Annotated in this window: 103 protein-coding genes, 1 tRNA gene and 1 pseudogene (2 of these 105 running past the window's edge); 58 read left to right on the forward strand and 47 right to left on the reverse strand. The window is 56.7% G+C overall.

Annotated elements, in window-relative coordinates; translation table 11 throughout:
• Positions 1–276, reverse strand: partial view of a group I truncated hemoglobin gene (locus tag AC2FHX_RS04275; RefSeq protein WP_496677803.1) — the 5' portion only. It extends 117 nt beyond the left edge of the window; only the first 276 of its 393 coding nucleotides appear in the window; its start codon is at positions 274–276; its stop codon lies off the left edge, out of view.
• 103 nt (positions 277–379) lie between these two features.
• Positions 380–1,222, reverse strand: coding sequence for a glycosyltransferase family 25 protein (locus tag AC2FHX_RS04280; RefSeq protein WP_496700199.1), 843 nt, complete (start codon positions 1,220–1,222; stop codon positions 380–382).
• A gap of 132 nt (positions 1,223–1,354) precedes the next feature.
• On the opposite strand from AC2FHX_RS04280, the gene speB reads away from it, so the two are divergent.
• Entirely contained in the window at positions 1,355–2,329 is a 975-nt protein-coding gene (speB, locus tag AC2FHX_RS04285; protein WP_496700198.1) for an agmatinase, read from the forward strand.
• A 21-nt stretch (positions 2,330–2,350) separates the two neighbouring features.
• Here speB and AC2FHX_RS04290 read toward each other — a convergent pair whose 3' ends face one another.
• From AC2FHX_RS04290 to AC2FHX_RS04315, 6 genes are all read right to left on the reverse strand, one after another.
• Positions 2,351–3,571: an aminopeptidase P family protein gene (locus AC2FHX_RS04290; protein WP_496700197.1), complete on the reverse strand. Its 1,221-nt coding sequence runs from the start codon at positions 3,569–3,571 to the stop codon at positions 2,351–2,353.
• A 161-nt stretch (positions 3,572–3,732) separates the two neighbouring features.
• A complete protein-coding gene (locus AC2FHX_RS04295; RefSeq protein ID WP_142634168.1) occupies positions 3,733–4,944 on the reverse strand; it encodes an ABC transporter permease in 1,212 nt (403 codons plus the stop codon).
• A 5-nt stretch (positions 4,945–4,949) separates the two neighbouring features.
• Positions 4,950–6,224: an ABC transporter permease gene (locus tag AC2FHX_RS04300; protein ID WP_271946783.1), complete on the reverse strand. Its 1,275-nt coding sequence runs from the start codon at positions 6,222–6,224 to the stop codon at positions 4,950–4,952.
• A gap of 70 nt (positions 6,225–6,294) precedes the next feature.
• Positions 6,295–7,383 carry an extracellular solute-binding protein gene (locus AC2FHX_RS04305; protein ID WP_142634172.1) on the reverse strand — a complete coding sequence of 363 codons (1,089 nt, stop codon included), beginning with the start codon at positions 7,381–7,383 and terminating at the stop codon, positions 6,295–6,297.
• Between the two features lie 101 nt (positions 7,384–7,484).
• Entirely contained in the window at positions 7,485–8,576 is a 1,092-nt protein-coding gene (locus AC2FHX_RS04310) for an ABC transporter ATP-binding protein (protein ID WP_142634174.1), read from the reverse strand.
• Positions 8,577–9,152: 576 nt separating this feature from the next.
• Positions 9,153–10,196, reverse strand: coding sequence for a pyridoxal-phosphate dependent enzyme (locus tag AC2FHX_RS04315; protein WP_496700196.1), 1,044 nt, complete (start codon positions 10,194–10,196; stop codon positions 9,153–9,155).
• A 110-nt stretch (positions 10,197–10,306) separates the two neighbouring features.
• Between AC2FHX_RS04315 and AC2FHX_RS04320 the strand changes: the two genes are divergently transcribed.
• The 3 genes and pseudogenes from AC2FHX_RS04320 (at position 10,307) to argE (ending at position 11,953) form a co-directional block, all read left to right on the forward strand.
• Positions 10,307–10,558 (forward strand): aminopeptidase P family N-terminal domain-containing protein, encoded by a 252-nt coding sequence (locus AC2FHX_RS04320; protein WP_496730526.1) that lies wholly within the window; start codon positions 10,307–10,309, stop codon positions 10,556–10,558.
• Positions 10,554–10,799: pseudogene (locus AC2FHX_RS04325) on the forward strand (ectoine hydrolase DoeA); the annotation flags it as partial. The gene AC2FHX_RS04320 and the pseudogene AC2FHX_RS04325, both read left to right, overlap by 5 nt.
• Positions 10,796–11,953, forward strand: coding sequence for an acetylornithine deacetylase (gene argE, locus AC2FHX_RS04330; RefSeq protein WP_496700194.1), 1,158 nt, complete (start codon positions 10,796–10,798; stop codon positions 11,951–11,953). The pseudogene AC2FHX_RS04325 and the gene argE, both read left to right, overlap by 4 nt.
• Here the strand turns inward: argE and AC2FHX_RS04335 are convergent.
• From AC2FHX_RS04335 to AC2FHX_RS04360, 6 genes are read right to left on the reverse strand one after another with little or no spacing between them, the layout of a single operon-like run.
• Complete coding sequence (locus AC2FHX_RS04335; protein WP_496700193.1) at positions 11,950–12,816, reverse strand: urea carboxylase-associated family protein; 867 nt, start codon at positions 12,814–12,816, stop codon at positions 11,950–11,952. The genes argE and AC2FHX_RS04335 overlap by 4 nt on opposite strands.
• A gap of 32 nt (positions 12,817–12,848) precedes the next feature.
• On the reverse strand, positions 12,849–14,327 hold the full coding sequence (locus AC2FHX_RS04340) for an aldehyde dehydrogenase (protein WP_496700192.1): 1,479 nt from the start codon (positions 14,325–14,327) through the stop codon (positions 12,849–12,851).
• Between the two features lie 8 nt (positions 14,328–14,335).
• Positions 14,336–15,370, reverse strand: coding sequence for an LLM class flavin-dependent oxidoreductase (locus AC2FHX_RS04345; protein WP_496700191.1), 1,035 nt, complete (start codon positions 15,368–15,370; stop codon positions 14,336–14,338).
• A 12-nt stretch (positions 15,371–15,382) separates the two neighbouring features.
• On the reverse strand, positions 15,383–16,291 hold the full coding sequence (locus tag AC2FHX_RS04350; protein ID WP_496700190.1) for a flavin reductase family protein: 909 nt from the start codon (positions 16,289–16,291) through the stop codon (positions 15,383–15,385).
• Positions 16,288–17,067: an alpha/beta fold hydrolase gene (locus AC2FHX_RS04355; protein WP_496700189.1), complete on the reverse strand. Its 780-nt coding sequence runs from the start codon at positions 17,065–17,067 to the stop codon at positions 16,288–16,290. The genes AC2FHX_RS04350 and AC2FHX_RS04355 overlap by 4 nt, the downstream gene beginning before the upstream one ends.
• Positions 17,039–17,638 carry an amino acid synthesis family protein gene (locus tag AC2FHX_RS04360; protein ID WP_496690654.1) on the reverse strand — a complete coding sequence of 200 codons (600 nt, stop codon included), beginning with the start codon at positions 17,636–17,638 and terminating at the stop codon, positions 17,039–17,041. Before AC2FHX_RS04360 ends, AC2FHX_RS04355 begins: the two co-directional genes overlap by 29 nt.
• A 108-nt stretch (positions 17,639–17,746) precedes the next feature.
• Here AC2FHX_RS04360 and AC2FHX_RS04365 point away from each other — a divergent pair, with 108 nt between their 5' ends.
• From AC2FHX_RS04365 to AC2FHX_RS04385, 5 genes are all read left to right on the forward strand, one after another.
• Positions 17,747–18,595, forward strand: coding sequence for a LysR family transcriptional regulator (locus tag AC2FHX_RS04365; protein WP_496700188.1), 849 nt, complete (start codon positions 17,747–17,749; stop codon positions 18,593–18,595).
• Between the two features lie 85 nt (positions 18,596–18,680).
• Complete coding sequence (locus AC2FHX_RS04370) at positions 18,681–19,931, forward strand: sarcosine oxidase subunit beta family protein (protein ID WP_496695231.1); 1,251 nt, start codon at positions 18,681–18,683, stop codon at positions 19,929–19,931.
• A 14-nt stretch (positions 19,932–19,945) separates the two neighbouring features.
• Complete coding sequence (locus tag AC2FHX_RS04375; RefSeq protein ID WP_496700187.1) at positions 19,946–20,233, forward strand: sarcosine oxidase subunit delta; 288 nt, start codon at positions 19,946–19,948, stop codon at positions 20,231–20,233.
• Positions 20,230–23,175 carry a sarcosine oxidase subunit alpha family protein gene (locus AC2FHX_RS04380; RefSeq protein WP_496700186.1) on the forward strand — a complete coding sequence of 982 codons (2,946 nt, stop codon included), beginning with the start codon at positions 20,230–20,232 and terminating at the stop codon, positions 23,173–23,175. The genes AC2FHX_RS04375 and AC2FHX_RS04380 overlap by 4 nt, the downstream gene beginning before the upstream one ends.
• Positions 23,168–23,728 (forward strand): sarcosine oxidase subunit gamma, encoded by a 561-nt coding sequence (locus AC2FHX_RS04385; protein WP_496700185.1) that lies wholly within the window; start codon positions 23,168–23,170, stop codon positions 23,726–23,728. The genes AC2FHX_RS04380 and AC2FHX_RS04385 overlap by 8 nt, the downstream gene beginning before the upstream one ends.
• A gap of 7 nt (positions 23,729–23,735) precedes the next feature.
• Here AC2FHX_RS04385 and AC2FHX_RS04390 read toward each other — a convergent pair whose 3' ends face one another.
• Together AC2FHX_RS04390 and AC2FHX_RS04395 are read right to left on the reverse strand one after the other, a co-directional pair.
• Positions 23,736–24,740, reverse strand: coding sequence for a GlxA family transcriptional regulator (locus AC2FHX_RS04390; protein WP_496700184.1), 1,005 nt, complete (start codon positions 24,738–24,740; stop codon positions 23,736–23,738).
• Between the two features lie 43 nt (positions 24,741–24,783).
• A complete protein-coding gene (locus AC2FHX_RS04395; protein ID WP_142634203.1) occupies positions 24,784–25,032 on the reverse strand; it encodes a hypothetical protein in 249 nt (82 codons plus the stop codon).
• A 211-nt stretch (positions 25,033–25,243) separates the two neighbouring features.
• Between AC2FHX_RS04395 and AC2FHX_RS04400 the strand changes: the two genes are divergently transcribed.
• The gene (locus AC2FHX_RS04400; protein WP_496700183.1) at positions 25,244–26,122 is read left to right on the forward strand and encodes a LysR family transcriptional regulator; all 879 of its coding nucleotides are present in this window, start codon (positions 25,244–25,246) and stop codon (positions 26,120–26,122) included.
• 3 nt (positions 26,123–26,125) lie between these two features.
• On the opposite strand, the gene AC2FHX_RS04405 is transcribed toward AC2FHX_RS04400, so the two are convergent.
• The 14 genes from AC2FHX_RS04405 to pyrH all read right to left on the reverse strand — a co-directional run bounded on the left by AC2FHX_RS04405 (position 26,126) and on the right by pyrH (position 41,004).
• Positions 26,126–26,803 (reverse strand): YrbL family protein, encoded by a 678-nt coding sequence (locus AC2FHX_RS04405; RefSeq protein ID WP_496700182.1) that lies wholly within the window; start codon positions 26,801–26,803, stop codon positions 26,126–26,128.
• 40 nt (positions 26,804–26,843) lie between these two features.
• The gene (locus tag AC2FHX_RS04410; protein ID WP_496700181.1) at positions 26,844–28,253 is read right to left on the reverse strand and encodes a hypothetical protein; all 1,410 of its coding nucleotides are present in this window, start codon (positions 28,251–28,253) and stop codon (positions 26,844–26,846) included.
• Complete coding sequence (locus AC2FHX_RS04415) at positions 28,250–28,999, reverse strand: methyltransferase domain-containing protein (protein WP_496700180.1); 750 nt, start codon at positions 28,997–28,999, stop codon at positions 28,250–28,252. The genes AC2FHX_RS04410 and AC2FHX_RS04415 overlap by 4 nt, the downstream gene beginning before the upstream one ends.
• A 9-nt stretch (positions 29,000–29,008) precedes the next feature.
• Positions 29,009–29,395 carry a GtrA family protein gene (locus AC2FHX_RS04420; RefSeq protein WP_496700179.1) on the reverse strand — a complete coding sequence of 129 codons (387 nt, stop codon included), beginning with the start codon at positions 29,393–29,395 and terminating at the stop codon, positions 29,009–29,011.
• Positions 29,392–30,351 (reverse strand): glycosyltransferase family 2 protein, encoded by a 960-nt coding sequence (locus tag AC2FHX_RS04425; RefSeq protein ID WP_496700178.1) that lies wholly within the window; start codon positions 30,349–30,351, stop codon positions 29,392–29,394. The genes AC2FHX_RS04420 and AC2FHX_RS04425 overlap by 4 nt, the downstream gene beginning before the upstream one ends.
• Positions 30,352–30,714: 363 nt before the next feature.
• Positions 30,715–30,804: transfer RNA gene (locus AC2FHX_RS04430), tRNA-Ser, on the reverse strand.
• Positions 30,805–30,892: 88 nt separating this feature from the next.
• Positions 30,893–33,319, reverse strand: coding sequence for a DUF3772 domain-containing protein (locus AC2FHX_RS04435; RefSeq protein ID WP_496690667.1), 2,427 nt, complete (start codon positions 33,317–33,319; stop codon positions 30,893–30,895).
• A complete protein-coding gene (locus tag AC2FHX_RS04440; RefSeq protein ID WP_142634220.1) occupies positions 33,319–34,353 on the reverse strand; it encodes a cysteine synthase A in 1,035 nt (344 codons plus the stop codon). The genes AC2FHX_RS04435 and AC2FHX_RS04440 overlap by 1 nt, the downstream gene beginning before the upstream one ends.
• A 66-nt stretch (positions 34,354–34,419) precedes the next feature.
• Positions 34,420–35,538, reverse strand: a complete 1,119-nt coding sequence (locus tag AC2FHX_RS04445) for an NUDIX domain-containing protein (RefSeq protein WP_496700177.1) — start codon at positions 35,536–35,538, stop codon at positions 34,420–34,422.
• A 28-nt stretch (positions 35,539–35,566) separates the two neighbouring features.
• Positions 35,567–36,007 (reverse strand): TrgA family protein, encoded by a 441-nt coding sequence (locus AC2FHX_RS04450; RefSeq protein ID WP_142634225.1) that lies wholly within the window; start codon positions 36,005–36,007, stop codon positions 35,567–35,569.
• Positions 36,008–36,023: 16 nt separating this feature from the next.
• Positions 36,024–37,232 carry an SAM-dependent methyltransferase gene (locus AC2FHX_RS04455; protein ID WP_271946718.1) on the reverse strand — a complete coding sequence of 403 codons (1,209 nt, stop codon included), beginning with the start codon at positions 37,230–37,232 and terminating at the stop codon, positions 36,024–36,026.
• A gap of 69 nt (positions 37,233–37,301) precedes the next feature.
• Positions 37,302–38,726: a cryptochrome/photolyase family protein gene (locus AC2FHX_RS04460; protein ID WP_496700176.1), complete on the reverse strand. Its 1,425-nt coding sequence runs from the start codon at positions 38,724–38,726 to the stop codon at positions 37,302–37,304.
• A 48-nt stretch (positions 38,727–38,774) separates the two neighbouring features.
• Positions 38,775–40,001: an aminotransferase class V-fold PLP-dependent enzyme gene (locus AC2FHX_RS04465; protein ID WP_142634231.1), complete on the reverse strand. Its 1,227-nt coding sequence runs from the start codon at positions 39,999–40,001 to the stop codon at positions 38,775–38,777.
• A 250-nt stretch (positions 40,002–40,251) separates the two neighbouring features.
• Positions 40,252–41,004 (reverse strand): UMP kinase, encoded by a 753-nt coding sequence (gene pyrH, locus AC2FHX_RS04470; protein WP_142634233.1) that lies wholly within the window; start codon positions 41,002–41,004, stop codon positions 40,252–40,254.
• 95 nt (positions 41,005–41,099) lie between these two features.
• On the opposite strand from pyrH, the gene miaA reads away from it, so the two are divergent.
• The 5 genes from miaA to AC2FHX_RS04495 all read left to right on the forward strand — a co-directional run bounded on the left by miaA (position 41,100) and on the right by AC2FHX_RS04495 (position 48,805).
• Complete coding sequence (miaA, locus tag AC2FHX_RS04475) at positions 41,100–41,993, forward strand: tRNA (adenosine(37)-N6)-dimethylallyltransferase MiaA (RefSeq protein ID WP_496700175.1); 894 nt, start codon at positions 41,100–41,102, stop codon at positions 41,991–41,993.
• Between the two features lie 320 nt (positions 41,994–42,313).
• Positions 42,314–43,984, forward strand: a complete 1,671-nt coding sequence (locus AC2FHX_RS04480) for an ABC transporter substrate-binding protein (protein WP_496690672.1) — start codon at positions 42,314–42,316, stop codon at positions 43,982–43,984.
• A gap of 117 nt (positions 43,985–44,101) precedes the next feature.
• Positions 44,102–45,148 (forward strand): ABC transporter permease, encoded by a 1,047-nt coding sequence (locus AC2FHX_RS04485; protein WP_142634237.1) that lies wholly within the window; start codon positions 44,102–44,104, stop codon positions 45,146–45,148.
• Positions 45,149–45,161: 13 nt separating this feature from the next.
• Entirely contained in the window at positions 45,162–46,625 is a 1,464-nt protein-coding gene (locus AC2FHX_RS04490) for an ABC transporter permease (RefSeq protein ID WP_142634239.1), read from the forward strand.
• 92 nt (positions 46,626–46,717) lie between these two features.
• The gene (locus tag AC2FHX_RS04495) at positions 46,718–48,805 is read left to right on the forward strand and encodes a dipeptide ABC transporter ATP-binding protein (protein WP_142634241.1); all 2,088 of its coding nucleotides are present in this window, start codon (positions 46,718–46,720) and stop codon (positions 48,803–48,805) included.
• 141 nt (positions 48,806–48,946) lie between these two features.
• On the opposite strand, the gene AC2FHX_RS04500 is transcribed toward AC2FHX_RS04495, so the two are convergent.
• Positions 48,947–49,525 (reverse strand): lytic transglycosylase domain-containing protein, encoded by a 579-nt coding sequence (locus AC2FHX_RS04500; RefSeq protein ID WP_271946701.1) that lies wholly within the window; start codon positions 49,523–49,525, stop codon positions 48,947–48,949.
• A gap of 207 nt (positions 49,526–49,732) precedes the next feature.
• On the opposite strand from AC2FHX_RS04500, the gene ssb reads away from it, so the two are divergent.
• A complete protein-coding gene (ssb, locus tag AC2FHX_RS04505) occupies positions 49,733–50,230 on the forward strand; it encodes a single-stranded DNA-binding protein (protein WP_496700174.1) in 498 nt (165 codons plus the stop codon).
• An 18-nt stretch (positions 50,231–50,248) separates the two neighbouring features.
• Complete coding sequence (locus AC2FHX_RS04510) at positions 50,249–51,319, forward strand: site-2 protease family protein (protein ID WP_496700173.1); 1,071 nt, start codon at positions 50,249–50,251, stop codon at positions 51,317–51,319.
• Here the strand turns inward: AC2FHX_RS04510 and aroB are convergent, their stop codons facing one another.
• Positions 51,320–52,426, reverse strand: coding sequence for a 3-dehydroquinate synthase (aroB, locus tag AC2FHX_RS04515; protein WP_496700172.1), 1,107 nt, complete (start codon positions 52,424–52,426; stop codon positions 51,320–51,322). It abuts the gene before it with no gap.
• The gene (locus AC2FHX_RS04520; protein ID WP_496700171.1) at positions 52,427–53,014 is read right to left on the reverse strand and encodes a shikimate kinase; all 588 of its coding nucleotides are present in this window, start codon (positions 53,012–53,014) and stop codon (positions 52,427–52,429) included.
• A gap of 79 nt (positions 53,015–53,093) precedes the next feature.
• Between AC2FHX_RS04520 and AC2FHX_RS04525 the strand changes: the two genes are divergently transcribed.
• The 10 genes from AC2FHX_RS04525 (at position 53,094) to AC2FHX_RS04570 (ending at position 65,064) form a co-directional block, all read left to right on the forward strand.
• Positions 53,094–53,243: a hypothetical protein gene (locus tag AC2FHX_RS04525; RefSeq protein ID WP_185956616.1), complete on the forward strand. Its 150-nt coding sequence runs from the start codon at positions 53,094–53,096 to the stop codon at positions 53,241–53,243.
• The gene (locus tag AC2FHX_RS04530) at positions 53,233–54,756 is read left to right on the forward strand and encodes a hypothetical protein (RefSeq protein ID WP_496700170.1); all 1,524 of its coding nucleotides are present in this window, start codon (positions 53,233–53,235) and stop codon (positions 54,754–54,756) included. Before AC2FHX_RS04525 ends, AC2FHX_RS04530 begins: the two co-directional genes overlap by 11 nt.
• Positions 54,757–54,758: 2 nt before the next feature.
• Positions 54,759–55,712, forward strand: a complete 954-nt coding sequence (locus AC2FHX_RS04535; RefSeq protein WP_496677775.1) for a site-specific tyrosine recombinase XerD — start codon at positions 54,759–54,761, stop codon at positions 55,710–55,712.
• A gap of 63 nt (positions 55,713–55,775) precedes the next feature.
• Entirely contained in the window at positions 55,776–57,083 is a 1,308-nt protein-coding gene (locus AC2FHX_RS04540; RefSeq protein ID WP_142634257.1) for an HlyC/CorC family transporter, read from the forward strand.
• 93 nt (positions 57,084–57,176) lie between these two features.
• Positions 57,177–59,594 carry a GcvT family protein gene (locus AC2FHX_RS04545; protein WP_496700168.1) on the forward strand — a complete coding sequence of 806 codons (2,418 nt, stop codon included), beginning with the start codon at positions 57,177–57,179 and terminating at the stop codon, positions 59,592–59,594.
• Positions 59,595–59,625: 31 nt separating this feature from the next.
• The gene (locus AC2FHX_RS04550; RefSeq protein ID WP_496700166.1) at positions 59,626–60,225 is read left to right on the forward strand and encodes a nucleotidyltransferase family protein; all 600 of its coding nucleotides are present in this window, start codon (positions 59,626–59,628) and stop codon (positions 60,223–60,225) included.
• A gap of 753 nt (positions 60,226–60,978) precedes the next feature.
• Positions 60,979–62,415: a Do family serine endopeptidase gene (locus AC2FHX_RS04555; RefSeq protein ID WP_496700164.1), complete on the forward strand. Its 1,437-nt coding sequence runs from the start codon at positions 60,979–60,981 to the stop codon at positions 62,413–62,415.
• A gap of 183 nt (positions 62,416–62,598) precedes the next feature.
• Positions 62,599–63,279 (forward strand): response regulator transcription factor, encoded by a 681-nt coding sequence (locus AC2FHX_RS04560; protein ID WP_142634264.1) that lies wholly within the window; start codon positions 62,599–62,601, stop codon positions 63,277–63,279.
• Complete coding sequence (locus tag AC2FHX_RS04565; protein ID WP_271946675.1) at positions 63,272–64,642, forward strand: sensor histidine kinase; 1,371 nt, start codon at positions 63,272–63,274, stop codon at positions 64,640–64,642. The genes AC2FHX_RS04560 and AC2FHX_RS04565 overlap by 8 nt, the downstream gene beginning before the upstream one ends.
• A 74-nt stretch (positions 64,643–64,716) precedes the next feature.
• Complete coding sequence (locus AC2FHX_RS04570) at positions 64,717–65,064, forward strand: TfoX/Sxy family protein (RefSeq protein ID WP_496677805.1); 348 nt, start codon at positions 64,717–64,719, stop codon at positions 65,062–65,064.
• A gap of 54 nt (positions 65,065–65,118) precedes the next feature.
• Here the strand turns inward: AC2FHX_RS04570 and ndk are convergent, their stop codons facing one another.
• Both ndk and AC2FHX_RS04580 read right to left on the reverse strand, forming a co-directional pair.
• A complete protein-coding gene (ndk, locus tag AC2FHX_RS04575; RefSeq protein ID WP_142634270.1) occupies positions 65,119–65,541 on the reverse strand; it encodes a nucleoside-diphosphate kinase in 423 nt (140 codons plus the stop codon).
• Between the two features lie 116 nt (positions 65,542–65,657).
• Positions 65,658–66,860, reverse strand: coding sequence for a multidrug effflux MFS transporter (locus AC2FHX_RS04580; protein WP_282021324.1), 1,203 nt, complete (start codon positions 66,858–66,860; stop codon positions 65,658–65,660).
• A 106-nt stretch (positions 66,861–66,966) separates the two neighbouring features.
• Here AC2FHX_RS04580 and AC2FHX_RS04585 point away from each other — a divergent pair, with 106 nt between their 5' ends.
• The 7 genes from AC2FHX_RS04585 (at position 66,967) to AC2FHX_RS04615 (ending at position 73,897) form a co-directional block, all read left to right on the forward strand.
• Positions 66,967–68,820 carry an ABC-F family ATP-binding cassette domain-containing protein gene (locus AC2FHX_RS04585; RefSeq protein WP_142634272.1) on the forward strand — a complete coding sequence of 618 codons (1,854 nt, stop codon included), beginning with the start codon at positions 66,967–66,969 and terminating at the stop codon, positions 68,818–68,820.
• Positions 68,817–69,437: a MarC family protein gene (locus AC2FHX_RS04590; protein WP_142634274.1), complete on the forward strand. Its 621-nt coding sequence runs from the start codon at positions 68,817–68,819 to the stop codon at positions 69,435–69,437. The genes AC2FHX_RS04585 and AC2FHX_RS04590 overlap by 4 nt, the downstream gene beginning before the upstream one ends.
• Before the next feature lie 40 nt (positions 69,438–69,477).
• Positions 69,478–70,059 carry a retropepsin-like aspartic protease family protein gene (locus AC2FHX_RS04595; protein WP_142634277.1) on the forward strand — a complete coding sequence of 194 codons (582 nt, stop codon included), beginning with the start codon at positions 69,478–69,480 and terminating at the stop codon, positions 70,057–70,059.
• Between the two features lie 48 nt (positions 70,060–70,107).
• Positions 70,108–70,734, forward strand: a complete 627-nt coding sequence (locus AC2FHX_RS04600) for an ImuA family protein (protein WP_142634279.1) — start codon at positions 70,108–70,110, stop codon at positions 70,732–70,734.
• A 61-nt stretch (positions 70,735–70,795) separates the two neighbouring features.
• On the forward strand, positions 70,796–72,010 hold the full coding sequence (locus tag AC2FHX_RS04605) for an MFS transporter (RefSeq protein WP_496700162.1): 1,215 nt from the start codon (positions 70,796–70,798) through the stop codon (positions 72,008–72,010).
• Entirely contained in the window at positions 72,007–72,603 is a 597-nt protein-coding gene (locus tag AC2FHX_RS04610) for a YceI family protein (protein ID WP_496700160.1), read from the forward strand. Before AC2FHX_RS04605 ends, AC2FHX_RS04610 begins: the two co-directional genes overlap by 4 nt.
• A 70-nt stretch (positions 72,604–72,673) precedes the next feature.
• Entirely contained in the window at positions 72,674–73,897 is a 1,224-nt protein-coding gene (locus tag AC2FHX_RS04615; protein ID WP_271946650.1) for an MFS transporter, read from the forward strand.
• Positions 73,898–73,930: 33 nt separating this feature from the next.
• Here AC2FHX_RS04615 and AC2FHX_RS04620 read toward each other — a convergent pair whose 3' ends face one another.
• Positions 73,931–75,601 (reverse strand): flotillin family protein, encoded by a 1,671-nt coding sequence (locus AC2FHX_RS04620; protein WP_496690688.1) that lies wholly within the window; start codon positions 75,599–75,601, stop codon positions 73,931–73,933.
• 34 nt (positions 75,602–75,635) lie between these two features.
• Positions 75,636–76,352: an OB-fold-containig protein gene (locus AC2FHX_RS04625; protein ID WP_496687695.1), complete on the reverse strand. Its 717-nt coding sequence runs from the start codon at positions 76,350–76,352 to the stop codon at positions 75,636–75,638.
• 256 nt (positions 76,353–76,608) lie between these two features.
• Between AC2FHX_RS04625 and metG the strand changes: the two genes are divergently transcribed.
• The 3 genes from metG (at position 76,609) to AC2FHX_RS04640 (ending at position 82,936) form a co-directional block, all read left to right on the forward strand.
• A complete protein-coding gene (gene metG, locus AC2FHX_RS04630) occupies positions 76,609–78,327 on the forward strand; it encodes a methionine--tRNA ligase (RefSeq protein WP_496700157.1) in 1,719 nt (572 codons plus the stop codon).
• A gap of 289 nt (positions 78,328–78,616) precedes the next feature.
• The gene (locus AC2FHX_RS04635) at positions 78,617–79,795 is read left to right on the forward strand and encodes an efflux RND transporter periplasmic adaptor subunit (protein WP_142634293.1); all 1,179 of its coding nucleotides are present in this window, start codon (positions 78,617–78,619) and stop codon (positions 79,793–79,795) included.
• 3 nt (positions 79,796–79,798) lie between these two features.
• On the forward strand, positions 79,799–82,936 hold the full coding sequence (locus tag AC2FHX_RS04640) for an efflux RND transporter permease subunit (protein ID WP_281972228.1): 3,138 nt from the start codon (positions 79,799–79,801) through the stop codon (positions 82,934–82,936).
• Positions 82,937–82,973: 37 nt separating this feature from the next.
• Here the strand turns inward: AC2FHX_RS04640 and glpD are convergent, their stop codons facing one another.
• A complete protein-coding gene (glpD, locus tag AC2FHX_RS04645) occupies positions 82,974–84,551 on the reverse strand; it encodes a glycerol-3-phosphate dehydrogenase (RefSeq protein ID WP_496700155.1) in 1,578 nt (525 codons plus the stop codon).
• 203 nt (positions 84,552–84,754) lie between these two features.
• Here glpD and AC2FHX_RS04650 point away from each other — a divergent pair, with 203 nt between their 5' ends.
• From AC2FHX_RS04650 to AC2FHX_RS04675, 6 genes are all read left to right on the forward strand, one after another.
• Positions 84,755–85,537, forward strand: a complete 783-nt coding sequence (locus AC2FHX_RS04650; protein ID WP_271946633.1) for a DeoR/GlpR family DNA-binding transcription regulator — start codon at positions 84,755–84,757, stop codon at positions 85,535–85,537.
• 97 nt (positions 85,538–85,634) lie between these two features.
• Positions 85,635–85,790: a DUF5993 family protein gene (locus AC2FHX_RS04655; protein ID WP_271946630.1), complete on the forward strand. Its 156-nt coding sequence runs from the start codon at positions 85,635–85,637 to the stop codon at positions 85,788–85,790.
• 9 nt (positions 85,791–85,799) lie between these two features.
• Complete coding sequence (locus AC2FHX_RS04660; RefSeq protein WP_496695158.1) at positions 85,800–86,369, forward strand: disulfide bond formation protein B; 570 nt, start codon at positions 85,800–85,802, stop codon at positions 86,367–86,369.
• Between the two features lie 34 nt (positions 86,370–86,403).
• A complete protein-coding gene (locus AC2FHX_RS04665; protein WP_496690695.1) occupies positions 86,404–86,766 on the forward strand; it encodes a DUF3302 domain-containing protein in 363 nt (120 codons plus the stop codon).
• A gap of 21 nt (positions 86,767–86,787) precedes the next feature.
• A complete protein-coding gene (locus AC2FHX_RS04670) occupies positions 86,788–87,933 on the forward strand; it encodes an HlyD family secretion protein (RefSeq protein WP_496700152.1) in 1,146 nt (381 codons plus the stop codon).
• A gap of 11 nt (positions 87,934–87,944) precedes the next feature.
• Positions 87,945–89,507, forward strand: a complete 1,563-nt coding sequence (locus AC2FHX_RS04675; RefSeq protein ID WP_496700150.1) for an efflux transporter outer membrane subunit — start codon at positions 87,945–87,947, stop codon at positions 89,505–89,507.
• Between the two features lie 3 nt (positions 89,508–89,510).
• On the opposite strand, the gene mprF is transcribed toward AC2FHX_RS04675, so the two are convergent.
• Positions 89,511–92,120 (reverse strand): bifunctional lysylphosphatidylglycerol flippase/synthetase MprF, encoded by a 2,610-nt coding sequence (gene mprF, locus AC2FHX_RS04680; RefSeq protein WP_496700148.1) that lies wholly within the window; start codon positions 92,118–92,120, stop codon positions 89,511–89,513.
• Between the two features lie 98 nt (positions 92,121–92,218).
• A complete protein-coding gene (locus tag AC2FHX_RS04685; protein ID WP_142634311.1) occupies positions 92,219–92,647 on the reverse strand; it encodes an Lrp/AsnC family transcriptional regulator in 429 nt (142 codons plus the stop codon).
• 86 nt (positions 92,648–92,733) lie between these two features.
• Here AC2FHX_RS04685 and rocF point away from each other — a divergent pair, with 86 nt between their 5' ends.
• Genes rocF through ocd form a run of 3 tightly spaced genes read left to right on the forward strand, consistent with a single transcriptional unit; the run spans position 92,734 to position 95,624 of the window.
• On the forward strand, positions 92,734–93,654 hold the full coding sequence (gene rocF / locus AC2FHX_RS04690; protein WP_496700147.1) for an arginase: 921 nt from the start codon (positions 92,734–92,736) through the stop codon (positions 93,652–93,654).
• Positions 93,654–94,574, forward strand: coding sequence for a citrulline utilization hydrolase CtlX (ctlX, locus tag AC2FHX_RS04695; RefSeq protein ID WP_496700145.1), 921 nt, complete (start codon positions 93,654–93,656; stop codon positions 94,572–94,574). The genes rocF and ctlX overlap by 1 nt, the downstream gene beginning before the upstream one ends.
• Positions 94,575–94,583: 9 nt before the next feature.
• Positions 94,584–95,624 (forward strand): ornithine cyclodeaminase, encoded by a 1,041-nt coding sequence (gene ocd / locus AC2FHX_RS04700; protein WP_142634317.1) that lies wholly within the window; start codon positions 94,584–94,586, stop codon positions 95,622–95,624.
• 67 nt (positions 95,625–95,691) lie between these two features.
• Here the strand turns inward: ocd and AC2FHX_RS04705 are convergent, their stop codons facing one another.
• The 3 genes from AC2FHX_RS04705 to AC2FHX_RS04715 all read right to left on the reverse strand — a co-directional run bounded on the left by AC2FHX_RS04705 (position 95,692) and on the right by AC2FHX_RS04715 (position 98,810).
• Positions 95,692–97,095, reverse strand: coding sequence for a TRAP transporter large permease (locus AC2FHX_RS04705; protein WP_496700142.1), 1,404 nt, complete (start codon positions 97,093–97,095; stop codon positions 95,692–95,694).
• Positions 97,096–97,098: 3 nt separating this feature from the next.
• On the reverse strand, positions 97,099–97,728 hold the full coding sequence (locus AC2FHX_RS04710) for a TRAP transporter small permease subunit (RefSeq protein WP_142634321.1): 630 nt from the start codon (positions 97,726–97,728) through the stop codon (positions 97,099–97,101).
• Between the two features lie 65 nt (positions 97,729–97,793).
• Entirely contained in the window at positions 97,794–98,810 is a 1,017-nt protein-coding gene (locus AC2FHX_RS04715; RefSeq protein WP_496695146.1) for a C4-dicarboxylate TRAP transporter substrate-binding protein, read from the reverse strand.
• Between the two features lie 428 nt (positions 98,811–99,238).
• On the opposite strand from AC2FHX_RS04715, the gene acs reads away from it, so the two are divergent.
• The 8 genes from acs (at position 99,239) to AC2FHX_RS04755 (ending at position 108,637) form a co-directional block, all read left to right on the forward strand.
• Positions 99,239–101,203, forward strand: a complete 1,965-nt coding sequence (acs, locus tag AC2FHX_RS04720; protein WP_142634325.1) for an acetate--CoA ligase — start codon at positions 99,239–99,241, stop codon at positions 101,201–101,203.
• A gap of 7 nt (positions 101,204–101,210) precedes the next feature.
• Entirely contained in the window at positions 101,211–101,894 is a 684-nt protein-coding gene (locus AC2FHX_RS04725) for an adenylate kinase (protein ID WP_142634327.1), read from the forward strand.
• Positions 101,895–102,078: 184 nt separating this feature from the next.
• Positions 102,079–102,363: a DUF4212 domain-containing protein gene (locus AC2FHX_RS04730; RefSeq protein WP_142634329.1), complete on the forward strand. Its 285-nt coding sequence runs from the start codon at positions 102,079–102,081 to the stop codon at positions 102,361–102,363.
• 6 nt (positions 102,364–102,369) lie between these two features.
• Positions 102,370–104,154 (forward strand): sodium:solute symporter family protein, encoded by a 1,785-nt coding sequence (locus AC2FHX_RS04735; RefSeq protein ID WP_142634331.1) that lies wholly within the window; start codon positions 102,370–102,372, stop codon positions 104,152–104,154.
• Positions 104,155–104,265: 111 nt separating this feature from the next.
• On the forward strand, positions 104,266–106,089 hold the full coding sequence (locus AC2FHX_RS04740) for a DUF294 nucleotidyltransferase-like domain-containing protein (protein WP_496700140.1): 1,824 nt from the start codon (positions 104,266–104,268) through the stop codon (positions 106,087–106,089).
• Positions 106,090–106,115: 26 nt separating this feature from the next.
• Positions 106,116–106,634 carry a hypothetical protein gene (locus AC2FHX_RS04745; protein WP_142634335.1) on the forward strand — a complete coding sequence of 173 codons (519 nt, stop codon included), beginning with the start codon at positions 106,116–106,118 and terminating at the stop codon, positions 106,632–106,634.
• 1 nt (position 106,635) lies between these two features.
• Positions 106,636–108,048 carry a 3'-5' exonuclease gene (locus tag AC2FHX_RS04750; RefSeq protein WP_496700138.1) on the forward strand — a complete coding sequence of 471 codons (1,413 nt, stop codon included), beginning with the start codon at positions 106,636–106,638 and terminating at the stop codon, positions 108,046–108,048.
• A gap of 88 nt (positions 108,049–108,136) precedes the next feature.
• Complete coding sequence (locus tag AC2FHX_RS04755; protein ID WP_496690705.1) at positions 108,137–108,637, forward strand: flavin reductase family protein; 501 nt, start codon at positions 108,137–108,139, stop codon at positions 108,635–108,637.
• Positions 108,638–108,640: 3 nt separating this feature from the next.
• On the opposite strand, the gene AC2FHX_RS04760 is transcribed toward AC2FHX_RS04755, so the two are convergent.
• From AC2FHX_RS04760 to AC2FHX_RS04770, 3 genes are read right to left on the reverse strand one after another with little or no spacing between them, the layout of a single operon-like run.
• Positions 108,641–109,120: a DUF6505 family protein gene (locus AC2FHX_RS04760; RefSeq protein WP_496690706.1), complete on the reverse strand. Its 480-nt coding sequence runs from the start codon at positions 109,118–109,120 to the stop codon at positions 108,641–108,643.
• Positions 109,120–109,815 (reverse strand): biotin/lipoate--protein ligase family protein, encoded by a 696-nt coding sequence (locus AC2FHX_RS04765; protein ID WP_496700136.1) that lies wholly within the window; start codon positions 109,813–109,815, stop codon positions 109,120–109,122. Before AC2FHX_RS04765 ends, AC2FHX_RS04760 begins: the two co-directional genes overlap by 1 nt.
• On the reverse strand, positions 109,812–110,873 hold the full coding sequence (locus AC2FHX_RS04770) for an Mrp/NBP35 family ATP-binding protein (RefSeq protein ID WP_142634347.1): 1,062 nt from the start codon (positions 110,871–110,873) through the stop codon (positions 109,812–109,814). The genes AC2FHX_RS04765 and AC2FHX_RS04770 overlap by 4 nt, the downstream gene beginning before the upstream one ends.
• A 110-nt stretch (positions 110,874–110,983) precedes the next feature.
• Here AC2FHX_RS04770 and AC2FHX_RS04775 point away from each other — a divergent pair, with 110 nt between their 5' ends.
• The gene (locus AC2FHX_RS04775) at positions 110,984–111,712 is read left to right on the forward strand and encodes a hypothetical protein (protein ID WP_496700134.1); all 729 of its coding nucleotides are present in this window, start codon (positions 110,984–110,986) and stop codon (positions 111,710–111,712) included.
• On the opposite strand, the gene AC2FHX_RS04780 is transcribed toward AC2FHX_RS04775, so the two are convergent.
• Positions 111,706–113,658 carry a 4Fe-4S binding protein gene (locus tag AC2FHX_RS04780; protein WP_496700132.1) on the reverse strand — a complete coding sequence of 651 codons (1,953 nt, stop codon included), beginning with the start codon at positions 113,656–113,658 and terminating at the stop codon, positions 111,706–111,708. The two genes, AC2FHX_RS04775 and AC2FHX_RS04780, sit on opposite strands and share 7 nt — an antisense overlap.
• Before the next feature lie 230 nt (positions 113,659–113,888).
• Between AC2FHX_RS04780 and AC2FHX_RS04785 the strand changes: the two genes are divergently transcribed.
• The 3 genes in view from AC2FHX_RS04785 to AC2FHX_RS04795 are tightly spaced (at most 4 nt apart) and all read left to right on the forward strand, a layout consistent with a single transcriptional unit that may run on beyond the window.
• Positions 113,889–114,443, forward strand: coding sequence for a DUF3305 domain-containing protein (locus tag AC2FHX_RS04785; protein WP_142634353.1), 555 nt, complete (start codon positions 113,889–113,891; stop codon positions 114,441–114,443).
• Positions 114,440–115,021: a DUF3306 domain-containing protein gene (locus AC2FHX_RS04790; RefSeq protein WP_496690711.1), complete on the forward strand. Its 582-nt coding sequence runs from the start codon at positions 114,440–114,442 to the stop codon at positions 115,019–115,021. Before AC2FHX_RS04785 ends, AC2FHX_RS04790 begins: the two co-directional genes overlap by 4 nt.
• A 4-nt stretch (positions 115,022–115,025) precedes the next feature.
• Positions 115,026–115,343: the 5' portion of a TorD/DmsD family molecular chaperone gene (locus AC2FHX_RS04795; RefSeq protein WP_281972244.1), read on the forward strand. 294 nt of this gene lie beyond the right edge of the window; the window shows 318 of its 612 coding nt (coding positions 1–318); the start codon lies at positions 115,026–115,028; its stop codon lies beyond the right edge, outside the window.

A 115,343-nucleotide genomic window follows, 5' to 3' on the forward strand; every position in this document is an offset into this window, starting at 1 on the left:
CATTTCGTCGAAATCTGCGTGCGAGATGTTCAGATTTCTGTGAACCGCTTCAATTCGATCATCACTAAAAGATGTCGGGCCACCGATCAGAGACGATACGAACTTGGTCTGGTGATCAATCAGCCTTGGCATGTCGATATCTTCGAAATGGTCACCGATCTGATCAGACTCCAGTGCCATTTCGTAAAAGGTCATAACGATCCGGCTGATCGTTTTGAAACCGCCATAATGCTCATAGATTGTCTGACCCACACCAACCCCAAACCGGAAAAACACCAACAACACTGGAAGATTATATCAATTTGACAGTTTTGTTAACGCTTATCGAGAATTACTATTTTTGCTTGGTTGGAAAGCCGTGATCAGCCCATGATCTAAACTAAACTCTCAGGTCTTCGGCACAGGGGATAAATCCGACATAACCCCCGCTTTCAAGCAATCGGGCTTCGCCTCTCTGGCGCCAATACAACTTGCGTTTCGCGGCCTGCAATTCGCGACGAATGCGAAACCATAGGGGTCCCTTATCCAGACCGCTATTGGTCTTTCTGTTTTGTGAACGTTCACTGACTTTCACGGTATCTTCAGCCTGATCTTGCTGTTTCGACCAGATCATTTGAACGCCGACTGCTGGAAAACACTGATACATTTGCCAATCCGGGCGGGGGATAGATACGAAATCATCCAGGTGATCCGAGTATTTCTCGGACCACTTCAGCAATTTACGGCAGGCCTCCTGCGACAGGATGTAAGCGGCCGCGCTGGGTGCCATTTCCAGCATCGGGCGAACCGGTACGCCGGATATCTGCTGTTCCGGGCCAAACCTCAGCGACCGGGGGGAATAGTCCAGCTTTAGGAAGTCGAACCCTGACCCTGCTTCGAGCAATCTGGCAATCACGCCGCCAGCTTGGGTCGACATTTCGACATCGTCTTCAAAGATCGCAACAGCCTTCAGGTCTTGCTGAACGGCACGCTTCCAAACGGCGCGATGGCTTTCGAAACAAGCGACTTCACTTTGTTTCAGACCCCAGCGGCTGCCAGAACCGGGAACATAACCATTTCCAACCAGAGCGCCCTCTTGTTGTGCATCGGTCGCACTAAAGCGTTCGGCCCCAATCAATCCAGTATGCGCAAACTGCGCCTCCATAAAGTTACGCCGTTCGGGTACCCGATCCAGATTGATATAGTAGACACCCGTTCCCGATGGCAGTTCATGATGGCCCACGGCTGTTCCTTTATAATGCCTGCACCAGATACACTTCGCACAATCGGATAATCAAGCCCACAGCCCCCACCTATCGCAGCTTTGAATTCCTGTCTAAGCTGCCAATGAATAGCAAGAAACGGGGGACTCGCCATGTCATCACATGGGTATAGCGGCGGGCGACTTAATCTGCCTTTCGTCGGCATTTCAACCTTCGGCAAGTCACCTTATGTCGAAGATTGGGACAACATCGATGCAGATGTCGCAATCATGGGGGCGCCTTTCGACTTTGGCACCCAATGGAGGTCCGGCGCGCGCTTTGGGCCCCGTGCTGTACGCGAGGCCTCAACCCTGTTCAGCTTTGGCCATGCCGGAGCTTATGACCATGAGGATGACGCCACTTATCTGGATGGATCGGTGCGCATGGTCGATATTGGGGACGCTGACATAATTCACACCAAGACAGATACCAGCCACGCCAATATTCAATACGGCGTCGAACGCATTCTGTCTGCAGGCGCCCTGCCCGTCACCATCGGCGGCGATCATTCGGTGAATATCCCCTGCATCAACGCCTTTGCCACAGAGTGCGCGCAGAACGGTCCGATCCATGTGGTCCAGATCGACGCGCATCTAGATTTCGTTGACGAACGTCATGGCGTCACTACTGGCCACGGCAATCCGATGCGGCGGGCGATTGAAAAGCCGTACGTCTCGGGCATGACCCAGCTGGGCATTCGCAACGTGTCGTCGACCGCTAAGGAAGGGTATGAGGATGCCCGCGCCCGCGGATCAGACATCCTGTCAGTGCGGCAGGTGCGCAAGTTGGGCACCGAGGGTGTATTGGAGCGCATCCCCGAGGGCGCGCGGTATTACGTTACGATTGATATCGACGCGTTCTGCCCCTCGATCGCGCCAGGCACCGGGACGCCCAGCCATGGCGGGTTTTTGTATTACGATGTGCTGGAAATTCTTCAGGGGCTGGCGAAACGCGGTGACGTGGTCGGGATCGACCTTGTTGAAGTCGCCCCAAGTTACGACCCAACCGAAAGCACGCAGATTCTGGCGGCACAGGTGCTGCTGAACTTTATCGGGTTTATCTTTCACGAACGGGGCAAGAAGGGCTGAACGCCCTTCCCGCCCATACGATCAGGCGCTGATCGTGTTGTGTTCAGGCCCATAGGGGAAGCCGGTGATGTTTTCAGCTCCGGCCTCTTCGACCACTAGAATGTCATGCTCACGATAGCCACCGGCACCGGGCTGTCCTTCGGGAATCCACAGCATCGGCTCGATGGACACGACCATGCCCGGCTCCAGCACCGTGTCGATATCCTCGCGCAGTTCAAGACCCGCCTCACGACCGTAATAGTGGCTGAGGATGCCGAAAGAGTGCCCATAGCCGAATGAGCGGTACTGCAACAGGCCTTCATCAGCAAAGAATCGATTGATCTCAGCCGTGATCCCCGAGCAGGTCGCGCCCGGTTTGATCAGGCTCAGCCCCAACTCATGCGCGGCGACGTTTGCCTTCCAGATGCGCAGGCTATCGGCGTCGGGTTCGCCAAGAAACAAGGTGCGTTCCAGCGCAGTGTAATAGCCCGAGATCATCGGGAATGTGTTCAGCGACAGGATATCGCCCTTTTGCAGCGCCCGCTTAGTGACCGGGTTATGTGCGCCATCAGTGTTCAGGCCGGATTGAAACCAGACCCAAGTGTCGCGGTACTCGGCCTCTGGATAGGCACGAGCAATCTCGGCCTCCATCGCGTCACGGCCTGCCATGGCGATATCGATCTCGGTCGCGCCTTCGCGGATCGCCGCGTGAATGGCTGCGCCGCCCACATCTGCAGTGTGTGCGCCGCCTTTGATCAGCGCGATCTCTTCAGCTGATTTCACCATACGTGCGGCCATCGTGTCAGGTGCAATATCCACCAATTCCGGCCCGCCCAGCATATCCAGCGCGGTGTCGCGCATTGCCAGGGTCATATGGTCGCCTTCGATCCCGATCCGCCGTGCAGATCCGATCAGATCAGCCACCGCGCGCCAGTAATTGTTCCGCTTCCAGTCGGTATAGATCACGTTGTCTTCAACCGAGCGACGCCAAGGCTGGCCGGCGTCGATATTGGCCGACACGGTGGTGCATTTGTCCTGAGTGACAACGCAACCGTAAGGACGCCCGAACGAGCAATACAAGAAGCCCGAGTAATAGGCGATGTTTTGCATGGAAGTCAGCAGAACTGCTGGAATATCGCGGGCGGCCATCGTGGCGCGCAAACTGGCCAGACGGCGTGCATATTCCGCCTTACTAAAGGGCAAAGGCGCCTTGTCACCGTTGTGGCAGGTAAAGAATTCGGGGCGATTGTTTAGATCATTCATCTTGGTCTCTCCTCGATGCCGGACAGGCAAAGCCCGGCCACTAGTCCCGGCGTTCAGGACAAGCGGCCTCGGGAACCGAGAGCCATGCACCCGCCTAGATGTCACGACGCCATCGTGACCGGGGTGCATGGTGAAATCGCTAAATCACCTTGTGAGTCGCGTCAAGCGGGACTGAGCCCCCGCAGGCGTTCAGACCGCCGCCGCAGCAGCTCTACCGTGGTCAACAGCGCAATCGAGATCACCACAAGGATGGTCGCTACTGCCAGAATGGTCGGGCTGATCTGTTCGCGCAGGCCGGTGAACATCTGCCATGGCAGTGTCTTCTGGCTGGCAGAGCCAACGAACAAAACCACAACCACCTCATCGAACGAGGTGATAAAGGCAAAGAGGCCGCCCGAGATCACGCCCGGCAGGATCAGGGGCATCTGAATCTTGAAGAACGTCCGCACCGGGCCCGCGCCCATATTCGCCGCCGCCCGTGTCAGAGAGCGATCAAAGCCCACCAGCGTCGCAGTCACGGTGATGATGACGAAGGGGATGCCCAGAACGGCGTGGGCAAGGACAACTTTCACATAGCCCACGAAGTTCTTGTTCATGCCCAGCGTGCCTTCCATGAAGCGACCGATATCGCTGTAGAAGAAGAACATGCCGGTGGCCGAGATGATCAACGGCACGATCATCGGCGAGATCAGGACGCCCATGATGACGCGGCGGCCGGGTACGTGGCTCTGGCTGAGGCCGATGGCCGCCAACGTGCCCAGCGAGACCGAGATGATCGTCGCAATCGGCGCGATGATCAGCGAGTTCTTGAAGCTGCGCTGCCATTCATTGTTGGTGAAGAAATCGCGGTAATGCTTTAGCGAATACCCTTCGGGGTCCAGACTCAGCATCTCAGGGGTGAAGGTAAAGAAGTCCTGCGCGTTGAACGACAGCGGCAGAACCACAAGGATCGGGGTGATCAGGAACACGAAGATCGCACCGCAGATAACCCGAAACAGATAGTGATAGAACACCTGTTTTGGCGTCAGATAGCTGAGCAGTTTGCGGCGATACCGGCCTTCATAGAGCCAATAGATAAAGAAGATAAAAAACCAACCGCCCAACAGGCCCAGAATGCCACCCATCGGACCTGACAACAGGAAACCGATGACGCCGAAACCCAGGATATTGATCCAGCGCGCCAGTTTTTCGTTCTTCAGAACGTTGATGTAGACCCAGGCCAGCGCGGCGATCAGAGCTGCGCCACCCAGAATGCCCAAAAGGATCGAGCCGTTGCCCGCGCCGACAAAGACGCCGGCTAAGGCACCCGCCAAGGCGACACTGGGCAGAACCATGGAGAGCGGTTTGCGGGATATCGGTGTAAGTGCAGCCATGTCGATTATCCCAACTTCACGTTATCAATGCCCACGATCTTGTCGTAGACCCAGTAGAGCAGCATGACGACACCCAGCAGGATCGTACCCAAGGCCGCAGCCAGTCCCCAGTTCAGCGAGGACGAGATGTGATAGGCGATCCGGTTCGAGATGAAGACACCCTTTGTGCCGCCAACGATTTCAGGCGTGATGTAGTATCCGATCGACAGAATGAACACGAGGATAGAGCCCGCTCCGATACCCGGAATGGATTGTGGGAAGTAGATGCGCCAGAAGGTCGTCCAGTTGGTCGCGCCCATGGATTTCGCCGCCCGCGTGTAAGTCACCGGGATCGTCTGCATCACTGAATACATCGGCAGGATCATGAACGGCAGCAGGATATGCGTCATCGCAATGATCGTGCCGATCTGGTTATTGATGATCACCAGTCGTGCATCATCGGCCACAAGTCCAAGCCAGACCAATGTTTCATTAATCACGCCCTGCTGTTGCAACATCACTTTCCACGCCGAGGTCCGCACCAGAAGTGAGGTCCAGAAAGGCAAGAGGACAAGGATCATCAGCAGGTTCGACACCCGCATCGGTAGGGTCGCCAGCAGGTAGCTAACCGGATAAGCCAGCAAGATACAGGACACTGTAATCACCAGTGACATGAACAATGTGCGGCCAAACAGCTTGATCAGAATCTGCTTGTCTTCAGGCTGCGACTGCGCGCCTTCGGGCGTGCGGCGCATATCGACCGCGTTCAGGAAATAACCATTGGTAACCGTTGGCGAATGGGTCTTGATCACTGCCCATGTCTTAGGATCGCCCCAGCCCTCGTGAATCTCTATGATCTGTTCCTTGAACGGTCCATCGGTTTCAGGGTCAAGCTTGCCCATTTTCCGGCCAGAGCGGCGGAACAAAGAAGACATGCCAGTCTCTTCGTAGTTCAGACGCGAGCCAAGGCGGGTGTGGGTTTTGCTATCAACGGCAACGACCATGTCGCGAACAAATGCGTCGTATACTGCTTCGTCCGGAAGCTCACCGCTTTGGGCATCCCAGCTTTGCAGGGCTTCCACAGTAAGCGGGAGGGTCTCTGAAACCATGCTGTTTTCAACCGAGCGGAACAGCATTGAAGCAATCGGCACGATAAAGGAAAACATGACAAATAGCAGAAGCGGAGCGACGAGCATCAATGCTCGTAACTTTTGCCGCCGCAGTGAACGTGCCAGAGATTGCTTGAGCGGCGTTCCGTCCGCTGCCAGCATCGGCCCCGCATTTTGGCTTGCGTCAGTCATCTGTGCCCCTTGACTCTGCTTGGGTCTGGGGGCGGCGCACCGCCCCCGACTGTTTCATGAAATCAAACGATTATTTCGCAAGCCAAGCCTGGAATTTCGCTTCGATGTCATCGCGGTAATCCGCCCAGAACTCGTAGTTATACAGGAACGTGTTCTTGGCGTTTTCCGGATCGGTCGGCATGTGCGGCGCCATGTCGATGCCAAGCTCGGCATGCTGACCAACCAGCGGAGCCGAAGAGGCACGGGCCGGACCGTACGAGATGTACTTGGCCTGATCCGCCAGACGCTGCGTGTCCGTTGCGAACATGATGTAGTCCAGCGCACGCTGCTGACGCTCTTCGCTCAGACCGGCGGGGATGATCCAGCCGTCCAGGTCAAAGATCTGCGCGTCCCACAGCATGGCGACGGGCTGCTTCTGCTCTTCGATCACGCTGAACAGACGGCCGTTATAGGTCGAGCCCATGATGATCTCGCCATCGGCCAGAAGCTGCGGCGTGTCGGCACCCGCGGACCACCAGACGACGTTGTCCTTGATGGTTCCCAGTTTCGCCAACGCCTGATCCTGACCTTCAGGGGTCGCCAGAACGTCATAAACGTCATCTTTGGCGACGCCGTCACAGATCAGCGCCCATTCCATGTTGTTGATGGCGCGCTTTTCCAGTGAACGCTTGCCCGGATAGGCCTCCAGATCAAATACGGCGCAGACATCGGTCGGAGGTGTGTCACCTACCAGGTCTGTACGATAGCCGAATGTAGTCGAATACACGATCTGCGGGATAAAGCACTCGCTGACCAGCAGGTCACCGAAATCATCGGCAGCCGAGGTGCCGTCGGGCGCCGGGGCCAGCATGGTGTCGGGGTCGATCTCCATCGCCAGACCTTCGTCACACAGACGAATTGCGTCCGCAGCAACAACATCCACTACGTCCCAGGTGATGTTGCCCGCTTCGTTCATTGCCCGCAGCTTGGCAACCGCTTCGGCCGAGCTGTCATCGTTAAGGATAGTGATGCCGCTCTTTTCAGAATAGGGCTCGTGATACGCCTTCAGCTGTGACTTGGAATAGGCGCCGCCCCACGAGACAATCGTCATCTCCTCGGCCATGGCGCCTCCGGCCACGGCAACAATGGCGCTTGCCATCAAAGTGGTTTTAACTTTCATTGTTAACTCCCTGTTATACCCGTAAATTTCTGAACAGACCGGATCACGGGGCAACCCGGCCGCCATTTACCCCCCAGCGATCCACCAGGGGACGTTCTTCATCAGGCGTCAAGTGCCCGGCAATCATGGGCCAACCAACCGATTTCAACTTCCTGGCCGGGCGACAACCGAACCGCATCGGGAGCGTTTCGGGTCTTGATGATAAAGTCTTCATTGCCCGCCACAGATAGGCGGAACCGGAAGACATCACCCATATAGATGAATTCTTTGACAGTCGCCTTTAGCGTATGCGCATCGGCATGCAGGCGATCTTTGTTGAACTCCACCCGTTCGGGGCGGATTGAAACTTTGGTCCGTTCACCAGCAGCGCTGACATTGACCGGTTTGGCGTCAATTTCTGATCCATCATCCAGTGCAACCACGCACGAGTCGCCGTCGATTGACTTAACAGCGCCTTCCAAGGTGTTGTTTTCACCAATGAACTGGGCAACAAAGCTATTTTCGGGCTCTTCATAGAGCAGATCCGGCGGCGCAAGCTGCTGGATGCGTCCGTCGTCGAACACGGCCACGCGATCCGACATCGTCAGCGCCTCTGTCTGGTCGTGGGTCACGTAAACTGTCGTAATCCCCAGCTCATGCGCCAGACGGGTAATCTCGAACTGCATATGTTCGCGCAATTGCTTGTCCAGCGCGCCCAGCGGTTCGTCCATCAAAACTAGCTCAGGCTCGAACACCAAAGCACGGGCCAAGGCGATCCGCTGCTGCTGACCGCCGGACAGTTGCGCCGGACGACGGCTGCCAAAGGCGCCCATCTGGACCATATCCAGCGCACGCTTCACTTTTTCTTCCCGATCGCTTTTGCCGATGTTTCGCACTTCAAGCGGGAACGAAAGGTTTTCAGCCACAGTCATATGCGGGAACAATGCATAGTTTTGGAACACCATGCCAATCCCGCGCTTATGTGGTGGAATGTTGTTGATCGGGCGTCCGTCCAACATGATTTCGCCATGAGTAGCGGTTTCAAATCCGGCCAACATCATTAGGCAAGTTGTCTTGCCTGACCCCGAGGGGCCGAGCATAGTTAGAAACTCACCCTTTGGCATCGAGAGATTAAGGTCTTTTACGACGAGTATCTCGCCGTCATAAGATTTTTGAACACGCTGAAATTCGACGAACGCTGCGTCATTTGACATTACCAACTTGGCTCCCCTGTGCGGTCTTTGCTTGCCCGGTTCATCCGGATCTCAAAGACCAGTCCACCCTATTTAAGGACATGGGGTACCAACCACGCAACCATAAATGTGACAGCTAGACGACAAAGAATCCTGTAATTCACTTCAGCTCAACTGATATTTCGATATCTCGTCCGCAACGCAAGGCCTTGAATGGCGTAATTTACTTGCTTCATTCGCCTCTATTTAACTTCCCAATCAACAACATAAATCTAATTATTTAAATGAGTTATAATTGCTATTTAAACCGCCGTATCTCCCGGCCCAGACCTCGACATCGATACTGAGTTGCTGAGAGATTCGCATGTCGAAAATCCTTGACCGATTGGAAAACGCCAAAATTATCTGGTGCAATCCAATCTAGAAACCGCGCTTTGGGGGGCTATTAATCTCATTTTGATAGGGCAGAGGTACGGATTTGCGAACCCCGCGTTTTCAGGCGCAATCGGATTCTGCCTTTGAGGGCAGTTGCACCCTCTTAACTTGCTGCTTCCTGTGCTTATTCCAGGGCAGGATTCAGATGCTTCTTGACCTTCTTCAATCCGGTACTTCGGATAAAATGCACAGAACTTGGGCATCGCTTCCAATGTTCAGGGCCTCGCAGACATCTGCATTCATCGCTGCTGCGACGCCGGCCCCGCCCGAAGCAGTTGTCGCCAACCCAGCCTCTGCCATGGCCGGTAAATACCGCACCACGTCGTCATCCGAGAGCGTCAGAAAACAGTTTGCATCCCGCGCCAGACCATTCAGCGCGATCAGCGAGGGTTCTTTACAGTCCAGCCGCCCCATGATGCTGTCAGGCCCATCCGCAAACACGCAGGTACCTGCTTCGATACTGGCTTGCAACGCAGGGGCCGCTTCGGGTTCCACGACAATGATCTTGGGTCCATCACCCCAGGCATGGCGCGCATAAGCTGCAACCGCCCCTGCCAACCCACCTACCCCGGCCTGCAAAATGATATGCGTGGGCGCATTTGGGCATTGGCGCACCGCTTCTGCAGCCATCTGCAGATACCCCTCCATCAGGGTGTGCGGCAGCTCGTAATACCCGTCCCACGAGCTGTCAGATAGCAATGTCCAACCGTTATCCTGCGCCGCTTTGCCAGCAGCCTCCATACTGGCAGCATAATCCGTACCTTGACGAACGACCCTGGCTTTTTGCGCACGAAGGCGTTCCGCGAAACTTTCAGGTACGGTTTCGGCGATATAGACCACTGCATCAGCCCCAAATATCCGTGCACCTGCTGCTACACTCATCCCGTGGTTACCCGCGCTAGCGGTGACATAGGTTTTCCCGCGTAAAGTAAACTCATCCGGTGTCTGCGCCAGATCAGCAGCGTGACGGGCGATGACATAGGCAGCCCCCAAAGCCTTGAATGACCCGAGGTTCATGCGCCCACGCTCATCTTTGACCCATAGATCGGCGACATTGGCCAAATCCTTGGCTTCAACCAGATTGGTTTCCGCTGCTGCAGGGCAAACTGTTAACAAATCAGCTACGCGAGCCGCGTTTATCGAAGGAAATGGAGCATTAGGAATCAATTTTTCCTTGCCGCGGTGTGGGTTTGAACTGAGTTTCAACAGTATTTCCTTCCTGAGTTGTCCATTGACGTGATCGGATTCGTAAAGTTCTGTCAACACGTCTCTAATCACGACACGAGGATCCGATGAGCCAAGTGAATCCGGCATTCATGCGGGGGGAATTTGACCGTCGGCTGTCCAAAACACGAAAAGCCGTGACCGAGGTCGGGCTGGACGCGCTGTACTTCGAAGACCCTTCGAACATGACGTGGCTAACCGGATACGAGGGGTGGTCGTTCTACGTCCATCAGGGCGTTTTGGTCTTTCATGACGCAGACCCGATCTGGTGGGGACGCAATCAGGATACGAATGGGGAACGACGTACAGTGTGGATGCCTGATTGTCAGATACGTCCACATTGAAAGCCACGCGTGCAGTGGCTATCCAGTAGGTCTGAGCTATCTCCCGGACTGGGGTGAGCGCACGATATCTCTGCGTCCCGAGGATGAGACAATCCTGGAACCTGGCAAGACGTTTCACTTTATGCCTGGCCTCTGGTTGAATGACTGGGAGTTAGAGATCACCGTGTCGATCCTGATCACCGATACCGGTCCTGCCGAATGTTTCTGTAACCGCCCAAGAAAGCTGTTTGTAAAGCCATGACCCTGCAAAGAACCCAAGATATCCTCGCCGATCTGATCGCGTTTGAAACGGTATCTGCAGACAGCAATCTTCAGATCATCAGCTATCTAAGGGACAGGTTGCAGGCCTTGGGTGCACGCTGCATCGAAACCCGGGATGATACTGGCACCAAGGCCAATGTATTTGCTTCCATAGGCCCAGACATTCCCGGCGGCATCCTGTTATCCGGCCACACGGACGTGGTTCCCGTCGCGGATCAGAACTGGACATCAGACCCGTTTTTGATGACCGAGAAAGATGGCAGACTTTACGGACGTGGCACCTGTGACATGAAGGGCTTCATCGCCGCCGCACTTGCACTTGCCGAAACGCTGGATGCCAGAAAACTGACCCACCCGCTGCACTTTGCCTTCACCTATGATGAAGAAACCGGATGTTTGGGGGCGCAGAACATGGTGAACGATCTTTCCGAACGAGGAATTGTGCCAGATATCGCAATAATCGGAGAGCCCACCGAAATGTGCCTGATCGAAGGGCATAAGGGGTGCTATGAATACACGACACGATTTGTCGGGCTCGAAGGACACAGCTCGGCCCCCGATGATGGGGTTAATGCGGCGGAATACGCGGCACGCTATGTAGGAAAACTTCTGGAACTGCGCCAGATATTGAAATCCCGCGCGCCAACAAGCAGCCCCTTCGAGCCACCCTGGACCACTATAAACGTGGGGTTCTTCAATAGCGGCGTCGCCCATAACGTCATTGCCAGCAAAGCCGATGTCGGCTGGGAAATGCGCCCGGTTCAGGCCAGCGATGCGGATTTCGTCAAGCAAACCCTGACTGACTATGTGACGCACAGCCTGCTGCCCGAAATGCAGGCCGTCCATAGTGATGCCAACATCACGCAGGATATCACGGCCGAGATTGCAGGCCTTGAGCCAATGGAAGAAAACGCCGCCCGCAAACTGGTTGCCGAGCTGACCGGGGCGAACGGAACAGGTGTTGTGTCATTCGCCACTGAAGCTGGCCTGTTTCAGCAGCTTGGCACCCATGCGATTGTCTGCGGTCCCGGCTCGATCACACAGGCCCATAAAGCAGATGAGTACGTCGAGATCGAACAGCTCGACCTATGCTGTCGGATGCTGGACCGGCTTGGGCAACGCCTGACCTCTTAACCTGCCCTATGGGTGCGATCATAAGCAGATCGCTTGGGCTGAATATGCGCGTTTCGGATGTCTTCACCGGGGTCATAGACTTCCATAACCAATGGATAACAGGCGGCTGCGTCCGAGGAATGCTCGGACGAGCAATCGCCCCCGGGACAAGCTGAAAGGCCGACGATCAGGTCAATCTCGGCGTAGAATTCCAGATAATCACCCGGACGCACCGGGCTTGCCTTCATGAAGTATTGGCCTGTGTCCTGCGTAAATCCGGTGCACATGAAGACGTTCAACACGTCGTGGACGTGCATTTCGGCCTCATGCAGCGGCAGGCCACAATGGCTGGCCAATGCCCGTGTCAGGTTGGAATGGCAGCAATAATGGTAGTCATCGCCAGACAGCAATCGCCCGGTATAGGGGTCACAGCGGGTCCCGATCACGTCATGCACCGATCCGCCGAATGCATCGAACCCATACCAATCCAGAGTATCCGTAACGATGGTCGCCATGGGCCGCATATTCGGAAAACTTGACCACATCCGATCCCCGGTCGACAGATGCGTGCCATGCAGCGCGCGGGTTTTGCCGGAATAGAACCGTTCGGTCAGGTCGTGCTTGTACCACATGTTCAGATCACCGACCTGCGCGCCATCGACCGACACCACCCGAATAAAGGCCCCCGCGGGCACTTCAATACAGGCTGCATCACGCGGGGCTGCTATGACTTCGGCGGTTTTCACCGCGCGCTGCCTCAGGTCAGTCAACGCAGCCAGATCAGGTTGCGGTATCGTTTCGGGCGGATAGCAAATGACCGGAGGGATCGCCCTCCGGTCATTTGCGTCTGCCGGAGGTTCAAAATTCGGATGTTTCAACTTCATGACCGCGCTCCGATATCTATCTGACAACAGACCTAGCGCATCACAAACGGGTTCGCCATCGGCTCTTGCGAGGTGCTGATCCAGGTGGTCTTGGTCCGGGTGTAATCCAGGATCGCCTCAACCCCGGCCTCACGGCCATACCCTGATTGATTGAATCCGCCAAACGGCGCGATAGGAGAGATCGCGCGATAGGTATTAACCCAACAAATCCCGGACTTGATCCGCTTGGACACCCGATGCGCCCGCGCCAGGTTCTGCGTGAACACACCTGAACCCAGCCCAAAGACTGTGCTATTGGCCAATGCGATGGCCTCTTCTTCGGTATCGAAGGGCAGCAGAGACATAACCGGGCCAAACATCTCAACTTTCAACGTCTCGGTCTCGGGCGATATGCACTCGACCAGTGTTGGGTTCATGTAATTGCCGGGCCGATCCGCAGGTTGCCCGCCGAAATGGACCACGGCCCCCTGCTCCGCTGACTTGGCCAGGGTCTCTTCGATCTTGTTCACTTGCGCCATGGTACATAGCGGTCCGACATGGGTACCGGCATCCAGCGGGTCACCCAGAACGATTGCACCCGCCTTTTCTTTGATGCGGCCGATCAGGCCTTGCAGAACGGATCGCTGCACAAGCCCGCGCGTGCCCGCAACGCAACTTTGCCCCGACGCGCCAAAGTTTCCGGCGATCAGGCCATTTGCGGCCCCATCCAGATCCGCGTCTTCAAAAACAAGTATCGGTGATTTGCCACCAAGCTCCAGCGAGGTGACGGCGAAGTTTTCGGCAGAATTCCTGACCACATGGCGCGCTGTCTCGGGGCCACCGGTAAAGGCGATGCGATCCAGATCGGGATGGCGGGTCAGTGGAATTGCACAGTTTTCCGCATCCCCGGTGATGACCGAGACAACGCCCGCGGGGAATCCTGCCTGTTCAATCAAACGCGCGAACTCCAGCATCGGGGTCGGCGCAATTTCGGATGCCTTCAGCACGACGGTACACCCAGCCGCAAGCGCCGGGCCCAACTTAGTCGCTGTCAGGAACATTTGTGCATTCCAAGGCACAATAGCCGCGACAACACCAATGGGTTCGCGCGTGGTAAACACATGCATATCCTGCTTGTCGATGGGCAGAACCGTCCCTTCAACCTTATCCGCAAGCCCTGCGAAATAGCGGTAGTAATCCGCGACATACCCAGTTTGCGCCGAGGTTTCTGCCAGCAGTTTACCGCTGTCTGTTGTCTCAAATTCTCCAAGCCGTGCAGCGTTTTCGGCAACTAGGTCGGCCAGGCGATAAAGAAGCTTGCCGCGCGCGGTGGCCGTCATGTCGCGCCATTGCGGATCATCAAGCGCACGTTTGGCGGCGGCGACTGCCCTGTCGACATCCTCAGGTGCCGCACAGGAAAACGTAGCCCACCCCTGCCCAGTTGCGGGATTTGCAGATGTCATGACCTGAGACGTCGCCCCCTCAGACCAGGCGCCATCAATGAAAAGCTGAAAATGCGGTAGATTTCCCATAGTGTTCCTCACTGAAAGGCTGGCATGACATCGTCGATGAACCGCGCCAAAGAGGCACGTTTTCGCTCGTTCGTCATCCCGCTGTCGACCCAGAACGAAAACTCATCATAGCCCAAATCTTCATAACGTTTGATCCGGTCAATAACCTGCTGCGCTGTACCAACCGTCAGGTCGCGCGCCAGCTTATCACTTGTGTACATCTGGTTTGCATCCATCTCGTCCTGGGTGATCCGTTGGATCAACCCTTGCTCGACCGGGCGTTTATTCATGAACCAGGCACCGAAATAGTTGTAATACCGGCGCAATTCCTGAACGCCTTGCGCAACATCGTCTGCGTCTTTGCCGACATATGTGTGATGCAACAGCATGATTTTGGGGCGCGGTCCGGTATGGCTGTCGCAGGCTGCATTGAAGCGGTCCATCAGCGTTTCAATCTCTTCCATGCCCTGCCACAGGGGAGTGACCTGGATGTTAAACCCGTTGTGGACACCGAATTCATGACTATTGGGGTCCCGCGCCGCGATCCAGATCGGCAGACCGTTTTTCTGAAACGGTTTCGGCGCAGATGTGGTCGCCGGAAAGGAATAAAACTCACCCTCATGCGCGCAATCGCCCTGCCAGATTTGCGGAAGCAGAGGGGTGGTTTCGCGCATCCGCTGGCCCGCCTCCCAGGCATCCATCCCCGGCATCAGGCGCTCATACTCATAAGAATATGCGCCGCGTGCGATCCCCAGTTCGATCCGGCCTTTGGTAATCTGATCTGCCGCGGCGGCCTCTCCGGCCAATTTGATCGGATGCCAGAACGGGGCGACTACCGTACCCGTCCCCAGCCGTACATTCCGGGTGTGATGGGCCAGATCGACTAGCGAGATAAAGGGGTTAGGCGCGATGGTGAACTCCATCCCGTGATGCTCACCCGTCCAGACGGCGCGCATCCCGCCCTCGTCCGCCATTTTCACAAGGCTGACGAATTCGTCATACAGAACGTCATGCGGCTGATCTGGCGACAAACGTTCCATATGGGCAAACAGGGAAAATTCCATTGACCTGCTCCTTTATCGTAAGCTGTGAATGTCGCCCTGCGAGGCGTCACCAAGGTAGAGAGCAAAATCCCCCTCTTTGGCTTCCATCGCATAGCGGGTCATCATATGGCGGACACCGCCGGACACGTATTTCAGGTTCGGAAGGTCATCCGTTCTGATCCATTCGGCGCCCTCAAGCGGCGTTGGTCGGGGGCAGCTGGCCAGAAAATAGGTGTAATGCTGCTTTGTTTCCGCATCTTCGAATGAGGAATAGACCTGTTCGACCTGCACCTTCAGCCCGCGTTCGGACAGGCCCTGGGTCAACCGGTTTCGCTGCCCACCCCGCTCGACCCCGGCGATTTGAATGGGACGATAGGCACCGTTGCTCTGCTCAAGCAAAACACTGTCATCTTTGCGGATGATTGCGCCGCATATCGTCGGTACCATGGCGTCGATTTCGCGTTCGAGCCCCAGGCTGAAATACGACCCTCCGACATATCCAAGACCCTGCCCGACCGAGTGCGAGAACTCTGCCACTTCACCGATCAATAAGGTATGATCACCGGCGGGAAGGACCTGATGGGTCTCGCAGCAAAACTGCGCCAGCGCACCGTCGATCAGGGGCAGATCATAAAGACCATTGCTGTGCGCGACCTTTGCAAACCGGTCCCCTTTATACCCAGCGAAAGTATTCGATATCTCTTGCTGTCCATCTGCAAGCACATTCACCGCAAACCGGGTGCAGTTGGCGAAAATATCGTGGCTGGACAGAAACTTCCCCGGACACACCAGCAGCAATGGCGGGTCAAGCGATACGGACGAAAACGAGTTTGCGGTGAACCCAACTGGCGCGCCCTGCGGATCCCGTGCCGTCACCACTGTCACCCCGGTCATAAAGCTGCCAAAGGCGTCACGCAAAGCTCGGGGGTCCATACTTGTCATGGCTGGCACCCCCCCACAAATTCCAACAGCTGTGCGTTTACTTCGGCGGGATGAGTCATCGGCAACATATGTGCGGCACCTGCGATGATTGCCGCTTGTCCCGAGGGAACCAAACGCGCCATGTCCCGAGACATTTCAGGCGTCGAATTCGGCTCATCCGCGCCGGTCATGAACAAGGCGGGACAAGCGATACGGGCCAGTTCATCATCGGAAGGACCGTCCGTTTCAGCAAAAGCGGTATATGCGGATTTGTAGGCCGCCGGATCAACCTCAGTCAGCCAGTGCATGCAGGCCAGTCGCTCGGCGGACGAGGCTTCGCCAAACCAACGTTGCAACGTGACCGTGGGATCATTTGGCCCCGACACGTCCAAGGCCGAGGCACGTGCGACGATGGCTTTGTGCGCGGCAACCGGACGTCGATGGATCGCATTCAATGCCGCAACGCCAAGAATGCTATCTGGCACATCCGCCGCCAGTCGGAGCGCAATCAGGGCGCCCATTGAATGGCCGATCAAGACAGCGGGCTCTGTTAGCACGGACGCCGTGCGGTGCACGTATGCCTCCAAGCCAGTCGGATGATCAAAGCTCGACTGACCATGTCCTGACATATCCGGGCACAAGACACGATACCCCGCCGCGACCAGAGCGTCGATCTGCGCACCCCACGCCTCGGCTCGCAGACCAACCCCATGCAGCAGAATAACCAGCGGCCCTTGGCCCTGATCAATCACCGCCAGGGTGCTGAGTTCAGACCGAGGCCGGGTTGTCCACGTCATGGCCCAAATCCTTGAGGTCCTGATAACGGTCGCCGATCCGATGATGGGGACGGCCCGAGGTTGCGCCACCCAGCACGACCACAATTTCATCCGCGCGCGGTGCGTCGGGGATTGCAAACTGCAGCGTCAGATAATGCGATCTACGCCCGGCATCATTCTTGTCCATCATGGGCACCATGATCGGAGTGTTCGCCGGACCGCGGGTATTGGTGAAGGACAGATAGGACTTGGCCCCAACCGCTTGACGATAGTAATTCCCGAAATGCAGCGTGTGGATCAGGCCCGAGGCATGTTCGACCTCGCCATCCAGCCCTACAACCGCCGCTTTGCCATAGGCTTCGATCACCTCGCCGCCACCTGCAAGCGTGACCATCCGGTCAGTCAACATTTGCCCCAGCACAGGCCCATAGGCCAGAATTTCCGGTCTCAGATCCTCGACATACCGGCCAGCCCAAGGGTTCGACACAACCGCCGCAACGGCAAACATGCGCCACGGGCGGTCGGCGGCACGAAATCCTTCAACCAGAACCTCTTCGTCGAAAGTCACTATTTTTCTGATATTTGGCTGCACTGCCGTCTCCCCAAATCTGCTTGAGGAAATATCACCGTTAGAAACATCTTTTGACAAACGAAAGAACTTGAGCCTTAGGTATTAACAATACTAATAGGTTGGTTACCGATGGCAAAAACACTCCCTCCCCTGACGTGGTTCCGGTCGTTCGAAGCAGCGGCGCGGCGGCTTAGTTCAACTGCTGCAGCGGATGAAATCGGGTTGACGCAATCCGCAGTCAGCCAACAAATCAAAGCCTTGGAAACCCGTCTGGGCGTCGTTCTGTTCCACCGCCACGCGCGCGGTCTTTCTTTGACGGATGAAGGGCGGAAGCTGCTGCCACAGGTCGAGGCAGCCTTGGACATGCTGCATTCCGCCGCCTCGCCCTATTTGGCCGAGGAAAAGGCACGCCATATCACGGTCGCAGCCTCTATCAGTATTATCGAATGGGTCATCTCTCCGGCTTTGCCGGAATTTCAGGCCCAGCACCCCGAAACCTCACTCCGATTTGTCAGCACGATCTGGCCTGACGAATACGCAGCATCGCGCGCCGATATCGAGGTCCGCTTTGGCTCGGAAAAACAAGTCGGGAAGAATGCGAAACCGTTGAAACCCAATCGCCTTGTTCCGGTGATGTCTCCAAATCTCGGCGGCGATTGGGTGGACCTGCCCCTGATCGAATCCGTCGGCACATCGGACAGTTGGGCGTCGTGGGGGGAGGCCACCGGCCAGAAACCGCGCAAACCTTCTTATTTTGTGGATTCCTATGGCCTGGCCCTGCAACTTGCCGTGTCAGGCAGCGGCGTTGCGCTGGTGAATTCTATCATCGCAGAGCAAGCCCTGAAATCGGGCAAAGTCCACCTTGCCAGCAAAGATTCCGCACCCGCCAGTGAGGGTTATTTTTTATCCGTCCTTCGCAACTCAGCCGAGGTATCGGATTTCACCGATTGGTTTTCCGGCCTTATTTCTTGTGCCTGAGGGTCTGATTCAGACACACCCATGTCGCATATGGGGATATCGCCGCGCCCGAAAATAATGAAGTTTGGAAGAAAAGGTCCGATTCATGAGATATTCCGGCTTTCGAGTTATCAAAGAAGCGCTAACCGGCCACAAAGGGTGGAAACCGGTTTGGCGTGAACCTGAACCTAAGGCCCATTACGACATCATCGTAATCGGTGGCGGCGGGCATGGTCTGGCAACCGCGCATTACCTTTCCAAAATCTACGGCCAACGAAATGTTGCCGTAATCGAGAAAGGCTGGATCGGTGGCGGAAATGTGGGCCGGAACACCACGATCATTCGCTCGAACTACCTGCTGGATGGGAATGAGCCGTTCTATGAGTTCTCGCTGAAGCTGTGGGAAGGGCTCGAGCAGGACCTGAACTATAACGCAATGGTCAGTCAGCGCGGTATCGTCAATCTGTTCCATACAGACGGACAGCGTGACGCCTATACGCGACGTGGCAATGCGATGATCCTGAACGGGGCCGATGCCGAATTGCTGGACGCAGATCAGGTGCGGCGCGAACACCCTTATCTGAATTTCGACGACGCTCGCTTTCCGATCAAGGGCGGCCTTGTTCAACGGCGCGGCGGTACCGTGCGCCATGATGCGGTGGCCTGGGGCTATGCCCGGTCAGCCGACCTGCATGGCGTCGATATTATCCAGAACTGTGAAGTTACCGGGCTGCGGATCGAAGATGGCAAATGTCTTGGGGTCGAAACGACTAAGGGCTTTATCGGCGCCTCCAAAGTCGGATGCGCCGTTGCGGGCAGTTCGGGGCGCGTTATGGGGATGGCCGGACTGCGCCTGCCTATCGAAAGCCACGTTCTGCAAGCCTTTGTATCTGAGGGGCTAAAGCCTGTCCTGCCCAGTGTCATAACCTATGGCGCGGGGCATTTTTATGTCAGTCAGTCCGACAAGGGCGGGCTGGTCTTTGGTGGCGATCTTGACGGCTATAACACCTATGCCCAACGCGGCAACTTGCCCGTGGTCGAGGATGTTTGCGAAGGTGGCATGGCATTGATGCCGATGATCGGACGCGCCCGGTTGCTGCGGATGTGGGGCGGCGTGATGGATATGTCGATGGATGGCTCACCGATCATTGACCAAACGCCGGTCGAGGGCCTCTATTTCAACGGGGGCTGGTGCTATGGCGGGTTCAAGGCCACTCCGGCTTCGGGCTATTGCTTTGCGCATCTGCTTGCAAAAGACGAACCGCACCCTGTCGCAACAGCCTATCGGTTGGACCGGTTCCGCACGGGCCGGATGATCGACGAAAAAGGCGCGGGCAATCAGCCCAACCTGCATTAAAGGGGAGACCAGACATGATTATCAACCACCCCCTGCTTGGGCCCCGCGATGCGTCGGAATTCACCTATCTGGGTGACGCGTCCTTGATTGATCGCCCAGATTGGCAGGCGGAAAATGCCGCCGAGGCCTTTCACGACTATGCCTATCTGCGTGACAACCCGGCAGGCGAGCACCGTGAACTTTGGTACCACGAAACAGGTGACCGATCCTGGCTGGTCGTCACGCGCAACACGCTGACCCACGAGATTTCAAAGGTGGAACTGGCCCGCGATGTGGCCCGCGAACGGGGGCGCTCCAAATGACGCAGGTGAACCGGCTGAATGGCGGACAGATCGACCGCAATACAACGCTCAACTTCCGCTTTGACGGGCGCAGCTATACCGCCCATCCCGGCGACACTTTGGCATCTGCCCTGCTGGCCAATGATGTGCGTCTGATCGGGCGGTCTTTCAAATACCACCGTCCGCGCGGATTGCTGACCGCAGGATCCGAAGAGCCGAACGGCCTAGTCGAACTGCGCTCGGGCCCCCGCAAAGAACCCAATACCCGCGCAACAAACATCGAGATGTTCGAGGGACTTGAGGCGCGATCACAGAACCGCTGGCCCAGCCTGAAATTCGACGCGCTGGCCGTGAATGACATGTTTTCCAACTTCCTGTCTGCGGGTTTCTACTACAAGACTTTCATGTGGCCTGCAGTCTTCTGGGAAAAGCTGTACGAACCTACAATCCGCCGCGCAGCTGGGCTTGGATCGCTTTCGATGCAAGAGGACCCGGACGAATACGACAAGGGTTTTCGCCATTGCGATCTGCTGATCATTGGTGCCGGACCAGCCGGTCTTATGGCGGCATTGACCGCGGGTCGTGCGGGCTCGGATGTCATTCTGGCGGATGAGGATTTCGCCCTGGGCGGTCGCCTGAACAGCGAAACACTCACCATAGACGATGCTGCGGCGTCTGACTGGGCGGCGCAGGCCGTGGCCGAACTGTCCGCGCTGCCAAACGTTCGCTTGATGCCGCGCACCACAGTGATTGGCGCGTTTGACCACGGCATCTATGGCGCGGTCGAGCGTACGGGCGATCACCTGCCCAGCCTGCCCGCAGGCAAACCCCGGCAAGTCCTGTGGCGCATCTATACCCAAAAGGCGCTGCTGTGCGCAGGCGCAACCGAGCGGCCAATCGCGTTCGAAAACAATGATCGCCCCGGCATCATGACAGCCAGCGCCCTGCGGACCTATGCCAACCGGTTTGGAGCAGCGGCATCGCAGCGCGTCGCCGTCTTTACCAACAATGATGACGGTCACCGCACCGCAGCTGATCTGCACGCCAAAGGTGTTAAAATCACCGCAGTGATCGATGTACGCAAGGACGCACCTATCAGCCACGATTACGAAGTTCTGCAGGGTGCGCAGGTCACAAATACTAAAGGCCGCCTGGGGCTGAGCTTTGTCGAAGTCGCCCTGCCCGATGGCTCAACCCGGACATTGGAATGTGGTGCCTTGGGCGTTTCGGGCGGATGGAACCCGAATGTCCACATGACCTGTCATCAGCGGGGCCGCCCCACCTGGGATAAGACGCTGGCCGCCTTTGTTCCCGGTGCGGACCTGCCGGTGGGCATGTCCGTTGCCGGCGCGGCAAACGGCGATATGTCGACCCACGGCGCGCTGCGCTCTGGCGCCGAGGCCGCAATCGCCGCTTTGGACCTGACCAGTGCCAAACCCGATCTGCCCGAGGCCGAGGACGCGCCCATCGCGCAGACACCATTCTGGTACGTCCAGGGCTGCAAACGCGCCTGGCTTGACCAACAGAACGATGTGACGGTCAAGGATGTCCGTCTCAGCTATCAGGAGGGCTTCCGTTCGGTCGAGCATCTGAAACGCTATACCACGCTGGGCATGGCCACGGACCAGGGCAAGACCTCGAATATCGGCGGGCTGGCGATCATGGCCGAGCTGGCCGGTAAGTCGATCCCCGAGACCGGTACCACCATCTTCCGCCCGCCCTATACCCCCGTCCCGATTGCTACTTTCGCAGGCCGGATGAAGGGCAAAGAGTTCCACCCTACGCGCCTGACGCCCTCACATCACTGGGCCGAAGAACGCGGCGCGGTGTTTGTCGAGGTTGGAAACTGGCTTCGTGCGCAGTGGTTCCCCCTGCCCGGCGAGACCCATTGGCGCGAGAGCGTGGACCGTGAAGTGCGTCAGACGCGTGCCTCGGTCGGGGTGTGCGACTGCACGACATTGGGCAAAATCGACGTCCAGGGCACCGATGCGGCAGCGTTCCTGAACCGCGTCTATGCCAATGCTTTCGCCAAGCTGGCAGTCGGCAAAACCCGCTATGGCCTGATGCTGCGCGAAGATGGCATAGCCATGGATGACGGCACCGCCGCGCGACTGGCCGAGGATCATTTCGTCGTAACCACAACGACCGCAAATGCCGTATTGGTCTATCGCCACATGGAGTTCGTGCGCCAGTGCCTGTGCCCGGACATGGACGTGCAGTTGATTTCCACCACCGAGGGATGGGCGCAATATGCGGTCGCCGGGCCCAATTCGCGCAAGCTGTTGCAAAAGATCGTCGACCCGGAATTCGACATCTCGAATGAGGGCTTCCCTTTCATGGCCTGCGGCACCATCACCGTGTGTGGCGGCCATCGGGCGCGGCTGTTCCGGATTTCGTTCTCTGGCGAGTTGGCATTCGAAATCGCGGTTCCCTCTCGCTATGGCGACGCGCTGATGCGGCGGCTGATGACCGAGGGCGAAGAGTTCGACGTTGTCCCCTATGGCACCGAAGCACTGGGCGTCATGCGGGTCGAAAAAGGCCATGCTGCAGGCAGCGAGTTGAACGGCACCACAACCGCCCTGAACCTGGGAATGGGCCGCATGGTGTCCAAAAAGAAGGACAGCATCGGATCAACCCTGTCGGAACGCGAGGGACTGAACCAACCCGATGCACTGATGCTGGTGGGGATCAAACCGTTGGAGCCTGAAAACAAGGTAACCGCCGGTGGCCACCTGATGAACACTGACGGCCCGGTCGATGCAGCCCATGATCAGGGCTATGTCACCTCAGCCGTCTACTCACCCATTCTGAATAGTAGCATCGGGCTGGGATTGTTGAAAAACGGCGGCGACAGGCTGGGCGAGAAAATGCGCCTTGTCTCGCCGCTGACGGACCTGACGGTCGAGGTGGAAATCGTCTCGGCCCATTTCGTTGACCCGGAAGGAGAACGTCTGCGTGGATAATCTGGTTGCGATAACCGCCCTCGGCGCGGCTGACCCTCGGGTAGACACGGTTGGGCCTGTCACCTGTTCCGAGATACCGGGCGTGGCGTTGGCATCAGTCGCGGCGCGGCTCGATCAGGAAACAGCGGCCAAAGCCGCATTGAAGAAACTAATTGGCGCTGAGGCACCAAAGGTCCAGAGGTTTGAAGGAACCGCAATCACAGCCTTTTGGGCGGGGCCAGAGCAATGGATGGTTGAAGCACCGCATGACACGCACGAGGACCTTGCCGCGCAGGTGAAATCTGCGGTTGGGTCTGCGGCCTCAGTCACGGAACAGACCGATGCCTGGGTGCGTTTCGACCTGGCTGGTGCGAACATTCAAGCAGTGCTGGAGCTTTTGTGCCAGTTGGATCTGCGCATATTGACTAAGGGAACGGCGGCGCGCAGCTCGATCCACCATATTGGCTGTTTCGTGCTGTGTCGTAGTTCGGATCACTACAGCCTGTACGGTCCGCGCTCGTCCGCCAAATCTCTGCACCATGCGATCCTGACGGCGATGCGATCGGCGCTTTAGTCAGCGCCTAGACCGAGGGCAAAGGGGCGTTATCCTCAACCCGGAAACGGTTGATGCGGCGCCTGTCCTCGCTGGGGCTCAGGCCAAAAGCCGACCGGTAATGCGTCACCAAGGGCGCGACAGATCCATAGCCGACAGCGGCCGCGATCTGGGAAATGGGGTCTTTGGTATAAACCACCATCTGACGCGCCGCCTTCATCCGCATTGCGCGGTAATAATGGCTGGGGCTGTGTCCGGTTGCCTGTTTGAATGCCCGCTCGATCTGACGGGGCGTGACGCCCATTTGTTTCGCAACTTCGGCAATCGAGATCGCTTGACCTATATTGGCGGCAAACATTTCAACGCTGCGTGAAACAAGCGGTGGAAGGCGGTCTCCCGTTCTCGGCGCTGTCGCATTGGGCACCTGCTGACGCACTGCCGCACCGCGCATCATCGGATGTTGAAACCAGCACGCAACCTCATGCGCAATGTCACCGCCCAAGCGATCGTGAACCAAATGCAGTGCCAGGTCGAACCCTGCCGCTGCACCGGCGGCGGTATAGCGCGTCACGGTGCGCACGATCACTTCGCTCCGGGCGTCCATATCGGGAAACTCGGCCTCAAATGCCGCCTCATAGCACCAGTGGACCGAGACCGGCTGACCTGCCATTGCACCGGATCGCACAAGGGGGAATACGCCACCGCTGATCCCGCCCAGAACTGTTCCGTGCCTCCCAAGACCACGCAGCAAGGCATTGCCGCTAACAGCGTTGCCAAAGACCGAAGACGGGCTGCTAAGCAGGAATAAAATGTCGATATTCCTGCAATCCGCCAACGCGCGATCTGCTTCGAACCCAACCCCTGCGCTTGACTGAACCTTTTGGCCACGTTCAGAAACCAGCGACCATCTAAACGCTTGATGACCTGCGATTTCATTGGCCGCCCGCAGGGGTTCAATCACCGATGTCAAACAAGCCATCGGAAATCCATCAAACAGCAGAAAGCCGATATCGATTCTGTCCTGATCCGTCATAGATCCGTCCTAACAAGTTCCTGGCGGCAACCCTACACCAAGTTTATGCCCAACGGATCAGTCCAATAATGGCAGAGGTCGCATAGAACGCCTGCAACAGCAAAAACGTCCAACGCCGATCAATCAATGCCCATGCGGCAAACAGCGCCGAGGACACCAACAGTAGGGAGAATCCAAGAATCTCAGCGCCAATATTCGAAGCAATCAGCAAGGCATAAGCCATAGCCAGAACCGATCCGGTGATCTCAAACAGTGTTGTCAGGCGGCGGTTAGCTGTTCTGTCTTCCGTCATCAGTTACGCTTTCCTTTGCCGAAAGAAGAAGACAGCGTCAGCGGACCAGATTTGCATGCCGACTGATGTTCGAAGTCTGTGATATCCTCCGGGTACAGATTGTTCATTTCGAAGCTCCGCGAACATTGTGTTCGCGATACCTAATCTGACATTTGCCTTTGCCGCAAATGAATGATTATCATTCAATGATCAAAATCTGTCATGGGCATTCATGAACGAACGTTTGGAAATAGACGCTTTGCGCGCGCTGCTCGCAATCGCGACCTATGGTGGTGTGACCAGTGCGGCCCGACACCTTGCGCTTTCGCAATCGGCAGTCAGCCATAAGATCGGCCGTTTAGAGCGCGCACTGAATTGCAAACTGCTGACTCGCCGCAAAGGTGCCCCCCTGTTCACCGAAGACGGGCTGCGTCTTTGTGAATACGCCCGTCGAATTACCACTCTGCATGACGAAGCGGTGGCCTCACTTGGTAACAGGCCGCTCACCGGCCACTTGCGGCTTGGCATGACCGAGGATGCGACAACCAGCGGGATCGCCCAAATTCTTGGACGTTTCACGCGGCTGTACCCCGATGTTCGCGTACGAACCCGCACTGGTCAAAGCCTGAATGTTCAGGATTGGTTGAAGGCTGGTGAATTAGACTTGGCGGTGATTCAGATATTTCGCAACGACGTGCAGCCCGAAGATCTGATCCTGTTTCAGGATTCCCTTCATTGGGTCAAATCACCCGACTATCGTCTGAATCTGTCAGAACCGGTTCCGTTTCTGTCCTTTGACACACAGTGTTTCTACCGAAGATGGGGAATGGAAGACAGTCAGCAGCAGGACCACCGTTTTGACAATATCCTGGAATGTCCAAGTGCAGCAGGAATCCAGTCGGCTGTTCGATCTGGGCTGGGCATAGCGCTATTGAACGGGATGCACATTACACCTGACATGGAAGTCATCAACGATGTCTTTCCTACCCCTCCAGAGCTTGCCTATGTCGCGCGGGTTCAGATGAACAACCGCAACGCCGTGACAAAAGCGCTGATTGCGGAGATAGCAAAAGAGGTCGAACGCGCGTTTCCCTTGCGCGTAGTAGTTTAGTGGTCAGGTCTTCATTAAACCAAAGCCACTCGACATCCTCTGTCGCCGGCGGTCGATTGACTTGCGAAACGCTGTTTCGCTGACCAGTGACAGCGGAAAAAGAACCCTCTCGCCAACGCCGTCAATCACGGTCAGCTTGCCACCTCTTTCCTGCGCACGAACGATGTTTTCGAACCCCATGTCACCCACAATGATCCGGCCACTTTCGAGATCGTCAAACAGTTCCATCAATTCAGCATGAAGACGTTCACGTCCGGCGTGATCTTTGGCCAGCGCGACGCGTTCCGAATGCAGGGTTGGCGCAAGATCTCCGTCCGGGCCGGTCAGTTTTTCCACCACTATCGCCGGGCCCGCTGATGTTGGCGCATATCCCATGAATTGCGCCAACCTCTCGATCTCGGGGCATCCACGGTTGAGCGCCGCCAGATATTCGTTTGCTTCGCGGTTCCATTGGCGCAGATTGCCATAGCGCCATTCGGCATAACGCGGCAGAAAATGGCTACGCACAGGTTCGTCCACCCGCACTTTCAGCAGCGCCCCTTCGACCTCGGGGTGCTGATAAATCAGATAGTTGCGACTTTTTCGCAGGGGTTTGTGGTCGCTCAGGTCAATCATGTCCGGGTGTTCCAACAGGGGTTGGGGTATGTGTCCTTGAATGCCGGACAGCCCAAGTGGGCGCATTCATAGAATTTTCTCAAACCTGTTACAACTCACCTTTTGATCAGGGCCCAAGATTGGGACGCGGCAAAAGGATAAAGGCCTGGTCACCAGTTGATACGACAACAGGCGTCGAGACCCAGTCGCCTGGATCGAACGGAGGTGTAATCCCATCGCATCTATCGGGCTGCTTCCAGCACATGATGATCTCGGCCCCGGTCAGATAGTTTAACCGCAACCGCAGCCCCCGTTCGAATTGAACTCTGGCGTCTGCCGCACCATTCACGCCAAGAAAATGCCCATAGATATACACGGTTTCGGCCTGTTCAGGCAGGCTTTGCGCCAATGCGCGCGTTGCTTTTTGCCAAGGCGGGATGAACATAAACGATGTTTTGCCAATGAGCATCAAATTGATCATCAACACGCACATCAACAAGATACGCGAAACACTTAACCATCTTTTTGAAGACTGCAGAAACTGAACCCCACACGTGGTGAGCACGACCCCAAACAAGATCCAAAGCCAGTTCAATGCCCGGACAGGGACCTGCACCCCCGACATCATCGCCTTGAGGATAAGCGGTGCCAGGCCAGCAAGTGCAGCCATCAGGATCGCGACGGCAAACAGCCGTCTTCGGGTAAACAGGAACCCCCAGGCGCCTGCAAATAGGGCCAAGAGCATCAAGCCATAGCTGATTGTCCCTCCGCCCATTGTATAGATGATGGATCGGAGGAATACTTTGACCTTGGTAAGGTTCAGCAGCAGGTCATCGACCGAATTTACTTCGTTCGGCCCACGCCATTCAGCAACCGGAATACCGAATATACCATGGTAGAAGTAGTTCAGGGTGTAAACACACAGGAGCGCCAGAACCAGGCTGACAAAGAAAATGATCAACGTAACAGCGACGTTTGTATAGGTTTTTGGTGCCTTGTTTGACAGCAGGATCAGTGTCAGCAACAGGAACGGATAGGTCGTGTAGGCCATGAAGGATAAGGGCACTGCTAGAACCAACAGGGCCAGCGACACACGATGCGGAAGAAACAGAACTGCCAGGCTGTACAAGGTGATAACCCAGATCCCCGGCAGCAACGTGTTGAACCAGTATGAAATCAGGAATGCTGGAACCGAAAACGCAATGAATAGCGCAAGATAACCTTTGTACCAGATCGGGTCCGAACGCTCCATGATCGCGACTGCCGCCGCAGCCGAGAACAAGCCCCAGGCTATGTTATAGAGATACATGCTTATTTGTGAGGGCCATAGAAATGGCCGGAACTGCCACCAGTAGTTCAACCAACGACCTTCATCCAAGGCCTTGTGGTAGGCAATCTCGGTCCAGCCCAGCAGCGCCGGGAAATCATCATGACGTACGAAAGGGTCGAAAAGCTGTGGCCAGTTGATCAGGAACAACGCAGCGGTGCAAAGCAGGGACAGAAAAAGAAACTCCTGCCGAGGTGTTTTTTCCGTCATGATTTGTCGCCATATGACCTTGCAATAGCAGAGGCCCGGACCTGAGCGATAGCGGTGACAGCCGACCGGGGCAAGGCACGCACAACCAGCTTACGTAGGGTCCAGCCTAAACTGCCGACCTCTTTCAACGCGCCGGGCGCGACTTTGGTATCCAGCACGTCCTGAGACAGCCGGACTTCCCCTGATTGGTTCGCATAGAGGACAGAATTATACCGATACCAGGGTTCGATCGATTGATCCCCGAACATCTCAGGCCGCAAACAATCATAGGCTGTGTATCCCCGTTCAGCGAACAAACCCTGCCAAAAGGACAGGCGCTGTTCATTTATGTGAAACTCGCCGCCCTGCCCCGGAACGGCGGCTGAGAACAGGACCAGATCGCTATGTGTGGTCAGGCTCTGAACCAGGCTGGCCGACGCGTCATGCGGCAAGTGTTCACCGACCTCAAGCGACTGAGCCAAATCAAACTGGCGTCCAAGCTCGACCGGTTCGGACAGATCTGCACCGATAAACGCCTCAGCCGGTATCGCAAGCTTGTCACGATCCACATAGTCGCCATCGACACCGGCAATATCCTTGCAACCCGCGGCCTGCCACTCCGACAGCCACACACCCCGCCCGCAGCCAAAGTCCACGACACTGTCCGCAGAGATTTTTCCTAGAAGGCAAGCAATTAGCCTGTTTGCGGACCGCCGGGCGCCCTGGTCAATATAGTCAAAGAACTCGTTTGAATAGATATGCGACATTGCCAATCTCTAGGTTGAATTCTGCGGTTTATAGACCCACAGCCGTAGGAACGCGAAGTTGATCACAGGTAGAACAACTACAACGACAGCGGCCGAGACAACTTCGCTCAGGCCAAAACGAGGGCCGGCCAGTCCGGTAATCGCAGCTGAAACCAGCAGCCCAATTCCGACCATGCAAAGAAACCGCCCAAACTGTGCAGGAACCACCAGCGCCTGCCCGAAGGTCCAGACTGTTTGCCCAATATATTGGATCAGGATTGCGGACCCAAAAGCCAATGCATTGGCGATCCAGGGCGAATGAAACACGCGCAACAGGCCCAGATAAGCCAGCATGTAGTAACCAGCCACGCATAATCCCACCATGGCAAACCGGATTATGCGGCGCCGTTCGCTCATTTCTGCGCGGTCTTCTCTTCTACTATGGTGTCCAAAATCTCTGAGGTCTCTTGATCTACAAAATAGAGTGGTCGGTTTTTGGCCTCGATATACAGACGTCCGAGATATTCCCCCATGATTCCAAGCGTCAACAGCTGGATACCCGAGAAGAAACTGATCACCAGAACCGTCGAAGCCCAACCCGCAACTGCGTTGTAAAGGATCAAGGACCAAAAGACGTAGACCGCCATCAGCGCGGCGATAATTAGTGTCAGAAAGGCCATTCGTGTGGCGATCTGCAGCGGTTTGATCGAAAAACTCGCCAGTGCATCAAGCGCAAAGCGGATCATCTTGGACATCGGGTATTTGGTCTCGCCCGCGATCCGTGGGTCGCGGATGTATTCGATCCCGATTTGACGGAAACCAACCCAAGCGAACATGCCCCGAACGAACCGCGCGCGTTCCGGCATACTCAGAACCGCATCCAGCGCCCGACGGCTGACAAGCCGGAAATCGCCCGTGTCATTTGGAATGGGTACGTCCGAAAGCCGGTTCAATATGCGGTAGAAACCATGAGCTGTTACTTTCTTAATCCAACTTTCGCCTTTTCGCTCACTCCGACGCCCATAAACCACATCATAACCCTGATCCATCATCGCCATCATGTCCGACAAAAGCTCCGGCGGGTCTTGCAGATCGGCATCCAACATAAAAATCCGCTGCCCTTGGGCTGCATTCAGCCCCGCTGTCAGAGCGATCTGGTGACCGCGGTTACCCGATAGCTTCAAACCGCGAATACGCGGATGAAACTCGCTTTGGGCACAGATTGCGCGCCATGTTTCGTCATTAGACCCATCATCCACCAGAATAATCTCGGATTCGGCGTTCCATTGTTCAGTCGCAGCGATCAGGCGCTCCACCAGTAAGGGGATCGACTCCTCTTCGTTCATGCATGGAATGACGACAGACAGTAACATCTAACCTCCGGGCGCGATTTTACGGCGCACCTATCGCAAAACGGACCAGCCAAGGAATAGCGTTCACTTGGCGTTGTAGATGTATTGATATCTCAACAGACGCATCAGCGAACAAGCCGAGCGCCGAGTTTTCACCTGTAGTTACCCAACCGACACAGGAATAGGCCCTACCCAACAGTTTGACTGCCTCGCATCCTGAAATTCCCTTGCCTGCAAGAAACAGTAATTCTGGGCCATCTAAATTGGATGAATTCGCTCAACATGGGTTATGTGAATCGCTTACCGAGCCTTTTTTGCTGGGGGGTTCCAAAACAATGTCTGAGATGTGAAACACCTAAGCGTCCAAGACAAGAGCTGGTGTTGTGGCGGAGAGACAGGGATTCGAACCCTGGAGACGGTCTCCCGCCTACACACTTTCCAGGCGTGCGCCTTCGACCACTCGGCCACCTCTCCGTGCGGGCGTTATTTGGACTATCGCCTGAGGATTTGCAAGGCCCGATTAGCGTAAAATTCTCTGGCTCGTTTCAGGTCCGAACTTGCCTCAGGGTTCGTCACCATCTCCGTCGGAAAGATCAGCCTCGGTCAATTCGGCGGGCGAAGAGGCCGGAGGCGCTTTTGTCTCTGAAACAGGCTCAGATGGGGGCATTTGCGCGTTACCTGACGATTGAAGGGCCTCGGGGTTTCGCAGCCAGACATCACGCTGAGCAAACGGTATCTCGATCCCCTCTTCGACAAAGCGGCGATTGATCTCATGGTTCATGTCGGACTTCACCGAAAGAACCCAATTCACATCCCGCAAAATGGCGCGGATTTCAAAGTCCAGAGAATCCGCACCGAACCCCTGAAACACTACGCTGGGTGCCGGATTCGCCAATACCATCGGATGTGCGTTGGCGATTTCGCCCAGGATTGTCTCAACCACGCGGGTATCGGTACCATAGGCCACCCCGACCGGGACAATGACGCGTCCGATCGTATTTCCACGGGTATAGTTGGTGACAACACCGCTGATCAGGTCCGAGTTCGGGACAATGACATCTGTTCGATCGAAGGTCTCAATCCGGGTCGAGCGTACCGAGATGTCGCGCACATAACCCATCATCCCGTTTACGTCGATCCAATCGCCTTTTGAGATCGGGCGTTCGACCAAAAGGATAATGCCGGACACAAAGTTCGAGACAATGGTTTGCAGACCAAATCCGATCCCGACAGATAGCGCCCCGGCCACGATGGCCAGAGACGACAGATCGAAACCCGCAACCATGATGGCGACCAAGGCTGCCAGGAAGATACCGACATACCCCGTCCCTGAAACAATCGCGTTTTGACCACCAGGATCAATGCTCGTCTTTGGCAACAAAGAGGTCCGCAACCCACCCTGCAGGGCGCGTGTCAGTCCGTATCCGATCAGGAAAACCACCAGAAAAGTAAAGAAATTACTGGGCGAGACGGTCACGCCCCCAATGTCGAACCCCAAAAGGAGCCGCGACCATGCCTCTAACAAATCGGTCTCGCGTGCGCCCCAGATCAGCGCCAGAACCGGCAGGGCCAAAATGGCCATGGCAAAGCCAATCAGAACCGAAAACAATGTGTCCCGGGCTGCCTCACCCTTGCGGGTTATCAATCCATAAACCGAAGTCAGGAATCGTTGAAGGATGATCAGTGCGGCAATCAGGATCAACGATTTTACCGCTGGAAAAACAATGGCCTCAGCCGCGTTGTTATAACCGATGGCAGCCAGAACTGGGCTGACAACTCCCAACAGGAACAATGCTCGGCGCAAGAATTCGACCAGCTGGATGACCCCGGTTCCACGGGCATTGCCATCAGGTTCTGCCTGCACCTCGGCAAGCCGTATCTGCCGCGCACGCAACAGAACCAGAGCAGTTGCAAGAATAACTGGGAAGCCCACAACCGCGCGCGTCGCATCCGAAGTATTCTCGATCTGTTCGAAAAGGTTCCCAAGATCGTGCAAAATGAGAAAAACGGCAAGCAGATCCAGGTAGATTCGAAGCTCGGTGATCCGCTTTGGCGAGAGCTTTCTGAAACCCTGCGCCTGCTGCATTACATAGACCTGACGTCCAATCCAGTCGTAGTACAGAACAATGGCCGCCCAGAACGGTACGTTTTGTATCAGAAGGGTTCCCCGCAATCCCAATATCCCCGTCAGGACGACGGCTTTTACCAGCAACAAAACACCCAGCCATGGCAGAATTATCCGAAACAGCGATGTCAGGAATGTCCATACGCCAGTTCCCTGCCCCCCTATGGTACGCAGATAGTTCCCAGCAGCCTCGGACCAACGTTTTCCATAGCCCAGCAAAACAATGGCCACGAAGACCAGCAATAAAATTCCAAGCCCTTGTTTGCGAAGCTGCTCATGCACCACATCTGTTTGGTAGTTCTGCACAGCCTCGTTGAAAAGGCTTCGGCCCGCTTCAGTCAGATCAACCCAGGCTGGTCGCCAATAGCTGGGGTTCAGTGGCGATGGGCCGCGCTCCAACAGCTCTTTTTTCTGCCTATTTCGCAGGATCTGGTCAATTTCTGCGATCAGTCCGTTGGCGCGACTGAAGGCCTCGTCGGAAATGATATGCGGCACCCGCAGTGCGTTCAGTTGGTTTTCAAGATGTGAACGCAGCGTAGCAATGTCTTCCGGTTCGGTTGCATCACCTTCCGGTCCGGGACCCAAAGCCTTGATCTGGCTTTCCAGGGTCTGAATACGTTCGGTATTTGCACCACGCGCGCTGTTGAAAACATCTCGATAGGTATGAATTTCCGATCGCAGGTTTTCCAGCGAAGCGTTCGAGGCCCGATTGGCCTCGATCACATCTTCGGCCCGATCCGCCGTTTTTACCCAACCCTGATAGTAGTCACTTTGCCGATCCGAAAGCTGGGCCGTTGCAGGGCCAGACAGAACTGCAAACAAAAGTGAAACAAGGGCCAGAAACAGGCGGACCTGCCGCAACATCATACGTCCTCGAAAACGCCCGGAATGCTACGCGGCGCCTCGGTCATCCAATCAGGAACAGGCAATTCTTTTTCGCGCAGGAATTCCGGATTGAACAGCTTGGATTGATAGCGCGTGCCATAATCACACAGAATCGTAACAATGGTATGGCCCGGACCCAGATCCTTGGCCAGGCGCACGGCGCCAGCCATGTTGATGGCGGTCGATCCGCCCATGACCAGACCTTCGTCGCGCAGAAGGTCAAAAATATAGGGCAACGCTTCGTTATCCGTCATCTGATAGGCGAAATCCGGTTTGAACCCCTCAAGGTTCTTGGTGATCCGCACCTGCCCGATACCTTCCGCGATCGAGCTTCCTTCCATCGCGATCTCACCAGTTTTGTAATAGGAATACAACCCGGCCCCCATCGGGTCGACCAATGCGATCTTGACGCCTTTGGGCTGCAGGGCCTCGGCCACACCGGCCAACGTGCCACCTGAACCAACCGCACTGACAAAGCCGTCGACCTTACCGCCGGTTTGCTCCCAGATCTCGGGGCCGGTGGTCTCGACATGGCTCTGACGGTTGGCGACGTTGTCGAACTGATTGGCCCAGATTGCGCCATTGGGTTCCGTCTGCGCCAGTTCTTCAGCTAGACGGCGAGAGTAATGTACAAAGTTGTTCGGGTTGCGATACGGCGCTGCCGGGACCTGAACCAACTGTGCACCCGCAAGACGCAGCATGTCTTTCTTTTCTTCGGACTGGGTCTCCGGGATCACGATCACGGTCTTGAAGCCCATCGACGCCCCGACAAGCGCCAGACCGATACCGGTGTTTCCAGCGGTGCCTTCAACGATGGTGCCCCCAGGTTTCAGGTCGCCCCGTGCTATGGCATCGCGAATGATATAAAGAGCGGCACGGTCCTTGACCGATTGACCAGGATTCATGAACTCGGCCTTGCCAAGAATTTCACACCCGGTTTCCTCACTGATACGGCGCAGCCGGATCAACGGAGTTTTCCCTACTGCGTCGGCAAGGTCTTTCGCAATGCGCATGGCGCCCTCATTTCTTTACGTATCAACGAAGATTTACAGATGCTACGCAACAACCACAAGCCGCGATCACGCCCCACGCAGCCTGTCTCTGTTCCGAGCCAGCCAATGCGCCAGTGACAATAGCGGCAAATCCTTGAACCCATGCCCGTCGACTTGATCCATGAACTGAGCATAGGGAATGATTTTGGTGCGGATATCCTCACCTTCCGAGGCCAACCCGCCATCGTCTATCGTTTTCTCAAGATCGGCCAACCCTACGTAAAGATAGACGTATTCGGTGGACGATCCGCTGGACGAATAGGCCTCTCCGGCAAATTCAAGCGACTTGAGGTTGATCTGGGCTTCTTCCAGCGCCTCACGCCGCGCAGCCTGTTGCGGCGTTTCACCGGGGTCAATCATGCCTGCAACGGGTTCCCACATCCACGGCTCGGGGTCTTCGATCAGGAAAACCGGCGTCCTAAATTGTTCAACCAAAAGCACCGCATCACGCCTCGGATCATATGGCAGAACCACCACAGCACTGCCCTGCATCAATCCGTTGCGGTTCAGCACCGACCCCATCGTGCCGTCATTCCTTCGGTGTTGAAGCTGAACCTCCTGCATGCCGAAATAGTCAATATAGGCATGGGTATGCTCGTGTACGATCACATCCTTCTTCGGATCACGCGCGTCACCGGTTCCGCGTTTGCGTGCAGCCAGCTTGGCCCAGGCGCGGGTTCGGATCGACGGAAAACTGCGCGCGATCTTGAGGGCATCGGCCTTGCCGTAATAGCCCATGACCTCTTGCGCGGCGGTTAGGGTCAGATCCGCCCACGCGTCTGCCCAGTCCTGCAAGGACCATAGCTCATCGGGCGACCACAGGTCAGGCTCGGGAAAGAACACGCTGACTTCGACAACAGAGCCATCGGGCAATTCAACGGGCTGCCGCTGCAGATCATAATCAAACCCCCCTTCATAGAAAATCAGTCGCTTGAAATCCTCGGGTTCGAGGCCCTGAACCAGAAGGCCATCCGCAACGGCCCCACGTTCTGGCTTGATCATCGGAAATGCCTCGTCGCGCACGCCGTAAACCGCGTGATCCTTCAGCTTGGCCTCTGACAAAGTCAGGCATGACAGCGAACGGCCAAGCACCAGTTGCAGCAGTGGCAGATGCCGAAGCGTGCCATAGAAAAACAGATCGTTCACAAGGGTATCTCGCGTTGGTGTTTGGGTGCTAGCGCCAGCGGCGGCTTGCTTCTTCCGTCGCCAAACCGGCGATAAGAGCGCCAATAGCCAAAGTCCACAGAATTTCCGGAGCTAACAACTGTTCGCCATAGCCAACGCCAATCTTGAATATCGCCATAAGGGCCTCGAACGGGCCGTCATAGCGGTGGCGCATGGCCAAGCGGAACATCTCATAGGTGCCCTGAACGAAAAGACCCCAAAACACCAGCGAGGCAATCCCTGTCAGTCCGTTATTGACGGCAGCGGTCCACCCTTTGCCGGTTCGCTTACCCATGATTTTCCAACCACACGCGACCCCAAGGGCCATGTTGACGACAGTGAAGTAGCCATAGCTTTTGCCTTCTTCACCATTTGCTATGATCATGCTGGAAACCAGAAATGCCACCACCGCCAGACAAAGGGCTGCGACAAGACGTGAGGCGCTGGGCATTCTAAAGGTCCGTTTACTAAGTAGGTTTCGCTATGGTGATCTGTGTCACATCACAGTTGCCGGTGTCAAAGGCCGCGCCGCAAGCGGTCAAATAATAATTCCACATGCGGCGAAAACGCTCATCAAACCCCATTCCCGAAATCTCGTCCCATTTGTCATTGAACGTCTCGTACCAGCGGCGCAGTGTCAGATCATAGCTTTTGCCGAATTCTTTTGACTTCACCACGGTCAGACCCGCATTCTCCACCTGCTCCTGCAGAATTGTCGGAGCCGGAAGCATCCCCCCCGGAAAGATATATTTCTGAATGAAATCAACACCATTCTTATACACATCCCAGCGATGATCGCCGACGGTAATGATTTGCAAGGTTGCCTGTGCGCCAGGTTTTAAGCGATCACGGATAGTGTCGAAATAGACCGGCCAATATTTCTGACCAACCGCCTCGAACATCTCAATAGAGGCGATCCCGTCATATTGGCCCCGTTCGTCACGATAATCCTGCAGCTTCAGATCAACTAAATCTGTAAGTCCTTCTTTTTCAATGCGTTGACGGGCAAAGCTCAACTGTTCCTTGCTGATCGTCAAGCCTGTGACCCGCAGGCCACGCTCTTTTGCTGCATATTCGGCGAAACCACCCCATCCGCAGCCAATTTCCAGAATATGGTCACCGGGTTTGGCACCCATTTCATCAACCAGACTGGCGTATTTAGCGGTTTGTGCCTTTTCCAAGCTTTCCTGTCCGGTTTCGAACAAGGCACTGGAATAGGTCATGGTATCATCTAGCCATAACCCATAGAATTCATTACCTAAATCGTAATGATAAGAGATATTCTTTTTAGCCTGTCGACGGTTGTTTCGATGCAACCAAAAGCGCAGGCGTTCATAGGCCTGTACCAGAAATTTCCCGGTGAAATCGTCGTACACGGTCTCGGTACCCAGATGCACTAGATCCATGAAGGCACGCAGATCTGGTGTGCTCCAATCGCCTTCCAGATATCCGTCTGAAAACCCCAGCTCACCCTCCCGTATAAGTCGTGCAAATACGTCCGGATTGTGAATATCGACCCGTGCGACAGGCCCAGGGCGTTTGCCTTCGGTTCGAAATACACGACCGTCTGGCAAGGCAATATCAAGCTGCCCCCGCTCCATCTGGTTCAGCATATTCAGAACATGTGCAAAATATCTTGGCAGGTCTGTCTGCCCTTCGATTGTAGTTAGAACCATCCGCTCTCCCCTGTGCGGTTGTTGTAGAAGGCTAAAACGAGTTTGTGTTTCTGGCAAGTTTTCAGTTCTTTACCGGCTTTTTCGGCCCTCGTAGGCCGACAAGGCGCGTGCGCGCCCTTCTGCCAAACCCACAACAGGGTTTGGGTATGGCGCAGACGGATCAAGACCCCACTTGCAGGGAATGGCTTCAAAATAATCAAGTGCGCTCGAGGGCGGGTTTGACTGTCCTTCGGCCACCCATTTCCGCACATAGTCGCAATAGGGATCATATTTTTTTTGCTGCGCCTCGGGGTTAAAAATACGGAAAAACGGGGACGCATCTGGGCCGGACCCAGCAACCCATTGCCAACCCATCGCATTTGAGGCCGGATCCCAATCGGTCAGGCAATCGGAAAACCAGCCCATACCGATTTTCCAGTGCGCCATCAGATGTTTGGTCAAATAACTGGCGACAATCATCCGTGCGCGATTGTGCATGCGACCTGTGACGTACATCTGTCGCAACCCAGCATCGACCACGGGAATGCCTGTCCTTGCCTGCTTCCAAGCAATGATCTCGGGGCTAGAGGCGTTTTGGCCCCAAGGGAACTGATCCCATTCCGGTTTCCAGTTGTTGCTTAACAAATGAGGCGTATGGAACATCAAATGATAGGCAAATTCACGCCAAACCAACTGTCGCAAATAGGCTTGGGTACCGGACATGCCGAACATCTCTGCGCCCTGGAGGGCGTGCCAGACGCTACGCGGTCCAATCTCACCCAGCGATAAATATTCGGAAATGCCCGACGTTCCATCCTCGGCCAGTTGATCCCGGGCTTCGGGATACCCCGAAAGCCGTTCCAAGAACCGATGGAGCGTTTTGAACGCTGCGTCTTCCCCTGGCTGTACATAGCGGGCGCAAACTGATGCACCGCGATTCATTCCCGCGGCCATTCCCCACGACTCCAGAGTATCTGTATGCGGCCATTCCTTCGGCGGGGCCAGCGCGGCGGGTCGCGCATGTGGAAATGGAACCTCGCGTCTCTGTACCGATCGCCACATTGGTGTAAACACGCGAAAAGGCGTTCCGGTCTTGGTCTGGACGGTCCAGGGCTCAAAAAGCAGGTGCCCGGAAAACGATTTGGGCTGTACGCCCAGTTTGGTCAGAGCCGTCTTGATCCTTGTATCTCGGGCAATCGTGTCCGGATCGTAAGCCCGAGACCAATAGACCTCGGTGGATCCGGTTTTCTTGATCAGGTTTTGCAGAACCTCCAACGCATCCCCGCGTCGCAAGATCAGACGGCTTCCCAACTGCGCCAACGCACGGTCAAACACCTCGAGGCCCTTGCCGAGGCGCCATTTAGGAGCCGCACCCAAGGCCTGCCCGAGATCGTCGAAAATATAGACCGGAATGATTGGCCGCCCCGTTGCCGAAGCAGCGCTGAGTGCAGGATGGTCCGACAGTCGCAAATCCTGTCGAAACCACATAACTATCGGCGGGCTCTTGGGTCCCATGACTGCTCCGTATTGTTTACCTTTCTACGCAGCAGTCTCAGAACTGGATCACAAAACAGCGTCCAACGCATTCAAAAGCTGATCAATTTCCCGTTTCGATGTGTAATGCGTAAAGCTGACTCGCAAAACACCTTGACCCAGATCCACACCCATGGCCTGCAAAGGACGCACGGCATAGAAATCTCCGCCACCGGCCATAACCCCATGCGAGGCAAGACTGGCAGCAACAGATTCAGCATTTCGGTTCAGCGCCAGCGCGACCGTTGGCGCACGCCGCGAGGCATCAGAGGTTCCGATCAGACGGGCTGCATTACGATCTTTAACCGCATCCAGAACCGGTTGTAGCAGGGCGATCTCGTGCCCGCGCATCAGGTCGTGGACAAACGCCCCCCGCGCTGCAGCACCAGTTCCGGGTCCGTCATGATGTTCGCATAATAGATCGACGTAATCCGCCATGCCCGCGCTGGCGGCGATCTGTGCGTGATCCGGCCCTGCAGGGGTAAAGCGTTGATAAAGAACATCGCCGTTGAAATAGTGCCCCTGATTGGGCAACAGCTCCCCCAATGCCCGGCGGATCACCATGCATCCCTGATGAGGACCATAGGTTTTATACGCCGAAAACAGATAGATATCCGGTCCCAGATCACCGACATTCGGAAATCCATGCGGCGCGTAAGAGACACCGTCGACGCAGACAAACGCGCCTGCCGCATGTGCAATCGCAGTTATCTCGGTAACCGGATTGATTTCCCCGACCACGTTCGAACAATGCGGAAAACAGACCAGACGCACCTTTTCGTCCAGAATGTCCTCAAGATCCTGCGGGTTCAGAGACCCGGATTCGGGGTCTATCTGCCATTCGCGAACCTCTATGCCTTCATCAGCAAGACGGCGCCAAGGCCCCGAATTGGCCTCATGATCTTGATTTGTCACGACAATCGCATCACCCGGCTGCATCCACTGTCGGAATGCTTGCGCCAGAACATAGGTGTTCTGCGTGGTCGACGGGCCAAAGCTCAGTTCATCTGCATCCACACCCATGATCGCAGCCATTCGGGCGCGGGCCTCGTCCATTTCCTCTCCGGCCAGACGGCTGGCATCATAAGGGGCATAGGGCTGTACCTTGCGCTGGGTGTAATAGCGCGTCAAACGATCAAGCACCGGCTTGCAAGTATATGATCCACCAGCATTTTCGAAAAATGCCTGTCCCTGCAGGCTGGGTTCGGAAAAAGCCGGGAACTGCGACCGAACAAAATTGATATCCAGAGTGCTCATGGCACGTGCCTCCTTGATCATGCTTGCCTATCCAAGAGGTGCCCGAGCATGATTTCGGAACCCTCAGAAATCATGGCAGGTCTTCCAGCCCAGCCGACACGTTCAGGTGCCCGCAGAACCTGCGCCTTTGCCGCGCAAGTACGCCGACAAATTGCCCACAGCTTTTGCCATCGTCAAGAACACTGTGCCCTGAACCAAAGAAAAAGCCGGGCAATTATGCCCGGCCTTGAAAATGAGTACCGTTCGGGTGTCAGCCCTGAACTTTTGTGTAGGTTCCCTCACCGGCCAAGATACCGCGGAAACCGCCCGGCTCATCCAATCCGAATACGATCAGAGGCAGGTTATTGTCGCGCGCTAGCGCAATGGCCGATGCATCCATGACTTTCAGCCGCTTTGCCAACACGTCATCGTAGCTGACCGAGTCATAACGCACCGCGTCCGAATGTTCTTTGGGGTCTTTGTCATAGACACCGTCCACGCCGTTCTTACCCATAAAGATCGCCTCGCAAGCCATCTCATTGGCGCGCAGTGTCGCTGCGGTATCTGTTGTGAAATACGGATTCCCTGTTCCAGCGGCAAAGATGCAGACCCGTTTCTTTTCCAGATGCCGCACAGCGCGGCGGCGGATGTAAGGCTCGCAAACCTCATCCATACGAATGGCCGAGATCACACGAGTAAACACGCCAACCTCCTCAAGCGCCGATTGCATGCCAAGCGCATTCATGACCGTAGCCAGCATACCCATGTAATCCGCCGTCGTCCGTTCCATCCCCTGAGCTGAACCGCTGAGACCGCGAAAGATGTTGCCACCACCAATGACCATACAAATCTCGACCCCTAGATCGTGAACTGACTTTACCTCTTGCGCGATGCGCTGAACGGTGGGCGGATGCAGGCCAAAACCCTGATCTCCCATCAGCGCCTCGCCCGAAATCTTCAGCATCACTCGGCTGTATTTCGCCTTGGTTGTATCGACAGTGTCGGTTGTGGGGGAAAGGGTCATGTTGCGCTCCGGGCTGGCACGGGTTTAATTCCGGCGCAAAATGAAGCAAAAGCTCCGCGGGTTCAATGCGGATGATGAGGAATGAGGCAACCTGAATGGCCAATGCCAAGATGACGCAGTTTTGGGACCGCCTTCCCCCTATTCCTGACGACAAACCCGTCTTGATCGCCGGGCCCACCGCATCGGGGAAATCAGCATTGGCGCTGAAGATCGCCGAAACGTTCGGCGGCGTGATCGTCAATGCAGACGCAAGCCAGGTTTATGATTGCTGGCGCGTGATCTCGGCGCGTCCCTCCGCCGAGGAAGAAGCCCGCGCGCCGCATCTGCTTTATGGTCATGTGCCTTATGATCAGAACTATTCGACTGGCCACTGGTTGCGCGAGGTCAAGCCATTGCTGTCCGGCGGAAAGCGCCCCATCATTGTGGGCGGTACAGGTTTGTATTTTTCTGCCCTGACCGAAGGTATGGCCGATATCCCGGCGACTCCGACCAAAGTTCGGGCTGCCGCGGATCAACTGGACCTAGCTACACTGATTGATGGGGTCGATGCCAAAACCCTGGCCGGGATTGACACCCGGAATCGCGCCCGCGTTCAACGTGCGTGGGAAGTTCAGCAAGCCACCGGGCGCAGCTTGCGGGACTGGCAAGCTGACACCCCTCCTCCGGTTCTGAACCCGCAAGACGCCGTGCCCATTGTGTTTGATGTCGACAAAGAGTGGCTATTGGATCGGATCAGGCGCCGGTTTGACCTGATGCTGGAAAGTGGTGCTTTGGAAGAAGTTGAGGCGATGCGAAACCGGTATGACGCCTCGCTGCCGTCTTTCAAGGCCATCGGCGTTCCCGAGTTGGTAGCCTATCTTGAAGGCCGTATCACACTGGATGACGCGCGCGAGCGCGCCACAATCTCGACCCGTCAATTTGCCAAACGTCAGCGCACGTGGTTTCGCGCTCGCATGAGAAACTGGATTCGCGCTGATTTATCAAAGTGATACTTAAGGTCGTTACAAACCCATTTTCAGGACACCAACCGAAGATTCGAAGTGATCGAATCTGATTGGCGGTCACTTATTCGAATTACCTAGAGCACAGATTAAGCATCCGCGATGACGGAAACTTCGGCCCCAACATGTCGCTTTTGTGCAGTTGATGACGATTTCCGACATTGACCTCATGGGAAATCTGGTGCCGAATGACGCCATGGGGATGCTGCATATCCAAAAAAGAACACACGAACCTGCTGCCTGGCACCAACTGGTCTGAGCGGTTCAGAGCTACTTCATCAAAATCGATGTCACAGGGAGAGACATTAATGAAACACCAAACCATTACCGGAGCGCCGATCCATCGTGCCGCGGAAATGCACGCGCAAGAGTACCGCGACGGGCAACTAAGCCGCCGCGAGTTTTTGGCGCGCGTGACGGCATTGGGGGTTACCGTCCCCGCCGCCTATGGAATGATCGGCCTGGCGTCTCCGGCACAAGCACAAGAGCCACCGCGCGGTGGAACTATCCGCTATCAGATGGAAGTGCGCGGCCTGAAAGATCCACGTACTTATGACTGGACGCAAATTGCGACCTTCACGGCTGGCTGGCTGGAATATCTGGTCGAATACAACAATGACGGTTCGTTCAAGCCGATGTTGCTGGAAAGCTGGGAATCCAACGATGACGCGACTGAGCACACGCTGAACGTTCGCAAAGGCGTCAAGTGGAACAATGGTGATGACTTCACCGCAGCGGATGTCGCCCGCAACATCGAAATGTGGTGTGACGCGGCAGTCGAGGGGAACTCGATGGCATCGCGCATGTCATCCCTGGTTGACGAGGCAACCCAGAAAGCGGGTGAAGGTGCAATCACTGTGGTCGATGATCACACGGTCAAGCTGACCTGCAACACGCCCGATATCACGATCATTCCAGGTATGGCCGACTATCCGGCAGCCATCGTGCACAGCAGCCACGATCCCAACAATATGCTGGCCAATCCGATTGGCACTGGCTTCATGATCCCTGAAAGCCACGAAGTGGGCGTAAAGGGTGTACTGGTCCGCAATGAAGAGCACGACTGGTGGGGATATGCTGCGGGCAAGGGTGGCTATATCGATCGGATCGAATTCATCGACTACGGCACCGACCCTGCGGCCTTCCTGGCTGCTTATGAGGCCGAAGAGATCGACATGAACTGGGAGTCGGTCGGCGAATTCGTAGACATCTTTGACAGCATCGGTCTGACACGGTCCGAGATCCCATCGGGCTTTACCATCGTCATCCGCCCGAACCAGCTGGCCGAAGATGCCGACGGCAACAAGATCTACGCCGACAAACGTGTGCGGCAGGCCCTGGCCATGGCCGTCGACAACGCCGTCTGCCTGGAGCTGGGCATGTCAGGATACGGCATTCCTGCCGACAACTGCCATGTTGGCCCGATGCACCCGGAATATGACTCGGCTGTGACCCGCCTGCCCTTTGATCCCGCAGCGGCCAAAGCGCTGATGGACGAGGCCGGAATGGGTGACTTCGAGCATGAGGTTCAGTCCATCGACGACGACTGGCGCCGCAACACGACCGCGGCCGTGGTCGCTCAGTTGAACGATGCTGGCATCAAGGCACGTCATACAGTTCTTCCGGGTTCGACCTTCTGGAACGACTGGACGAAATACGCCTTCTCGTCGACCAACTGGAACCACCGCCCGCTGGGCACGCAGGTTCTGGCGCTGGCCTACAAATCGGGCGTAGCCTGGAACGAGGCTGGTTTCGCCAATGACGAGTTCGACGCGCTTCTGGCCGAGGCAAACTCGATCGCGGATGTCGACAAACGTCGCGAAGTCATGGCCAAGCTGCAGGCGATCATGATCGAAGAAGGCGTGACCATCCAACCCTATTGGCGGACGGCGATGCGTCACCACCGGGACAATATGGTTGGGGTTGAAAAGCACATCGCCGACCTGCCACAAATCTATAAGTTCGGCATTCTTTCCTAAGCCGACATATACAAGCCGCGCCGATTGGGCGCGGCTTTTTCGTCCGTATCGTGGCGACCAAAAAACAGCGAAGTGTGGGGCTTTTGACACCTGCACTGGCCACCAACAGGGGCTAATATGGGACTATTCATTCTAAAGCGTGTCGGCATCATGCTCATCACAGCTTTGTGCCTGACATTCTTGGTCTTCTTCCTCACCAACCTGTATCCAAACCTCGAAAAGCTTGCGAAAACGCAGGGCAATTTTCGTATGTCCGACGAACAGGTTGAAAGCTATCTTCTGAAAAACGGGTATCTGCAGCCGACGCCGATCAAATACGGCGAGTGGTTGGGCGTGCTGCCATCCTATCGGCACACCAACGAAGACGGCAGCGTACAAGGAAGATGTATCCTGCCCGGTGAAACCGCAGAAAGCTCGCCAAGCTTCTGTGGCATCCTGCAGGGATACTGGGGATACTCGTCCGTTTTCAAAGAGGAAGTTTCGAAAGTTGTTGGCACCCGGTTGGCTCTGACCGGTCGGTTGATGCTTTGGGTTATGTTGCTGATGGTCCCTTCGGCGCTGATCCTTGGGGTGCTTGCAGGTATGAAAGAAGGATCGGCCACCGACCGGACCCTTTCAACATTCGCCATCACGACGACAGCGACCCCGGAATATGTCTCGGGCGTGATCTTTATCGCGATCTTCACTTCGTCCGCCGTTGGCCTGAAATGGTTCAAAGGCACCGCGACACAGGCGATGGAGAACCCAACCTTTGAAAACTTCTTCCTACCGGTACTGACTATTGCTCTCTACGGGATGGGCTATATCGCTCGTATGACCCGCGCCTCGATGACCGAGGTGATGACGGCGCAATATATCCGTACCGCGCGGCTCAAAGGTGTTTCCTTCCCGAATATCGTTATGAAGCACGCGCTGCGAAACGCGCTGATCGCACCGTTCACAGTCATCATGCTGCAGTTTCCCTGGCTGCTGAACGGCGTGGTGATCGTCGAGACCCTGTTTAACTATAAAGGTTTCGGCTGGGCGCTGGTTCAGGCAGCAGGCAATAACGACATCCAGCTTCTGCTGGCGATTTCGGTAGTGTCGGTCTTTGTGGTGCTAGTAACGCAGCTGATCTCGGATATCGGCTATGTCTACCTCAACCCACGCATCCGAATTTCGTAAGGAGGGACAGAACATGGAACCACTTACCTGGACCGGCTCTATCGCCATTCTGAACCCCTTGCTGATGATCGCACTGGTTGCACTAGGGGTATCAATCATCGTCTGGATCTTGGGCAGCATCGTGTTGCCCGAAACGCCGGTCGTCGTGAATATCGACGGCACAATCAATGCAGATACCGGCCTGCGCGGCCTGACGCAGATCGCGCTAAGATACAGCTTTTTCGCCTGCGTTGCGCTGTGTCTGGCATATGTGGTGCTTGGCATTTTGATGGGGACAAGCGCCGGGATTATCGGAGCGATCTCTCGGCAGTTTTTACCTGTCTGGATGTCGCTGATCATCCTGTTTGCAATGTCGATCGCCTTCAAGCGCAAGCTGGGCCTGTACGGTAAACTGTTTGACAGCCCCATCGGCATGATCGGTTTTGGCCTTGTGATGTTCTGGGTATTTACAGGCATTTTTGGTGCGCTGGACCTGATCGTCACGCATGATCCGCTGGCGCAAGTTTCAGGTATGAAGAACAAGTTGCCCGGAACTCCAATGCCCAGCACCGAGGACGGAACATATTCCTGGTATCTTCTGGGTGGGGACAATCTGGCCCGCGATGTGTTCAGCCGGATGGTCAAAGGGGCATGGATCGTGGTGCAGATCGCACCGATGGCAACCATATTTGCCTTCATGGTCGGGATTACTCTGGGCCTGCCTGCGGGGTTTTATGGCGGACGTCTGGACACGTTCCTGTCCTTCCTGGCAAACCTGATCCTGGCCTTCCCAGTAATCCTGCTGTTCTATCTGCTGGTCACGCCCGAGATCGTGGCAACCGGTGTGCCGAACTATATGGCAGCCGTGTTGTTCGTCTTTCCGATCCTGTTTCTTTGCGTCCTGCTGAATTCGCGGTTCTATACGCGGCCCAATTTCCGCACACCTCTGCTGATCGGAGTGTTGGGCATCGCGATGTGGCTCTATCTGTCTCTGATTTCAACAGACGGCTACATCATCGAAACCAACAGCTACAACATCTGGGGACTGCCCACCTATCTGGACCTGTTCAATATCCCCGGCGGCATTCTGGTCGTGTTCGTTTCGGTGGTTTTCGTAAACTCACCCACGGTATTCCGTATCGTGCGTGGCCTGGCGTTGGACATCAAAACCCGCGATTATGTTGCCGCAGCGCAAACCCGTGGTGAAGGTCCATGGTACATCATGCTTTGGGAAATCCTGCCCAATGCGCGCGGGCCGCTGATCGTCGATTTCTGTCTGCGCATTGGCTATACGACCATCCTTTTGGGAACCTTGGGATTCTTTGGCCTCGGGCTACCACCCGAAAGTCCCGATTGGGGGTCGACGATCAATGAAGGGCGCAAGCTCTTGTCGATCTATCTGCACCCTGCCCTGCCACCTGCGCTGGCGCTGTTGACACTGGTTCTTGGGTTGAACCTGTTGGCTGATGGCCTGCGCGAAGAAAGTCTGAAGGACTGATGTATGAGCGGCCGGGGGCCCTGCCCCCGGACCCCCGAGGTATTTTTGGCCAGATGAAGGGGATCCCCGGGATCTGGTGAGGAGCAACACAGATGACCAAACTTGCGTCCTATGAGGGCCCGATATTGGAGATCGACAAGCTGTCGATTTCGTTTTTCACGCGGTTGCGCGAGATCCCTGCAGTGATGGATTTTTCGGTCAGCGTGCAGCCTGGTGAAGCTGTGGGGCTGGTTGGGGAATCGGGGTGCGGGAAATCCACCGTTGCGTTGGGCGTGATGCAGGATCTGGGCAAGAACGGGCGTGTTGTTGGCGGATCCATCAAGTTCAAGGGTCGTGACCTATCCGAGATGACGGCCGAAGAGCTGCGCGATATTCGCGGCAATGAAATAGCCATGATCTATCAGGAACCTATGGCCAGCCTGAACCCCGCGATGAAGATCGGTCGGCAGCTGATGGAAGTACCGATGATCCACGAGGGCGTCAGCAAGGACGAGGCCTATGCCCGTGCGCTGGAAGTGGTCACCGATGTGCGCCTGCCCGATCCTGAGCGGATGCTGAATTCTTTCCCCCACCAGCTGTCGGGTGGCCAGCAACAGCGCATCGTGATCGCGATGGCGCTGATGTCCAAGCCATCGTTGCTGATCCTGGACGAGCCCACCACCGCGCTTGACGTGACCGTCGAGGCCGCGGTGGTCGAGCTGGTCAAGGATCTGGGCAAGAAATACGGCACCTCTATGCTGTTCATCAGCCACAATCTGGGGCTGGTGCTGGAAACCTGCGACCGACTGTGCGTGATGTATTCCGGCGAAGCGGTCGAGCGCGGCTCGATCAAGGATGTGTTCGACGAAATGCAGCACCCCTATACGCAGGCGCTCTTCCGGTCGATTCCACTGCCGGGTGCGGACAAGAACGCGCGCCCGCTGGTGGCCATTCCGGGCAATTTCCCCCTGCCCCATGAGCGCCCTCCGGGCTGCAACTTTGGCCCACGCTGCGACTATTTCGAGGAAGGTCGCTGTGACGCGCAGAACATTCTGATGGAGGCCGTGCCAGGCAATGACCGGCATCATACCCGCTGTCTGAAATTTCAGGAGATCGACTGGAACGCGCCCATCACCCTGGCCGAGCAAAAGGAAAAAGGTGAGATTGGCCGCGTTGTTCTAAAGATGGAAAATCTCAAGAAATACTATGAGGTTGCGGCAAATGCACTGTTCGGCGGCGGCGAAGCGAAGGTAGTCAAAGCCAACGAAACGCTGAGCTTTGAGGCGCATGAATCCGAGACACTCGCCATTGTGGGCGAATCCGGCTGCGGCAAATCCACCTTTGCCAAAGTTCTTATGGGGTTGGAGACGGCAACGGACGGGCAGATCCTGCTGGACAACCGCAATATCGAGGACGTGCCCATCGAAGAGCGCGACGCCAAGACAGTGGGCGAGGTTCAGATGGTGTTCCAGAATCCATTCGACACGTTGAATCCTTCGATGACCGTGGGCCGTCAGATCATCCGCGCTCTGGAAATCTTTGGCGTCGGTAAGTCCGAGGCCGAGCGCAAGAAGCGGATGCTCGAACTGTTGGACTTGGTGAAACTGCCCCGCGCCTTTGCCGAGCGGATGCCGCGACAGCTTTCGGGTGGTCAGAAACAGCGTGTCGGCATCGCCCGCGCCTTTGCCGGGGATGCGCGGATCGTGGTGGCGGATGAGCCGGTCTCGGCGCTGGATGTATCGGTGCAGGCGGCGGTAACCGACCTGCTGATGGAGATCCAACGCGAGCACAAAACCACACTGCTGTTCATCAGCCACGACCTGTCGATCGTGCGCTATCTCAGCGACCGGGTGATGGTGATGTATCTGGGCCATGTGGTCGAGCTGGGCACCACTGATCAGGTGTTTGCGCCGCCCTATCACCCCTATACAGAAGCCCTGCTGAGCGCGGTCCCCATCGCCGATACATCGGTCGAGAAGCAGCACATCGTCTTGGAAGGCGACATCCCATCAGCGATGAACCCGCCTCCTGGCTGTCCGTTTCAGACCCGCTGTCGCTGGAAATCCGAAGTCCCCAACGGTCTTTGCGAAAGAGATGTCCCACCCGTGAAAACCCTGGCAGACGGTCATCAGGTCAAATGCCATCTGGCAGACGACATCCTGGCACGTATGGAACCCGTCATAAAAATCGCCGCTGAGTAATGGGATTGGGTTCGCAACAAGGGCGTCGGTAAGGTGGTTCCGGCGCCCTAATTAAGCGACACGACCTCGAGCAGCCTGTCACTGAACGCGCTGATTTGGCCAAGCCGCATCACCTGTTGATCCGGCAATTCATCGGGCGGCCTAACCGCCCCAAATCACCTTCACGTAATTCTGGGTTTCCTTGTAGGGTGGTACGCCACCGTGTTTTTCAACAGCCTGAGGTCCGGCATTATAGGCGGCCAGCGCAAGCCGCCAGGATTTGAACTTGCGGTATTGCCAGGACAGATACCGGGCCCCACCTTCAAGATTCTGTTTCGGGTCGCGCGGGTTCACGCCCAATAATTGCGCGGTCCCGGGCATCAACTGGGCCAGACCCAACGCGCCTTTATGTGACACGGCATGCGGATTCCATCCACTTTCCTGCTGAACAAGGCGCAGGAACAGCTCTTCGGGAACATCGTGTTTACGAGCCGCTTGCCGCGCCATCGTCAGGTACTCACCCCGATAGTTGCCGGAATATCGTTTACTGAATTGTGGTTGAGGCGTCTTAGGTTTCAACCGATCTGAATCGCGGTACTGGGTGGCCGCACGGCCGTCCAAATATTTGGATTGCTTCAGAAAGATGTCCTTACGGCTTTTGGTAGACAGCGTATCCGCCGCAGCGAGTCCACAGGTCAACGCAAAGCAAAGAACCGATAAAAAACCAAATCTGAAACGCATTAATGCCTGTCCCGCACTGTCACGAACCCGAGTGAGTATATGTATTTCAGCCAATAATGAAAGCATGGTAAATTTTCTCTGTGCAAACTCCCGACCAGTTCATTTCTCATGATCCATGTTCCAACCATGGTTCAGGGCGTATAGGGTCTCAGAAATACACAGCGCCAGATTCGGGCGCACTCAAGTCAGTTAAGAACGGGGAAATACATGGCGGGTTCTGTCAACAAGGTCATTCTGGTAGGAAATCTGGGGCGCGATCCCGAGGTACGGTCGTTCCAGAACGGTGGCAAGGTTTGCAATCTGCGCATCGCCACTTCCGAGACCTGGAAAGACCGCAACACCGGCGAACGCCGCGAGCGGACAGAATGGCACTCGGTCGCGATTTTTTCAGAACCATTGGCCCGCATTGCCGAGCAATATCTGCACAAGGGCAGCAAAGTTTATATCGAAGGTCAGCTGGAAACCCGCAAGTGGCAGGATCAGTCCGGTCAGGACCGCTATAGCACTGAGGTGGTTTTGCGCCCCTATCGCGGCGAGCTGACTTTGCTGGATGCGCGTGGAGAAGGCGGCGGCGGTGGCGGTGGTCAATCCGGCGGTTACGGTGGCGGCCAGGCAGGTGGTGGCTATGGTGACCCCTATGGCGGACAATCCAGCGCCCCGGCACCCGCATCTGGTGGAATAGACGACGACGAGATTCCGTTCTAGGCACACCGGAGACACATCATGACATGGTCCTTCTCGCTCGGCCGACTATTGGGGTCGGAACTGAAGGTCCATGTCACTTTTTTCCTCTTGTTGGCATGGGTTGGATTCGCTGCCTATTCTACCGGAGGGATGCAGGCCGCGATCGGGAACCTGATTTTCGTGCTTGCCCTTTTTGCATGTGTGGTCGCGCATGAGTTTGGTCATGCGCTGATGGCGCGGCGCTATGGCATAAAAACTCCGGACATTACTTTATTGCCGATCGGCGGTCTTGCCCGATTGGAACGGATGCCAGAGAACCCCATGCAAGAGGTATCGGTGGCTTTGGCCGGTCCTGCGGTAAACGTCGTCATCTGGATCACCCTCGTCTTTTTGGGCGCAGGAATGCCATTTGAAACACTCGCCAATATTGATTCACCCGAGACCGGGCTTTTGAACCGCCTCGCCTATGTGAACCTTCTTCTGGCTGCCTTTAATCTCATCCCCGCATTCCCGATGGATGGTGGACGCGTTTTTCGCGCACTGCTCTGCCTGAGGATGGATCGGGTCAAGGCCACGCGCATTGCCGCATTTGCCGGTCAGATAGTGGCGGTAGGATTGGGGTTTCTGGGGCTAAGCACAGGCAATCCGTTGTTGGTTCTGATCGCGGTTTTTGTATTCGTTGCCGCCAATGCAGAAAGCCAGGACGTCGCAATGCGATCAGTGGCGCGTCAGGTTCTGGCCCGCGACGCCATGATCACCGAGTTTCACGCCCTATCGCCAACCGACACGCTTGCGACCGCCGCTCAAGCAGTTATTCACACCACTCAGCATGAATTTCCATTGCTGGATGCAACAGGGAAACTGCAGGGCTTTGTCACGCGCGACCGGCTGTTTGCTGCTCTCGCCAAAGATATTCCCCGGTCAGAATTGGCCAGTTCAATCATGGTTGAGGATATCCCGACAGTGACCCTGAGCAGCGGGTTGGAAGCGGTTCTGAAACAGTTCCACGGGGGTGCCCCCGCAGTTGCCGTCTGCACGCGGTCAGATCAAATGGTCGGCTATATTACCCGTGAAAATATTGGCGAGTTAATGATCATTCGCGGGCGTTGATCAACCCAGCGCGTCCTTGAGGACACTCAAAACCGCATCCCGCGGAACATCCGACGTGACAAATGCCTGCCCGATGCCTCGGGCCAGAATGAAACGCAGTTGGCCATCGATAACCTTCTTGTCTTGCGCCATCAGCTCGACCAGCGCTTCGGCGTCGGGCAAATCCCCGTGGATATCGGAAATGTCGGTTTTCATGCCCATCGCACGCAGATGTGCCCGAACCCGGCTTGGGTCCTCTTGCGAACATAAACCAAGTCGCGCCGACAGTTCGAATGCCAGTGCGCATCCAATCGCAACGCCTTCTCCATGCAGCAAACGATCAGAATACCCGGTCGCAGCCTCAAGCGCATGACAGAACGTATGCCCGAGATTCAGTAGGGCGCGATCCCCCTGCTCGGTCTCATCACGAGCGACGATGTCGGCTTTCATCTGAACGGATCGGGTGACGGCCCGAACCCGCGCGGCCATATCCCCGCCCGAGACATCGGGGCCATGGCCCTCGAGCCATTCAAAGAATGCTGCATCCCCCAACAGCCCGTATTTTACGACCTCACCATAACCGGACAGGAAATCCCGGTCGGTCATTGTGCCCAGAACCGAAGTATCCGCCAGCACCAGTGAGGGTTGATGAAATGCGCCAATCAGGTTCTTGCCCTGCGGTGCGTTGATCCCGGTTTTGCCGCCGACCGAACTGTCGACCTGCGCAAGCAGCGAAGTTGGTATCTGAACAAACCGTACGCCCCGGCGCAAAACGGCCGCGGCAAATCCGGCGAGATCACCTATAACCCCACCTCCGAACGCAACCACCACGTCACGCCGCTCGATTTTCTCGGCCAACAGCCATTCGACCGCACGCTCAAAATGCGGCCAGCTTTTGGTCGCTTCACCCGCAGGCAGCGCCAGCGCGGACATTTCGATCCCTGCGCTGGCCAACCCATCCCGCAACGCGTCAAGATGCAGGCTCGCCACGTTTTCATCGGTCAGAACCGCTACTTTGGGTCGCGGCAGCAAAGGCGCTATGCGCTGACCGGCCTGCGTCAGCAGATCGGGGCCGATCTCAACATCATAGGACCGATCCCCAAGCTCAACATGTACGGTTTGGTGCATCTATTTCCGTTCCAAAACATCAGGTCGCGTCATCAGAGCTTTGACGACACGCTCTACCATATCTTCAATCGAGACATCCCCGTCGGAGGAAACCGCCAGATCGGCGCGTTCATAGATCGGAACACGCTGATCGTACAATGCACGAAGGGTCGTAAACGGGTTTTCGGTGCGCAAAAGCGGGCGCGTATCCTTGTGGCGAACGCGGTTCCACAACACACCCAAATCGGCGCGCAACCAAACGGACACCCCGCGTTGAGTGATCATGTCGCGGTTTTGTTCGGTCATAAAGGCACCGCCGCCGGTAGAAAGGATACCTTTTTCCTCGACCAAAAGCCGCCCGATGACCTGGCTTTCCTTGCTGCGAAAAAAGGCTTCGCCATCACGCTCGAATATCTCGGGGATGGTCATGTTGGCCGCTGATTCGATTTCGGCATCGCTATCGAGGAAAGGAACCCGCAACCGAGCGGCCAAAGCGCGGCCTACGGCGGTCTTTCCGGCCCCCATCATACCTACAAGCACCACTGTTTTGTGCAGTGTATAGTCCGAAACGGCAGATGCCGCATGGGTGTTATGCTTAATTTCGCTCATTTCATCGTGAATGACGTGATCTTAGGAAAAATGCCAGTTATAACTTGGTCAAAAGAGAAAATTGAGGCAGCGTTTGACCATGGGCCGTCTGATCAAGTTCCTGATATATCTGATTTGCCTGTGTTTCATCGGGCTGGTGGGATATGTCTACCTGGGTGAGTTTTTTGGTGCAGATTTCTCTGCGCCGCAAAGCGAGGTCAGGGAGCCGGTAATACTGAATGTCGAATAAAGTGGCGGTGGTTGCACTGTTTCTTGCAGGAACAGCGCAGGCGCAGCAGGAACCCCTTTCTGTTATTGAATGGCTGGCCAATCCTCCGGAAAATCTTCCGGGGACGGTTTTGCTTGAGCCACCCGTGACGCAGCCCGGCGGTCAGCCCGATGTTCTTGTGACCCCACTTCAGGCATTGTCACAACCCCTGGGCCTGGTTGCTTCGACTGTCACAGGATTGCCTGTCGACATGTGGCAGAACAGCGATCCCCAACGCCTGTCCGAACTGATCGAAAGCGTCCCGGTCAAGTATAACCCTGCAATGCAGCGTTTGCTGTTCACGTTGCTTTTAACCGAAGCTCGGGCACCGACGTCCAGTAAAGGGGAAGAGATTTTGCTTTTGGCGCGGCTCGACCGCCTCATGCATCTTGGCGCTGCAGACCCCACGCAATCATTGGTACAGCTGGCAGGCCCGACGAACAGTCTTGACCGATTTCAACGCTGGTTCGACGCCACCCTTCTGACCGGGGATGAAGATCGCAGTTGCACGGCGCTGATTGCTCAGCCGCATTTGTCACGGGACTATGCCGCTCAGATTTTCTGCAAGGCTCGGCGTGGGGATTGGGACTCGGCCGCTCTCACGCTTGAGGCAGCCCATGCCCTACAGGTTCTGGCACCACAAGAGCTGGAGGTTCTGGACAGGTTTCTAAGCCCCGAACTGTACGAAGATGCCGAGTATCTGCCGCAACCGGACGACCCGTCGCCCCTGATGTTCCGCTTGTTCGAAGCTATTGGCGAACGTTTGCCCTCGGCTGCTTTGCCTCGCGTCTTCGCAAATGCGGATCTGCGGGATGTTGCGGGCTGGAAGGCTCAGGTCGAAGCCGCAGAACGGTTGACCCGCGTTGGGGCGCTTACGCCAAATCAACTGCTGGGGCTCTATACAGAACGGTCTCCGGCTGCGTCTGGAGCCGTATGGGACCGGGTATCGTCGATACAGCGGTTCGAAAAAGCACTGGATTCTGGCAATTCGGCAAAGATCGCCAAAGCTCTGCCGGTGGTTTGGAACCAGATGCGCAATATCGGCCTGGAAGTGCCATTCGCTGAACTTTTCGCCGGGCGCCTCTCTCAGGTCAAACTACAGAAACCCGCGGCCGAGGATCTGCGGTGGCGCATTCTGTTGCTGTCAGATCTATATGAAACAGCGGCGTTGTCGGCTCCGGACAATTCTGAAGAAAGTCAGTTTCTGGCTGCGCTGGCTCAGGGTGATCCGGGGCGCGCGCCCTCCCCTTCGCCGCTTGCGGATGCCGTTGCAGAGGGGTTTGCATGGGCGGCGCCGGTGCCAACCGATATTGGCAACATGCTGGACGAAGGCCGCCTCGGTGAGGCGCTTCTGGAGACGATGGTCTTGTTTGCCCATGGATCGCGGGGAAATCTGGTCGACCTGACAGCTGCCATGGCAACCCTGCGCCGGGTCGGTCTAGAAGATACCGCGCGCCGCGCCGCGCTGAACCTGCTGATCCTGCAGGGCAAGTGATCATGACGTCTCCGGGCTCTGACGAAATCTGGATTTCGACCTTTCTGGAAGCACAGGCCGCCGAGTTAGGCGCTGCCCAAAATACGCTTGTTGCCTATGGCCGCGATCTCAAGGATTTTGCGGCCTGGCTGCGGCGCCGGAAAATTGGGTTTGCCGAGGCCGACGCCAAGCAGGTTGAGGATTACCTGATCAGTTGCGACGCACAGGGATTGGCTCAATCCACCCGCGCCCGCCGTTTGTCTGCCATAAAACAGATTTATCGGTTCGCATTCGAGGAAGGCTGGCGTTCGACAAACCCCGCGATCAAGATCAAAGGCCCAGGACGGCCAAAGCGGCTGCCGAAAACTCTGGATGTATCCGAGGTGGACCGGTTATTGGTTGCTGCGCGCGAAAGCGGGCGAAACAACATCGAAAAGCTGCGCAATACCTGCCTGATGGAAATCCTGTATGCCACCGGGATGCGTGTCACTGAACTGGTATCGTTGCCGGTGTCATCGGCGCGCGGCGATCCGAGGATGCTCTTGGTATTGGGAAAAGGCGGCAAAGAGCGGATGGTTCCACTGTCCCCTCCGGCTCGACAGGCGCTTTCGGCATGGTTGGCGGCTCGGGATGAGACTGAGGAAAAGCGTGTTACAAAGGGTGGGCAGAGTTCCCGATTTCTTTTTCCCTCACGTGGCAAGGCCGGGCATCTGACACGGCATATGTTCTATCATCTGATCAAGGAACTGGCGGTTCACGGTGGGGTTTCGCCCGAAAAGGTTACACCTCACACCTTGCGTCACGCTTTTGCGACACATCTTCTTGCCAACGGTGCCGATTTGCGATCGATCCAAACATTGCTTGGTCACGCGGATGTGGCGACCACAGAAATCTATACTCATGTCCTGGAAGAACGGCTGGCTGAACTGGTGTTGCAGCATCACCCATTAGCTAAAGATCCAGTTGAAAAGGGCTAACTCCTTGATCCAGTCAAGCCGCGCCCCCATAACAGACGCAGAAACACAAGCAGCTAAGGACCGATGGAACCCTCAACTTCTCTGATCGACGGCACATTCTGGCTTACGTCCGGTGCCATATTGCTATTGCTCTTCTTATCGGGGTTTTTCTCGGGTTCTGAAACGGCTCTGACGGCCTCGTCACGCGGCAAGCTGCGGGCGCAGGCGGACAAAGGGTCGCGCGGGGCGCAGAAGGCGCTGGACATCACCGACGACAACGAACGGCTGATCGGATCGGTTTTGCTGGGCAACAATCTGGTCAACATTCTTGCGGCCTCGTTGGCCACAGCGATGTTCACGCGCCTCTTTGGCGAAAGCGGCGTAGCGTTGGCAACCCTGGTCATGACCTTGCTGGTTCTGATTTTTGCTGAAGTTTTGCCCAAGACTTATGCCATAACCAATTCGGAAAAAGCGGCATCCGCCGTTGCTCCGATCATCAGCGTGGTTGTCACCCTATTCTCACCGGTCGTTTCGGCCGTACGCCTATTGGTACGGGGAGTTTTACGCCTCTTCGGTGTACAGATCGACCCGGATAGCAACATTCTGGCCGTGCGCGACGAAATCGTTGGGGCCCTGCATTTGGGCCATTCCGAAGGCGTGGTCGAGAAGGAAGACCGTGACCGCATTCTGGGCGCTTTGGATCTGGGTGAACGTGCGGTTGAAGAGATCATGCTCCATCGTTCGAATATCGAGATGGTTGATGCGGATGACGCTCCCGAGGCGATCCTGAAACAATGCCTTGAAAGCCCCCATACACGCCTGCCTGTCTTTAGGGACGAACCAGAAAACATCGTTGGGGTTGTTCACGCCAAAGACCTGTTCCGCGCTATGTATGCTCATGCAGGAAGCAGCGAACGTGAAAACAACCGACTGAAAGAGTTCGATGTCTCAAAGGTAGCGAACGCCCCTTATTTTGTGCCTGAAACGACCACTCTGGACGATCAGATGCGGGAATTCCTGCGGATGCATAGCCATTTTGCGCTGGTGGTCGACGAATATGGTTCACTCAGGGGTCTAATCACGCTTGAAGATATCCTCGAAGAAATCGTCGGCGAGATTGCTGATGAGTTTGATATTGATGAGGACGTCCCGGTAACGCGAACCGAAGACGGCCAGTACCTTGTTGAAGGCGCCATGACGATCCGCGATGTAAACCGCGCGATGGAATGGTCTTTGCCCGACGAAGAGGCCAATACCGTGGCCGGTCTGGTCATCCACGAAGCGCAGATGATTCCGATTACAGGTCAGGTATTCTCGTTCCACGGGTTCAGGTTCGAAGTCGTCGCGCGCGAAGGCAACAGGATCACAGAGCTGAAGATCCGTCCCCTCTGATCCTCTCGCCGCGACAGCCTATGTCGTGAACGGAACAGTATCCCTGGTTCTGCGATTGCAGGCTTTGACTATATCGCAAGGGGAGACTGTGACGTGAAGACAACAACTCAGGTAGCTGTAATCGGTGGCGGCGTTGTCGGGTGTTCGGTTCTTTATCACCTGACCAAGCTGGGCTGGTCGGATGTGATGCTGCTGGAGCGGTCCGAATTGACCAGTGGCTCGACCTGGCACGCGGCGGGTGGTTTCCACACGTTGAACGGCGACACCAATATGGCCGCACTGCAAGGCTATACGATCCGGCTGTATAAAGAGCTGGAAGAGATCACCGGCATGTCCTGTGGCCTGCACCACGTTGGCGGCATAACGTTGGCCGATGACCGCGACCGGTTTGACATGCTCCTGGCCGAACGTGCCAAGCACCGCTTTATGGGGTTAGAGACCGAAATCGTGGGCCCTGAAGAGATAAGGAAAATCGCACCGATCACCAATACCGACGGCATCATCGGCGCGCTCTATGATCCGCTGGACGGGCATCTTGATCCGTCCGGAACCACCCATGCCTATGCCAAAGCGGCGCGGATGGGCGGCGCAACAATCGAAACCCATTGCATGGTGCACGAAACAAATCAGCGCGCCGATGGCACCTGGGATGTGGTCACCAACAAGGGCACGATTCATGCCGAACATGTGGTCAACGCTGGTGGGCTCTGGGCGCGCGAGGTTGGCGCCATGGCCGGTGTCTATTTCCCGCTGCATCCGATGGAACATCAGTACCTGGTCACCGACTCGATCCCCCAAATCGAGGCAATTATCGACGCAGGTGGCGAACATCCCCATGTCATGGATCCCGCCGGCGAAAGCTATCTGCGGCAAGAGGGACGCGGTCTGTGCATCGGCTTTTATGAACAAACCTGCAGGCCCTGGGCTGTCGACGGCACCCCGTGGGATTTCGGTCACGAGCTTCTTCCCAACGATTTTGACAAGATCACCGATAGTATTGAATTCGCTTATCGCCGCTTTCCTGTTCTGGCCGAGGCTGGTGTGAAATCGGTGATCCACGGGCCGTTTACCTTTGCACCGGACGGCAATCCTCTGGTCGGGCCGGTTCCGGGGTTGCGCAACTATTGGTCGGCCTGCGGCGTGATGGCCGGGTTCAGCCAGGGCGGCGGCGTTGGTCTGACACTGGCGCAATGGATGATTGAGGGTGAGCCAGAGCGCGACGTCTTTGCGATGGACGTGGCGCGGTTCGGGGATTGGATCAGCCCGGGCTATACCCGTCCTAAGGTCATCGAGAACTATCAGAAGCGGTTCAGCGTCTCTTATCCGAACGAGGAATTGCCGGCAGCCCGCCCAGCCCGCACAACGCCGATGTATGATATCTTTACCGATCTTGGTGCTGTGTGGGGTCAGCAATACGGGCTTGAGGTGCCCAATTACTTTGCCCAAGGGGATGAACCGGGCTATGAAACGCCCTCGTTCCGCCGATCCAACGCATTCGATGCCACCGGGCGCGAGGTTCGGGCCGTGCGATCAAGTGTTGGCATCAACGAAGTGCACAATTTTGGTAAATACCGCATTGTTGGACCTGCTGCCCGTGATTGGCTGGATCGGATCATGGCGGGCCGAATCCCGAAACCGGGCCGCGTGTCGCTAACCCCGATGCTATCACCAAAGGGCAAGCTGATCGGTGATTTTACCGTTTCCTGTCTTTATGAGACCGAGTTCAGCCTAACCGCCTCCTACGGCTCTCAGGCGTTTCACATGCGCTGGTTCCTGCAAAATGCGCAGGATGGCGTAGCTGTCGAAAACATCAGCGATCGGCAGAACGGGTTCCAGATCGCCGGCCCAAAAGCCACGCAGGTTCTGGCGGCCTGCACCCGTGATGACCTGAGCGGATTTCGGTTCCTCGATCTGCGCCGCATGACCGTTGGGATGGCCGAATGTATCGTCCAGCGCGTCAGCTATACCGGCGATTTGGGGTACGAGATCTACTGCGATCCCATGGCACAAAGGCAGTTGTGGTGGACATTATGGCAGGCCGGGCAAGAACACGGCATCGTTCCATTTGGCATGCGCGCGATGATGAGCCTGCGTCTGGACAAGTTCTTTGGCTCCTGGATGCGAGAATTCTCGCCTGATTACACAGCCGCGGAAACCGGTCTGGATCGGTTCATTTCCTTCTCTAAGAACGCCGATTTCATTGGCCGCGCAGCTGCCGAGGCGGAACGCACCTCAGGCGCTGCCCGTCGGCTGGTCGCGTTCGAGGTCGATGCCGAGGACGCTGATGTCAACGCGTATGAGCCGATTTGGCTGGGCGGAAAGGTCGCCGGGTTTTGCACTTCGGGTGGCTATTCGCACTATGCAGGCAAGTCCATTGCCATGGGGTTTCTGCCAACAGACCCCGCTGTGGACGGGCTGGAAGTAGAAATCGAAATACTTGGCCAGTTGTGCAAGGCACGCGTGATCTCAGAACCGTTATTCGACGCCGATGGCGCGCGTATGAGGGGATGACACAGCTTTCATACGTCTGCATTGTCGGCGCATGACGCGAATACCCATCATCCTTCTGGCCGCCGGACAATCCCGGCGTATGCGAGGCGCAGATAAGCTGCTGCAAGAGATTGATGGCTGCCCGCTGCTGCTCCGTTCCGCCCAGACAGCACGGGCCGCATCGTCGGTTATTGTTGCCCTGCCGTCCAAGCCTCATCCCAGGTACGACGTGTTGCAGGGGCTGGACCTGCATCTGGTCGAAATCGCAGATGCGGAGGAAGGTATGAATGCAAGCTTACGAGGGGCTCTGTCCGCTGTTGGGCCAGAGGCCGAAGCCGTCATGGTTCTGCTAGCTGACCTGCCTGAAATCACTCTGGATGACCTTCAGACGCTGATCAAGGCGACTAAGGCGTATCCGGATAAGCTGATCTGGCGCGGGTCGACCGCGTCAGGACAGCCTGGCCACCCTGTGATTTTCAGCCGTCTCCTGTTTGATCAAATCAGCCGCCTGACCGGAGACGAAGGCGCACAATCAGTGGTTCGGGACCATCAGGACAAGGTCCATCTATGTGTGCTCCCCGGCCAACATGCCGTGCTGGATCTGGACACGCCCGAAGCATGGGATATCTGGACCAAAAATCGCAACAGTTAAAACGAGTACGGCCCGGTCAATGAAGACCGGGCCGGTTACCCAATTAAGGACTACCACTTTTCACTGATCCTGAAAGCGCGTCCAGAACACACTAGGCATTCCGAATATTCCGCAACCGAACCTAAACAAGACCCCCTCGTTAACATGCCGCTCAGCGCTTCCAGAGACTGTGACAAGCCGTTGGCACCCCCTAGTGCCGCCGACTTCCCTTCGCTTGGGCAAGACCATCGTCACCTATCAGATGCTCTCAAACAACGTAAAATTGGCCTAAACTTGCATTTTCTGATGTTTCAGTTTGGTTTTTACGCAACATCTCTCTCAATGTGTTTCTACTATAGGTTGTTCGTCCAAGAAAATCTAAAAGCAAGTACACTCCATTTATCACAGACCATATATATAACATGTTCATAATATGATATGTTTCCGGCAAATTCAGCCTATGAGACCAGATCCACTCACAACCAATGGCTGTGTCATAAATCCATCAATTTCTGAGAGCTCGCTTTGTTTATCAAACAGATTTAATTCAACTAAAATCATCATTTGACTGCCGAACAGGCAACAATCCACCGATTCTAACCTTATGATTCGGAAGATTTCCGCGAATCTTTGCTACCTGACGCCGGGATAGAGCCTCTCGTTTGTGGCAAAATTAAGATTTATTAACCAACCAATCAGGAAAGTCACAGACTGATGCAGCATCTCTTGATCCAAGGCGCGGCCAGTGTCGCGTGCTTCAATCAGGAGACCAAAATGAGCATCCGTAAATCCTCTCTTCTTATGCCACGCACATCAAACTGGATAGGCGTCTCAGCGCTGAGTGCGGCATTGTTGGCGACGACCGCCCTGCCCTCGAAAGCTGACGAAGCGCTGGCTGATTTAGTTGAGAGCGTGTCACCTTCTGTCGTGACCATCATCGCGGAACAAAACGCCGCCAAGGGCCCGGAAACCGGACAGCAGTTTGATTTCGAAGGCCAACCATTCGGTGAGTTCTTCAAACGCTTTGGCGTGCCTGAAGGGTTCGATGCCCCCCGTCGTGGTCCTTCTCAGGGTTTGGGGTCAGGTTTTGTACTGGATGAAGCCGGATACATCATTACGAACCATCACGTGGTCGACGATGCAGCGACCGTGACCGTTCGCCTGAATGATGACCGAACTTTTGAGGCTGAGGTGATCGGTACCGACCCGTTGACCGATATCGCGGTTCTCAAGATCGACGCGGGCGAGCCACTTCAGGCCGTAGAGCTTGGCAATAGCGATGTGATCCGTGTGGGCGAGGATGTTGTCGCCATCGGGAACCCGTTTGGCCTCAGCTCGACCGTGACGACCGGGATTGTATCGGCCAAGGACCGCAATATTTCGCAGGGACCTTATGCCGAGTTCATCCAGACGGATGCGGCCATCAACAAAGGCAATTCCGGTGGCCCGCTGTTCAACATGGATGGTGAGGTTATCGGCGTGAACTCGGCCATCTATTCCCCGAGCGGTGGGTCGGTCGGGTTAGGTTTTGCCGTCACGTCGAACATTGTGGACCATATTGCCGCGGATCTGCGCGATGATGGCCAGGTCAGCCGCGGTTGGCTGGGTGTGTCAATCCAGAATGTCAGCCCTCAGATCGCTGCGGCGATGGGAATTGATGCCTCAAACGGCGCATTGGTTTCGGACGTTGTTGCCAACAGCCCTGCCGAAGGCATCCTGGAACAGGGCGACGTCATCCTGACCTTTAACGGCGAACCCGTCGCGTCCAGCAGCGACCTGCCGATCCTTGTCGGAACTACCAAGGTTGGAACAGAAAGCACGCTTACAGTTTTGCGCAACGGCAGTGAGCAAGACATAAAGTTGACGATTGGACAGCATCAGTCCGCATCGGCCAAAATTGACAAGTCAGTGGATGAAGGCATTTCGGGCACCGCCCTGGGTGTCACCGTTGCACCACTAACAGAAACCAACCGTGCGGAACTGGGCATGGCCGAGAATATTGACGGTGTGATCGTCACGGACCTGAAACCGGACAGCCCTGCAGCCAAAGCCGGTCTTCAGCGTGGCGACGTGATCGTGAAGCTGGGCAACCAGGATACGGCCACTCCTGACGCGCTGAAAGACGCGCTGGACAGCGAAAAAACCGATCCCGCGCTTGTCCTGATCAACCGTGGCGGCAACCAGATCTTTGTTGCGGTGGAAATCGCCTGATCGAACACCTGCGCGCGCCACGTGATGGGGAGATCTGGCGGGCGCCTCTCTGGCATGATTGAATTGTCCGCAATCTGCCGGAGCAGCCGGGTGCGCAACGACGCACCCGGCATCTAAACTGGTCAAATCTTGTACTTTGTTTGAAAAATTGTGTTTAAGTTCCGGTAGAAAGGATTTCAGATCATGAGCCGACGCCTGTTGATCGTTGAAGATGATGAAGACACCCGGGAATTCATAGCAAAAGGGTTCAGCGAGGAAGGATATGTCGTCGAACAGGCCGCGGATGGGCGCGAAGGGCTGTATCACGCCACAGATGGTGGCTTTGACGCCATCGTTCTGGACCGAATGCTGCCCGGTCTAGACGGCCTGTCACTGATCAAATCCATGCGCGCAGCGGGTCTGAAAACTCCGGTTCTGATGTTAACCGCAATGAGCGCGGTCGATGAGAGAGTCAAAGGCCTGAGGGCCGGTGCAGATGATTATCTGGTCAAACCGTTCTCTTTTCAGGAACTGCATGCGCGGATCGAAGCTCTGTTAAGACGCCCGCAGGAATCTGAGGAAAACCCAACCCTGACCTGCCGCGATCTGGATATGGATTTGCTGACCCGCAAAGTCACCCGCAACGGGCGAGAGATTACCCTGACACCGCGTGAATTTCAGATTTTGGAATTCTTCCTGAGACGCAAGAACCGCGTAGTGTCACGCACCATGTTGCTGGAAGGTGTCTGGGATTATCATTTCGACCCGAACACCAATGTGGTTGACGTCCATATCTCGAAACTGCGCCGCCAATTGGATGAAGGCGGAGAGATCCCGTTGATTGAAACAGTCCGGGGCGCAGGTTACATGATATCTGATGGATAACCTACGGCTTTCGTTCAATAATTCCAGAACGCGTTTGGTTCTGGCCAGCATGGTTCTGAGCACATTGCTGACAGCCACCGTGCTGGCCCTTGTCTATGTCACCGCAAATCGCAGTATCGAAAGCGAAACCCGCTCGGTGGTTTCCGCGGAATTGACCGGTCTGGCCGATGAATACGAAAGGCGCGGGCTCATCGGTTTGCTGACAGCCATCGAACGCCGTATTCCCACCGCCTCTGAACGGGATGCCCTCTACTTGTTGACCGACCGCAACGGGACGAAATTGGCTGGCAACCTGAGACAATGGCCCGATGACATCACTGCCGGAAGTGGTTGGGTCCAACTAGAGCTGCGACGCTCGGACAGCGAACAGCTGGTGCCAATTTCGGCTGCATCCATTCGTCTGCCGGGCGGAGAACGCCTGCTTGTCGGGCGGGATGCGTTGGCACGACAGCAGTTTGACCGTGTTCTTTTACGCTCGGTCGGCTTCGCGCTGGCAATCGCGCTGGCGCTGAGCGTCCTGACAGGCTGGCTGTTTACCAGGCTCGTCTTTTCGCGCTTGTCTGACATCGCCTCAACCGCAGAAAACATCGTTTCAGGCGACCTGTCGCGCAGGATGCCCTTGCGCGGGACCGGTGATGAATTCGATCAAGTTTCAGGTACGCTCAATACGATGTTGGACCGGATCGAGGAGTTGGTCAGCAATCTACGGACGACCTCGAATTCGATCGCGCATGATCTACGCTCTCCTTTGTCGCGGTTGAAACAGCGGGTCGAATCCCTGTCAGATAGCCGCAAATCCGAACAGGATCGCGAAATCGACATCGCGCGCGCGACGACCGAGGTTGATCATGTCCTGCGGGTACTGGGCCAACTGACTGAGATTTCGCGTGCCGAAGCAGGTGTCGGGCGAGAGCAGTTCGAAGATGTCGACCTTAAGCAACTCGTGGCGGACGTGGTCGAGCTCTATGATCCGGTTGCCACGGATCAGGGCGTAACACTTGAAGTTACAGGGTCAACTGCCCCCCTTCCCGGCCACCGCCCCCTTTTGTCTCAGGCACTGTCCAACCTGTTAGAAAATGCGCTGCGATACGCGCCTGATGGTTCGACCATCACGATCAATATTGCGGATGACGGCCTGTATACCAACCTCAGCGTGCGAGATCACGGCCCCGGTGTACCACAGGACGATCTGGCCCGTCTGCAGATGCCCTTTGTGACACTCGATCCCGCCCGGACCGAGCGCAATGCAGGTCTGGGCCTGGCTTTGGTCGCAGCGATATCGCATATGCACAAAGGCATGTTCGACGCCCGCAACTGTGATCCGGGCCTTGAAGCCACTATTCGTCTGTCGCGCAAACCCTGATCCGGTGATCATGAACCGCAAAGGTAAAAAAGGATCGGGTGACAGTAATTCTGACACCGGTTAAAACGTCGATTATGTCTGACCCGATCTCAACTATCCGTAATCTCGGCCCGGCCTATGAACAGGCTTGCGCGCGCGCCGGTATCCACTCGGCCCAGCAACTGCGCGAGATAGGCCCCGACGCGGCCTATGCAAAACTCTTGCAGGCAGGATCGCGCCCTCATTTCATCGGCTATTATGTTTTGGTGATGGGGCTGCAAGGCCGCCCCTGGAACGATTGCAAAGGCGAAGAGAAAAAAGCCCTGCGGCAAAGGTTCGACGCAATCAAAGCCAGCAACGGTACTGCGCCGCAGACGAAGATGATTGCCGACTTGGATGCGATCGGCGTCCGGGTATCTTCGGACGACTTGAAACCCGCATAGAAAAAGCCGCCCCCGACCCCGGGAGCGGCTTTATAGGCTTGATCTTAAAGCAGATTAGCCGACCAGTTCGATGCCCGAGAAGAAATAGGCGATCTCAACCGCTGCGGTTTCCGGTGCGTCTGAACCGTGGACCGAGTTCTCGCCAACCGATTCAGCGAACTCGGCGCGGATGGTGCCGGGGGCCGCATCTGCGGGGTTGGTTGCGCCCATGACTTCGCGGTTCTTGGCAATGGCGCCTTCGCCTTCCAGAACCTGTACAATAACCGGCTCGGACGACATGAATTCGCACAGTTCGTCATAGAACGGGCGCTCGGCATGGACGTCATAGAACTTGCCAGCTTGTGCTTTGGTCATGTGAATGCGCTTTTGCGCAACGATGCGCAGACCGGCCTCTTCAAACTTGGCGTTGATCTTGCCAGTCAGGTTGCGGCGGGTTGCATCGGGTTTGATGATCGAGAATGTGCGTTCCAGTGCCATGTCGGCCTCTCCTTAAAATAGGGCGCGGGGCCCGCGCCGAAATCCATCGCGGGCCGCGTATCATGGTCTGTAGCTTATGAAAAGTGTTATGATGCCCTGCTCCGGCGCTTTGCCGGTCACAATGTGCCGGGCAACGGGTCCAGACGGTCGATCCTACGAACATAGAGCACGGCCAGAAGGCCGATAAAGCTGCACCCGCACATCATGCCAAGCACAAGAAAGGGTCCGTTTTCCGGGCTGACAAAGGCGCCGGTGATCGTGGTCAGAACCGCCCCCAGCGCAACGATCATTGCACCTGACAGGCCCGCCGCGCTGCCTGCCAGTTTGGGACGAACCGACATCACGCCCGACGATGCATTGGCGTTGGTCAGTCCATTGCCGAAACCGACACAGATGGCCGAGCCGAAAAAGACCCAAACCGTACCAAGCCCGACCCAAAACAGAAGCAGCCCGCAAAGCGGCCCTGCCGTGGCCACATTCCGCCCTATCAGGATCATCGTTGTTAACTGCGTCCGCGCCGCCAATCGGCCAGTGACAAAATTCCCGACCATGAACCCGCCGGTGATAATGCCGATCCCAAGACCCAGCATCGCGGGGCTCAGATCAAACCAAGCAGCTGCAACCAACGGTGCACCGGTGATAAAACTGAAAAAGCCGCCGATCGAAAATGCCGCGCATAGGGCATAACCCCAAAACCTTCGGGCGCGGAACAGATGCGGATATTCCTTCAGCTGCGCCGCGAATGTTGGGGCGCGGTTTATATTGGTCTCTCCCATATCAAACCACAGCAAAGCCAGCAGACCGGTGCCAAGTACGGAATACAGAACAAACCCCGAGCGCCAGCCAAACAGCATGTCCAACGCGCCGCCCAACATCGGTCCCAGCATTGGCGCCAGCGCCATAGCCATTGCGACATAGCCCAGCTTGCTGGCCGCCTCGTTGGGGGGATAGCGGTCTCGGATTGAGGCGCTGGACAGCACAGACCCGGCGACAACCACAGCCTGAACGAGGCGAAAACCCAGAAACACCCAGATTGACCCAGCCAGCACACAGCCGATGGATGCGACCACGAAGATCGACATGCAGATCAACAGGACCGGCCTGCGCCCATATCGATCCGACAGAGGACCCATAATCAGTTGCAGCACAGCAGAAACCGCCAGATATCCCGCAACCGCCAGATTCATAAGGCCGTAATCCACCTGAAAGTCCACGCTCATATGCGCCAGCGATGGCAGGAACATATTCAGCGTCAGCACCGACAACGCTGTGGCAAAGACCAGCGTGACCAACGACGGAGGTGTTCGGGCTGTATGCATGATGGAACCGTGTGAAAACTTCAGGCAAAACAGCGCTAACACATTGAATGCCGGTTGAACATGCAAGCTGCTGGCGGCGGCATAACGGCTCTGCTAAGAGCAGCATATGTTACGGATTCAAGACATCACCTATGCCGTTGAAGGCCGCCCTTTGTTCGAGGGCGCAAGCGCAACCATCCCCGATGGCCACAAGGTTGGACTAGTGGGGCGCAATGGCACCGGCAAGACCACCCTGTTTCGCTTGATCCGGGGGGAGCTGGCGCTGGAATCGGGCAGTATCGCTGTCCCGAAACGGGCGCGTATTGGTGGCGTGGCGCAAGAGGTGCCCTCGTCCGATGCCTCACTGATCAATACCGTTCTGGCCGCCGATACCGAGCGCAGCGCGTTGATGACTGAAGCCGATAGTGCCACCGACCCCGGACGCATCGCCGATATTCAGACCCGGCTGGCCGATATCGACGCCTGGTCGGCCGAAGCGCGCGCAGCCTCGATCCTCAAAGGGTTGGGGTTCGATGACGAGGATCAGCTGAAACCCTGTTCGGACTTTTCCGGCGGCTGGCGCATGCGCGTCGCGCTAGCAGCGGTGCTGTTCTCGCAGCCTGATCTGTTGCTGCTGGACGAACCGACCAACTATCTGGATCTGGAAGGCGCTCTGTGGCTGGAAAGCTATCTGGCGAAATATCCGCACACGGTGATCATCATCAGCCATGACCGCGGGTTGCTGAACCGCGCTGTGGGGTCGATCCTGCATCTGGAAGATCGCAAGCTGACCTATTACGCGGTGCCTTACGATAAATTCGCGGAACGCCGCGCCGAACGTCTGGCACAGGCGGAATCGGAAAACACCAAGGCCAAGGCGCGCATCGCACATCTGCAAAGCTTCGTGGATCGCTTTCGCTATAAGGCGTCCAAAGCAGTTCAGGCCCAGTCGCGCCTGAAGATGATCGAACGAATTCAGTTGGTCTCGACCCCGCAAGAGGCTGCTCTGCGCGCTTTTTCCTTCCCAGAACCCGAAGAACTGTCGCCCCCGATCATTCAGATCGAAGGCGGTGTGACGGGATACGGCGAGACCGAGGTGTTGCGCAGACTGAACCTGCGCATTGATCAGGATGACCGTATCGCGCTGCTGGGCAAGAACGGTCAGGGCAAATCGACCCTGTCCAAGCTGCTGTCTGATCGTCTGCCGTTGATGGCTGGCAAGATGAGCCGCAGCACCAAGCTGCGCATCGGCTATTTTGCACAGCATCAGGTGGATGAGCTGCATGTGGACGAGACGCCCTTGGATCATCTGCGCCGATTGCGCCCGAATGAAGCTCCGGGCAAGTGGCGCTCGCGTTTGGCCGGGTTCGGATTGAATGCCGATCAGGCAGAAACCAAGGTCGGGCGGCTGTCCGGCGGACAAAAGGCGCGCCTGTCGCTGCTGCTTGCCACCATCGACGCCCCGCATATGCTGATTCTGGACGAACCGACCAACCATCTGGACATCGAAAGCCGCGAGGCGCTGGTTGAGGCATTGACCGCCTATTCCGGGGCTGTAGTGCTGGTCAGTCATGACATGCACCTGCTTTCGCTGGTGGCGGACCACCTCTGGCTGGTCTCGGACGGATCCGTCAAACAGTTTGACGGGGATCTGGAATCTTATCGGTCCCTACTGCTGGGCCGCGACAAACCTGTTAAGGAAAAGCCGCTGACGGCCAAGCCCAAACGCCCATCGCGCGAGGCGGTTCTGAACCTGCGCGCCGATCTGCGCAAATGCGAGGAACGGATCGAGAAATTGACGGATATGCACGAAAAACTCTCGGCCAAACTGGCTGACCCCAGTTTGTATGAAGACGACAAGATCAACGACCTGGCGACCTGGAACCGGAAATTTTCCGAGGTGGTCGAGGCAATGCAAAAAGCCGAGGCGCTTTGGGTGGTTGCAGCAGAGCGGTTGGAACAGGCAGAGACCGCAGCATGATGGATACAGCCTTTCTCATAACCTCGTTTACAACATTGCTTGTGGTCATTGATCCGCCAGCACAAACGCCGATCTTTGTGGCCCTGACACAAGGCATGGATCGGCATGCGCGTTATACAATAGCGGTGCGCGCCTGTCTGACGGCGGCTGGGATTCTGGCCATGTTCGCCGCATTCGGCGAGGCGGTTCTGGGCTTTATTGGCATCTCGATGGAGGCGTTCCGCGTTGCGGGCGGCGTTCTGTTGTTCCTCACAGCGCTGGACATGCTGTTCGAACGGCGCACCAAGCGGCGCGAAAACAGCGCCGAAGAAGAAGAGCATCCTGATCCTTCGGTATTTCCGTTGGGTATTCCCCTGATTGCAGGACCCGGCGCGATTGCCACAATGATCCTGCTGGCCGGGCAGCATCCGGGCATAGAGGGTCTGGCCGTGGTGATCGGCATGATGCTGATCGTAGTGGCGATGGTGTTCGTCACCTACCTGTCTTCAGGCGCGGTGGCACGAATTCTGGGCAAGACCGGGCTGAATGTGCTGACCCGCCTGTTGGGCATGCTGCTGGCGGCCTTGTCAGTTCAGTTTATCTTGGATGGGCTAAAAGCCTTTGGATTTGCGTCATAAATCCCCATATTGGATTCGAGTGACGCAGTAAGGTAGCGGTATGGACGGCGACAGCATTGCAAATCTGGCCTATCTTGGATTGCTGGGCGCAGCGGTCGTGGCCTGGTTTATCTCTCAGAACCGGCAAAGCCTGAACAAAACGTTGCAACAGGCTCTGGCCTGGGTGTTTATTTTTATCGGCATCATTGCCGCCTATGGACTATGGGGCGATATCCGCAGCACTGTGGGCCCTGCCCCGCAGATGACCGTGACCGGCGAAAGCATCGAGGTGCCGCGCGCCTATGACGGGCACTACTATCTACCGGTTCTGGTCAACGGAGAGCCCATCACCTTTTTGGTCGATACCGGCGCCAGCCAGATTGTGTTGAACGAGGCGGATGCCAGACGCATCGGTGTTGACCCCGATCAGCTGAACTATTTCGGGCGGGCCCTGACGGCCAATGGCGAGGTGCGCACCGCCCCGATACGGCTGGACAGCCTTGAACTGGGGCCCATCACGGATCGCAATGTCTCGGCCTGGGTGAATGAAGGGGCGCTGGATCAGTCCTTGCTGGGCATGGATTACCTGCACCGGTTCTCGAATATACAATTCGCGGATGGGCGTCTGATCCTGTCGCGCTGATACCCTCTCGATATTGAGAACATAATAAGAACATGCTAGAGTAATAGCATGTCCACACACCTTCTTGGCCGCAAACCCGCACGACAAATGGCAGGGCTGAATCTCCATCCGCAGATCACCCTGCAACTGGCCCGCGTGCACGAGGCCTGCGGCCCCGCCCGGCGCAGCTTTGCCATGTGGTTGGCCGGTCAGGCACAGGGGCCGGTTCTGTGGATTTCCCCCGCGTGGGAGGCCAGCCAGTTGCACCCCGGTGGGATGATGGCCTTTGCCGATCCGGCCCGGTTCCTGTTTGCCCGCCCCAACCATGCCGAGGATCTGCTGTGGTGCATGGAAGAAGCGTTGCGCAGCGGGGCAACCCCACTGGTGATCTGCGATCTGCCCGAGGCGCCCGGCCTGACGCCGGTCCGACGGATGCATCTGGCCGCGGAACAAGGCGGCACGATGGGGCCAGCCCCGCTGGGCCTGTTACTGACCCCTGGCGATGGCGGCGCACAGGGGGTTGAAACCCGCTGGCACATGGCTGCGGATCATCACGCCGGGGTTCCCTGCTGGACCCTGACTCGCCGTCGCGCCCGCGCCCTGCCCCCGGTCAGCTGGCAGGCCACCCAGACCAAGACACATGCCGGGCTGAACCTGACGCGGATCAAGGCCCAAGATGTGTATTGGGGGGAATAAGTTACGCGGCTCACGGCACTTGTGACTAGCCAAGTGCCACATCCAACCCTAGCGTTCCGGTATGAGCCATCCAATCCATGACAGCCGCTATTCTTGGCTTCGCCTTCTGATCACCCTCGCAATCGCTACGGTGGCGAATGTGGGCATGTGGGCAGTAATCGTCGTGATGCCCGCGATCGAGGCGCAATTCAGCGCCGGTCGGGCCGAAGCCTCATTTCCCTATGTCTTGTCGATGATCGGGTTTGCACTGGGGAACATGTGGCTGGGGCAACTGGTTGATCGGTTGGGCGTGACCAAGGCACTGATCGGTGCCGCCCTTCTGAGCGCGGTCAGCTATCTGTTGGCAACATGGGCGCCGAATATGCTGCTCTTGTCACTGGCCCATCTGCTGTTGGGGTTGGGCACGGCTGTTGGTTTTGGCCCTCTGATCGCGGATATCTCACACTGGTTCATGAAACGCCGCGGGATTGCGGTGGCGTTGGTTGCCAGCGGAAACTACCTGTCCGGGGCGATCTGGCCAACGCTTCTGTCAGGCATCCTTGCACGTGAGGGATGGCAGCAGGTCTATCTGACGCTGGCGGTCATAACGCTGCTCGTTGTCATACCCCTGTCTCTGCTGCTGCGCCGGCAAGTCCCGATCGAGGCCCATCGGACCGCCGCCGCCAATGCGCAGATCAACGCGCGCAGCGTGGGAATATCGCCGCGCAGCTTGCAATACGTTCTTGGTCTGGCCGGAATTGGCTGTTGCGTGGCCATGTCGATGCCGCAGGTCCATATCGTATCCTACTGCGTCGGGCTCGGATATGGCCCGGCGGTCGGGGCCGAGATGCTCTCGCTGATGTTGCTGGGCGGCGTGGTCAGCCGAGTGATCTCGGGGTTGGTCGCCGACAAGCTGGGCGGGTTGATGACATTGCTGGTCGGCTCTTTCCTGCAATGTATCGCCCTATTTCTGTTCCTGCCCTATGACGGGATGGCCTCACTTTACATTATCAGCCTCATGTTCGGTCTGGCGCAGGGCGGCATTGTCCCCAGCTATGCGCTGGTCGTACGTGAATATATGCCCCCGCAAGAGGCCGGAGCACGCGTTGGCTTTGTGATGATGATGACCATCATGGGCATGGCACTGGGCGGATGGATGTCCGGGTGGATATACGACTTAACCGGAAATTATCAACTGGCCTTTATCAATGGCATCCTCTGGAACGGGCTGAACATCGCTATCCTGCTGATGTTGCTAAGGCGATCGCGGCCCCACAGGCAGGAGGTCATGATATGACCCAACTGACAAGGCGCGCTGTACTGTCCGGGTTGACCGCCCTTCCATTTGCGCGCCCGGCTCTGGCCGGGTTGCGTCCCTATGAACTGGTCCGCAATGGCACTTCCGTAGATTTTACGTTCGAGCTGGCCGGAATCACACAGTCCGGAACCATGCCGATACAATCTGCAGATATCCGAATAGACATGACCGACCTGACCAACAGCCGGGTGGATGTCTCGCTAAACGTCGCCAAGGCGCGCACCAACCTGCCCTTCGCCCGCAAACCGATGCTCAGCACTGGGGTTCTGGACGCCACAGGATTTCCCACAATTCATTTCACCTCGACCGATATTCAGCTTGGCAACGGTGGACGTATCTCGAACGGGGCCGAGATCACAGGAGATCTGACCTTGCGTGGTGTAACGCGACCAATCACATTGCGCGCCAATATTTTTCGCCCGCCCGGCAGCGCCCGAGACAACTTGAATAACCTCTCCATCCAACTCAGCGGTTCACTGAACCGTCACGAATTTGGCGCCTCGGGTTATTCCGACCTCGTAAAGGAAACTGTTGGCCTTGATATCCGGGCCAAGATCAAAAAGACTGGATAGATCAAAAACGACGCCACAAAGTCGATAAGCCGCGCGCACCGCGCTGGAAATATCGCAATCTGAGCCCATCATGCGCACGATCATTTCCTTTGCCGCCTTATTTCTTTCCGTCATTCTGCTTCAACTGTCCACCGGTGGCGTTGGCCCGCTGGATGCGATTTCCGGCCTGACCCTGAATTTCACCACCGGGCAAATTGGTCTGTTGGGCTCGGCCCATTTCGTTGGCTTCTTTGTGGGATGCTGGTGGGCCCCGCGCCTGATGGGAAGCGTCGGCCATTCGCGGGCATTTGCCGTTTGCACAGCTTTGGGCGCAATGGGGTTGCTGGGGCACACCCTGACGGACAACGCTTATATCTGGGCGGCCCTTCGAATCGCGTCAGGCGCCTGTGTCGCCGGGTGCTACACAGTGATCGAGGCTTGGCTGAACGCAAAAGTCACGAATGAGACGCGCGGGCGCGCCATGGGCACCTATCGCATCGTCGATATGGGCGCGTCCCTCTGCGCCCAGCTGATCATCGCAGTTCTGCCACCAGCATCATATGTCTCGTATAACTTGCTGGCGATCCTGTGCTGCGCTGCCCTGTTGCCGCTAACACTGACCCGCGCCAGCCAGCCCGAAACGCCCGACGCCCCGCGCTTGCGCCCGAAACTGGCCTGGAACAGCTCTCCTCTGGCGGTGGCCGGGGTGGTGGTTGCCGCGTTAAGCTCGGCGTCCTTTCGGATGGTCGGCCCTGTTTACGGGCAAGAGGTTGGGCTTGGCGTCGATCAGATCGCGTTTTTCCTGGCGTCTTTCGTGCTGGGCGGCGCGTTGGCGCAATATCCGATGGGATGGCTGGCCGATAAATACGACAGGCGCTGGGTACTGATCTGGCTTTCGGTTGCCGCCGTCCTAAGCTGCGGTGTGACCATGGCCGCCGGCAACACCGGAACCGTCGGCGTCATGCTGGCCGCGTGTTTGTTCGGCTTTACGACCTTCCCGATTTTCTCAGTTTCATCCGCGCACGCCAATGACTTTGCCACAACCGAACAACGGGTCGAGCTCTCTGCCGCGCTGATGTTCTGGTATGCGCTGGGTGCGATTGCCTCGCCTTACGTGTCATCCACTTTGATCCAATCCTTTGGACCCGGCGCGCTTTTTGCCTTTGTGGCACTTGGCCACGTGTTCCTGATCATCTTTGGTCTGGCGCGGATGCGGTCGCGGCCAACACCCGAGGAACGCACCAGCTATGTCTATTCACCGCGAACCTCGTTTACCATCGGGCGCTTGCTGAAACGATCCCGCGAGGAACGATAGAAAAAGGGCCGGGAAAATCCCGGCCCTTTCGTTTTAGTGTTCGGTGTGAGGTTCCTTGTCGACAACTTCGACCTCTTTCACCGGATCAACCGTCGGCTCTAGCGCGCCGTTGACGATGCCCCCGACCCCGTTTTCCATCGACAGGCCCAGCTCTTCGCCCAGCTTTTTCAGCGCGGGCATCTGCACGGCCATGCCCATGATCGAATCCAGCGCCTGGTTCACCACCGGCTTGTCGCCATTGGCGCCTCCGCCACCACCGGCGGCACCGATCCCGCCAACCTGGTGGATCTTGATCGAGTCGATCTTTTCGGCAGGTTTGACCATTTCCGCAATGATCGTCGGCATCGCTTCAATCCGGGCCAGATCAACCTTCAGGCGGATCTGATCAACGGACAGGGCATTGTCAGCCTCGACAATCGCGCGCTTACCTTCCGCTTCGGCCAGCATGTCGTTCTTCTTGGCCTCGGCGCGAATATTCAGCGCATCCGCTTCGGCTTGCGCCTCTTCACGGCGGGCTTCGGCGCGGTCGGCGGCAGCTTCTTTCTCGGCCTGGGCGGCCAGACGGATGGCTGTGGCCTGACGTTCAGCCTCACGCGTCGCTTCGATCAGCACGATCTGCTTCTGACGCTCGGCCTCGGCCACCTGACGGGCGGTAACCACTGCTTCGGTCGCTTTGGTCGCCTCAGCGCGGGCCAGATCGGCAGACGCACGGGCGCGGCTTTCCTCTTCGGATTTCTGCGCGATGATGATCTGACGCTCTTGCTCGGCAACCTCTAATTCGCGCTCTTTCGAGATCTCGGCCTCACGGATTTTACGCTCGCGCTCGATATCGGCGCCACGAATGGCTTCTTCACGGGCAATCCGGGCACGTTCGGTTTCACGCACCGAATCCTCGGTCCGCGCGGCGATCTCGGCCTCTTGCGCCACGCGCAGGGTTTCGATCTGTTGCGTCTGTTCGATGCGGGCCTGCTCTTCGTCCTTGTCGATCAACAGCTTTTGACGCTGAGCTTCCATGGCAGCACGGCGCACTTCTACCTCGGCATCCGCATCAATCTGCGCGCGCTCTTTTTTCGAGGTCGCAATCACCTCGGCCAGCTTGCGCATACCCACGGCGTTAAAGGCGTTGTTCTCATCCAGCGCTTCGAACGGCGTCTGGTCCAACGCGGTCAGCGAGACCGATTCCAGCGACAGGCCGTTTTTCAACAGGTCTTCGGAGACCGCATTCTGCACCTCTTGCACAAAGTCAGCGCGGTTTTCGTGCAGACCGTCCATGGTCATCTGCGCGGCCACGGCGCGCAGACCGTCGATCAGTTTGCCTTCGATCATCTCACGCAGTTGTTCGATATCGAATGTGCGGGCGCCCAGGGTTTGGGCGGCACGTGCGATGCCTTCGTCCGTAGCCATCACCGAGACATAAAACTCGACACCTACATCGACACGCATCCGGTCTTTCGTGATCAGGGCAGCCTCAGCGCTGCGTTGAACTTCAAGGCGCAGCGTTTTCATGTTTACTGGGCTGACTTCGTGCAGAAGGGGGATAACCCAAGCGCTACCGTCCATAATAACTTTCTTGCCGCCAGCACCAGTCTTAACAAGACTGATCTCGCGGGTGGTCCGTCGGTACAACCGTTTCAAAACCAATCCAATTAACACTAGTATCGATAAAACGGTCGCAACAATAATGATCAGGAGTTCAAGTCCCATGCAAAATCCTCCAAGATTGGGGTTTGAAATTTAGTTAGTCTGACAAGCCGACCAGAACGAACCGGTCTTGCCGTCGGTCGCGCAAGACAAGCACTTCGGTGCCTTGTTCCAGCGTATCCTTGTCCTGCAGGGGCTCGGCGCGCAGGTAATGCGCATTGCCAAAGCGATCCATGACCCGCACTTCGGCCGGGCGGCCACGCGATGCTGTCCCTTGCGAGATGAAACCGCGACGGCGGGCCAGCATCCGTTCAGACATCGCCTCGGTCTCGGTTTTCGGCAGCAGGCGGGCAAAGACCGCGCTAAAGCCACGCGCAAACCAGATGCCAAAGGCCCCGGCCGGGATCGCGGCCATCCATGAGGGCAGATCAAAGCCCATCACATCACGCAGGCCCAGCTGCAGACCGATGCCCGACAGGCCGAAGCCAGCCAGCAGAACCACCAGCCAGATCATGAACGGCACTTTGCCAAAGCCCAGCCAGCTTGCAGGACCGTCCGAGGCCACAACCGGCGTTTCCGCCGCGACCTCGGCCAGCTCGAACTCACCCAGATCGACATCCGCGTCCAGATCAAGTTCGAAATCACCAATGTCCAATTCCGGAGCGTCAACCACATCAAGGTCAACCTCGCCCTCACCCGCCATCAGGCTTCCACCCAGCAACAGCGCCACCAGTTCCAGCCCCAAAAGGCCAAACAACAGCGCAATCGCAATGGTAAAGGGCACAAATGCACCCTCTAGTAGAAAACTGAGCATCAGTGGGCTGTCTCCGTAATTGTATACTATGGTATGCAGTAAATATGGGGAGTCATGACAAAGTTTCAAGAGGTTGTGATTCTATATTTCAACCTATGGGTAATTAACATGGTGACACAGCGGCAGTCGGGAAATCCGTTCTTTGGGGTTTTTTCGGTGCCTAGGGCCGGAAAGTGGCATCCGGGCAAAAGCCGGGCTTTTGCTGGGCTGTGACATAAGATAGACGAGCCTGCAGTTACATACGCGGAAACGGAACATGGCTCGGATTCTCATCACCTCGGCGATCCCCTACATCAACGGGATCAAGCACCTCGGCAATCTGATCGGCTCGCAACTGCCCGCCGACCTATATGCGCGGTATCAGCGCGGCCGGGGGAATGAGGTCATGTTTCTCTGCGCCACCGACGAACACGGCACCCCGGCCGAGCTGGCCGCCGCCAAGGCAGGCAAGCCGGTCGCTGATTACTGTGCCGAGATGCATGGTGTGCAGGCCGATATCGCACAGCGCTTTGGCCTGAGCTTTGATCACTTTGGCCGCTCGTCCAGCGCCCAGAACAAAGCGTTGACCCAGCATTTCGCGGGCAAGCTGGAAGATGCCGGGCTGATCCGCGAAGTGAGCGAGAAGCAGGTCTATTCCCACGCCGATGGACGGTTTCTGCCGGATCGCTATATCGAAGGCACCTGCCCCAACTGCGGGTACGACCGTGCACGTGGAGACCAGTGCGAAAACTGCACCAAGCAACTGGATCCGACCGACCTGATCGAGCCGCGCTCGGCCATTTCCGGGTCAACCGATCTGGAGGTGCGTGAGACCAAACACCTGTATCTGCGCCAATCCGCGATGAAGGATCAACTAAACGCCTGGATCGATTCCAAGACCGATTGGCCGATCCTGACCACCTCGATCGCCAAGAAATGGTTACATGACGGCGACGGCCTGCAAGACCGTGGCATTACCCGCGATCTGGACTGGGGCGTGCCGGTCAAGAAGGGCGATCAGGACTGGCCCGGCATGGAGGGCAAGGTCTTTTACGTCTGGTTCGACGCGCCGATCGAATACATCGCTTGCGCCAAGGAATGGGCTGATGCGACCGGCAAAGCGGATGCCGAGTGGGAGCGCTGGTGGCGCACTGACAAAGGTGCCGATGACGTGCGCTATGTTCAATTCATGGGTAAGGACAATGTGCCTTTCCATACCCTGTCCTTTCCGGCGACCATTCTAGGTTCGGGTGAGCCGTGGAAGATGGTCGACCATCTGAAATCCTTCAACTACCTGAACTATGACGGCGGCCAGTTCTCAACCAGCCAAGGTCGCGGCGTGTTCATGGACCAGGCGCTGGACATCCTGCCTGCCGATTACTGGCGCTGGTGGCTGCTGAGCCATGCGCCCGAAAGCAGCGATAGCGAATTCACCTGGGAGAACTTCCAGCAATCGGTGAACAAGGATCTGGCCGATGTGTTGGGCAACTTCGTCAGCCGGATCACCAAGTTCTGCCGCTCAAAATTCGGCGAGGCGGTGCCCCAAGGCGGCACCTATGGCGACCGCGAGCAGGCCCTGATCGAAGAGCTGACCCGCCGCGTCCGCGCCTATGAAGGGTTCATGGAGGCAATGGAAGTTCGCAAATCCGCCCAGGAATTGCGCGCCATCTGGGTTGCCGGGAACGAGTATCTTCAATCCGCGGCACCCTGGTCGACCTTCAAGGAAGATCCCGAACAGGCCGCGGTACAGGTGCGTCTGGGTCTGAACTTGATCCGGCTCTATGCCGTGCTCAGTGCGCCGTTCATTCCCGAAACCACCGCCCGTATGCTGAGCGCGATGAACACGATGGATACCGCCTGGCCTGACGATGTTGCGGCGGCCCTGTCCGCCCTGCCCGCAGGCCACGACTTTGCCGTTCCCGATGTTCTGTTCGCCAAGATCACCGACGAACAGCGCGAAGACTGGCAGGACCGTTTTGCAGGTGTCCGCACCTAAGACACCCGACCGGGAAAAGAATACAAGGGGCTTAACGGCCCCCTTTTTTCATTTTGCGTTTGATCCAGATTGCCGGAAACGACCTTGCCAGATCAGGGAACTAGCCCTGGCCGATTTGCGTAAACCTGCCGCCCTACAGAAAAATATCCTTGGGTAAGCGATTGCCCTACGGGCTAACACGCTTGAGAAACCTAGCAAAACCAGCCATCCTCACGAAGAGTTTAGGCGACTCGGACCGCTGGCGGCGACCCGAGTTGTGTCCAGTTTTTGTTTCAATGGGGCTTCTGCCATGATCCTTGCATCAACACTTTTCAGCTTTCGACCGAATGACCCCATAGCCAAATCCGTTTGGTATGCCGCAGCTTTGGCCCTGTGTGGGTTGGTGGTGCCAGCTGCCGCGCAGGATAAAAGTGACGCCCCACCGCCCAAAGTGTCCATCGCAGCGGCCTACACGCAAGAAATCACGGACGAGGCGACTTTCATCGGTCGAGCTGAGGCGCTGAACAAGGCCGATATTGTCGCCCGGGTCAGCGGATTTCTGGACAGTCAGAATGTTGAAGACGGCGCGATGGTGAATGAAGGCGACCTTATGTTCACGATCGAGCCGGACCTGTATCAGGCGACACTAGATGCACGGAATGCCGATCTGGACCGTGCCGAAGCAAATCTTGAGCTCGCCAAAGTTGACCTGGCCCGGAAGGAAGAACTTTACAAACGCGATGCCACTCCGGAAAGCGAACGGGATATCGCCCGTGCCAACGAACTTGTGGCCATTGCCGAAGTCAAAGCCGCGAAAGCCGCGATCCAACAGGCTGAACTTGATCTGAGCTATACTAAGGTCCACGCACCGTTCACCGGCCGTATCGGGCGGGTCGCTATCAGCGTCGGGGACGTTGTTGGCCCGAACAACCCACCATTGGTGAATATCGTCAGCGAGGCACCAGTGTATGTGAATTTCTCGTTGAACGAAAAACAGTTTACCTCGGTTCTTGAACAATATGGCGAGAATGCATCGTCGCTGGCCGAAAGCCCCAAAAGCCCGAATGTGCATGTAACGCTGCCCAATGGATCGGACTTGGGCGAAACAGGTTCGATTGTTTTCGTTGACAACCATATCGACCCGCTAACTGGAACGATTGCAATGCGGGCCGAATTCACAAATGCCGACCGGCTGATCCTCGATGGTCAGTTCCTGAGCGTTCATATCGAAGCCCTGGAGCCGACCTTGCAGGTTCTGATCCCGCAGGCGGCCTTGTCGCGTGATCAGCGCGGTGATTTCGTTCTGGTCGTTAACGATAAGCAAATGGTCGAACAGCGCTATATCACCACCGGCGACAATGTCGGAACTGCTGTGATCGTTCTAGACGGCCTGCGCGAAGGGGAAAGCGTGATCGTCGAGGGCCTCCAGCGCGTGCGCCCGGGTGTGGCAGTGGATGCTGTCACCGCATCCGAGCAGCCGGGAGAGTAACAGATGTTCTCATCCCTGTTCATCAGCCGGCCCAAGCTGGCCCTAGTTATTTCGCTTGTCCTGACGATCATGGGCGGGATCGGCTATATGGTTCTGCCGGTCGCCCAGTTTCCTGATATTACGCCACCGGTCGTCAGCGTTTCCGCCACCTATACCGGTGCCAATGCCGAAACGGTCGAGAACACTGTCGCCGCGCCGATCGAGGCGCAGGTCAACGGCGTGGATGACATGATCTACATGACGTCCACCTCTTCGGATAACGGATCGTATTCGTTGAATATTACCTTCGAAGTCGGCACCGATCCTGACATTGCATCCGTCAACGTGCAGAACCGCGTTGCGCAGGCCATGTCTTCGCTTCCGTCAGAGGTGACTTCGTCGGGTGTCGTTACGCAGAAGGCATCGACCAATATGCTGATGCTGGTCACGCTGACCTCACCCAAAAGCACCTATGACAGTGTATTCTTGTCGAACTACGCTTCGATCAACCTGAAAGATGCGTTGGCGCGGGTACAGGGTGTTGGTAAAGCCGATGTTCTGACTAACCTTGAATATGCAATGCGGATATGGATGGATCCCGACAAGATGACCGCCCTGTCGATTTCACCGGGTGATGTCATAAACGCTATCCGAGAACAGAATATCGAAGTGTCTGCCGGTTCGATAGGCTCGCCGCCGGTCCCTGAGGGACAGACATTTCAATATACGATCAAGACCAAGGGCCGGCTGACCTCGGCCGCTGAATTTGGCAATATTGTCATCCGTACTGGTGATGCAGGGGCAATCGTACGCATAAGGGACATTGCCAGAACCGAACTTGGAGCGCAGTTCTATTCGGCTTCGGGTTATTTCCAGGCAGAACCCGCAACGGTTATCGGTATCTATCAAGCCCCCGGTGCCAATGCGTTGGCTGTTTCAGATCGTGTTCAGGCCGAATTAGACCGGCTGTCGCGTTCGTTCCCAACAGATGTTGAATATCAGGTTCCGTTCAACACGACCGACTTCGTGGAACAATCTCTGAACGACGTGGTTTCCACCCTGATGCTGACGTTCGTTTTAGTGATTTCGGTCGTATTTGTCTTTTTGGGCAGTTGGCGTGCCACGATCATTCCGGCGGTTGCTATTCCTGTTTCGCTGATCGGGACGTTCGCGTTCCTGCTGGCGTTTGGGATGTCCCTGAACACAATTTCTTTGTTCGCGCTTGTACTGGCAATCGGGATCGTGGTCGATGATGCCATCGTGGTGGTTGAAAACGTTGAACGCATTATCGCCGACGAAGGGTTGTCCCCGCCTGAGGCGACACGGAAAGCAATGGGCCAAATCACCGGACCCGTCATCGCAACCACTCTGGTTCTGCTGGCCGTTTTTGTGCCCGTGACCTTTATGCCTGGCATCTCGGGGCGACTGTATTCTCAGTTTGCAGTCACCATCTCGACTGCGGTCGTGATTTCGTCAATCAACGCTTTGACCTTGTCTCCGGCGCTTTGCGGACTGGTTCTGCGCGCGCGCTCGGGTCCGCCCAAGGGTATTCTGGCCCTGTTTGAGCGTTTCATCGGAACGCTGCGTGACGGTTATGTTGTCGTTGTCCGAAAACTGTTAATTCTGCCAGTCGCCGGACTGGGCGTCATCGTTGTTCTGGCCATGGGTACAGGGACGATCATGTCGAACACATCAAGCGGTTTTATTCCGCTTGAAGACAACGGCTATCTCTTTGTGGACATCCAGTTGCCAGATGCGGCAACACTGGAACGAACCGAGACTATCGCAGGTCGGGTCGACGACCAAATCCGCGATATCTCGGGGGTCGCCAGTACGGTTCTGATCAACGGGTTTTCGCTGCTGAACGGCACAACCACAAATGGAGCGACCGTTTTTGTGAACCTCGACAACTGGGACGAGCGGCAAGATCCCGACCTGTCTGCCGATGCCATTCTGGGCAAGGTTCTGGCGATTGCAAATGGCGAATCCGCAGCTTCGATCGTGGCCTTCAACCCGCCACCGATTCAGGGCCTCGGCATGTCAGCCGGTGTGGAAATGGAGGTTCAGCAAGTCGGGGGCGGTACGCCTCAGGATCTGGCCTCGGCCGTTGGGTCCTTCGTCTATGCTGCAAACCAGCGACCCGAGATTGGTCAGGCCTATACAACATTCCGGGCCAATGTTCCTCAGCTATTTGTCGATCTGGACCGTGAGAAAGCGAAAACCCTGGAAGTGTCTGTTGCTGAGATTTTCCAGACGATGCAAGCCCAGCTAGGATCGTACTATGTGAACGATTTCAACCTGTTCGGCCGCGTTTACCGCGTGATGATTCAGGCCGAGGGGAGCTATCGGAACAAGGTCGAAGATATTTCGAACCTGTATGTGCGCTCGACCAAGGGCGATATGGTTCCATTGGGTACGTTGATCGACGTGGAAAACGTGTTGGGGCCAGTCCTGTTAAAACGGCATAACCTGTTCCGTTCGGCAACTGTTACAGCTGTACCTGCGCCAGGGCTGTCCAGTGGCGACGCTATCACTGTGATGACAGAAGAATCCGCCAACGCCCTACCCTCGGGATACGCGTTTGAATGGACAGGTACCGCGCAACAGCAGCTTGCATCCGGCAGCCTTGTGATCATTATCCTCGGGCTTGCTGTCCTGTTCGCTTATTTGTTCCTGGTGGGGCAATACGAAAGCTGGTCGATGCCGGTGTCCATTCTTCTATCGGTTATTGTTGCCCTATTCGGGGCGGTTGCGGCAGTGGCCATCGTGGGCAGCGACATAAACCTGTACACGCAGATCGGGATGATCATGCTGGTGGGGCTTGCGTCGAAGAACGGTATCCTCATCGTTGAATTCGCAATGGAACAGCGTGCCAATGGCCTTTCGATCAAAGATGCTGCAGCCGAAGCCGCCCATCAACGTTTCCGCGCGGTGATGATGACTGCCCTCTCCTTCCTGTTGGGTGTTGTACCGTTGCTTGCCGCGAACGGCGCGGGTGCGGCTAGCCAGAAGGCCATCGGTGTCGCCGTCTTTGGCGGAATGCTGGCGGCAACTCTGGTTGGCGTTATCCTTGTGCCGGTACTTTACGCCCTGATGCAGGGGCTGAGGGAATGGCTCAAAGGGACAAAGAACGACCCCGACCCTTCGGAAGAAGCCGCATAAATCAAAAAAAGCCCCGCCAAAAACGCGGGGCTTTTCTTTAATGGGCCAGGCGCTTTTCGATCCAGCGCTGGATGGCAGCGATCTGATCGGCATCAAGTCTTAGGCCCAGCTTGTTTCTGCGCCAGATGGCATCTTCAGCGCAGCGCACATATTCCTTGGTGACCAGCCATTCCATTTCGCGTTCGGTCAGAGTCGCCCCGAACTCTTCCCCCAGATCCTCAGCGGTCTTTGCATCGGCCAGAATAGCGCGCGCCTCGGTTCCATAGGCGCGCACCAGCCGTTCCGCCCATGTGCGATTCAAAAAGGCATAGTCGAATTCCAGACCGGCAATAAGGTCTTGCACTGCGCTAACGGGGAAATCGCCACCCGGCAAAGAAACACCAGCGGTCCATGGACCGGGCAAATCCGGGAAGTACTCAGCGATTTTCTCAAGCGCACTTTCGGCCAATCTGCGATAGGTCGTAATCTTGCCGCCGAAAACATTCAAAACCGGAGCGCCGCCAAGCCCATTGACCTTCAGAGTATAGTCTCTGGTCGCGGCCGTTGCGCTGCTGGCCCCATCGTCATACAGAGGGCGCACACCGGAATAAGTCCAAACGATGTCTTCGTGGGTCACAGGCTGCTCAAAATATTTTGACGCAAATGCACACAGATATTCCTGTTCAGACTCAGTACAGACTGGAGGAACCGATGGATCTGGGTGATCCTGATCAGTTGTTCCAATAAGGGTGAAATCTCTCTCATAGGGAATGGCAAAGATGATGCGCCCGTCTTCGCCCTGAAAGAAATAGCATTTGTCATGGTTGAATAACCTGTGGGTTACGATATGGCTGCCGCGAACCAACCGAACGCCTTCACGCGAGTTCACGTGGATTTTGTCCTGAATAATGTCCCCGACCCAAGGGCCACCGGCATTGATCAGCATCTTGGCCTGGACGACGCGCGTTTCATCACTCTGCTTGTCGCGGATCGTGACATGCCACAGGTCATCGACCCTTTCGGCAGACAGAACCTCTGTCCGGACCAGAATTTCGGCACCTCTGGCCTCGGCATCACGGGCGTTCAGAACCACCAGACGGGAATCTTCAATCCAGCAGTCGGAATATTCATAGGCAGTTTCGAACCTGTTCTGCAGCGGGCCGCCTTCGGGCGCAGACCGTAGATTCAGCGACGAAGTTCCCGGCAGAATTTTCCGCCCCCCGAGGTGGTCATACATGAACAGGCCCAGACGGATCAGCCAGGCCGGGCGACGACCGCGCATCCAGGGCATCACCATGCTCAGCAGGCGCGATGTCGGCGTATCCGAGTCAAAGCGCATCCCATCGTGGTACGGAAGCACAAAGCGCATCGGCCAACTGATATGCGGCATTGCCCGCAGCAAGGTCTCACGCTCGATCAGCGCCTCGCGGACCAGTCGGAATTCAAAGTACTCAAGATACCGCAGGCCGCCATGGAACAGTTTGGTCGAGGCAGAGGACGTCGCCGATGCCAAGTCGTTCATCTCGGCCAATGTCACCGACAACCCCCGCCCGGCCGCATCACGCGCGATCCCGCAACCGTTAATACCGCCACCGATGATGAATAGGTCAGTAACCTGGCCAGTCTGCTGTGCCATTTGCAGGTCAGTCCTTTTGCTGAAAACGTGCGGCAATTAACCCGTTCGATACTCGGTTCGTCAATGTGGATTTTCGTTTTTTTTCGCGTAACGAACAAGAATAGCGATTTTTTGTTGTTTTCCAAACGATGTTTGTTTTCTGCCGGTTGCAATATTGCGAAAAAAGGAACAAAAACGAAAGAACCCAATAACCGGAGCTTCCCTTGTCTCTTTCGTTCCGCCAGTCAGACATCATAGAAATCGCCAAGCAGAATGGTCGCGTCATGGTCGAGGATCTGGCGTTGCAGTTTGGTGTCACGGTCCAAACGATCCGGCGTGATCTTTCCGAGCTTGCGGAACTGGGCAAGCTGGACCGGGTTCATGGCGGCGCGGTCCTGCGATCCGGCGTTTCGAATATCGGTTACGAGGACCGGCGCGCCCTGAATGCTGAAATCAAGACCCGTATCGCACAGGTTTGCGCTGCCAACATACCGGATGGTGCATCGCTTTTTTTGAACATCGGTACATCGACCGAGGCTGTCGCGCATCAGTTGCTAAACCACAAAGATCTTATGGTGGTGACAAATAACATGAATGTCGCGCGTATCCTGGTGGAAAACACGAACTGCCAGATCGTCGTCGCCGGTGGTGTTCTGCGCCGGTCGGACGGTGGTCTGATCGGCAACCTGACCAATTCAACGATTGAACAATTCAAGTTCGATTATGCGGTAATCGGGTGTTCCGCACTGGACGCCGATGGTGATCTTCTGGATTTCGATTTCCAAGAAGTCCGTGTCAGCCAGACTATCATTGCACAGGCCAGACACAGCTTTCTGGTTGCCGATCATTCGAAATTTCAGCGCTCGGCCCCTGCCCGTATTGCCTCGATGTCCGAAGTTGACGTTTTCTTTACAGATCAACCTCTTCCAAGTGGGCTTGCACGTAAATGTAAGGAATGGGGAACGCGGGTCGTATACAGCGGCCGAACCACTGGAGATTCGCATTAAACGCGTAATTCCAAACGTGGTTCTTGTCATAGGCGACCGGCCCTGACAGTATCACAACATATTGCAATCAGTGCACGGCAAGGGGGAGATCCGGGCCATGATCGCGCTTTTATTTGCGTTACTCACAGCCACTATGGGGCTGAATTATTATAGAAAAACCAAAGCGGCCAATGTTGTGTTCTTCATTACCATGGCCCTAAGTGTTTATTGGCTGAAGTTTCATGCCACCAGCCAACTGACCATTCAGCTGTAGGAGGCCACAATGACACCCGAGCTTTCCCGCACCCTGAACGCGTTGGGAACCCTGGCGGTCAGCCTCGTTCTTGTACTGGCCTTCGGATACCAGCTGGCGCTGAACGAACTGCCCTGCCCGCTTTGCTTATTGCAACGGGTCGGGTTCGTAGCGGTGGGCGTTGGTTTGGGCCTGAACCTGCTATACGGAGCCCGGCCGCAGCATTATGCGTTGATGTTGCTTGCGGCACTGTTTGGGATCAGCGTTTCCGTTCGCCAGATCTTGCTGCATATCGTACCGGGTACCGGCCACTATGGTTCGCCTGTTTTTGGGTATCACTACTACACATGGGCCGCGATCTGCTTTTTTCTGATCCTGCTGGGCACGGCAATCTTGCTGCTTTTCGACCGCCAATATCAGGACACAACCGTCGATCAACCACGGTTCGGGGGCAATACGCTGGCCAAAACCGCGTTCTTTGTGATGCTAGGGCTGGCCGCACTGAATGCGGGGTCAACCTTGTTGGAATGTGGCCCAGGTATCTGCGCTGACCCGCCGACAAGCTATAAATTGATTGACGAACTGGACACCAACAACTGAGGATGGATAAACCTTCCCTCATGGAGGCATCGGAATGGGACTACTGGGGCAGCCGCTAGGCTATTATGACTATCTGACATTTATCGCACTTATACTGCTGCTGGCCGCTGTAATGGCGCTGTTTCTGTTCATAATGGGACTGCCCGGCCGCATCGCAATCAAACGCAACCATCCCCATGCCGAGGCAGTCAAGATCATGGGCTGGATGGGGTTTCTGGCCGTCGTTCCCTGGATTCACGCCTTTATGTGGGCTTTCCACGATGCAGCCACAGTCGATATCCGCCGTTTGCCCGACGATGAACGCGATGCGATACGCAAGGATATCAAACGGTTGGGCGGTGAACTGACTGAAGAATATCGCGATCCGCTGGACCCGGACGAAACACAAAAAAGCTAAGGCTAAAGGAAGTCCCACAATATGTTTGTCGCTCTTGGCATTACGCTTTTCTACATCATTTTTGTCTGGCTGATCTTCTTCAAACTGCAATGGCTTAAGTTCAGTATCGCCTGGGGCATCGTTTCCTTCTGGGTGGGTGCTCATCTGTTATTGATCTTTATGGTTGCGCTGCGGTTCTTCCAGCCATTTTCGATCGACAGCCACGTGGTCCGCTCAACCATACAGATCGTACCGCGCCTGACTGAACCAACCATCCTTTCCGAGGTTCTGGTCGAGCCGAATACAGAGGTGAAGAAAGGGGATCCGCTGTATCGGTTCGACGACACCGTCTTTGCGCTTGAATTCCAAGAGGCATCCGCACAGTTGGTTGCAGCCCAGCAGAACGCCAAAATTCTGGAACAGGATGTGATCGTCGCGGGTGAAGCCGTCGAGCGAGCCAACGCGCAACTGGCATATGCGCTGACCCAGCAAGCACGGTATGAAAACCTTGTCCCTGCGGGTGGTGCCCGCGAGGATGAGCTGGATCGCTGGAACGAGCAGGTCACGGAAGATCAGGCCAAGATAAAAGAGGCCGAAGCCAATCTGGAAAAGGCAAAGCTGGCGCTGGATTCGCAGATCGACGGGGTCAATACCGGAATCGTTCAAGCTCAGGCTCAGTTGGAAAAGGCCCGGTACTTTCTGGACAATACTACGATCTACGCGCCCGAAGATGGTATGATCGTTTCACAACAGGCACGCCCGGGTCTGGTTGTCGGTGATATCCGATTGGGCGCAATCGCCAGCTTTGTGACCAAGGAAAACCCCTATATTCTTGCCACTTACCGGCAGCAGAACCTGAAATTTGTGAAACCCGGGCAACAGGTTGAGGTCGCGCTGGACTTATATCCCGGAGAAATCCTGACCGGCAAAGTCGAGGCAATCTGGTGGGCAACCCGCCAGGGTCAATATCTGCCATCAGGCCGCCTGCCCGGATTTGAACTGCCAAAAATTCCTGGACATATTGCCGTGCAGATTTCGGTCGATATTCCAGATGGCCACGTCTTTCCCGCCGGTGGACACGCCGCGGTGGCAATCTATACCGGCCAGGGCAAAAGCTTTGAGTTCCTGCGGCGCATCAATATCCGCCTCTATTCCTTCGCAAACTTCATCCGACCACTGGACATTTAAGGACACGCTGTATGACACGGGCCAGGCTAAACCGCAGTTTGATGGGCACAGCCCTGTGTGCCGCTCTGCTGGCGGGCTGCGCACCTGTCGGTCCTGATTTTGTGAGGCCGAACTCTCCGGTCGTGAAGGAATGGATCGAGGTGAACAACCCGTCGGCTGGCGCCAGCGGCCTGACCTCGCGCAGCGCACCGGTGGTGAAGTGGTGGGAGACGTTCAACGACGCCACTTTGAACCGGTTGATCGCCGAAGCCTATGCCCAGAACCTGGCGCTACAGGTGGCCGGTGCGCGCGTACTACAGGCCCGCGCACAGCTTGGGATTGCCTTTGGTGAGCTTTACCCCCAATCGCAGGCCATCGGAGGTTCGATCGAGCGGCGCCAGATCAGCGATAATATCGGGCCGATTTCCGATATCAATCGGATCATCCCCCTGGATACCGAATTCTCGACCTCGCAGGTTGGCTTCGACGCCCAATGGGAACTGGATGTGTGGGGGCAGCAACGCCGGGGTGTGCAGGCCGCACGATCCAATCTGGCACTTCAGGTCGCTAATTACGATGACGCTTTGGTCACGCTGACCGGCGATGTAGCAGCGTTATATGTAAGCTTCCGCGCGCTGCAAGAAACTCTGTTCGTGGCACGAGAGAATATCAAGCTGCAACAGGAATCGGTTGATCTGACGCAACTGCGTTTCAACAACGGCGTCACCACTGAATTGGATGTGCAAGAGGCCACCGCCCTGCTGAACAATACCATGGCGCTGGTGCCGGAAATTGAAAGCGATCTTCAACAGACCAAGAATGCTTTGGCTGTTTTACTGGGAACAACACCCTCGCGCATGGCCGGGTTGCTGGGTAATTCCGGTCGTATCCCTTCGGCCCGATCCAACGTCGCCGTTGGAGTACCAGCGGAATTGCTGCGCCGACGCCCGGATGTACGCGCCGCAGAACTGGCTGCTGCCACACAGTCTGCGCAAGTTGGGATCGCGATTGCTGACCTGTATCCCCAGTTCATCCTGTCCGGTTCGATCGGCCTGCAGGCCTCGGGCAGTCAGGACCTGTTTTCATCCGCCAGCAATACTGGGCTGGCCAGTGCCGGAGTGGTCTGGAATGTGCTGAATTATGGGCGGATCAAGAATAATGTCCGCGCCCAGGACGCAGCTTATCAGGCCTTGATTGCGAACTATCAAAACACCGTCCTGACCGCCTATTCCGAGGTCGAAAGTGCTATGGTCGCCTATACGCAATCACGCAAACAGGTGACATTCTACCAAAACAGCGTCACCGCATCGCGCAAAGCTGCCGAGATCGCGGTGAACCAATATCGGGATGGCATCGCCAGTTATTCCCGCGTTCTGAACACGCAAACCGCATTGCTGCGATCACAGGCCAACCTGATCGAAGCCCGCCAGCAGGTCTCGAGCAATCTGGTTGCAGTCTACAAAGGTTTAGGCGGTGGTTGGCAAATCCGGCAAAATCAGGAGTTCCTGCCGGAAACTGTGCTGGCCGAAATGGCCTATCGCACCGATTGGGGAGACCTGCTGCAACAGGCTCCGACCCAAGCCAGCCTGAACTGAGCGCTATTTCGTCAGACCGCGCAAGCCGCCCGAAATCAGAATGTTGACCTCGTAGAGAATACGCGGCGCGGCCAGTCCTCCGGGGCTGGCCAAATAGTTCGGGCTCCATTCTGGTTCGAATTTCTGCTTGAACGAGCGCAGCCCCTCGAAGTGATAAAACTGTTCGCCATGTTCATAGACAAAGCCGCCAATGCGGTTCCACAGCGATGCCAGTTGCCGGTTTTCGATCCCGGAAAACGGTGCCGCCCCCAGCGAGAACCAGTGGAACCCCTGCTCGGCCCCCCATGACATCATCTCGGCAAAAAGCGCGTCCATAACAAAACTTGGGCTATCTGGTTCATACCGCATCAGATCCAGCGACAATTCTGATTTATGCTCACCTTGAAACAGGTTGGCAAAGGCGACGATCTCACCCGTTTCGCCATTCCGCAGCACCGCGTGGTCGAAATAGGACAGATAGGTTTCATCAAATCCGCCAAGCGCAAAACCTTTCTCGGCCCCAGCCTTTTGCGCCAGCCAGTCATCCGAAATCTTGCGCAACTCGGGCAGGATCAGGGTTAGTTCCTGTTTTGGGATAATCTCGAAAACATACCCTTCACGCTCGGCCCGGTTCTTGGCCTGACGGAACCGCTTGCGGGATTTTCCGTCCAGCGAGAAATCTTTCAGCGGCACCCGCGCTACTTCGCCAATTTTCAGGATCGACAGGCCAAGGTCTAGAAAGGTCGGCAGGTATTTGGTGGAAACGCTGTAGAAGGCACAAAGTTTACCCTCACGGTCCGCCATCTCGCGCAGCTGCCATATCAGCTGTTTACCGGCGGTTTCATCCCCTACTGGTTCACCTTTGGTGACCAGTGCGTTGCCGGTATCGGCATAAGCCAGAAAAGCGGTTTCATCCGGCGCGATCAGGAACTGCTTGTCCCCGGTCAAAGAAATCTGGGATTCTGTGTCTTCGCTTTCCATTACCAGACGTTCGACTACTTCGGGGATTTCTGTGCGGACTGGAACAGGAATCTCGCGCCCGAACAGTGAGCTAACGGCAACCACCCCAAGGATGACCGCAACCACAAGGCTGGATCGTAGGAACCGCGAAGCGTCGCCGTTCCAGGCAAACTCCCACCACAGGGCATTTTGATATTCGACATGGGAATAAGCAAACAGACCCACCCAAAAGATCACGGCAAGCAATGCAAGAACGCTGACCAGCCAAGGTATGTTCAACCTGAAGATCGACGCGCCGCTAACCCGATAGAACGCATCCCGGAACATGGCCAGCAGAACGATGCTACCCACCATGCTGAGCGCTTCGTGCGTATCCAGCCCTTTGGTCAGCGAAGCGACAAAACCGGCCAGCATCAACAGCATGGCCACAACCCAAGCCCGGTAAAGCTTGCGAAACAGCCCCCGTGACACAAGGATCAGCAAGACCCCTACCGCACTTCCGGCCAGGTGGGACGCTTCGACAAAGGACAGGGGCAGGAAATCCCGCAGCACACCCAGGTTACCGCTGCTTGCAGGCAACGCGCCGGAGACCAGAAGTATCACACCGGCCACTGCGGCCACGCCTGCAGCCACCATGGGCACGATCGGACGGATCACTCGATAAACCCAAGTGGCTGCACCAGTAATATGTCGCCGGTGGCTCAGCGCTGATGCCACAGCGATTGAAAGCGTGGCGATGAGGAAGGGAAGAAACGTATAAACAAGGCGATACAGCAACAGCGCGGCAATGACATCCGACCGGCCTGACGCGCCAAGTCCCGCGATCATAGTCGCCTCGAAGGCGCCAATTCCACCCGGCGCATGGCTGAGGATACCGACCGCAATCGCGCCAATAAAGATGGTGAAGAAATAGGGGTAGCCGATCCCAAGGTCTGTCGGCAGCAGCACATACAGAACCATCGACGCACCAAAAACATCGCCCAAGGCCGCCAGCGTCAGCAACCCGGCCAGTTTGCCGCCGGGAAGGTTAAATCCAACCCCGCCATAGGCCAGCCTGCGCCCGCCTTTCGACAGCCAGATGAACAGCGTTGCCAGAGCGATCAAAAGGCCCAATCCTATGACCATCTCGACCGTATCGCTGATTGGCAAAACCTTCGATATCCCGTCGGGATGAAAGGTCAGCAAAGCCCCCAACAGCAAGGTCATGCCAGACCAGAAAGCGATCCACGAGGTCGCAATGACCCCGGCGACGCGCCCTAGATCCAACCCTAGAGACGCATAGATCCTGTACCTGATCGCCGTGCCCGTGATGTAGGAAAACCCAAGGCAGTTTGACACCGCATAACCACAGGCCCCGGCCATGCCCGCAACCGGCAAAGGGACCTCACCGTCGGCAACGCTCTGGACTGCAAAGACGTCGTATAAAGACAGGGATACAAAGCTAAAAGCGGTCCAGCACAAGGCGATGAACAACAGTGTCCAAGAGGTGTTCGCCACATCCGTCTGAACGGATGACCATTTCACATGTGCAGACAGTTCATGCAGCACGGTCAGGGCGACCAGCATGACGATTACGGGAATGGTGATTCTGACCAGGGGTCGTTCCAGAAAACCGGATACTCTTTCGGCAAGTCGGATGGCCCAGAGTTCTTTGCCTGTATCCTGATCAGTCATGTGATTTCCCTGTTTCAGGTTCGCAGCTGCCTTTGCGCAGGTGGCGAACGCATCGCAACTTTTACACATATTCCTTGCTGCTCAAAGCACTACAGCAATCAGACGCGGCCTTTCCGAGTAGAAAGAAGCAAGTTGGTTTCAGATCGCGTAATCCCCTCGATCCTGCGGATGCGAAACAGGATTTCATCCAGTTCGGCCAGGGTTTCGGTTCCAATCTCGGCAATCAAGTCCCAACCGCCATTTGTCGAATGGACAGCCCGCACCTGCGGCATGGCAGCAATTTGGGCCATGGTGCGCTCGGTGCCGCGCCCTTCGATTTCCAGCATCATCAACCCTCTGACCGGGCTTTGCGCCACATCCTGCCGTGTCAGAACCGTAAAGCCCACAATCTCGCCGGATTGCTTCAAACGTTGCAGACGGCTGCGCACTGTTGTGCGTGTGACCCCCAGTGTTTCAGCCAGTTCCGAGAGTGAAGCACGGGCATCCCGGTGCAGAGCGCTGAGAAGCTTGCCATCCAAATCGTCCATTCAGTACTTCCGTTATGTCACTTGCGGTTCCATTTTGAGCATTTTGATCCCTATCCGCAAGCCACATTGCCGGAGTAGTAGTACATATGGATACAAACAACGTAATTCTGGTTGGCGCCCCGATGGATTCGGGCAAGCGTCGACAGGGCTGCCGGATGGGCCCCGATGCCTATCGGGTTGCGGGGCTTCAATCAGCTCTTTCCGATCTCGGTCTTCACCTATGGGATCTCGGCGATATCACACCTGACATTCCGGATATGTCCGAACATTCGCATCTCTTCGCCCTGCCCGAGTGTGTCGGTTGGACCAAAGCTCTCAGCCGTGTTGCGCAGGATGTCGCCCCACAAGGCCTGCCAATTTTCATGGGCGGCGATCATGCGCTTTCGATGGGCACGGTTTTGGGCATGGCACAGCACGCCGAGCGGATCGAACGCCCACTGTTCGTTCTCTGGCTGGACGCGCATAGCGATTTCCACACACCCGAGAGCACCGATAGCGGCAACCTGCACGGGACACCCGTAGCCTATTTCACCGGACAGCCCGGATTTGACGACTTCCCACCGGTTTCATCGCCAGTTCCGACCGACCGGGTCGGCATGATCGGTCTGCGCTCGGTCGACCCAGCCGAACGGGCTCGGCTGGAACAGGATCGCGCAATGCTGGCCGATATGCGAAGCATCGACGAAAACGGCATCAAAGCACCGCTGATGGCCTTTCTGGAGCGGGTCCGGGCAGCGGATGGCATCCTTCATGTTTCGCTGGATGTGGATTTCCTTGATCCGTCCATTGCTCCTGCAGTTGGCACAACAGTTCCAGGTGGCGCGACCGAACGCGAGGCCCATCTAGTGATGGAACTGCTACACGAAAGCGGTCTTGTCTGCTCGCTGGATCTGGTAGAATTGAACCCGTTTCTGGACGAACGCGGCCGCACTGCAAAGTTGATGGTCGATCTGGCCGCCTCATTGCTGGGCCGCCGCATCTTTGACCGCCCCACCCGGAGCTTCTGATGCAATCTCTACAAGCCCCACCAGCCGTTGTGATGATCCGGCCCCATGCGTTTGCTTCGAACCCCGAGACACGCGACGACAATGCGTTCCAGACCTTGGCCAACCGCTCGGCAGCGGCCACGTCTGTCCAAGCACGCGATGAACATGATCAGGCGGTGGCGCTGCTGCGCGATGCGGGTGTTAAGGTTCATGTCTTCGACGATTTCGGAGACCTCGACACACCAGACAGCGTATTTCCGAACAACTGGTTCTCGACCCATCCCGGCGGGCATGTGGCTATCTATCCGATGTTTGTGCCGTCGCGCAGGCGCGAACGTCGCGCCGACGTCATAGAAATGTTGAAACAGGAGTATCGTGTTCAGGACGTGATCGATTATTCCGGGCTTGAACAGGACAGACTGGCGCTGGAAGGCACCGGAGCGATGGTTCTGGACCACATTGGCCGCGTGGCCTACACGGTCAAATCCAACCGCGCCGCCCCCGTTCTGTTGGAGCGTTTCTGCACCCATTTCAACTATGAGCCCATCGCATTCGAGGCGCATGATGCCGCAGGACGTGATGTCTATCACACGAATGTTCTGATGGGCATCGGCTCCAAATACGCGCTGATCTGTCTTGATATGATCGCGGACCCCGAACGCCGCGCGACAGTGAAAGCCAGGCTGGAAGAATCCGGTCGCACGGTCATTGACCTGACGCATGATCAGATCGCTGAATTTGCTGGCAACGCCATCGAACTGAGCGGCCAGAATGGTCCCGTGCTGGCGCTGTCCAGCCGGGCACTTGCCGCCCTGACCCCGGAACAAATCGTTACAATCGAAGCCAGCGCGACACCTCTGCCGCTTTCGATTCCCACCATTGAAACTGCCGGTGGATCCGTGCGCTGCATGATTGCGGGCATCCACCTGTCCCGTCGATAGGAGCCCCTAATGCAACCATCTGAAAAGGCCCTGGTGCCGTTTGTGTCTGTCGACAATATGATGAGACTGGTCCACCACATCGGCGTCGAACGTATGATCACCGATATTGCGGCGCAAATCGAAGCTGATTTCAAACGGTGGGAAAGCTTTGACAAAACACCCCGCATCCCTGCCCACTCGCCGCATGGGGTTATTGAACTGATGCCAACCTCAGACGGTGAGGCCTATGGGTTTAAATACGTCAACGGCCACCCCAAGAACACCTCCGAGGGCCTACAGACCGTTACCGCATTTGGATTGCTGGCAGACGTCTACACAGGCTATCCGACCCTGCTGACCGAAATGACCATGCTGACTGCATTGCGCACCGCAGCAACCTCTGCTCTGGTCGGCAGCTATCTTGCGCCCAAATCGGCCTCGACCATGGCAATGATCGGGAATGGCGCGCAATCCGAATTTCAGTGCCTCGCCTTCAAGGCCATGTGCGGGATTGATACTGTTCGCTTGTACGATACCGACGCGGCTGCTACCGAAAAATGTGCGGCCAACTTGGCGGGCTCTGGCCTCTCGGTCGTGAAATGCAAATCCCCTGAGGACGCCATCGAAGGCGCGCATATCATCACGACCTGCACGGCGGACAAGAAAAATGCCACGATCCTGACCGATAACTTGGTCGGCCCAGGCGTCCACATCAACGCGATCGGCGGCGACTGTCCCGGCAAAACCGAACTGCACAGGGATATCCTGCTACGCTCTGAAATATTCGTCGAATACCCGGAGCAAACCCGTATTGAGGGCGAGATTCAGGCCCTGGAAGACGATCATCCCGTCACCGAGTTGTGGCAGGTCATGACGGGACAGGCCGAGGGTCGCAAAGATGATCGTCAGATCACGTTGTTTGACAGCGTAGGTTTCGCGATCGAGGATTTTTCAGCCCTGCGCTACATCCAGTCCGCAGTCCGGGGCACAGATTACTACGAACCCCTGGACATGCTGGCAGACCCTGACGACCCGCGCGATCTGTACGGAATGCTGATGCGCGCGAAATAGAGATACCCTGCCCCCACGCGCCAGCCGGGGGCAGGTATCACCAAAGATTGACTTCGTCAGATGCCAATTACCCGGCCAGCGAAGGCAGGTACAGAACGATGTCCGGAAAGGCGACCAGCAGCGCAATCGTCACGGCGTCGGCGATGAAAAACGGCGTCACGCCCTTGAACACGTCCTGAACGCTCAGATCAGGGCGGACGCCGGCAACGACAAAGCAATTCAAACCGATCGGTGGCGTGATCAGGCAGAACTCGGCCATTTTCACCACCAAAATACCAAACCAGATGGCGCACATCGGCCCGGACATCCCAAACGTACTTTCCGCAGCGGTGACGGCCTCGCCCCCGTTCAGCGCCATAACTGCCGGGTAGACAACCGGCAAAGTCAGCAGCAGCATCCCGATGGCATCCATGAACATGCCGAGCACCGCATAGGCCAGCAGGATGCAGATCAGGATCAGCATGGGTGACATTGTCAGCGACGTGATCCAGTCGGAAAACGCGCTTGGCAAATCGGCGAAACCCAGGAACCTGACATAGATCAGCACGCCCCAGATGATCGAAAAGATCATCGCGGTCAGTTTGGCGGTCTCAAGCAGTGCGGATTTCAACTCTGCCCATCTCATGCCGTGGAACAGCGCGAAGCAGAACACGATAAAGGCACCGATTGCCCCGCCTTCGGTTGGCGTGCCCCAGGCTTTTTCACCAAACGGGTTATAGACGAAGCAGATGATGATCAGGATCACCGCCACAATCGGCAGAGCGCCAGGCAAAGAAGCAAAACGCTGTTTCCAGGTAAAGCCAGTGACCGGTGGGCCGACATTCTTGAACACCACCGCGATACCGACGATCAGCAACCCGTAAATAACCGCCGAAAAGGCCCCCGGTATGAACCCGGCGAGCAACAGCTTGCCCACATCCTGCTCTACGATGATCGCATAAATCACAAGGATCGCAGAAGGTGGGATCAGTGAGGCCAAAGTGCCACCTGCAGCGACTACGCCCGCCGCAAATTGTTTGTTGTACCCTACCTTCAGCATTTCCGGGATCGCGATCCGGGCAAATACCGCAGATGTCGCGACCGATGCCCCCGAGACTGCAGCAAACCCAGCGGTGGCGAACACGGTTGCGACCGCAAGCCCACCCGGAACCCAGGCCACCCAGCGCTTGGCTGCCTCGAACAGCGCGCGCGTCAGGCCTGCGTAGTAGGCAAGGTAACCGATCAGGATAAAGGTCGGGATCAGGCTGAGCGTATGGGCTGCAACCTTGGAATGCGGCACTTGCCCTGCGGTTTTTACCGCAACGGTCAGCGCCTTGCCAAATCGGTCAGGATCATATCCGAATTTGGCCCAGAATATCCAAACCAGACCGATCAGCCCCGCCAAAGCCGCGGCAAAAGCCACACGCATTCCGGTGATAACCAGAACCAGCAGACCACTGGTGACCCAAAGGCCAATCTCAATCGAGTCCATTTACTAGTCCTGCCCTTCGAATTGTTCGGCTTCAGCGGCAGCCTGCGCAGCAGCGTCCTGTATCATCGGCACCGCAACTGGGTTTTGTAGGCCCAGCACAAAGGCCCGTCCATAACCCCAGATTTGCAGCACAAGCCGCAAGCAAAGTACCGAAAACGCAATAGGTGCCAGTAACTTGGCAGGCCAGAGCGGGATGCCAATGTCGATCGAGCTGTCCCGGCTCCACAGAGGTGCGCCAAAGTCGAATGATCTGTCGAAATGGGACCAGCTGCCCCAGACCAATGCCAACATGAGCACCAGGATGAGAACGACCGAAATCAACTCGAACAGCCACAAAGCCCGTCCGTGTAGCCGCGAAATGACAATATCCATCCGGATATGGCCCCCATCGCGTTGTACGTAAGAGATACCTAGAAACGCAATCAAAGGCATGGCTTGCTCGATCCAATCGACATAGCCCGGCAATGGCGCGTTATAGGCGTTGCGCCCACTCACCGAGACAACTGCCAGCACCATTAACCCGAACACGGCAATTCCGCTGATCAGTGCAAGCGTACGCTCGGCCCTTAACAGCAGCTGGTCCAGCCTGCTCAGACGGCTATCATCCGCAAGCACCGTCGCCTGTCCTGCCATTCCGCTGGCCCTCTCTGTATTGGAATCAGTGTCCGGGTACCGCGCTGGGTACCCGGAACGCGTGATCAGTTCCCGCCACGCTGTTGTTTCAGCGTCAGTTGAACAAGATCATATAGATCCTGCGCAGGCAGACCCTGCGCGGACATGTCAGCGATCCACTGCTCGCGGATCGGATCAGCAGCCTTGGTGCGGAATTCCTCCAGCACGGCCTCGTCGATCTGAACTTTCTGCACGCCTTTTTCGGTCAACACACCATCCCACTGCTCCAGCAGACCGCCGTAATTGGCGAGATAATGGGCAATGGCCTCGTCGACAGAACTGTTAAGCGCTTCACGATGTTCCGCAGGCAGCGCTTCGTAGGCGTCGATATTGACCACAACCGGACAGTTTACAGTGCCGGGGTTCAGGTTGGCCGTCCACCAGTCGGCTTCGTTGATAGTGCCGAAAGACAAATGTGCGTGCTGAGCAAAGGCCACTGTATCAACAACACCGGATTCCATCGCATTAAACGCCTCGGTCGCGGGCACCGATGTTGGAACACCGCCAACGGCCTCAAACGCCTTGCCCAGCCCGCCAGTCGCACGTACACGCATGCCGTCAAAATCGGCAAGCGTTGAGCGCGGATCACCGGTTCCAACGATATTATACTGGGGCATTGGCGACGTCATGATGATCCGGGCATTCCACTGAGCCATCTCATCCTTAACGGCGGGATGATCATATACAGCGTGGCTGACGGCCACCTCTTCTTCCAAATTGTTCACGCCCAGGAACGGCAGTTCAAGTACAGTGATCGCCCGATTTTTGTCGCGGTGATAGCCTGCGCAGAACTGCGCCATTTCGAATGCACCGATCTCAATCCCGTCCAGATTCTCTTTCGGCTTTGACAGCCCGCCATAGCTGACATTGATCGTGAATTCGCCACCGGTTTTTTCGCTGACCAGTTCAGCCAGTTTCTCGACATGTTCGGTAAAGGCCCGGCGTTTGCCCCAGACCGAAGCATTCCATTCTGTTGCTGCAGCTTCGGTAACGAATGCAACAGTCAGGGCGGCGACGGCTGCACCGCTCAACATTTTAGTCATAGTGAATTCTCCCATTGATGCGCCCCCTTTTTTGGGTCGCTTGCGCGTAAAGCTAGCGCCAACATCGATATGTGCCAACCCCTGCCAGACCACCCACTAAAATCTGCAAACCGCCCGCCAGCGCTAACAATCATAAGGTGTATATGAAATGTGTAAATTTCACGGGCAAGCACTTTGAAAACAGTGAAAATGTGATTAACATCTATCTTGTTGTTTTAAATAAGTTTTTTTAATACCTAACGATTTCCTTTACAATTCCCTCAAAGGGATTGAAATTTATTAACAAATAAACCCTGCTATTTCTGTAATTTATTTCTTTGTTTTCTGATCTCCGTATTATCCTGCATCGGGAGGAAACAGGTCGACATTGCCTGTTCAGCGGGCAAGATTGTCCCAGTGAATTTAAGTCCAGAGGGAGGAACCTCAGAATGACAACCGCTGCTCAGGCAGATGCCAAAGTTTATCCGCCATCCGCAGAAATTTCAGCGCGTGCGCATGTCGATGCCAAGAAATACGGCGAAATGTACACGGCTTCTATAAACGACCCCGTTGCATTCTGGGGCGAACAGGGCAAACGCGTTGACTGGATTAAACCCTATACCCAAGTGAAAGACGTCAGCTATGATTTGGGCTCGGTCGGGATCAACTGGTATGCGGATGGCACTCTGAACGTTTCAGCCAACTGCCTGGATCGTCATCTGAATACACGCGGCGATCAGACTGCGATCATCTGGGAACCTGATGACCCGAATGAACCCGCCCAACACATCACCTATGCCGAACTGCACCGCCGTACCTGCCGGATGGCAAATATCCTGGTTTCCATGGGCGTGCGCAAAGGCGACCGTGTGGTCATTTATCTTCCGATGATCCCCGAGGCTGCATATGCCATGCTGGCGTGCGCACGTATCGGCGCAATCCACTCTATTGTTTTTGCAGGGTTTTCCCCCGATGCCCTGGCTGCACGCGTCAACGGATGCGACGCCAAGGTTCTGATTACAGCTGATGAGGCCCCTCGCGGCGGCCGTAAGACACCATTGAAGTCAAACGCCGACGCGGCCCTGCTGCACTGCAAGGACACGGTGAAATGCTTGGTTGTCAAGCGTACCAACGGCCAGACCACATGGATCGACGGGCGCGACTACGACTATAACGAAATGGCGCTCGAGGCGGATGACTATTGCGCGCCTGCGGAAATGGACGCCGAAGACCCTCTGTTCATTCTGTATACCTCCGGTTCGACCGGTCAGCCGAAGGGTGTCGTGCACACGACCGGCGGATATCTGGTCTATGCGGCAATGACGCATGAGATCACCTTCGATTACCATGAAGGCGACGTCTATTGGTGTACCGCCGATGTCGGCTGGGTGACCGGCCACAGCTATATCGTCTATGGACCGCTGGCCAATGGCGCGACCACGCTGATGTTCGAAGGTGTTCCGACCTATCCGGATGCATCCCGCTTTTGGCAGGTCTGTGAAAAGCACAAGGTCAATCAATTCTACACGGCCCCTACCGCTTTGCGCGCCCTGATGGGGCAAGGCAATGAATGGGTCGAGAAATGCGATCTGAGCGATCTGCGCACGCTGGGCACTGTGGGTGAGCCGATCAACCCGGAAGCGTGGAACTGGTACAATGACGTTGTCGGCGGTGGGCGTTGCCCGATCGTGGACACCTGGTGGCAAACCGAAACCGGTGGTCACTTGATGACCCCCCTGCCCGGTGCCCACGCGATGAAGCCCGGCTCGGCCATGAAACCGTTCTTTGGCATCCAGCCTGTGGTTCTGGACCCGCAATCCGGGGTCGAGATCGACGGCAACGGCGTCGAAGGCGTGCTGTGCATCAAGGACAGCTGGCCCGGCCAGATGCGTACGGTCTGGGGCGATCATGAACGGTTCGAGAAGACTTATTTCTCGGACTACAAAGGCTACTACTTCACCGGTGACGGCTGCCGCCGGGACGAGGATGGCGATTACTGGATCACCGGACGTGTGGACGATGTGATCAACGTCTCGGGGCACCGCATGGGTACGGCCGAGGTTGAAAGCGCTCTGGTGGCACATGCTGCCGTGGCCGAGGCCGCGGTTGTGGGCTATCCCCATGATATCAAAGGGCAAGGCATCTATTGCTATGTCACCTTGATGAATGATCGCGAACCCTCGGACGAGCTTGTGAAAGAGCTGCGCACCTGGGTTCGGACCGAGATCGGACCGATTGCCAGCCCGGATGTGATCCAATGGGCTCCTGGCCTGCCAAAAACCCGCTCGGGCAAGATCATGCGCCGTATCCTGCGTAAGATCGCCGAGAATGATTTTGGATCGCTCGGTGACACATCGACCCTGGCTGATCCGTCCGTGGTCGACAACTTGATCGAAAACCGCGCAAGCAAGTGAGGATGTGATGGACGCTGCCACGATCACTACACCCACCGTACTGATCCTTCTCGGCCCCCCGGGCGCCGGGAAGGGTACACAGGCCCGTATGCTCGAAGACAAGTTCGGGCTTGTCCAACTCAGCACGGGTGACCTGTTACGGGCGGCAGTTGCCGCAGGAACCGAAGCCGGAAAAGCCGCCAAAGCTGTCATGGAGGCGGGTGATCTGGTCAGTGACGATATCGTAATTGCAATCCTGCGGGATCGTCTGGCCGAACCGGACTGCGCCAAGGGCGTCATTCTGGACGGCTTCCCCCGCACCACGGTTCAGGCACAGGCGCTGGACGCGCTGCTGTCAGAGACCGGTCAGCAGATCAACGCAGCCATCAGTCTTGAGGTTGAAGACGCTGAAATGGTGATCCGTATTTCCGGCCGTTACACATGTGCCGGATGTGGCGAAGGGTTCCATGATCGGTTCAAAACGCCCGCAGTCGAAGGCAAATGCGACAAATGCGGCAAGACCGAGTTCAAGCGCCGCGCAGATGATAATGCTGAAACCGTCGCCTCACGGCTGGCTGCCTATCACGCGCAGACCGCGCCGCTGATCACTTATTACCAAGACCACGGCGTTCTGAAAGGTCTGAACGCAATGGGCAATATCGAAGACATCGCCGGCAATCTGGAACGGATCGTCAGCGACACAATGAACTAGGGGAATATGGCCCGCCCTCAATAAGGGCCGAATTCCTAAAGGAAAACTTCAAAGGACCCGCTCTGGCGGACCAGAGAAGCCTTGCCTGATGCCACCTGGCATCAAGCATATCGAAAAGTGGCCCCGCGCGCTGGAGGGTTAGGACAACGGGCCGCTCAAAGAGGAAGCGAAGGAGGAACCCGCGATGGCGGATCAATCAACACACTCCGCGCAGACTGCCGAAGCCGATAAGGGCTATTGGCAGGCCAACCTGCGTCTTATCTACATCAGCCTTGTGATCTGGGCGCTGGTGTCGTTTGGATTCGGCATTTTGCTGCGTCCACTTCTGTCCGGCATTTCCGTCGGCGGAACCGATCTCGGCTTTTGGTTCGCGCAACAGGGATCCATCTTGGTCTTTCTGCTGCTGATCTTCAACTACGCCTGGCGGATGAACAAGCTAGACGCTGAATACGGCGTTGAGGAGGAGTAAGGCCCTATGGACCAGTTTACCATCAACCTGCTGTTTGTGGGCGCGTCCTTTGCGCTTTACATAGGCATCGCGATCTGGGCCCGTGCTGGGTCCACATCAGAATTCTACGCCGCCGGTCGCGGCGTTCACCCGGTCACCAACGGTATGGCGACAGCGGCAGATTGGATGTCTGCGGCCTCGTTCATCTCGATGGCGGGCCTCATCGCCTTTACCGGCTATGACAACTCGTCCTTCCTGATGGGTTGGACCGGTGGTTATGTGCTGCTGGCGCTGCTTCTTGCCCCTTACCTGCGTAAGTTCGGCAAGTTCACCGTGTCAGAGTTCATCGGCGACCGCTTTTACAGCCAGACCGCGCGTATCGTTGCGGTGATCTGTCTGATCGTAGCGTCTGTGACCTACGTGATCGGCCAGATGACCGGCGTTGGCGTAGCTTTTGGCCGCTTCCTTGAAGTGTCAAACACCACCGGGTTGTTAATTGGTGCAGCCGTTGTGTTCGCCTACGCGGTGTTTGGGGGGATGAAGGGCGTGACCTACACACAGGTCGCTCAGTACTGCGTGCTGATCACCGCCTACACAATCCCAGCCATCTTTATTTCCCTGCAACTGACTGGCAATCCGGTTCCGGCTCTGGGTCTGTTTGGTGATACCGCCAGCGGTGAACCGCTGCTGACCAAGCTGGATGCGATCGTGACCGAGCTGGGCTTTAACGAATACACCGCCCACCACTCGGACACGCTGAACATGGTGCTGTTCACGCTGTCGCTGATGATCGGTACGGCCGGTCTGCCGCACGTTATCATGCGTTTCTTCACCGTGCCGAAAGTCGCTGATGCCCGCTGGTCTGCCGGTTGGGCGCTGGTGTTCATCGCACTGCTGTACCTGACCGCCCCCGCGGTTGGCGCAATGGCCCGTCTAAACATCAGTGACATGATGTGGCCAAATGGCGGCATCGAAGGTGGCGCCGTATCCGTCGAAGATATCGACAACGACGCCCGTTATGACTGGATGGCCACATGGAAGAAAACCGGCCTGCTGGACTGGGAAGACAAGAACGGCGACGGCAAGATCCAGTACTATAACGACAAGAATGCCGACATGCAGGCGCTTGCGGAAGAGAAGGGCTGGGTCGGAAACGAGCTGACCAAGTTCAACCGCGACATCCTGGTTCTGGCCAACCCCGAGATTGCCAACCTGCCTGGTTGGGTGATCGGTCTGGTCGCTGCCGGTGGTCTTGCGGCTGCTCTGTCGACCGCTGCGGGCCTGTTGCTGGCAATCTCGTCCGCGGTGTCACACGACCTGATCAAAGGCGCGATCAACCCGCAGATTTCGGAAAAATCCGAACTTCTGTCGGCGCGGATCGCAATGGGCGTGGCCATTGTTGTGGCGACATATCTGGGCCTGAACCCTCCGGGTTTTGCAGCGCAGACCGTTGCCCTGGCGTTTGGTCTGGCAGCTGCCTCGATCTTCCCGGCGCTGATGATGGGGATCTTCTCGACCCGCATCAACAACACCGGTGCGGTTGCTGGTATGCTGGCTGGTCTGACTGTGACCCTGGTCTACATCTTCCTGCACAAGGGCTGGTTGTTCATTCCGGATACCAACTCGTTCACGGATGCTGATCCTCTGTTGGGTACGATCAAGTCGACTTCGTTCGGTGCGATCGGTGCATTGGTCAACTTCACTGTCGCCTATGTGGTGGCTGGCATGACCAAAGAAACCCCGCAAGAGATCAAGGATCTGGTCGAAAGCGTCCGCATTCCCCGTGGCGCGGGTGCCGCTCAGGATCACTGAGTAGAGATGCGGCCCCTGAGCACCTTGCCAAAGGCCGTGTCTTTCGACTGACTACTCCCGCCCGGCATTCCACCGGGCGGGATTTTTCGAATAGAAACCGAGGAGTATCCGATGCCCCTGCCCCAAGCCGAGATCACGCGGTTTCTGAAATCCGTTCACCCTTATGACGCCCTGCCCGCCGATGATCTGGCAACGCTGTCTGATCAGATCGAAGTTTGGGAGGTCGAAGAAGGATCCCCGGTGTATCAACTGGGCGCGCCCCTGCCCGGCGTATTCGTGATTTACGAAGGACAGGTTGAAATCACTGACAGGAACGGTGCGATTGTCTCTCATCTGGGACTGCGCAATTCTTTCGGGGAACGCGGTTTGCTGAAAGACGGTAAAGCCGCGACCAAAGCGCAGGCGCACGCAAACTCGGTTTTTCTGGTGATCCCGCCCAACCTGATCCGAGACCTCATTGATGAACATGAAATCGTCGCCAAATTCTTTGATCGGACCCGCACGGAACGCTCCAGCCCCCAAAGCCTTGCAACCAGCGCTATCGACGTTCTGATGGCACATAACCCCGCAACCTGCCCCCCTAATACCACCGTTCGCGAAGCGGCGCAGATGATGAGGGACAGACATATTTCCTCTCTCTGCATCACCGAGGGGGACATTCTTTTGGGGATCGCCACCTTACGAGATATCTCGGGCAAATACGTTGCCGATGGGATGTCTGTGGATACCCCTGTATCGGCAATAATGACGGCAAACCCGGTGACGCTGTCGCCGTCGGATATCGGATCGGATGTTCTTCACATCATGATGGAGCGCGGCATCGGCCATATTCCGGTATCCGAAGCTGGGCGTCTGGTCGGAATTGTCACCCAGACAGACCTGACCCACTATCAGGCGGTCAATTCCGCCGAGTTGGTGCGCCGGATAGCAAATGCGCAAACCGCGCAGCAGATGGCAGAAGTGACCGAAGAGATTCCCCGGCTTCTGGTCCAGCTTGTCGCTGCCGGAAACCGACACGAGATCGTTACACGCCTGATTACCGATATCGCCGACACAGCCACCAGACGTTTGCTGGCAATGGCGGAAAAACAGCTTGGACCACCACCTGTGCCTTACCTATGGCTGGCCTGTGGATCGCAGGGACGACAGGAACAAACCGGGGTGTCGGATCAGGACAACTGCTTGATGCTGGATGACAAAATAACCGATGACGACATGCTATATTTCCAGGCACTGGCAAAAATCGTTTCGGACGGGCTGGATAAATGTGGGTACTTTTATTGCCCGGGCGACATGATGGCGACAAATCCACGCTGGTGCCAACCGGTAAGTGTCTGGCGTGATTATTTTCGCGGGTGGATCGCCAAACCAAACCCCGAGGCGCAGATGCTGGCCTCGGTCATGTTCGACCTGCGCCCCATTGGCGGCGCATTTCACCTGTTCGATGACCTGCAGTCCGAAACGCTGGCCGCGGCCCAAGCGAATTCAATCTTTGTGGCGCATATGATCTCGAACTCGTTAAAGCACACGCCGCCGCTGGGCCTGTTACGCGGGTTTGCCACGGTACGCTCTGGCGAACATCGCAACACGCTGGATCTAAAGCATAATGGCGTTGTGCCTGTGGTTGACCTGGCCCGGATATACAGCCTTCAGGGGCAACTGTCCCAGGCCAATACACGTGCCCGCCTGAAAGCAGCTGGGGCGGCAGGCGTCCTCAGCCCCTCAGGTACCCGCGACCTGCTGGACGCTTACGATCTGATCGCCGAAACGCGGCTGGACCATCAGGCCCGTCTGGTGAAAGGCAACAAGAAGCCGGACAATTTCCTTCCCCCTTCCGATCTTTCGGACTTTGAGCGAAGTCATCTGCGAGATGCCTTTGTCGTGGTAAAAACAATGCAATCGGCGGTCGGCCACGGTAAAGGAATGCTGGGCTAAACCCTCAGGAACCTTGGAGAGTATTCATGTTCTTAGAACTGATCGGCACGATATTTGCAGGCGTCGCCCTAGCCGGCATCGTGATGGTGATCAACAAACTGACAGGTGGACGCCTGCCTCGTTGGTCCGCACCAGTCGCGGCGGGCATTGGCATGATCGGGATGACGATCAACAGCGAGTATTCATGGTTTGACCGCACGCGCGATACGCTTCCAGATGGTCTGATCATCATTCAAGAGGTCGAAAGCCGCGCTTTGTACCGTCCCTGGACCTATGCGATGCCCTTTGTTGATCGTTTTGCCGCAATCGACACCCTATCTGTGCGCACCAATGACCAAGTGCCTGAACAACGCCTCGTTGAACTGTATTTCTTTGGCCGCTGGGCACCGGTTTCAAAATTGCCGGTCGCTGTGGATTGCGATAAGAACCAACGCGCCAATCTGGCGGATGGGGCAGAGTTTGGTGACAACGGCCAGTTGCTGAACGCAGATTGGGTAACAGGCTCTACCAACGATCCGATCATCGAGGCCACTTGCGGAGTGTAACATGCTGACCCGATTAAGCCTGCGCCTGCGGATTTTCCTCTTCTTCTGCCTGCTGGCGGTCGGCGGGGTTGCCGTCAGCTCGGTTGCGCTTTGGGTCAGCTACAGGCGAGCGGCGGATCCGGCCCTTTTGGACGCGTTCATCTTTGCAGAGATCGTCATCGGGTTCGGTCTGCTGGCCCTGATCGCCGCTGTCTGGCTATTGTTCGACGATAATGTCGCCAAGCCGATCGAAAGGCTTTCCGCTGAACTGCGCGCACGAGCGCATGCCGGTGTCAGCCGCGACCTCGATCTGCAAGCCGCGCGGTATCTTGGCGACCTGGCCCCTGCGGCTGCCGGTCTGGCCAACCAACTGTCCGACAAGACCATGGGCGTGGCAGAGGCTGTCGCTGCTGAAACCGAGCATCTGGCTGTGGAACAGCAAAGGCTTAGGGCGCTTTTGACTGAAATTCCTGTAGCCATATTGCTGGCTAGCCCCTCTCACAGGCTCGTTTTGTATGACGGACAGGCGGCCGAGGTACTGGCACAGATTTCGCATCCACGCCTGAATGCGCCACTGTTCGATTACTTCCAGCCAGACGCGCTGCAGAAAGCCTATGCCAAACTGGCCAAGACCGGGATGGAGGCATCCTGTTCGCTGACCAGCATTGATGGGGCGCAGACCTATTCAGCCCGCATGAAACCGCTGGGGGAAACTTCCGGCTATATGCTAATCCTAGATGACAGCGCCACCAATATAGCGCCTGAGGCTGCCAGACCTCTGGTCTATGACTTTGGTTTGCTGAACACATCCACCGACCAATCATTCGAGACATTGCCTCTGCGCGAGCTTTGTTTTGTTGTCTTCGACACCGAAACCACAGGCCTGCTGCCGCACAAAGACGAGATCGTCCAGATCGGCGCAGTCCGTGTGGTAAATGGACGGATGGTCGAAGGCGAAAGGTTGGATATGCTGGTGAACCCGGTCATGCCGATCCCTGCCGCCTCGACCAAGGTTCACAAGATCACGGATCGAATGGTCGAAGGCGCGCCGGAAATCGCCGAAGCCGGGCGTATCTTTCACGAATTCGCGCGAAATGCTGTAATCGTGGCTCATAATGCACCTTTTGATATGGCGTTTCTACGACGCCACGCCGACCGTATGAAAGTTGAGTGGACGCATCCCGTACTGGATACGGTCCTGCTATCAGCGGTCCTGTTCGGCGCCAGCGACACGCACACTTTGGACGCGCTGTGCGAACGGCTGGACATTACAATTCCGCATGAGCTGCGCCATACGGCATTGGGTGATGCAGTTGCCACCGCCGAGGCGCTGGTTCGGATGCTTCCGATGCTGCAAGCGCGCGGGATGAATACGTTTGGCGAGGTCATCGAAGCAACCCGCCGGCACGGTCGTCTGCTTGAGGACCTGAACTGAGGGCGAAATATGCACCTCAGGCGCAGCTTTTCATGGACAATCCCGACTTGCCGTGGCACCTGAGGCGCGGCCACAGAATGAGCGTGAGATGACGGACCGCACCTTCACCCCAACCCCGGACAACAGCACCGCGTTTCGCGAGGCATTGGGGTGTTTTGGAACCGGGGTCACGGTCGTCACCACCGAAACAGCGCTGGGGCCCCGCGCAATCACGGTCAATTCGTTTTCCTCGGTCTCGCTGACGCCCCCGCTGGTGCTGTGGTGCCTGGCGAAGGATTCAAACCGGTTCGACGCTTTCAAAGACTGCGATCACTATTCGATCCATGTGATGGCTGAGGAACAGCAGGAACAGGCCCTAAAATTCGCGCGCGAGGGTGCGGATTTTTCACATGCCAACTGGGCCGCAGATCACCGTGGCCGCCCTCGTCTGGCGGATTGTCTGGCGCGGTTCGACTGCCAGCTTCATGCCCGGCACGAGGCAGGGGATCATCTGATCATCGTGGGTGAGGTCGAACATGCCATGTACCGCACCGGCAAAGGCCTGATCTTCAAACGCGGTCAATTCGGTGGGTTTGCCGATCTTCTTTAAGCCCTATTCGTCCAGCGATCCGTGGACGGCCAGCGCCTCAAGCTGGGTTTCCTGCGGTGTGATGATGCGAAACGCCTCAAGCACCCCGGTTTCAGACAGCTCACGGGCGACCGTCAGCAGAGTATTGGCGGCGTGATCATCGCATAGCTCTGCCATATGCGCGATCTCTTCCTGCGCAACACCCAGGGCGGCCTCGACCGATGGGGCTCCGTAGAATTGCACGAAATGTTCCGCCAAATTCCGGGCAATCTGGTCGATCTCGGCCTGTTCAACCTGCGTCACCGCTACAAAGGTCACCCGGCCGAATGTCTCAACCCCCAACCAACCATTCGCAAAGGCCTGGCGGGCTTTACCCTCCAAATCGCCTTCGCCCCAATTCGAAAACTCGAACCCGCCGGAAATGCACCACTCACCCGTTCTCGCCGGAGAATGAAACACATTCATGTCGCTTTCATCGAAATGGATCGCACGGGCCAATTTCATTATCCGTTCTCCAGTAAGTTAGTCAGCGGGTGCAGGCGGGTGTCCGCACCATTGCGGATAAGCATGCCAAAACGTTCATCAGTGCCCAAAAAGACCCCGATCTCGCCATAGGGTTCGCCAACACCACGCAGCAGGCCCAACCATTCGCTGTGCAACGGCGCGTTTCCGTCTTCTTGCCAGCGGTTGAGCCATGTCAGCATATGGCGCGACCAGCTTTCAATCAGTTGGACAGGCTGGACCTCGGCACACCCTTCATCATAGAGCGCTGTGATATCCGGGGTCTGGCCTGGCGCAGTGCTGGTCTGTAGCAAGGCCAGCTCCCAGCCGACAATCAACCAGTCGGGCTCAATCTGAGGGTCTGAAGTCGACGCAGCAACCTGAAACTTGCCGCAGGTCGCACCATTCACACAGATAGGGCCGCCCCAGTCCAGATGAACGGCAACCTCGGGCGGGGCCAGAGCGCCCAGCGCATTCTGAAACCCAACTCCGCAAAGCGGCAACATCACCATGGCGTCCTGCAACGGAACCTCAGGTGCAAATACAATGGCAACGCGCAAATGGTTGGCCTGAATGTTGTAGACCACCGTTCCGGCATCACAGCCCAGCGCTGCCATCGCCTGGGCGCGTTCGAACGGGTCTTCCCCGCCCTGAACGCCATGTCCTGTTAGCAACGGAGGAAAGACCGGCAGGGTCATGCATTGCCCTTGGTGATCATGTCGCGGGCAATCTTGCGGAAAGCTTCGGCCTGTGCGCTGTCCGGCTTGCTGACAACGATGGGCGCGCCCCCATCCGCCGCAACCCGGATATCCAGATGCAGCGGAATCTCACCAAGCAGCGGAATGCCCAGCGCCTCGGCCTCAGCGGCGACGCCGCCATGTCCGAACACATGTTCCTCATGCCCGCAGTTCGAACAGATATGGGTCGACATATTCTCGATCATCCCAATAATCGGCGTCTTGAGCTGATTGAACATATCGATCCCTTTGCGCGCGTCGATCAGGGCCACGTCCTGCGGGGTCGACACCACGATGGCCCCGTCCACCTTGAACTTCTGGCTGAGCGTCAGTTGCACATCGCCGGTGCCCGGCGGTAGGTCGACAATCAATACATCCAATGCTCCCCACTGAACCTGTCCCATCATCTGTTGAAGAGCGCCCATCAGCATCGGACCACGCCAGACGACCGCCTGACCTTCGTTGGTCATCAGTCCCATCGACATCATCGTGACGCCATGATTGCGCAGGGGCAGGATCGTTTTGCCATCCGGGCTGGCCGGGCGGCCAGAGACACCCAGCATCCGAGGCTGTGAAGGGCCATAGACATCAGCATCCAACAACCCGACACGCCGCCCTTCTGCAGCCAAAGCACAAGCCAGATTTGCGGATACGGTGGATTTACCGACCCCGCCCTTACCGGATGCAACGGCGATGATCCGATCGACACCCGGAACGGCCTGCGGACCTGTCTGAGATGGTTTCGGCTTGGGCTTCAGTTCAGGCGGGGCCTTTTCGGAATGCGCAGTCATCATGGCGGAAACCTTGTCGACCCCCTCCACCAACTGCGCAGCCTGCTCGGCGGCGGCGCGCACCGGCTCCATCCGCTCTGCCTGTTTCGGATCAATCTCAAGCACAAAGCGCACTGTATCGCCATCGACATTCAACGCGCGGACAACTCCGGCGCTGACGATATCCTGGCCTGAAACCGGATCGGTGATTTTCTTCAGGTTCGCCAGAACCGCGTCACGAACACTCATGCCATTACCCTTTTGGTTTGCCCGGTCGTTGGGATAAGTTTCATTGCATGTGTCTCCGTCTTTTTTTCGTTCATTTGACGCATTCGGGCGCAGGCCGATAAGCTGCCTTTATGCGGGTTACCTTCTTTTGCCTGAGCTTGCTGCTCTCTGCTACCCCCTCTTGGTCGCAAGAGGCGCTGGGGCTTGCCGCCCCGGATGAGGTTACAGACTCTGGTCTGTTGCAACATATTCTTCCGCGTTTTTCTCTCAAGACCGGGATACGCGTCGTTGCAGACGATTCCGGCGCTATGGCTTTGGGCGGTTCACCGCCAGGTGATCCGGTATTCGAGCGTCATGGCGTCACCTATCACCTGCGCATTGTGGACGACCCAAGGCAGATTCGGTTTCGGGAGTGGCTGCTTTCTGACATCGGCAAACGCACCGTTGAAAGCTTTAGCCCCGATAGCGGCCCGTCCTATTCGGCCAGTTTCACTGTCGAAGCCGCAACAGAGGGTCCGAAGATCGAAGGCGACGCTGTCCTGGGTGCGGAATTGTCGATGACCCATTGCGGGCGGTGCCATGTGATCGGTCCAGAGAACCAAATGAACGGGCTTGGCTCCACCCCCTCTTTCGCCGTACTGCGGGCTATGCCGGACTGGTCCGAACGGTTCGAGGCCTTCTTTGCCCTGAACCCCCATCCCGCTTTCACGCAGATTGAGGACGTAACCCCACCCTTCGATCCTCTGCGTCCCCCTCCAATCCACCCGGTCGAGATGACGCTGGAGGAGTTAGAGGCCATTCTGGCCTTTGTCTCGGCCATCAAGGCAGCAGATCTGGGCGCGCCGCTACAGCTTCAATGATCCTTTCTTTTCGAGAAGTAATCCTCGGTCGTGACAACCTTGGGTTTCGGGTTTGACTGGAACGGGTTGTCCTGATTCTGGAACTGCGCGTTCACACGGCAATCGTCACACATCTGGATCATGCGCGCCTGTTCGGATGTCGCAAACATGGGATGCGTGCCCGACAGCTTTTCCATGATCCGTTCGACGGTCGATTTGACACCAAAGAGGGCACCGCATTCCACGCATGCAAAAGGGTCTTCTTCGTTCAACACGTCCTGAGACAGGGCCGCATCACTTAAATCCAGTTGCGGAACCAGAGTTATTGCATTCTCGGGACAGATTGTCCGGCACAGACCACATTGCAGACAGGCATCCTGTTGAAAGTTCAGCTGCGGCATATCCGGGTTGTCGGCCAAAGCGCCTGACGGACAAAGGGACACGCAGCTGAGGCACAATGTACAGGCGTCCGTATCCACCGCGATGGCACCATAGGGTGCATTCTCGGGCAAGGGCAACGGGGCTGCAGCCTGCGGGTTCAGCGCCTGTGCGGCCAGTCGCGTAATCTGCCTGCGATTTCCCAGCAGCAGAACCGGGTCGGCCAAGGGGGGCGGCACCTCCTGCGCATATAGCAGGTCGGACAGCGCATCGGGATCAGCCTCATCGATCAGTGCCAGACCGCCCGCGCCAGCGATCGCCTGCGCCAGCGCCAGTTCGCGGTCCAAGGCATCCCTTTCGGTTGTTGGGGCCAGCAGCACATCAACCCGCGCAAACCCATGTGCCAGCGCGGCCAGCATCTCGGCATGGCCAAAGCCCGAGATCACGTTCAGTTCTAGCGGGATCACATCCGCTGGAATCCCGCGTCCGAAACGGGCGGACAGACGGATCATTTCGGCCCCATGCGCGTCATGCACCAACAGTCGGGGGGCTTGCCCGCCTGCACGCCGGTAGGTTCGCGACAGAATGTGCATCCGTGACAGCAGCGCAGAAACGGGCGGATCCTCGTATGTGATCGCAGTCGAAGGGCACACCGCCGCGCATTCTCCACATCCCGCGCAAACCATAGGGTCGATGGCTACATGTTCGCCCGCAGGGGTGATCGCCCCCGTCGGGCAGATATCCAGGCAATTCGTACACCCGACCTGTTCGGCACGGGAATGCGCACAGAGGGATTCTTCCAACCGGACATAGAGAGGTTTTTCAAATGTCCCGACCAGTTGCATGGCCTCGAACGACAGACGCTCCAGGGCCACCGCATCTTTGGGATCTGCCCGCAAATACCCCTCGCGCTTGGACGGGGCCTGCACCAGAGGCATGCCGCCCGTCAGATCCACAACCATATCGCATGAGGAGTTCGCCCCGTCGCGTGGTTCGGTCCAACCAAAGGCCCCGCGTCCTCCGGGTTCAAGCTGCTGTAACGCATCCAGCTTTATCGAAAACCCGCCCAGCGCACCGGTCACCAAACGAACGCGCCCGCGTATCACATCAAAGCGGCGCGACATGGGTTCGGTGTCATCAGTGGTCAAAACTGTCACGGCCAATATGTCCGAGAGGCGTTCAGCCAACTCCAAACTTACTGCGCCGGGCCCGACTATGAAACACGTCCCTTCGCTGACCACATCGACACTGGGTGTGATCGGCTGAGGCAACACCGCCTCAGCAGCCAGCGCGGCCATCTTGGGGGCGGCGTCCTGCCCCTGTTCAGACCACCCGGCCCGATCGCGCAGATCGACAAAGCCAGGTGCCTGGACACCTAATTCATCGGCCAATGCCAGAAAAACATCCTGCTCTTGCATACAGGCAATGACGACATTGCCCTCTTGCAGCAGCTTGGCGACGGATTCCAGTTCTTTGGTGCATAGTGCAGTGTGAATTCTGGAACAGGCGACGTCGCAGGCTGACGATATTTTCTCGGCGTCAACGACTTGCGATCCCGCGCAGTCACATAGCAGCAATCTTGTTCCCATAACCTCCCCCGGATGTCCTCCCCAGTCCAAGGTAAGCTTAGAACCTCTGAAGAAAGTAGCAATGCCCGTGGGGGTCGGATCGCCGGAACAAAGCCCGATAAGAGCCGCGAGGACCGTAAACAATCGGTGAAGGGTGCATATTCGACCACCCAAGGACTTGGCAGGAAGCTACTTTGTGTACCATAGTAGACCCTGAGGAAGGCAGGGGAGAGCTTTCCAGGGAGGACTTAGTGGCCAAGGCCGCCAGCCAGATTGAAATGCCAATCGGCGTCGTCGTGCGCAAAACACCCGGGGTTACACGCTGGGCGCAATGGAACTGGCGCGCCGTCGCCGTGCTGCCCGGCGCTGGACCGGCCGATTGGCTGGAGATGCGGCGCGAGGGTGAAGCGGTCGAGTACCACGCGGCCACCCTGCCCCTGACCCTTTGGTCAGATGAGGCCGAAGCCTACATGGTCAACCTGTCGGACGGGCAACCCTCGATCTATCTGGTCCTGCGCGATGCGCTGGATGGAACACAGCCGATGGACGCGGTGCTGGTGACCGCCTCACCCTTCGAAGGACAGGACTACGCCGATACCGGCGAAGAGCTTGTCGAGAAAATCCCAATGACTGATGGGCTGATCGCTTGGGTACGTGATTTCGCACTGGAGCATCATCGCAACGAAGTCTTCGTCAAGCGCCGCCGTGATAAGAAACGCACCGATCTGGTTGAGGACGGCAAAGGGGATGTACGCATCCGGCAAGACTCGGATGTTTTCCGCGCCCCGCGGAGGATTGTGCAATGACAGAAACCCGCGATTTCTGGTCGCGCCGTAAAGCCGCCGTTCAGGCTGAGGCCAAAGCAGAGGTTGTAGCAGCACAAGAACAGGCTTTCGCTGAACAGCGGGGCGAGCTGGAAGAAAAGACTGACGCTGAAATTCTGGCAGAATTCAATTTGCCCGATCCTGATCTGTTGCAAGTTGGTGACGACGTCTCGGGCTTTATGGCCAAGGCAGTGCCTGACCGGTTGCGCCGCCGCGCCCTTCGGCAGCTCTGGCGCCTAAACCCGGTTCTGGCCAATGTCGATGGGCTGGTGGATTACGGCGAAGATTATACAGATGCCGCCTGCGTGATCGAAAATATCCAGACCGCCTATCAGGTCGGCAAAGGGATGCTTGCCCATATCGAAGCTCTGGCCACTCAGGCCGAGGAGGAAGACGCAGACCCGATCCCTGAGGTTGAAGAAACCACGCAAGAGCCTGAGTTGCCCGAGGTAGCCGAGATGCAATCGTCAGAGCCTGTAATGATTTCTGAAATCGACGACCCGGAAGAGGCAGAGCTTACGCCTGCCCCACGCCGCATGAAGTTTGAATACGAAGGATAACCGTATGAACGCAAGCAACGCGCAAAACCTGGACGTCTCAGCCGAGGATCGTCTGCGCGCGGATTTCTATAACTTCCTTGGGCTGCTGCTTGCGGCGCCTCCGGATCAGATGCTGCTGTCTCAGGTTACTGGTCTGACCGGCGATGAAACCGATCTGGGTCAGGCTATCAAGGCCATGTCGCGGGTCGCCAAGGTGACCAAACCCGCGGCTGCCGAACGCGAATTCAATGCCCTGTTCATCGGGCTAGGACGCGGAGAACTGCTGCCCTATGCCAGTTTCTACCTGACTGGTTTCCTGAACGAAAAACCGCTGGCGCAACTG

The sequence above is a fragment of the Ruegeria sp. CDSC042 genome (genome assembly GCF_059610745.1).

Bases quoted from the DNA above. Each gene is read 5' to 3' on its own strand.
- speB (WP_496700198.1), top strand. From the start codon at position 1,355: ATGTCATCACATGGGTATAGCGGCGGGCGACTTAATCTGCCTTTCGTC.
- AC2FHX_RS04290 (WP_496700197.1), bottom strand. From the start codon at position 3,571: ATGAATGATCTAAACAATCGCCCCGAATTCTTTACCTGCCACAACGGT.
- AC2FHX_RS04295 (WP_142634168.1), bottom strand. From the start codon at position 4,944: ATGGCTGCACTTACACCGATATCCCGCAAACCGCTCTCCATGGTTCTG.
- AC2FHX_RS04300 (WP_271946783.1), bottom strand. From the start codon at position 6,224: ATGACTGACGCAAGCCAAAATGCGGGGCCGATGCTGGCAGCGGACGGA.
- AC2FHX_RS04305 (WP_142634172.1), bottom strand. From the start codon at position 7,383: ATGAAAGTTAAAACCACTTTGATGGCAAGCGCCATTGTTGCCGTGGCC.
- AC2FHX_RS04310 (WP_142634174.1), bottom strand. From the start codon at position 8,576: ATGTCAAATGACGCAGCGTTCGTCGAATTTCAGCGTGTTCAAAAATCT.
- AC2FHX_RS04320 (WP_496730526.1), top strand. From the start codon at position 10,307: ATGCGGGGGGAATTTGACCGTCGGCTGTCCAAAACACGAAAAGCCGTG.
- argE (WP_496700194.1), top strand. From the start codon at position 10,796: ATGACCCTGCAAAGAACCCAAGATATCCTCGCCGATCTGATCGCGTTT.
- AC2FHX_RS04335 (WP_496700193.1), bottom strand. From the start codon at position 12,816: ATGAAGTTGAAACATCCGAATTTTGAACCTCCGGCAGACGCAAATGAC.
- AC2FHX_RS04340 (WP_496700192.1), bottom strand. From the start codon at position 14,327: ATGGGAAATCTACCGCATTTTCAGCTTTTCATTGATGGCGCCTGGTCT.
- AC2FHX_RS04345 (WP_496700191.1), bottom strand. From the start codon at position 15,370: ATGGAATTTTCCCTGTTTGCCCATATGGAACGTTTGTCGCCAGATCAG.
- AC2FHX_RS04350 (WP_496700190.1), bottom strand. From the start codon at position 16,291: ATGACAAGTATGGACCCCCGAGCTTTGCGTGACGCCTTTGGCAGCTTT.
- AC2FHX_RS04355 (WP_496700189.1), bottom strand. From the start codon at position 17,067: ATGACGTGGACAACCCGGCCTCGGTCTGAACTCAGCACCCTGGCGGTG.
- AC2FHX_RS04365 (WP_496700188.1), top strand. From the start codon at position 17,747: ATGGCAAAAACACTCCCTCCCCTGACGTGGTTCCGGTCGTTCGAAGCA.
- AC2FHX_RS04370 (WP_496695231.1), top strand. From the start codon at position 18,681: ATGAGATATTCCGGCTTTCGAGTTATCAAAGAAGCGCTAACCGGCCAC.
- AC2FHX_RS04375 (WP_496700187.1), top strand. From the start codon at position 19,946: ATGATTATCAACCACCCCCTGCTTGGGCCCCGCGATGCGTCGGAATTC.
- AC2FHX_RS04380 (WP_496700186.1), top strand. From the start codon at position 20,230: ATGACGCAGGTGAACCGGCTGAATGGCGGACAGATCGACCGCAATACA.
- AC2FHX_RS04390 (WP_496700184.1), bottom strand. From the start codon at position 24,740: ATGACGGATCAGGACAGAATCGATATCGGCTTTCTGCTGTTTGATGGA.
- AC2FHX_RS04395 (WP_142634203.1), bottom strand. From the start codon at position 25,032: ATGACGGAAGACAGAACAGCTAACCGCCGCCTGACAACACTGTTTGAG.
- AC2FHX_RS04400 (WP_496700183.1), top strand. From the start codon at position 25,244: ATGAACGAACGTTTGGAAATAGACGCTTTGCGCGCGCTGCTCGCAATC.
- AC2FHX_RS04405 (WP_496700182.1), bottom strand. From the start codon at position 26,803: ATGCGCCCACTTGGGCTGTCCGGCATTCAAGGACACATACCCCAACCC.
- AC2FHX_RS04410 (WP_496700181.1), bottom strand. From the start codon at position 28,253: ATGACGGAAAAAACACCTCGGCAGGAGTTTCTTTTTCTGTCCCTGCTT.
- AC2FHX_RS04415 (WP_496700180.1), bottom strand. From the start codon at position 28,999: ATGTCGCATATCTATTCAAACGAGTTCTTTGACTATATTGACCAGGGC.
- AC2FHX_RS04420 (WP_496700179.1), bottom strand. From the start codon at position 29,395: ATGAGCGAACGGCGCCGCATAATCCGGTTTGCCATGGTGGGATTATGC.
- AC2FHX_RS04425 (WP_496700178.1), bottom strand. From the start codon at position 30,351: ATGTTACTGTCTGTCGTCATTCCATGCATGAACGAAGAGGAGTCGATC.
- AC2FHX_RS04435 (WP_496690667.1), bottom strand. From the start codon at position 33,319: ATGTTGCGGCAGGTCCGCCTGTTTCTGGCCCTTGTTTCACTTTTGTTT.
- AC2FHX_RS04440 (WP_142634220.1), bottom strand. From the start codon at position 34,353: ATGCGCATTGCGAAAGACCTTGCCGACGCAGTAGGGAAAACTCCGTTG.
- AC2FHX_RS04450 (WP_142634225.1), bottom strand. From the start codon at position 36,007: ATGCCCAGCGCCTCACGTCTTGTCGCAGCCCTTTGTCTGGCGGTGGTG.
- AC2FHX_RS04455 (WP_271946718.1), bottom strand. From the start codon at position 37,232: ATGGTTCTAACTACAATCGAAGGGCAGACAGACCTGCCAAGATATTTT.
- AC2FHX_RS04460 (WP_496700176.1), bottom strand. From the start codon at position 38,726: ATGGGACCCAAGAGCCCGCCGATAGTTATGTGGTTTCGACAGGATTTG.
- AC2FHX_RS04465 (WP_142634231.1), bottom strand. From the start codon at position 40,001: ATGAGCACTCTGGATATCAATTTTGTTCGGTCGCAGTTCCCGGCTTTT.
- pyrH (WP_142634233.1), bottom strand. From the start codon at position 41,004: ATGACCCTTTCCCCCACAACCGACACTGTCGATACAACCAAGGCGAAA.
- miaA (WP_496700175.1), top strand. From the start codon at position 41,100: ATGGCCAATGCCAAGATGACGCAGTTTTGGGACCGCCTTCCCCCTATT.
- AC2FHX_RS04480 (WP_496690672.1), top strand. From the start codon at position 42,314: ATGAAACACCAAACCATTACCGGAGCGCCGATCCATCGTGCCGCGGAA.
- AC2FHX_RS04485 (WP_142634237.1), top strand. From the start codon at position 44,102: ATGGGACTATTCATTCTAAAGCGTGTCGGCATCATGCTCATCACAGCT.
- AC2FHX_RS04490 (WP_142634239.1), top strand. From the start codon at position 45,162: ATGGAACCACTTACCTGGACCGGCTCTATCGCCATTCTGAACCCCTTG.
- AC2FHX_RS04495 (WP_142634241.1), top strand. From the start codon at position 46,718: ATGACCAAACTTGCGTCCTATGAGGGCCCGATATTGGAGATCGACAAG.
- AC2FHX_RS04500 (WP_271946701.1), bottom strand. From the start codon at position 49,525: ATGCGTTTCAGATTTGGTTTTTTATCGGTTCTTTGCTTTGCGTTGACC.
- ssb (WP_496700174.1), top strand. From the start codon at position 49,733: ATGGCGGGTTCTGTCAACAAGGTCATTCTGGTAGGAAATCTGGGGCGC.
- AC2FHX_RS04510 (WP_496700173.1), top strand. From the start codon at position 50,249: ATGACATGGTCCTTCTCGCTCGGCCGACTATTGGGGTCGGAACTGAAG.
- aroB (WP_496700172.1), bottom strand. From the start codon at position 52,426: ATGCACCAAACCGTACATGTTGAGCTTGGGGATCGGTCCTATGATGTT.
- AC2FHX_RS04520 (WP_496700171.1), bottom strand. From the start codon at position 53,014: ATGAGCGAAATTAAGCATAACACCCATGCGGCATCTGCCGTTTCGGAC.
- AC2FHX_RS04525 (WP_185956616.1), top strand. From the start codon at position 53,094: ATGGGCCGTCTGATCAAGTTCCTGATATATCTGATTTGCCTGTGTTTC.
- AC2FHX_RS04530 (WP_496700170.1), top strand. From the start codon at position 53,233: ATGTCGAATAAAGTGGCGGTGGTTGCACTGTTTCTTGCAGGAACAGCG.
- AC2FHX_RS04535 (WP_496677775.1), top strand. From the start codon at position 54,759: ATGACGTCTCCGGGCTCTGACGAAATCTGGATTTCGACCTTTCTGGAA.
- AC2FHX_RS04540 (WP_142634257.1), top strand. From the start codon at position 55,776: ATGGAACCCTCAACTTCTCTGATCGACGGCACATTCTGGCTTACGTCC.
- AC2FHX_RS04550 (WP_496700166.1), top strand. From the start codon at position 59,626: ATGACGCGAATACCCATCATCCTTCTGGCCGCCGGACAATCCCGGCGT.
- AC2FHX_RS04555 (WP_496700164.1), top strand. From the start codon at position 60,979: ATGAGCATCCGTAAATCCTCTCTTCTTATGCCACGCACATCAAACTGG.
- AC2FHX_RS04560 (WP_142634264.1), top strand. From the start codon at position 62,599: ATGAGCCGACGCCTGTTGATCGTTGAAGATGATGAAGACACCCGGGAA.
- AC2FHX_RS04565 (WP_271946675.1), top strand. From the start codon at position 63,272: ATGGATAACCTACGGCTTTCGTTCAATAATTCCAGAACGCGTTTGGTT.
- AC2FHX_RS04570 (WP_496677805.1), top strand. From the start codon at position 64,717: ATGTCTGACCCGATCTCAACTATCCGTAATCTCGGCCCGGCCTATGAA.
- ndk (WP_142634270.1), bottom strand. From the start codon at position 65,541: ATGGCACTGGAACGCACATTCTCGATCATCAAACCCGATGCAACCCGC.
- AC2FHX_RS04580 (WP_282021324.1), bottom strand. From the start codon at position 66,860: ATGCATACAGCCCGAACACCTCCGTCGTTGGTCACGCTGGTCTTTGCC.
- AC2FHX_RS04585 (WP_142634272.1), top strand. From the start codon at position 66,967: ATGTTACGGATTCAAGACATCACCTATGCCGTTGAAGGCCGCCCTTTG.
- AC2FHX_RS04590 (WP_142634274.1), top strand. From the start codon at position 68,817: ATGATGGATACAGCCTTTCTCATAACCTCGTTTACAACATTGCTTGTG.
- AC2FHX_RS04595 (WP_142634277.1), top strand. From the start codon at position 69,478: ATGGACGGCGACAGCATTGCAAATCTGGCCTATCTTGGATTGCTGGGC.
- AC2FHX_RS04600 (WP_142634279.1), top strand. From the start codon at position 70,108: ATGTCCACACACCTTCTTGGCCGCAAACCCGCACGACAAATGGCAGGG.
- AC2FHX_RS04605 (WP_496700162.1), top strand. From the start codon at position 70,796: ATGAGCCATCCAATCCATGACAGCCGCTATTCTTGGCTTCGCCTTCTG.
- AC2FHX_RS04610 (WP_496700160.1), top strand. From the start codon at position 72,007: ATGACCCAACTGACAAGGCGCGCTGTACTGTCCGGGTTGACCGCCCTT.
- AC2FHX_RS04615 (WP_271946650.1), top strand. From the start codon at position 72,674: ATGCGCACGATCATTTCCTTTGCCGCCTTATTTCTTTCCGTCATTCTG.
- AC2FHX_RS04620 (WP_496690688.1), bottom strand. From the start codon at position 75,601: ATGGGACTTGAACTCCTGATCATTATTGTTGCGACCGTTTTATCGATA.
- AC2FHX_RS04625 (WP_496687695.1), bottom strand. From the start codon at position 76,352: ATGCTCAGTTTTCTACTAGAGGGTGCATTTGTGCCCTTTACCATTGCG.
- metG (WP_496700157.1), top strand. From the start codon at position 76,609: ATGGCTCGGATTCTCATCACCTCGGCGATCCCCTACATCAACGGGATC.
- AC2FHX_RS04635 (WP_142634293.1), top strand. From the start codon at position 78,617: ATGATCCTTGCATCAACACTTTTCAGCTTTCGACCGAATGACCCCATA.
- AC2FHX_RS04640 (WP_281972228.1), top strand. From the start codon at position 79,799: ATGTTCTCATCCCTGTTCATCAGCCGGCCCAAGCTGGCCCTAGTTATT.
- glpD (WP_496700155.1), bottom strand. From the start codon at position 84,551: ATGGCACAGCAGACTGGCCAGGTTACTGACCTATTCATCATCGGTGGC.
- AC2FHX_RS04655 (WP_271946630.1), top strand. From the start codon at position 85,635: ATGATCGCGCTTTTATTTGCGTTACTCACAGCCACTATGGGGCTGAAT.
- AC2FHX_RS04660 (WP_496695158.1), top strand. From the start codon at position 85,800: ATGACACCCGAGCTTTCCCGCACCCTGAACGCGTTGGGAACCCTGGCG.
- AC2FHX_RS04665 (WP_496690695.1), top strand. From the start codon at position 86,404: ATGGGACTACTGGGGCAGCCGCTAGGCTATTATGACTATCTGACATTT.
- AC2FHX_RS04670 (WP_496700152.1), top strand. From the start codon at position 86,788: ATGTTTGTCGCTCTTGGCATTACGCTTTTCTACATCATTTTTGTCTGG.
- AC2FHX_RS04675 (WP_496700150.1), top strand. From the start codon at position 87,945: ATGACACGGGCCAGGCTAAACCGCAGTTTGATGGGCACAGCCCTGTGT.
- mprF (WP_496700148.1), bottom strand. From the start codon at position 92,120: ATGACTGATCAGGATACAGGCAAAGAACTCTGGGCCATCCGACTTGCC.
- AC2FHX_RS04685 (WP_142634311.1), bottom strand. From the start codon at position 92,647: ATGGACGATTTGGATGGCAAGCTTCTCAGCGCTCTGCACCGGGATGCC.
- rocF (WP_496700147.1), top strand. From the start codon at position 92,734: ATGGATACAAACAACGTAATTCTGGTTGGCGCCCCGATGGATTCGGGC.
- ctlX (WP_496700145.1), top strand. From the start codon at position 93,654: ATGCAATCTCTACAAGCCCCACCAGCCGTTGTGATGATCCGGCCCCAT.
- ocd (WP_142634317.1), top strand. From the start codon at position 94,584: ATGCAACCATCTGAAAAGGCCCTGGTGCCGTTTGTGTCTGTCGACAAT.
- AC2FHX_RS04705 (WP_496700142.1), bottom strand. From the start codon at position 97,095: ATGGACTCGATTGAGATTGGCCTTTGGGTCACCAGTGGTCTGCTGGTT.
- AC2FHX_RS04710 (WP_142634321.1), bottom strand. From the start codon at position 97,728: ATGGCAGGACAGGCGACGGTGCTTGCGGATGATAGCCGTCTGAGCAGG.
- AC2FHX_RS04715 (WP_496695146.1), bottom strand. From the start codon at position 98,810: ATGACTAAAATGTTGAGCGGTGCAGCCGTCGCCGCCCTGACTGTTGCA.
- acs (WP_142634325.1), top strand. From the start codon at position 99,239: ATGACAACCGCTGCTCAGGCAGATGCCAAAGTTTATCCGCCATCCGCA.
- AC2FHX_RS04725 (WP_142634327.1), top strand. From the start codon at position 101,211: ATGGACGCTGCCACGATCACTACACCCACCGTACTGATCCTTCTCGGC.
- AC2FHX_RS04730 (WP_142634329.1), top strand. From the start codon at position 102,079: ATGGCGGATCAATCAACACACTCCGCGCAGACTGCCGAAGCCGATAAG.
- AC2FHX_RS04735 (WP_142634331.1), top strand. From the start codon at position 102,370: ATGGACCAGTTTACCATCAACCTGCTGTTTGTGGGCGCGTCCTTTGCG.
- AC2FHX_RS04740 (WP_496700140.1), top strand. From the start codon at position 104,266: ATGCCCCTGCCCCAAGCCGAGATCACGCGGTTTCTGAAATCCGTTCAC.
- AC2FHX_RS04745 (WP_142634335.1), top strand. From the start codon at position 106,116: ATGTTCTTAGAACTGATCGGCACGATATTTGCAGGCGTCGCCCTAGCC.
- AC2FHX_RS04750 (WP_496700138.1), top strand. From the start codon at position 106,636: ATGCTGACCCGATTAAGCCTGCGCCTGCGGATTTTCCTCTTCTTCTGC.
- AC2FHX_RS04755 (WP_496690705.1), top strand. From the start codon at position 108,137: ATGACGGACCGCACCTTCACCCCAACCCCGGACAACAGCACCGCGTTT.
- AC2FHX_RS04760 (WP_496690706.1), bottom strand. From the start codon at position 109,120: ATGAAATTGGCCCGTGCGATCCATTTCGATGAAAGCGACATGAATGTG.
- AC2FHX_RS04765 (WP_496700136.1), bottom strand. From the start codon at position 109,815: ATGACCCTGCCGGTCTTTCCTCCGTTGCTAACAGGACATGGCGTTCAG.
- AC2FHX_RS04770 (WP_142634347.1), bottom strand. From the start codon at position 110,873: ATGAGTGTTCGTGACGCGGTTCTGGCGAACCTGAAGAAAATCACCGAT.
- AC2FHX_RS04775 (WP_496700134.1), top strand. From the start codon at position 110,984: ATGCGGGTTACCTTCTTTTGCCTGAGCTTGCTGCTCTCTGCTACCCCC.
- AC2FHX_RS04780 (WP_496700132.1), bottom strand. From the start codon at position 113,658: ATGGGAACAAGATTGCTGCTATGTGACTGCGCGGGATCGCAAGTCGTT.
- AC2FHX_RS04790 (WP_496690711.1), top strand. From the start codon at position 114,440: ATGACAGAAACCCGCGATTTCTGGTCGCGCCGTAAAGCCGCCGTTCAG.